109 protein-coding genes, 1 tRNA gene, 1 pseudogene and 2 riboswitches (2 of these 113 running past the window's edge) are annotated in these 115,343 nt (G+C 43.6%); of the genes and pseudogenes, 22 read left to right on the plus strand and 89 right to left on the minus strand.

The window, feature by feature from the left end; all coding sequences use genetic code 11:
• The 18 genes from ACN6MY_RS00730 to glyA all read right to left on the minus strand — a co-directional run.
• Positions 1 to 1,049: the 5' portion of an NADH-quinone oxidoreductase subunit D gene (locus ACN6MY_RS00730; protein ID WP_419882388.1), read on the minus strand. Its footprint begins 52 nt before the window's first position; 1,049 of the gene's 1,101 nt are visible here — the first part of the coding sequence; its start codon is at positions 1,047 to 1,049; its stop codon lies beyond the left edge, outside the window.
• A 1-nt stretch (position 1,050) separates the two neighbouring features.
• Positions 1,051 to 2,088 carry an NADH-quinone oxidoreductase subunit C gene (locus ACN6MY_RS00735; protein ID WP_419882389.1) on the minus strand — a complete coding sequence of 346 codons (1,038 nt, stop codon included), beginning with the start codon at positions 2,086 to 2,088 and terminating at the stop codon, positions 1,051 to 1,053.
• Entirely contained in the window at positions 2,089 to 2,601 is a 513-nt protein-coding gene (locus tag ACN6MY_RS00740) for a NuoB/complex I 20 kDa subunit family protein (protein ID WP_419882390.1), read from the minus strand. It abuts the gene before it with no gap.
• Positions 2,592 to 2,966 carry an NADH-quinone oxidoreductase subunit A gene (locus ACN6MY_RS00745; RefSeq protein WP_419882391.1) on the minus strand — a complete coding sequence of 125 codons (375 nt, stop codon included), beginning with the start codon at positions 2,964 to 2,966 and terminating at the stop codon, positions 2,592 to 2,594. The genes ACN6MY_RS00740 and ACN6MY_RS00745 overlap by 10 nt, the downstream gene beginning before the upstream one ends.
• Positions 2,967 to 3,874: 908 nt before the next feature.
• On the minus strand, positions 3,875 to 4,279 hold the full coding sequence (locus ACN6MY_RS00750; RefSeq protein WP_419882392.1) for a F0F1 ATP synthase subunit epsilon: 405 nt from the start codon (positions 4,277 to 4,279) through the stop codon (positions 3,875 to 3,877).
• A 24-nt stretch (positions 4,280 to 4,303) separates the two neighbouring features.
• Positions 4,304 to 5,701, minus strand: a complete 1,398-nt coding sequence (gene atpD / locus ACN6MY_RS00755) for a F0F1 ATP synthase subunit beta (RefSeq protein ID WP_419882393.1) — start codon at positions 5,699 to 5,701, stop codon at positions 4,304 to 4,306.
• Between the two features lie 95 nt (positions 5,702 to 5,796).
• The gene (gene atpG, locus ACN6MY_RS00760) at positions 5,797 to 6,654 is read right to left on the minus strand and encodes an ATP synthase F1 subunit gamma (protein ID WP_419882394.1); all 858 of its coding nucleotides are present in this window, start codon (positions 6,652 to 6,654) and stop codon (positions 5,797 to 5,799) included.
• Between the two features lie 35 nt (positions 6,655 to 6,689).
• Positions 6,690 to 8,198, minus strand: coding sequence for a F0F1 ATP synthase subunit alpha (gene atpA, locus ACN6MY_RS00765; protein WP_419882395.1), 1,509 nt, complete (start codon positions 8,196 to 8,198; stop codon positions 6,690 to 6,692).
• Positions 8,199 to 8,222: 24 nt separating this feature from the next.
• Positions 8,223 to 8,759: a F0F1 ATP synthase subunit delta gene (locus ACN6MY_RS00770; protein WP_419882396.1), complete on the minus strand. Its 537-nt coding sequence runs from the start codon at positions 8,757 to 8,759 to the stop codon at positions 8,223 to 8,225.
• On the minus strand, positions 8,756 to 9,283 hold the full coding sequence (atpF, locus tag ACN6MY_RS00775) for a F0F1 ATP synthase subunit B (protein ID WP_419882397.1): 528 nt from the start codon (positions 9,281 to 9,283) through the stop codon (positions 8,756 to 8,758). Before atpF ends, ACN6MY_RS00770 begins: the two co-directional genes overlap by 4 nt.
• Before the next feature lie 136 nt (positions 9,284 to 9,419).
• A complete protein-coding gene (gene atpE, locus ACN6MY_RS00780) occupies positions 9,420 to 9,644 on the minus strand; it encodes a F0F1 ATP synthase subunit C (protein ID WP_071351089.1) in 225 nt (74 codons plus the stop codon).
• A gap of 79 nt (positions 9,645 to 9,723) precedes the next feature.
• Positions 9,724 to 10,458 (minus strand): F0F1 ATP synthase subunit A, encoded by a 735-nt coding sequence (gene atpB, locus ACN6MY_RS00785; protein WP_090988611.1) that lies wholly within the window; start codon positions 10,456 to 10,458, stop codon positions 9,724 to 9,726.
• A gap of 22 nt (positions 10,459 to 10,480) precedes the next feature.
• Positions 10,481 to 10,849 (minus strand): ATP synthase subunit I, encoded by a 369-nt coding sequence (locus ACN6MY_RS00790; RefSeq protein WP_071351087.1) that lies wholly within the window; start codon positions 10,847 to 10,849, stop codon positions 10,481 to 10,483.
• A gap of 9 nt (positions 10,850 to 10,858) precedes the next feature.
• Positions 10,859 to 11,080 carry an AtpZ/AtpI family protein gene (locus ACN6MY_RS00795; RefSeq protein ID WP_071351086.1) on the minus strand — a complete coding sequence of 74 codons (222 nt, stop codon included), beginning with the start codon at positions 11,078 to 11,080 and terminating at the stop codon, positions 10,859 to 10,861.
• A gap of 255 nt (positions 11,081 to 11,335) precedes the next feature.
• Positions 11,336 to 13,558, minus strand: a complete 2,223-nt coding sequence (locus ACN6MY_RS00800; RefSeq protein ID WP_419882398.1) for a S8 family serine peptidase — start codon at positions 13,556 to 13,558, stop codon at positions 11,336 to 11,338.
• 184 nt (positions 13,559 to 13,742) lie between these two features.
• Positions 13,743 to 14,885 carry a non-hydrolyzing UDP-N-acetylglucosamine 2-epimerase gene (wecB, locus tag ACN6MY_RS00805; RefSeq protein ID WP_419884270.1) on the minus strand — a complete coding sequence of 381 codons (1,143 nt, stop codon included), beginning with the start codon at positions 14,883 to 14,885 and terminating at the stop codon, positions 13,743 to 13,745.
• Between the two features lie 22 nt (positions 14,886 to 14,907).
• The gene (upp, locus tag ACN6MY_RS00810) at positions 14,908 to 15,537 is read right to left on the minus strand and encodes a uracil phosphoribosyltransferase (RefSeq protein ID WP_071351084.1); all 630 of its coding nucleotides are present in this window, start codon (positions 15,535 to 15,537) and stop codon (positions 14,908 to 14,910) included.
• Positions 15,538 to 15,739: 202 nt separating this feature from the next.
• Positions 15,740 to 16,981 carry a serine hydroxymethyltransferase gene (gene glyA, locus ACN6MY_RS00815; RefSeq protein WP_419882399.1) on the minus strand — a complete coding sequence of 414 codons (1,242 nt, stop codon included), beginning with the start codon at positions 16,979 to 16,981 and terminating at the stop codon, positions 15,740 to 15,742.
• A 368-nt stretch (positions 16,982 to 17,349) separates the two neighbouring features.
• Here glyA and ACN6MY_RS00820 point away from each other — a divergent pair, with 368 nt between their 5' ends.
• A complete protein-coding gene (locus ACN6MY_RS00820; RefSeq protein WP_419882400.1) occupies positions 17,350 to 18,780 on the plus strand; it encodes an MDR family MFS transporter in 1,431 nt (476 codons plus the stop codon).
• Positions 18,781 to 18,942: 162 nt separating this feature from the next.
• Here ACN6MY_RS00820 and ACN6MY_RS00825 read toward each other — a convergent pair whose 3' ends face one another.
• The 16 genes from ACN6MY_RS00825 to ACN6MY_RS00900 all read right to left on the minus strand — a co-directional run bounded on the left by ACN6MY_RS00825 (position 18,943) and on the right by ACN6MY_RS00900 (position 35,355).
• Positions 18,943 to 19,530: a TIGR01440 family protein gene (locus tag ACN6MY_RS00825; RefSeq protein WP_419882401.1), complete on the minus strand. Its 588-nt coding sequence runs from the start codon at positions 19,528 to 19,530 to the stop codon at positions 18,943 to 18,945.
• A 17-nt stretch (positions 19,531 to 19,547) separates the two neighbouring features.
• Complete coding sequence (gene rpiB, locus ACN6MY_RS00830) at positions 19,548 to 19,997, minus strand: ribose 5-phosphate isomerase B (protein WP_419882402.1); 450 nt, start codon at positions 19,995 to 19,997, stop codon at positions 19,548 to 19,550.
• Between the two features lie 235 nt (positions 19,998 to 20,232).
• Positions 20,233 to 21,522, minus strand: a complete 1,290-nt coding sequence (locus tag ACN6MY_RS00835; RefSeq protein WP_419882403.1) for a methyl-accepting chemotaxis protein — start codon at positions 21,520 to 21,522, stop codon at positions 20,233 to 20,235.
• A 23-nt stretch (positions 21,523 to 21,545) separates the two neighbouring features.
• A complete protein-coding gene (locus ACN6MY_RS00840; protein WP_419882404.1) occupies positions 21,546 to 21,989 on the minus strand; it encodes a low molecular weight protein arginine phosphatase in 444 nt (147 codons plus the stop codon).
• A gap of 380 nt (positions 21,990 to 22,369) precedes the next feature.
• Positions 22,370 to 22,885: a manganese efflux pump MntP family protein gene (locus tag ACN6MY_RS00845; RefSeq protein ID WP_419884271.1), complete on the minus strand. Its 516-nt coding sequence runs from the start codon at positions 22,883 to 22,885 to the stop codon at positions 22,370 to 22,372.
• 174 nt (positions 22,886 to 23,059) lie between these two features.
• Entirely contained in the window at positions 23,060 to 24,112 is a 1,053-nt protein-coding gene (locus tag ACN6MY_RS00850) for an L-threonylcarbamoyladenylate synthase (protein WP_419882405.1), read from the minus strand.
• Positions 24,113 to 24,545: 433 nt separating this feature from the next.
• Positions 24,546 to 25,343 carry a stage II sporulation protein R gene (spoIIR, locus tag ACN6MY_RS00855; RefSeq protein WP_419882406.1) on the minus strand — a complete coding sequence of 266 codons (798 nt, stop codon included), beginning with the start codon at positions 25,341 to 25,343 and terminating at the stop codon, positions 24,546 to 24,548.
• A gap of 283 nt (positions 25,344 to 25,626) precedes the next feature.
• Positions 25,627 to 26,496, minus strand: coding sequence for a peptide chain release factor N(5)-glutamine methyltransferase (gene prmC / locus ACN6MY_RS00860; RefSeq protein WP_419882407.1), 870 nt, complete (start codon positions 26,494 to 26,496; stop codon positions 25,627 to 25,629).
• Positions 26,489 to 27,559: a peptide chain release factor 1 gene (gene prfA, locus ACN6MY_RS00865; RefSeq protein WP_419882408.1), complete on the minus strand. Its 1,071-nt coding sequence runs from the start codon at positions 27,557 to 27,559 to the stop codon at positions 26,489 to 26,491. The genes prmC and prfA overlap by 8 nt, the downstream gene beginning before the upstream one ends.
• Positions 27,560 to 28,004: 445 nt before the next feature.
• Entirely contained in the window at positions 28,005 to 28,625 is a 621-nt protein-coding gene (locus ACN6MY_RS00870; RefSeq protein WP_071351071.1) for a thymidine kinase, read from the minus strand.
• Between the two features lie 233 nt (positions 28,626 to 28,858).
• Positions 28,859 to 29,059 carry a 50S ribosomal protein L31 gene (rpmE, locus tag ACN6MY_RS00875; RefSeq protein WP_090988600.1) on the minus strand — a complete coding sequence of 67 codons (201 nt, stop codon included), beginning with the start codon at positions 29,057 to 29,059 and terminating at the stop codon, positions 28,859 to 28,861.
• Between the two features lie 142 nt (positions 29,060 to 29,201).
• Positions 29,202 to 30,482 carry a transcription termination factor Rho gene (gene rho / locus ACN6MY_RS00880; protein ID WP_419882409.1) on the minus strand — a complete coding sequence of 427 codons (1,281 nt, stop codon included), beginning with the start codon at positions 30,480 to 30,482 and terminating at the stop codon, positions 29,202 to 29,204.
• 415 nt (positions 30,483 to 30,897) lie between these two features.
• Positions 30,898 to 31,860: a class II fructose-bisphosphatase gene (gene glpX / locus ACN6MY_RS00885; protein WP_419882410.1), complete on the minus strand. Its 963-nt coding sequence runs from the start codon at positions 31,858 to 31,860 to the stop codon at positions 30,898 to 30,900.
• 117 nt (positions 31,861 to 31,977) lie between these two features.
• The gene (locus tag ACN6MY_RS00890; protein ID WP_419882411.1) at positions 31,978 to 33,261 is read right to left on the minus strand and encodes a UDP-N-acetylglucosamine 1-carboxyvinyltransferase; all 1,284 of its coding nucleotides are present in this window, start codon (positions 33,259 to 33,261) and stop codon (positions 31,978 to 31,980) included.
• 602 nt (positions 33,262 to 33,863) lie between these two features.
• Positions 33,864 to 34,721, minus strand: a complete 858-nt coding sequence (locus ACN6MY_RS00895) for a class II fructose-bisphosphate aldolase (protein WP_419882412.1) — start codon at positions 34,719 to 34,721, stop codon at positions 33,864 to 33,866.
• 262 nt (positions 34,722 to 34,983) lie between these two features.
• Positions 34,984 to 35,355 (minus strand): response regulator, encoded by a 372-nt coding sequence (locus ACN6MY_RS00900; RefSeq protein WP_071351064.1) that lies wholly within the window; start codon positions 35,353 to 35,355, stop codon positions 34,984 to 34,986.
• Positions 35,356 to 35,932: 577 nt separating this feature from the next.
• On the opposite strand from ACN6MY_RS00900, the gene ACN6MY_RS00905 reads away from it, so the two are divergent.
• Complete coding sequence (locus tag ACN6MY_RS00905; RefSeq protein WP_419882413.1) at positions 35,933 to 36,469, plus strand: DUF2529 domain-containing protein; 537 nt, start codon at positions 35,933 to 35,935, stop codon at positions 36,467 to 36,469.
• A gap of 345 nt (positions 36,470 to 36,814) precedes the next feature.
• Here ACN6MY_RS00905 and ACN6MY_RS00910 read toward each other — a convergent pair whose 3' ends face one another.
• From ACN6MY_RS00910 to ACN6MY_RS00950, 9 genes and pseudogenes are all read right to left on the minus strand, one after another.
• Entirely contained in the window at positions 36,815 to 38,419 is a 1,605-nt protein-coding gene (locus ACN6MY_RS00910) for a CTP synthase (RefSeq protein ID WP_419884272.1), read from the minus strand.
• A 315-nt stretch (positions 38,420 to 38,734) separates the two neighbouring features.
• Positions 38,735 to 39,319 (minus strand): annotated as a pseudogene (gene rpoE, locus ACN6MY_RS00915) (DNA-directed RNA polymerase subunit delta).
• 473 nt (positions 39,320 to 39,792) lie between these two features.
• Complete coding sequence (gene icmF, locus ACN6MY_RS00920; RefSeq protein ID WP_419882414.1) at positions 39,793 to 43,059, minus strand: fused isobutyryl-CoA mutase/GTPase IcmF; 3,267 nt, start codon at positions 43,057 to 43,059, stop codon at positions 39,793 to 39,795.
• Positions 43,037 to 43,717 carry a TetR family transcriptional regulator gene (locus tag ACN6MY_RS00925; protein WP_419882415.1) on the minus strand — a complete coding sequence of 227 codons (681 nt, stop codon included), beginning with the start codon at positions 43,715 to 43,717 and terminating at the stop codon, positions 43,037 to 43,039. Before ACN6MY_RS00925 ends, icmF begins: the two co-directional genes overlap by 23 nt.
• Positions 43,718 to 43,851: 134 nt before the next feature.
• Positions 43,852 to 44,991 carry an acyl-CoA dehydrogenase gene (locus ACN6MY_RS00930; protein WP_419882416.1) on the minus strand — a complete coding sequence of 380 codons (1,140 nt, stop codon included), beginning with the start codon at positions 44,989 to 44,991 and terminating at the stop codon, positions 43,852 to 43,854.
• 43 nt (positions 44,992 to 45,034) lie between these two features.
• On the minus strand, positions 45,035 to 46,165 hold the full coding sequence (locus tag ACN6MY_RS00935) for an acyl-CoA dehydrogenase (protein WP_419882417.1): 1,131 nt from the start codon (positions 46,163 to 46,165) through the stop codon (positions 45,035 to 45,037).
• 24 nt (positions 46,166 to 46,189) lie between these two features.
• Complete coding sequence (locus ACN6MY_RS00940; RefSeq protein ID WP_419882418.1) at positions 46,190 to 47,050, minus strand: 3-hydroxybutyryl-CoA dehydrogenase; 861 nt, start codon at positions 47,048 to 47,050, stop codon at positions 46,190 to 46,192.
• Positions 47,051 to 47,119: 69 nt separating this feature from the next.
• Positions 47,120 to 48,307 (minus strand): acetyl-CoA C-acetyltransferase, encoded by a 1,188-nt coding sequence (locus tag ACN6MY_RS00945; RefSeq protein WP_419882419.1) that lies wholly within the window; start codon positions 48,305 to 48,307, stop codon positions 47,120 to 47,122.
• A gap of 884 nt (positions 48,308 to 49,191) precedes the next feature.
• Complete coding sequence (locus ACN6MY_RS00950) at positions 49,192 to 51,306, minus strand: (Fe-S)-binding protein (protein WP_419882420.1); 2,115 nt, start codon at positions 51,304 to 51,306, stop codon at positions 49,192 to 49,194.
• Positions 51,307 to 51,580: 274 nt separating this feature from the next.
• On the opposite strand from ACN6MY_RS00950, the gene cls reads away from it, so the two are divergent.
• Positions 51,581 to 52,786: a cardiolipin synthase gene (gene cls, locus ACN6MY_RS00955; RefSeq protein WP_419882421.1), complete on the plus strand. Its 1,206-nt coding sequence runs from the start codon at positions 51,581 to 51,583 to the stop codon at positions 52,784 to 52,786.
• 27 nt (positions 52,787 to 52,813) lie between these two features.
• Positions 52,814 to 53,770 carry a UV DNA damage repair endonuclease UvsE gene (gene uvsE / locus ACN6MY_RS00960; RefSeq protein ID WP_419882422.1) on the plus strand — a complete coding sequence of 319 codons (957 nt, stop codon included), beginning with the start codon at positions 52,814 to 52,816 and terminating at the stop codon, positions 53,768 to 53,770.
• A 69-nt stretch (positions 53,771 to 53,839) separates the two neighbouring features.
• On the opposite strand, the gene argS is transcribed toward uvsE, so the two are convergent.
• From argS to speE, 4 genes are all read right to left on the minus strand, one after another.
• Positions 53,840 to 55,510 (minus strand): arginine--tRNA ligase, encoded by a 1,671-nt coding sequence (argS, locus tag ACN6MY_RS00965; protein ID WP_419882423.1) that lies wholly within the window; start codon positions 55,508 to 55,510, stop codon positions 53,840 to 53,842.
• A gap of 1 nt (position 55,511) precedes the next feature.
• On the minus strand, positions 55,512 to 55,952 hold the full coding sequence (locus tag ACN6MY_RS00970) for a DUF1934 domain-containing protein (RefSeq protein WP_419882424.1): 441 nt from the start codon (positions 55,950 to 55,952) through the stop codon (positions 55,512 to 55,514).
• Between the two features lie 577 nt (positions 55,953 to 56,529).
• Positions 56,530 to 57,408, minus strand: a complete 879-nt coding sequence (gene speB / locus ACN6MY_RS00975; RefSeq protein WP_090988585.1) for an agmatinase — start codon at positions 57,406 to 57,408, stop codon at positions 56,530 to 56,532.
• A 314-nt stretch (positions 57,409 to 57,722) separates the two neighbouring features.
• Positions 57,723 to 58,550, minus strand: coding sequence for a spermidine synthase (gene speE, locus ACN6MY_RS00980; protein WP_419882425.1), 828 nt, complete (start codon positions 58,548 to 58,550; stop codon positions 57,723 to 57,725).
• A 473-nt stretch (positions 58,551 to 59,023) separates the two neighbouring features.
• On the opposite strand from speE, the gene ACN6MY_RS00985 reads away from it, so the two are divergent.
• Positions 59,024 to 61,090, plus strand: coding sequence for a transglycosylase domain-containing protein (locus ACN6MY_RS00985; protein WP_419882426.1), 2,067 nt, complete (start codon positions 59,024 to 59,026; stop codon positions 61,088 to 61,090).
• A 165-nt stretch (positions 61,091 to 61,255) separates the two neighbouring features.
• Here the strand turns inward: ACN6MY_RS00985 and ACN6MY_RS00990 are convergent, their stop codons facing one another.
• Complete coding sequence (locus ACN6MY_RS00990) at positions 61,256 to 61,768, minus strand: YwhD family protein (RefSeq protein WP_419882427.1); 513 nt, start codon at positions 61,766 to 61,768, stop codon at positions 61,256 to 61,258.
• A 24-nt stretch (positions 61,769 to 61,792) separates the two neighbouring features.
• Positions 61,793 to 62,461 (minus strand): site-2 protease family protein, encoded by a 669-nt coding sequence (locus ACN6MY_RS00995; protein WP_090988581.1) that lies wholly within the window; start codon positions 62,459 to 62,461, stop codon positions 61,793 to 61,795.
• Between the two features lie 255 nt (positions 62,462 to 62,716).
• On the opposite strand from ACN6MY_RS00995, the gene ACN6MY_RS01000 reads away from it, so the two are divergent.
• The gene (locus ACN6MY_RS01000; RefSeq protein ID WP_071351043.1) at positions 62,717 to 62,902 is read left to right on the plus strand and encodes a 2-hydroxymuconate tautomerase; all 186 of its coding nucleotides are present in this window, start codon (positions 62,717 to 62,719) and stop codon (positions 62,900 to 62,902) included.
• Positions 62,903 to 63,278: 376 nt separating this feature from the next.
• Here ACN6MY_RS01000 and ACN6MY_RS01005 read toward each other — a convergent pair whose 3' ends face one another.
• On the minus strand, positions 63,279 to 63,788 hold the full coding sequence (locus ACN6MY_RS01005) for a YwgA family protein (protein ID WP_071351041.1): 510 nt from the start codon (positions 63,786 to 63,788) through the stop codon (positions 63,279 to 63,281).
• A 47-nt stretch (positions 63,789 to 63,835) separates the two neighbouring features.
• A complete protein-coding gene (locus tag ACN6MY_RS01010; protein WP_419882428.1) occupies positions 63,836 to 65,143 on the minus strand; it encodes an HD domain-containing protein in 1,308 nt (435 codons plus the stop codon).
• 468 nt (positions 65,144 to 65,611) lie between these two features.
• Here ACN6MY_RS01010 and ACN6MY_RS01015 point away from each other — a divergent pair, with 468 nt between their 5' ends.
• Positions 65,612 to 66,358, plus strand: coding sequence for an RsfA family transcriptional regulator (locus ACN6MY_RS01015; protein WP_419882429.1), 747 nt, complete (start codon positions 65,612 to 65,614; stop codon positions 66,356 to 66,358).
• Between the two features lie 401 nt (positions 66,359 to 66,759).
• On the opposite strand, the gene ACN6MY_RS01020 is transcribed toward ACN6MY_RS01015, so the two are convergent.
• Both ACN6MY_RS01020 and pta read right to left on the minus strand, forming a co-directional pair.
• The gene (locus ACN6MY_RS01020; protein WP_419882430.1) at positions 66,760 to 67,602 is read right to left on the minus strand and encodes a lipoate--protein ligase family protein; all 843 of its coding nucleotides are present in this window, start codon (positions 67,600 to 67,602) and stop codon (positions 66,760 to 66,762) included.
• A 157-nt stretch (positions 67,603 to 67,759) separates the two neighbouring features.
• Positions 67,760 to 68,737 (minus strand): phosphate acetyltransferase, encoded by a 978-nt coding sequence (gene pta / locus ACN6MY_RS01025; protein WP_419882431.1) that lies wholly within the window; start codon positions 68,735 to 68,737, stop codon positions 67,760 to 67,762.
• 755 nt (positions 68,738 to 69,492) lie between these two features.
• Here pta and hemQ point away from each other — a divergent pair.
• Positions 69,493 to 70,254, plus strand: a complete 762-nt coding sequence (gene hemQ / locus ACN6MY_RS01030; RefSeq protein WP_419882432.1) for a hydrogen peroxide-dependent heme synthase — start codon at positions 69,493 to 69,495, stop codon at positions 70,252 to 70,254.
• 259 nt (positions 70,255 to 70,513) lie between these two features.
• Positions 70,514 to 70,999 (plus strand): spore coat protein GerQ, encoded by a 486-nt coding sequence (gene gerQ, locus ACN6MY_RS01035; RefSeq protein WP_071351034.1) that lies wholly within the window; start codon positions 70,514 to 70,516, stop codon positions 70,997 to 70,999.
• A 348-nt stretch (positions 71,000 to 71,347) separates the two neighbouring features.
• Here gerQ and ACN6MY_RS01040 read toward each other — a convergent pair whose 3' ends face one another.
• The 3 genes from ACN6MY_RS01040 to ACN6MY_RS01050 form a co-directional block, all read right to left on the minus strand.
• Positions 71,348 to 71,716: a DUF423 domain-containing protein gene (locus ACN6MY_RS01040; RefSeq protein ID WP_090988573.1), complete on the minus strand. Its 369-nt coding sequence runs from the start codon at positions 71,714 to 71,716 to the stop codon at positions 71,348 to 71,350.
• Between the two features lie 18 nt (positions 71,717 to 71,734).
• Positions 71,735 to 72,034: a YwdI family protein gene (locus ACN6MY_RS01045; protein WP_419882433.1), complete on the minus strand. Its 300-nt coding sequence runs from the start codon at positions 72,032 to 72,034 to the stop codon at positions 71,735 to 71,737.
• A 128-nt stretch (positions 72,035 to 72,162) separates the two neighbouring features.
• Positions 72,163 to 72,849, minus strand: coding sequence for a uracil-DNA glycosylase (locus ACN6MY_RS01050; RefSeq protein ID WP_419882434.1), 687 nt, complete (start codon positions 72,847 to 72,849; stop codon positions 72,163 to 72,165).
• Between the two features lie 218 nt (positions 72,850 to 73,067).
• Between ACN6MY_RS01050 and ACN6MY_RS01055 the strand changes: the two genes are divergently transcribed.
• The gene (locus tag ACN6MY_RS01055) at positions 73,068 to 73,397 is read left to right on the plus strand and encodes a general stress protein (protein ID WP_419882435.1); all 330 of its coding nucleotides are present in this window, start codon (positions 73,068 to 73,070) and stop codon (positions 73,395 to 73,397) included.
• A gap of 116 nt (positions 73,398 to 73,513) precedes the next feature.
• Here the strand turns inward: ACN6MY_RS01055 and ACN6MY_RS01060 are convergent, their stop codons facing one another.
• From ACN6MY_RS01060 to mobA, 4 genes are all read right to left on the minus strand, one after another.
• Positions 73,514 to 74,533 (minus strand): MoeB/ThiF family adenylyltransferase, encoded by a 1,020-nt coding sequence (locus tag ACN6MY_RS01060; RefSeq protein WP_419882436.1) that lies wholly within the window; start codon positions 74,531 to 74,533, stop codon positions 73,514 to 73,516.
• A gap of 6 nt (positions 74,534 to 74,539) precedes the next feature.
• On the minus strand, positions 74,540 to 74,773 hold the full coding sequence (moaD, locus tag ACN6MY_RS01065; RefSeq protein ID WP_419882437.1) for a molybdopterin converting factor subunit 1: 234 nt from the start codon (positions 74,771 to 74,773) through the stop codon (positions 74,540 to 74,542).
• Positions 74,766 to 75,230: a molybdenum cofactor biosynthesis protein MoaE gene (locus ACN6MY_RS01070; protein WP_419882438.1), complete on the minus strand. Its 465-nt coding sequence runs from the start codon at positions 75,228 to 75,230 to the stop codon at positions 74,766 to 74,768. The genes moaD and ACN6MY_RS01070 overlap by 8 nt, the downstream gene beginning before the upstream one ends.
• 131 nt (positions 75,231 to 75,361) lie before the next feature.
• Positions 75,362 to 76,003, minus strand: a complete 642-nt coding sequence (gene mobA, locus ACN6MY_RS01075) for a molybdenum cofactor guanylyltransferase (RefSeq protein ID WP_419882439.1) — start codon at positions 76,001 to 76,003, stop codon at positions 75,362 to 75,364.
• Positions 76,004 to 76,203: 200 nt separating this feature from the next.
• Here mobA and pdxK point away from each other — a divergent pair, with 200 nt between their 5' ends.
• The 3 genes from pdxK to bshB2 all read left to right on the plus strand — a co-directional run bounded on the left by pdxK (position 76,204) and on the right by bshB2 (position 78,305).
• A complete protein-coding gene (gene pdxK / locus ACN6MY_RS01080; protein WP_419882440.1) occupies positions 76,204 to 77,034 on the plus strand; it encodes a pyridoxine/pyridoxal/pyridoxamine kinase in 831 nt (276 codons plus the stop codon).
• Positions 77,035 to 77,213: 179 nt separating this feature from the next.
• Positions 77,214 to 77,561: a YojF family protein gene (locus tag ACN6MY_RS01085; RefSeq protein WP_419882441.1), complete on the plus strand. Its 348-nt coding sequence runs from the start codon at positions 77,214 to 77,216 to the stop codon at positions 77,559 to 77,561.
• Between the two features lie 69 nt (positions 77,562 to 77,630).
• Complete coding sequence (gene bshB2 / locus ACN6MY_RS01090; protein WP_071351023.1) at positions 77,631 to 78,305, plus strand: bacillithiol biosynthesis deacetylase BshB2; 675 nt, start codon at positions 77,631 to 77,633, stop codon at positions 78,303 to 78,305.
• Between the two features lie 632 nt (positions 78,306 to 78,937).
• Here the strand turns inward: bshB2 and ACN6MY_RS01095 are convergent.
• Positions 78,938 to 79,837, minus strand: coding sequence for a Cof-type HAD-IIB family hydrolase (locus ACN6MY_RS01095; protein WP_419882442.1), 900 nt, complete (start codon positions 79,835 to 79,837; stop codon positions 78,938 to 78,940).
• 199 nt (positions 79,838 to 80,036) lie between these two features.
• On the opposite strand from ACN6MY_RS01095, the gene ACN6MY_RS01100 reads away from it, so the two are divergent.
• Positions 80,037 to 80,567, plus strand: a complete 531-nt coding sequence (locus tag ACN6MY_RS01100; RefSeq protein ID WP_419882443.1) for a C40 family peptidase — start codon at positions 80,037 to 80,039, stop codon at positions 80,565 to 80,567.
• 243 nt (positions 80,568 to 80,810) lie between these two features.
• Entirely contained in the window at positions 80,811 to 81,788 is a 978-nt protein-coding gene (locus tag ACN6MY_RS01105) for an aldo/keto reductase (protein WP_419882444.1), read from the plus strand.
• Between the two features lie 91 nt (positions 81,789 to 81,879).
• Here the strand turns inward: ACN6MY_RS01105 and ACN6MY_RS01110 are convergent, their stop codons facing one another.
• The 3 genes from ACN6MY_RS01110 to ACN6MY_RS01120 all read right to left on the minus strand — a co-directional run bounded on the left by ACN6MY_RS01110 (position 81,880) and on the right by ACN6MY_RS01120 (position 84,382).
• Positions 81,880 to 82,986, minus strand: coding sequence for a PRK06851 family protein (locus ACN6MY_RS01110; RefSeq protein ID WP_419882445.1), 1,107 nt, complete (start codon positions 82,984 to 82,986; stop codon positions 81,880 to 81,882).
• Between the two features lie 292 nt (positions 82,987 to 83,278).
• Entirely contained in the window at positions 83,279 to 83,776 is a 498-nt protein-coding gene (gene ybaK / locus ACN6MY_RS01115; protein WP_419882446.1) for a Cys-tRNA(Pro) deacylase, read from the minus strand.
• A 6-nt stretch (positions 83,777 to 83,782) separates the two neighbouring features.
• Complete coding sequence (locus ACN6MY_RS01120; protein WP_419882447.1) at positions 83,783 to 84,382, minus strand: cob(I)yrinic acid a,c-diamide adenosyltransferase; 600 nt, start codon at positions 84,380 to 84,382, stop codon at positions 83,783 to 83,785.
• A gap of 424 nt (positions 84,383 to 84,806) precedes the next feature.
• Here ACN6MY_RS01120 and ACN6MY_RS01125 point away from each other — a divergent pair, with 424 nt between their 5' ends.
• On the plus strand, positions 84,807 to 84,914 hold the full coding sequence (locus ACN6MY_RS01125; RefSeq protein ID WP_419884273.1) for a DUF3953 domain-containing protein: 108 nt from the start codon (positions 84,807 to 84,809) through the stop codon (positions 84,912 to 84,914).
• A gap of 108 nt (positions 84,915 to 85,022) precedes the next feature.
• Here the strand turns inward: ACN6MY_RS01125 and ACN6MY_RS01130 are convergent, their stop codons facing one another.
• The 5 genes from ACN6MY_RS01130 to ACN6MY_RS01150 form a co-directional block, all read right to left on the minus strand.
• Positions 85,023 to 86,336 carry a heme ABC transporter ATP-binding protein gene (locus tag ACN6MY_RS01130; RefSeq protein ID WP_419882448.1) on the minus strand — a complete coding sequence of 438 codons (1,314 nt, stop codon included), beginning with the start codon at positions 86,334 to 86,336 and terminating at the stop codon, positions 85,023 to 85,025.
• Positions 86,333 to 87,391: a FecCD family ABC transporter permease gene (locus ACN6MY_RS01135; protein ID WP_419882449.1), complete on the minus strand. Its 1,059-nt coding sequence runs from the start codon at positions 87,389 to 87,391 to the stop codon at positions 86,333 to 86,335. The genes ACN6MY_RS01130 and ACN6MY_RS01135 overlap by 4 nt, the downstream gene beginning before the upstream one ends.
• On the minus strand, positions 87,354 to 88,304 hold the full coding sequence (locus tag ACN6MY_RS01140; protein ID WP_419882450.1) for an ABC transporter substrate-binding protein: 951 nt from the start codon (positions 88,302 to 88,304) through the stop codon (positions 87,354 to 87,356). Before ACN6MY_RS01140 ends, ACN6MY_RS01135 begins: the two co-directional genes overlap by 38 nt.
• Positions 88,305 to 88,427: 123 nt before the next feature.
• Positions 88,428 to 88,606, minus strand: a riboswitch (cobalamin riboswitch).
• A gap of 239 nt (positions 88,607 to 88,845) precedes the next feature.
• A complete protein-coding gene (locus tag ACN6MY_RS01145) occupies positions 88,846 to 89,214 on the minus strand; it encodes a DnaJ family domain-containing protein (RefSeq protein WP_419882451.1) in 369 nt (122 codons plus the stop codon).
• A gap of 128 nt (positions 89,215 to 89,342) precedes the next feature.
• The gene (locus ACN6MY_RS01150) at positions 89,343 to 90,941 is read right to left on the minus strand and encodes a putative polysaccharide biosynthesis protein (protein ID WP_419882452.1); all 1,599 of its coding nucleotides are present in this window, start codon (positions 90,939 to 90,941) and stop codon (positions 89,343 to 89,345) included.
• A 227-nt stretch (positions 90,942 to 91,168) separates the two neighbouring features.
• On the opposite strand from ACN6MY_RS01150, the gene ACN6MY_RS01155 reads away from it, so the two are divergent.
• Together ACN6MY_RS01155 and ACN6MY_RS01160 are read left to right on the plus strand one after the other, a co-directional pair.
• Positions 91,169 to 91,435 carry an autorepressor SdpR family transcription factor gene (locus ACN6MY_RS01155; protein WP_419882453.1) on the plus strand — a complete coding sequence of 89 codons (267 nt, stop codon included), beginning with the start codon at positions 91,169 to 91,171 and terminating at the stop codon, positions 91,433 to 91,435.
• Positions 91,436 to 91,439: 4 nt separating this feature from the next.
• On the plus strand, positions 91,440 to 92,072 hold the full coding sequence (locus tag ACN6MY_RS01160) for an SdpI family protein (RefSeq protein ID WP_419882454.1): 633 nt from the start codon (positions 91,440 to 91,442) through the stop codon (positions 92,070 to 92,072).
• A gap of 52 nt (positions 92,073 to 92,124) precedes the next feature.
• On the opposite strand, the gene ACN6MY_RS01165 is transcribed toward ACN6MY_RS01160, so the two are convergent.
• The gene (locus tag ACN6MY_RS01165) at positions 92,125 to 92,994 is read right to left on the minus strand and encodes a GNAT family N-acetyltransferase (RefSeq protein ID WP_419882455.1); all 870 of its coding nucleotides are present in this window, start codon (positions 92,992 to 92,994) and stop codon (positions 92,125 to 92,127) included.
• 187 nt (positions 92,995 to 93,181) lie between these two features.
• Between ACN6MY_RS01165 and ACN6MY_RS01170 the strand changes: the two genes are divergently transcribed.
• A tRNA-Arg gene (locus ACN6MY_RS01170) sits at positions 93,182 to 93,255 on the plus strand.
• Between the two features lie 96 nt (positions 93,256 to 93,351).
• Here the strand turns inward: ACN6MY_RS01170 and ACN6MY_RS01175 are convergent.
• The 4 genes from ACN6MY_RS01175 to ACN6MY_RS01190 form a co-directional block, all read right to left on the minus strand.
• A complete protein-coding gene (locus tag ACN6MY_RS01175; protein WP_419882456.1) occupies positions 93,352 to 94,236 on the minus strand; it encodes a serine/threonine protein kinase in 885 nt (294 codons plus the stop codon).
• 877 nt (positions 94,237 to 95,113) lie between these two features.
• On the minus strand, positions 95,114 to 95,932 hold the full coding sequence (locus ACN6MY_RS01180; RefSeq protein ID WP_419882457.1) for an STAS domain-containing protein: 819 nt from the start codon (positions 95,930 to 95,932) through the stop codon (positions 95,114 to 95,116).
• A 146-nt stretch (positions 95,933 to 96,078) separates the two neighbouring features.
• A complete protein-coding gene (locus ACN6MY_RS01185; protein ID WP_419882458.1) occupies positions 96,079 to 96,273 on the minus strand; it encodes a hypothetical protein in 195 nt (64 codons plus the stop codon).
• 73 nt (positions 96,274 to 96,346) lie between these two features.
• Entirely contained in the window at positions 96,347 to 96,550 is a 204-nt protein-coding gene (locus ACN6MY_RS01190; protein ID WP_419882459.1) for a TetR family transcriptional regulator C-terminal domain-containing protein, read from the minus strand.
• Here ACN6MY_RS01190 and ACN6MY_RS01195 point away from each other — a divergent pair.
• Entirely contained in the window at positions 96,549 to 96,854 is a 306-nt protein-coding gene (locus ACN6MY_RS01195; RefSeq protein ID WP_419882460.1) for a hypothetical protein, read from the plus strand. The two genes, ACN6MY_RS01190 and ACN6MY_RS01195, sit on opposite strands and share 2 nt — an antisense overlap.
• 98 nt (positions 96,855 to 96,952) lie before the next feature.
• Here ACN6MY_RS01195 and ACN6MY_RS01200 read toward each other — a convergent pair whose 3' ends face one another.
• A complete protein-coding gene (locus ACN6MY_RS01200; protein WP_419884039.1) occupies positions 96,953 to 99,139 on the minus strand; it encodes a DNA topoisomerase III in 2,187 nt (728 codons plus the stop codon).
• Between the two features lie 394 nt (positions 99,140 to 99,533).
• On the opposite strand from ACN6MY_RS01200, the gene ACN6MY_RS01205 reads away from it, so the two are divergent.
• Positions 99,534 to 101,090: an ABC-F family ATP-binding cassette domain-containing protein gene (locus tag ACN6MY_RS01205; protein WP_419882461.1), complete on the plus strand. Its 1,557-nt coding sequence runs from the start codon at positions 99,534 to 99,536 to the stop codon at positions 101,088 to 101,090.
• Between the two features lie 82 nt (positions 101,091 to 101,172).
• Here ACN6MY_RS01205 and ACN6MY_RS01210 read toward each other — a convergent pair whose 3' ends face one another.
• From ACN6MY_RS01210 to ACN6MY_RS01255, 10 genes are all read right to left on the minus strand, one after another.
• Positions 101,173 to 102,123: an ATP-grasp domain-containing protein gene (locus ACN6MY_RS01210; protein WP_419882462.1), complete on the minus strand. Its 951-nt coding sequence runs from the start codon at positions 102,121 to 102,123 to the stop codon at positions 101,173 to 101,175.
• Between the two features lie 38 nt (positions 102,124 to 102,161).
• Positions 102,162 to 103,211: an LLM class flavin-dependent oxidoreductase gene (locus ACN6MY_RS01215; protein WP_419882463.1), complete on the minus strand. Its 1,050-nt coding sequence runs from the start codon at positions 103,209 to 103,211 to the stop codon at positions 102,162 to 102,164.
• 99 nt (positions 103,212 to 103,310) lie between these two features.
• Positions 103,311 to 103,417, minus strand: a riboswitch (SAM riboswitch).
• 83 nt (positions 103,418 to 103,500) lie between these two features.
• On the minus strand, positions 103,501 to 104,694 hold the full coding sequence (locus ACN6MY_RS01220; protein WP_419882464.1) for a class I SAM-dependent methyltransferase: 1,194 nt from the start codon (positions 104,692 to 104,694) through the stop codon (positions 103,501 to 103,503).
• A 130-nt stretch (positions 104,695 to 104,824) separates the two neighbouring features.
• On the minus strand, positions 104,825 to 105,457 hold the full coding sequence (locus tag ACN6MY_RS01225) for a response regulator (protein WP_419882465.1): 633 nt from the start codon (positions 105,455 to 105,457) through the stop codon (positions 104,825 to 104,827).
• Complete coding sequence (locus tag ACN6MY_RS01230) at positions 105,450 to 106,496, minus strand: sensor histidine kinase (protein WP_419882466.1); 1,047 nt, start codon at positions 106,494 to 106,496, stop codon at positions 105,450 to 105,452. Before ACN6MY_RS01230 ends, ACN6MY_RS01225 begins: the two co-directional genes overlap by 8 nt.
• Entirely contained in the window at positions 106,493 to 107,221 is a 729-nt protein-coding gene (gene liaF, locus ACN6MY_RS01235; RefSeq protein ID WP_419882467.1) for a cell wall-active antibiotics response protein LiaF, read from the minus strand. Before liaF ends, ACN6MY_RS01230 begins: the two co-directional genes overlap by 4 nt.
• A 98-nt stretch (positions 107,222 to 107,319) precedes the next feature.
• A complete protein-coding gene (locus ACN6MY_RS01240; RefSeq protein ID WP_419882468.1) occupies positions 107,320 to 107,964 on the minus strand; it encodes a PspA/IM30 family protein in 645 nt (214 codons plus the stop codon).
• A gap of 22 nt (positions 107,965 to 107,986) precedes the next feature.
• Positions 107,987 to 108,334, minus strand: a complete 348-nt coding sequence (locus tag ACN6MY_RS01245; RefSeq protein WP_419882469.1) for a flagellar basal body rod protein — start codon at positions 108,332 to 108,334, stop codon at positions 107,987 to 107,989.
• A 255-nt stretch (positions 108,335 to 108,589) separates the two neighbouring features.
• Complete coding sequence (locus ACN6MY_RS01250; RefSeq protein WP_419882470.1) at positions 108,590 to 109,498, minus strand: phosphotransferase; 909 nt, start codon at positions 109,496 to 109,498, stop codon at positions 108,590 to 108,592.
• Positions 109,499 to 109,592: 94 nt separating this feature from the next.
• Positions 109,593 to 110,996, minus strand: a complete 1,404-nt coding sequence (locus ACN6MY_RS01255) for a DEAD/DEAH box helicase (protein ID WP_419882471.1) — start codon at positions 110,994 to 110,996, stop codon at positions 109,593 to 109,595.
• Positions 110,997 to 111,346: 350 nt separating this feature from the next.
• Between ACN6MY_RS01255 and ACN6MY_RS01260 the strand changes: the two genes are divergently transcribed.
• A complete protein-coding gene (locus tag ACN6MY_RS01260; protein WP_419882472.1) occupies positions 111,347 to 112,645 on the plus strand; it encodes an NCS2 family permease in 1,299 nt (432 codons plus the stop codon).
• Between the two features lie 52 nt (positions 112,646 to 112,697).
• Here ACN6MY_RS01260 and ACN6MY_RS01265 read toward each other — a convergent pair whose 3' ends face one another.
• From ACN6MY_RS01265 to ACN6MY_RS01280, 4 genes are all read right to left on the minus strand, one after another.
• Positions 112,698 to 113,690 carry a hypothetical protein gene (locus ACN6MY_RS01265; RefSeq protein WP_419882473.1) on the minus strand — a complete coding sequence of 331 codons (993 nt, stop codon included), beginning with the start codon at positions 113,688 to 113,690 and terminating at the stop codon, positions 112,698 to 112,700.
• A gap of 21 nt (positions 113,691 to 113,711) precedes the next feature.
• The gene (locus ACN6MY_RS01270; RefSeq protein ID WP_419882474.1) at positions 113,712 to 113,951 is read right to left on the minus strand and encodes a hypothetical protein; all 240 of its coding nucleotides are present in this window, start codon (positions 113,949 to 113,951) and stop codon (positions 113,712 to 113,714) included.
• A 351-nt stretch (positions 113,952 to 114,302) separates the two neighbouring features.
• Complete coding sequence (locus tag ACN6MY_RS01275; RefSeq protein WP_419882475.1) at positions 114,303 to 114,884, minus strand: hypothetical protein; 582 nt, start codon at positions 114,882 to 114,884, stop codon at positions 114,303 to 114,305.
• A gap of 8 nt (positions 114,885 to 114,892) precedes the next feature.
• Positions 114,893 to 115,343, minus strand: partial view of a ParM/StbA family protein gene (locus ACN6MY_RS01280; protein WP_090988533.1) — the 3' end only. Its footprint extends 743 nt past the window's final position; 451 of the gene's 1,194 nt are visible here — the last part of the coding sequence; the start codon falls outside the window, past its right edge; it ends in the stop codon at positions 114,893 to 114,895.

Consider the following 115,343-nt stretch of genomic DNA (forward strand, 5'->3'; position numbering starts at 1 on the left):
ATGTTGGCCATATTTTCACCCTTCAAAAGCTTTGGCAGCATCTGCAGATTATAAAAAGACGGCCGTCTGAACTTTAGGCGGTAAGGCTCCTTTTTTCCCTCGCTTGCAATATAGCAGCCAATCTCTCCCCGGGGAGATTCAATTCTTACAAACGTCTCTCCCTTTGGCGCTTTAATGATCTTTGGCACCTTGGCCAGTATAGGTCCGTCTTCTGGAAATTGTTCCACGCATTGCTCAATGATTTTAAGGGACTCTTCTATTTCTTCCATCCTGCAATGATATCTGGACCATGCATCACCATCTTCTCTTACCGGAATGTCAAAATCAAAACGGTCATAAATGGAATACGGTTCATCTTTGCGCAGGTCCCACTTTACACCGGTGCATCTCAAATTGGCTCCGCTCAAGGAATAATTGATGGCATCTTCCTTTGAATAAACACCAATCCCCTTCACCCTGTTCATGAAGATTTCATTGCCTGTCACAAGCTCGTGGTATCCTTTCAGCTGCTTCCTCATATACGGGACAAAATCCCTGACCTTTTCAATCCAGCCTTCAGGGGCATCCCATTTCACACCGCCCACCCGCATATAATTAAAGGTCAGGCGTGCACCGGAAAGCTCATTAAGCATGTTCACAATCATTTCACGTTCCCGGAAAGCATATAAAAACGGGCTGGTGGCACCGATATCAAGCAGATAGGTTCCCCACCATACCAAATGGCTTGCAATCCGCCCAAGCTCCATTGCAAGGACACGCAGGTATTCTGCCCTGTCAGGGATTTCGATGTTCATCATGGTCTCAACAGCATGGCATAATACATAGTTGTTCGTCATGGCGGCCAGGTAATCCATCCGGTCCGTATAGGGGATAATCTGGGTATATTGAAGGTCTTCAGCAATCTTCTCAGTCCCGCGGTGAAGATATCCGATAACCGGCGTTGCTTCCTTTATGGTTTCTCCCTCAATCTTAATCACGAGCCTGAAAACTCCATGCGTGCTGGGGTGCTGGGGACCGACATTAAGCAGCATTTCTTCTGTCCGAATCATGCTACACCTCCACATCAAAAGGTTCATAGTCTTTTCTGAGCGGATAGCCGACCCAGTCCTCTCCCAGTAAAATCCTCTTGAGGTCTGGATGCTGGTTAAATGTAATGCCCAGAAGATCATAGGCCTCACATTCCGGCCAATTCGCCCCCTGCCATAGAGGCACAAGCGAATCTGCAGCGGGATTTTCGCGTTCAAGCATCACCTTGAGGGCAACGGATCTTTTGTATTTAAAGGAATAAAGATGAACGTAGATTTCCATATGTGTTTCATAGTCTGTTCCATGCAGCTCCGATAAGTAATCAAAGCACATTGATTCATGGTTTTTCAGTAATTCGGCAACTTGAAAATATGTATGGCGGGCAGCTATCAGTGTAGGAACTTCTTTCGATAGCTGATTAATATAGGAATCTTCCAAAGCATGTTCGCCTAACTGACTTTCGATCATGCTTACATACTCATTGAGGAGGGGCAAATTTCTTGATGGCTTTTCTGTTTTTGGGGCTGTTTCACTGGATGTCTGTTCTTGGGCTTTCAGCTTTGCTTTTGCCGCTGCTTCCGCCTTTGCCTTTGCTGCGGCAATTGCTTTTGTTTTTTCGGCATCGTTCCCGGCTGTTTCACTTCTGGTTTGCTTGGCTAACGCTGCCGCTTTCGTCTTTGCGGCAGCAGCAGCTTTTGCTTTCGCGGCTCCAATGGCCTTTTGTTTGATAGCCTCTTCTCCGTCTCCGCTGTTCTGCGCAGCTTCCTTCTCCTGCCTCTTAGCTAGGGCAGCTGCTTTTGCTGCAGCCGCTGCTTCTGCCTTCTTCTTCGCTTTGTCCTCATCCGGCACTGCCGCATCTGTTGCTTGTTCTCTTTCCCGTCTCTTAGCCAGGGCAGCTGCTTTTGCTGCGGCCGCTGCTTCTGCCTTCTTCTTCGCTTTGTCCTCATCCGGCACTACGGCATCTGTTGCTTGTTCTCTTTCCTTCCTCTTGGCCAGGGCAGCTGCTTTTGCTGCGGCCGCTGCTTCTTTTTTTATCTGTTCGGGATTTTTATCTTCGCTCATTTAAATCACCTTCTTCCCGGTTTTTGCCTCATAGCGGATTTTCTCTTTCAGCTTGTTGATTCCATATATGAGGGCGGCCGGATTAGGAGGGCAGCCTGGGATGTACACATCGACTGGCACGATTTGATCAACGCCTTTTACCACGGAATAAGAGCGGATATATGGACCTCCTGCAGTGGCACAGGACCCCATGCTGATGACCCATTTAGGTTCAGGCATCTGGTCATATAGCCGCCTTAAGATGGGGGCCATTTTCTTTGTGACAGTCCCGGAAACGATCATCACATCAGACTGTCTTGGGGAGGTGCGGAAAAAAGAGCCAAACCGGTCAAGATCATAATGGGAAGAACCTACACCCATCATTTCAATCGCACAGCAGGCAAGTCCAAATGTCATTGGCCATAAAGAATTGCTTCTGGCCCATGCCTTTACTTGCTCCAGCGTGGATAAAAACACACTTCTTTTCAATTCATTCATCTCTTCTTGAGAAATACCCTCAGCATTTAAGTCCATTTCAGCACCTTCTTTTTCCAGGCATAAATTAAACCAATGGCTAACATGGCCGTAAAGATAAACATTTCAATAAGAGCAAATATTCCAAGCTTATTATAAGCAACAGCCCATGGGTAAAGAAAAACAGTTTCTGCATCGAAAATAACAAACATCAGGCCGAATATATAATACCTGACATTAAATTGTACCCTGGAATCATGAAACGGCTCCATTCCGCTTTCATATGTCGTATTTTTAATTTTATTAGGCTTATTGGGCCGCAGCAGTTTTCCGAAAAACAGAGCGATGACAGGAAGTAAGATTCCTAAACACAAAAACGCGATGACTATTAAATAGTTGTTTTGGTATATATGCCAATCTCCCATAGCTATCCCCCATGTTCAAAATTAAGGCTGCGGGTGGCTGTCAACTAAGATGAAGTCTGCTCGCCCTTTTGGCCGTTCATTGACGATTAAACAAACTGAATGCCGGATCTTTTCTGTCCAATTACAATATATGTTCCTTTCCAAGCCCGTATGCGGTTTTAAAATGATTGATTATTCTGTTATTTCATATTATGTAAACGCTATCATTATAACATCGAAACGGTAATGTGTCGATTGTGTCTTCTAATCATTACATTCTTTCTTAAGGCTGCATTCAAACATTTTGTTGATCTGGAACAAGGTGGCTGATTTCCGTTTTTTCAGGAGTTAGCACCTTACGCTCAAATCTGCCCGATTTACGATGGGATCACCTGAAAAAGCCTTTTTAAATAAAGCTGTTTATTCGTAAACTTTGTTGCTATAAAACACGGTGGTTGATTTCCGCTCCAGGATGCTCGCTTTCCGCGGGGCAGGCGGTGAGCCTCCTCGGCGGCGCCTGCGGGGTCTCACCTTCCCGCTAATCCCGCAGGAGTCTCGCACCTTACGCTCCAATCAACCTGGCTTGACAATAGGAACGCCTCACATAACAAATTAAAAAAACAACAATCTTTAAGAAAAGAGCCTTAAATAAAGAGAATGGCTCTATCAAGGTCAAAGTAAATAGGAATTTTCCCATCCTCATACTTTTAATTTCCAAAAATCTGGATAATTACGCCAGATCCACCCTGATTCGAGCCAAATCGTTATCCATTCGAGTGAAATCCAAGTTGATTAGAGCCAGATTCCGGTTCATTAGAGCCAAACGGCATAAAGGGCTGAAAATTCTCCGGATGCAGGACAAACCGATGCAGAAAATAGATGAAAAAGAAAAAAGGCACATTCCCTTAAGTAAGGAATGTGCCTTTTGCTTAAAAATTGCGTTCTGCAATATTAATCCGGTTAACTGCGCGCTTTAAAGCAAGCTCTGCACGTTTTGCATCTACTGCATCTGTGCTGTCCTGCAATCTTTGCTCAGCTCTAGCCTTTGCGGCCTGTGCCCGGGCTAAATCGATAGTTTCAGCTCTTTCAGCAGTTTGAGCCAGAATAGTCACCACATCAGGACGGACTTCCAGGAAGCCGCCATTTACAGCAATAAGGTCTGTACGGCCTTCATTTTTCAATCGGACCGAACCTATTTGCAGGGGCGCAACCATTGGAATATGGCCAGCCATAATTCCTAGTTCGCCGCTTTTTGCCTTTGTGCTTACCATTTCAACTTCTGCATCATATACTGGGCCATCGGGAGTAACAACACTGACTTTTATGGTCTTCATTTCATACCCTCCTTGGTCCCTTTGTTAAGCCATTTTTTTTGCTTTTTCAACAACTTCTTCAATTCTTCCCACTAGACGGAAAGCATCTTCTGGAAGGTCATCATATTTGCCGTCAAGGATTGCTCTGAATCCAGTGATTGTTTCCTTAACAGGAACATATGAACCTTTTTGACCAGTGAACTGCTCTGCCACGTGGAAGTTTTGTGATAAGAAGTTTTGAATTTTACGAGCGCGGGAAACAATTAATTTTTCCTCGTCGTTCAATTCATCCATACCCAGGATCGCAATGATATCCTGAAGTTCTTTATAGCGCTGTAAAGTCGACTGAACCTCACGTGCTACCGCATAATGCTCTGTGCCTACTACTTCTGGAGATAGTGCACGAGAAGAAGATGCTAACGGGTCAACCGCTGGATAGATACCCATTTCAGAAAGCTTACGCTCAAGGTTAGTTGTAGCATCCAAGTGAGCGAAAGTAGTTGCCGGAGCCGGGTCAGTATAGTCATCCGCAGGAACGTAAATCGCTTGGATGGATGTTACAGATCCTACGTTTGTAGATGTGATGCGCTCTTGCAATTGTCCCATTTCTGTAGCAAGTGTAGGCTGGTAACCAACCGCTGAAGGCATACGGCCTAGAAGGGCAGAAACCTCTGAACCTGCTTGTGTGAAACGGAAGATGTTATCGATAAAGAACAGTACGTCCTGTCCTTGTTCGTCACGGAAATATTCAGCCATTGTCAAACCAGTCAAAGCAACACGCATACGTGCACCAGGCGGTTCATTCATTTGTCCGAATACCATGGCTGTTTTCTTGATAACGCCTGAATCAGTCATCTCGTAGAAAAGGTCATTTCCTTCACGAGTACGCTCTCCAACGCCGGCAAATACAGAAATACCGCCATGCTCTTGTGCGATGTTATTGATAAGTTCCTGGATAAGAACTGTTTTACCAACACCAGCACCGCCGAATAGACCGATTTTTCCGCCCTTGATGTAAGGAGCAAGAAGGTCTACTACTTTAATTCCTGTTTCCAAAATTTCTACTTCAGTAGAAAGATTTTCAAAAGTAGGTGCTTGTCTGTGGATTGGATCTTTTCTTACATCAGCTGCAAGAGGTTCAGCAAGGTCGATGTTTTCGCCTAATACGTTGAAAACACGTCCAAGAGTTACATCTCCTACAGGAACAGAAATCGCAGCTCCTGTATCTACCGTTTCAGCACCGCGTGTTAATCCATCAGTTGAAGACATCGCAACTGTGCGGACTGCATCATCGCCTAAATGAAGGGCTACTTCAAGAGTAAGGCTTTTGCCTGACGCTTTGTCATCGATTCTTAGTGCGTTATAGATCTTTGGAAGATGTCCGTTTTCAAATTTAACGTCAACAACCGGACCCATAACTTGGGTAACGCGTCCTACATTCATCGTTTTCCCTCCTACCATTACTGTGACGACTATCTATTAATCGGAACGGGAAGCAAATCGTCCAGTCTTGCCCGTTCCCTTTACGTTCATTGTATCTATTCCAGCGCAGCTGCTCCGCCGACAATTTCAGTGATTTCTTGAGTAATCGCGGCCTGACGCGCACGGTTGTACACAAGAGACAGACTGTCAATCAATTCAGATGCATTATCTGTCGCATTCTTCATTGCAGTCATACGGGCTGCATGCTCGCTAGCTTTTCCGTCTAAAATTGCCCCGTAAATTAAGCTCTCGGCATATTGCGGAAGCAGAACTTCCAGAATTTCCTCTGGTGACGGCTCAAATTCGTAGGCAGTCATTTTGCCCGCAGGATGAATATCCGTTAAAGGCAAAATTTTCTTCTCAGTGACATCCTGCTGGATGGCACTGACGTAATGATTGTAGTACATATATAATTCGTCGCACTGCTTGTTTTTGAACAAGCCGACTGTAGACTTAACGATATCATTAATATCAGCAAATGACGGCTGATCCGGAACTCCGACTACTTCCAGTTCCACAGGCATTTTACGGCTGACAAAGAAATCGCGGCCAACTCTTCCGATTGCAATGATTACATATTCATCAGAGGACTTGTGGCGCTGATTAATTGTTTTAAAGACGTGGCGGAGTACGCTGCTGTTGTATGCCCCTGCTAATCCGCGGTCAGATGTAATCACAAGGTAACCGGTTTTTTTGACAGGACGGGATACTAGCATTGGATGAGCCACACCATTGCTGCCATGCGCAATACTGGCTACTACTTCTTGAATCTTCTCCATATATGGGACAAAAGCTCTTGCATTCGCTTCTGCACGATTCATTTTGGAAGCAGATACCATTTGCATCGCCTTGGTAATCTGGCTAGTCTTTTTAGTCGACGTAATACGGGACTTTATGTCGCGCAAAGAGGCCATTGCTTCTCACCACCCTTTAATATTAGTTAGACCAGTTATTCAGAAATAACGAATGTCTTTTTGAATTCGTTAATTGCAGAAACGATAGCATCGTCTTCAGGCAGTTTGCCTGTTGTACGGATGTGGTCTAGTAATTCAGGATGATTTTTATCTAACCATACGTAGTAATCACCTTCAAAACGCAGGATATCAGATACAGGAATCTGATCCAAGTGTCCGCGGGTTAATGCGTAAAGAATCATAACCTGCTTTTCAACTTTGATCGGCTTGTTCAGATCCTGTTTAAGAACCTCAACTGTACGTGCACCGCGTGCAAGCTTAGCCTGGGTTTGCTTATCAAGGTCAGAACCGAATTGAGAGAATGCTTCAAGCTCGCGGTAAGAAGCAAGGTCAAGACGCAGTGTACCTGCAACACTCTTCATCGCTTTGATTTGTGCTGATCCTCCTACACGTGAAACGGAAAGACCGGCGTTGATCGCAGGACGTACGCCTGAGAAGAACAAATCGGATTGAAGGAAAATCTGTCCATCAGTGATGGAGATTACGTTTGTCGGGATGTATGCAGAAATATCTCCTGCCTGTGTCTCAACAAATGGAAGTGCTGTAATGGAACCTGCACCTAATGTATCATTTAATTTTGCTGCACGCTCAAGCAAACGGGAGTGCAAGTAGAATACGTCACCAGGGAATGCTTCACGGCCTGGAGGACGGCGAAGAAGCAAGGAAAGTTCACGGTATGCAGATGCTTGTTTAGAAAGATCATCGTATACAACTAGAACATGCTTGCCGCTGAACATAAAGTGCTCGGCCATAGATACACCTGCGTATGGAGCAAGGTATAAAAGCGGAGCAGGCTGTGATGCAGAAGCCGTTACGACGATTGTGTAATCCAATGCGCCATTTTTGCGAAGTGTTTCAACTGTTCCGCGGACAGTGGATTCTTTTTGGCCGATTGCCACATAGATACAGATCATGTTTTGGTCAGCCTGGTTAAGGATTGTATCGATAGCTACAGATGTTTTACCAGTCTGGCGGTCACCGATGATTAACTCACGCTGTCCGCGTCCGATTGGAACAAGTGCATCGATCGCTTTAATGCCTGTTTGAAGAGGCTCATGAACTGATTTACGATCCATAACTCCTGTTGCAGGGCTTTCGATTGGACGAGTTTGTGTTGTGTTGATTGGACCAAGTCCGTCAACAGGCTGTCCAAGAGGATTTACAACACGGCCGATTAGTTCTTCGCCGACAGGAACTTCCATGATTTTGCCTGTACGTCGTACTTCGCTGCCTTCCTGAATGTCTCTGAAAGCTCCAAGAATTACGATACCCACGTTGTTTTCTTCAAGGTTTTGAGATAAACCCATGGTGCCATTCGCGAATTCAACAAGCTCCCCAGCCATAACATTATCTAAACCATGAACGCGTGCGATACCATCCCCTACAGAGATAACAGTACCCACATCGCTTACTTTTATTTCAGACTGATAATTTTCAATCTGTTTTTTAATCAGCGCACTGATTTCTTCAGCTTTGATGCCCATGAATTTCACCCCTATCTGTGAATGTTAACGAAGCAGTTGTCTTTCAAGGCGTTCTAGCTTTCCGCTTACGCTTCCGTCAAAAATGCGGTTGCCGATGCGGAGCTTGATGCCTCCAAGCAAGCTGCTGTCTGCTATATTTTTAATTCTAAGCGTTTTTTTGCCTACTTTTGCTGCAAATACTGCAGATACTTCTGTTTTCTCCTCTTCAGTAAGAGGGCGTACAGTGTATACTTCAGCGTCTGCAATCGATCTTTCCTCATTAGCCCGGCTGATGAATTCCTCTGCCATAACAGCAATGGAATCAGCACGGTGGCGGTCGATCATAATGAAAAGCGTGTTCAGAACCTGAGTGTTCAGGCCGGCGAAAGAAGCTGTGATCAAATCTCTCTTCGCCTCTTTTGTTACTTTTGGATGCTCCAGAAATTCTAAAAGCTCTCCCTCATTCGAGAAGACATCTTTTACTGCACGTACATCCTCTTCTATTTTCTCCAGAAGATTCTGTTCCACTGCAATTTGAAAAAGAGCGGCTGCATAAGGTTTAGCTACAGAAATATCGCTCATTGCTCTTTTCCTGCCTCTGCAATGTATTCACTGATTAATTTCTCTTGATCAGCTTCAGATAATTCCTTCTCGATCACTTTTGAAGCTATAAGTACGGATAAAGAAGCCACTTGTTCGCGCAGGGCGGCCACAGCTTTTTCTTTTTCCTGGATGATTTCGCGTTTAGCTGATTCTTTAATGCGGTCAGCATCTGTACGGGCAGCAACGATAATATCTTCACGCTGCATCTCGCCTTGCTTCTTCGCACTTTCGATAAGCTCAGTTGCATCGATGCGGGACTGTTTTAATAGCTCGCGCTGTTCTTCCAGCATTTTTGCTGCTTCCGCACGGCTTTGTTCTGCTGCTTCGATTTCTCCGGCAATGTGTGCTTCACGGTCTTTCATGATGCCCATTAGCGGACCGAAGGCAAATTTCTTAAGCAACGCTAACAAAATGATAAAAATGACAAGCTGGAAAATGATATCCCCGCTGTTGAAATGGGCTTCACCCACTGATGCCCCAAGTAAAAAACTGCTTGTTAACACGCTCGGTTCACTCCCTTCATGGAATTCACTATGATTTTATATGGTCGAAAGAAGATTATATTATCCGTTAAACATAAAGCAATGGCGAAGGTTCTCATGGAATGATCTTCGCCATTATTGAACTTCCTGAAATTAATTATTTACCTTGAACGATAAATGCGATAACTACCGCTATGATTGGAAGTGCCTCTACTAACGCAACACCAACGAACATAGTAGTTTGAAGCATACCGCGGGCTTCTGGCTGGCGAGCCATCCCTTCGATTGTACGTCCTACGATAAGACCGTTACCGATACCAGCACCTAATGCACCTAATCCAACTGCGATTGCAGCTGCTACAAGACCTAATGAACCTGTCATGATAAAATTTCCTCCTTGAAAATTAAGTTTTTATTTTTAAACAATGATAGAGCGTTCAATAGTTGAACCTTTTTTATAATTAATGGTCCTCGCTCACTTTGTGAGAGAGATAAACCATTGTTAACATAGTGAAAATGAAAGCCTGGATGGATCCTACAAAAAGACTGAAGCCTTGCCATGCAAGCATTGGCACAGCTGCTACGATTGTTCCGACAATGCCGCTTCCAACAGAGTTGGCATAGCCGTTTGTTGCTAGTCCTGCAAGTAAAGATAAAAGAATTTCACCAGCATAGATGTTTCCGTAAAGACGCAATCCAAGAGTCAGAGTGTTAGCAAACTCTTCAATGATCTTCAATGGGAATAAGAAACCCATCGGCTGAAAATAGGTTTTGCCGTAATTTCTTGCACCTCTCATCTTGATGCCGTAATAGTGGGTTAGCCCCAATACCATTACTGCCAGAGTTAAGGTAACGGCCGGATCAGCTGTTGGCGATTTCCACCAAAGCTCATGTCCTAATACAACTGAGAAAGGCAAGCCTAACATGTTTGATACAAAAATGTACATGATGAGTGTCATTCCCAGTATAAGAAAGCGTCCGCCTGTATTCCAGTCCATCGTGCTATTGATTAGGCCTTTAACAAAATCCATGATCCATTCTACAAAGTTCTGGATTCCTGTTGGCTTCATCGCAAGACGGCGGGTGGAAGCTACAGCGATTATGAAGACTATGAGACTTGCAATAGTAATCATCATGACATTTGCCATATTGAAGTACAGTCCCATAAATTCCACGTAAGGAGCTTCATGATTCAACAGTATTCACCTCTCTTCTTGACTACCGACGTAAGTTTTGGATAAAAAAATCTATCATAATGACTAAATATCCTGTCATTAATCCTATAACCACACTTGCCATTTGAAACTTTTCGGGATAATTGAGTGCAATGACCGCGGCTAATGCTGCTGCTGCCATCCTGGTCAGACTGCCCAGGGATTTCATTTTCCTGCCTTCTGCTGCCGCTTCGGAAAACTTCCTGTTTTTCTTGACCATGGACCAGTAATTAAACAGGCTGAAGGACGTTCCCAGTATTAAGCCCAGGAAGATTGTGTAATAGGGAGTGAAACCAGCTCCCAGCACATAAATAGCCAAAAGGTATATTATGTACTTTCTCTGCCTGTTGAACATCTTATCTAATTCTGGCATGTTGGTGTTTTAATCTCCCAAGAAATATTGTCGAACTGTGCTCAGCATGGCTAATACGCCTGTAGCAAGTCCTAAAAGAAGACCAACCACTAAAAGAAGCGGCTCGGTATCAAGCAATGAGTCAAGCCACCTTCCAGTGAAGATGCCGGCTAAAATGGAGCCGGTCAGCTGGGCAAGTATAGCGGACATTAATCTCATGGCTTTAAAGAAGCTGCGATTTGTTTGACGCATCTTTGCATCCTCGCGTTTTTTGTAGGCGGATAGTATGCTATCCCGGTGTAAAAAGTGGACAATCACCTTGCACGAAGAGCTGTAAACCCTCCCATTCTATATCCTTTGTTAGCATACAATAGCCGACATTTAATGTCAATGTGCGTATAGGGAAAAATGTCTGGCGTCAAGAATAATTAACTAAATGTTCACAATTAGTTTTTTGGTATACTATTGACTTTTTTGCAATGATAGTAATCCCCCCTCTCCTGGAGGCTATTCTATTATGATTGTCACTTCTATCCTGTCTTCCCTGCCGCTTTTTTTAGCGAATACAATTGCTCTGTATACCCCTGGTTCCGGAAGGTCCTTTTTCAGTATTTCCTTTTTTATCAGACCATGAGGAGCATTGACTGACCAATCCATATAACCTGCAAATCTGAAGCTGTCTGCATCATATAGGGCAATTCCGAATTCATCGGCTCCCCTCGGCAGGTACATTTCGTATCTGTATGTTCCATCTTTATCTCCGGGCGAGAATTCAAAGCCCATGACACGCGGATAATTCGGTTCTTCTTTTACATACAAAAACGGCATACTGATTCTGTTGGTTCCTTCAAGCATCTTCAAGTACCCATCATAGATCCCTTTATTCAGCTGCCGGGGATTCACTTGAAGCCCTGTTTTAATTTCTTTCTTCTCACCCGGGCCCACGTCAAAGGATGAAGGCAGATCCCAGGTTAGCCCTTTTTCTTTATGAGGAATGATAAAGGAGTAATGCTTTTTTGTTTTTCCCGTATTTTCGATAACAATCGTTTCTTCATGCTCATCGGTTCCTTCAGACTTTGTGAACATCCCAAAGCTGAGCGAGCTGGGATAAAGCAGTGTGTCAGCCTTAATGGCCTGATCTATCCGGATTCTGCCCGCTCCCTGTTCATATGTGTGATATAGCTCTTTCCCCTTTTTATATAGAGGCATGGCAGTGCTCATCAATGCTGATTTCACCTGCTCTGGTGTCCACTCCGGGTGCTTTTGCAAAAGCAGGGCGCATGCTCCGGCGACATGCGGAGCTGCCATACTCGTCCCCTGAAGTGATTGATATCCGGAAGGAACCGTACTGTCAATGGCCACACCGGGCGCAAGCAAATCCGGCTTAATTCCCCATGTTACGGTGACAGGCCCGCGGGATGAAAAATCAGCAAGTTTGTCTTGTTCTTTCTTATATATAATACGTATCATTGCATTCTTATCTTTTTCTGTAAGGACCTTCAGAATTTCCCCGTCTCTTTTCGAAATGGCAGCAGCAGGGATGCGTGATGGCTTTTCCAGGTTACCCATGAAAAGTCCGCTTGTATTATTGTAGACTAAAACAGCGGCAGCGCCTGATTGTTCAGCATTTCTTACTTTCTCCGAGAAAGTGAGAGTTCCCCTTTTGACTAAGACCACTTTTCCTTTTGCGTGCTTCAGATCCTCTTTTCTTCCAAGTCCTCCAAATAGGACGCTTTGCGAAGATGAAAGTTTCCATTTTTCCGAACCTTGAAGGGGGAGCATGGTCATTTCCTTTCTCCCGCTCCCAATGCCCGCCAATAAAACAGGCGTTGTCAGGGGAGGTGTCGAGGCTCCAACAGATATGGCCTTTTCAGCTGTTCCTGGAGATCCGACAGTCCATATATCGGGCCCGGAATTGCCATTAGAGGTAACTGCGACAATCCCTTTGTCCACAGCTTCATTTAAAGCAAGCGAAATAGGCAGGTCAGGACCGTTCACTTCATTCCCTAACGAGAGATTGATGACATCCATTTTATCTTCAATGGCAGCATCAATTGCAGCAAGCACCTGTTCCGTATCTCCTGCTCCGCCGGGACCGAGTGCCCTGTATGCAGATATTTCCGCTTCTGGGGCAACACCTTTCATCTTTCCATTTGCCGCAATAATTCCTGCGACATGGGTGCCGTGAATAGTAGAGAGATCTCCCTGGTTTTTCGTTTCCATAGGATCTCTGTCTCCATCGACCAGATCCCTGCCGCCCTTATAGGATCTTTTCAAGTCCGGGTGGGTATAGTCAATGCCTGTATCAATAACCCCCACCTTCACTCCACTACCGGTAATTCTCCGGTTTTTATCATCAAAATAGTTCCGGACTTTATCTGCGCCGATGAAAGGAATGCTTTCATCTCCCTCTGCATGATAAATAGATACTTCCGTAACAAACTTGACCTTCATTTCTTTTTTAAGGCTTGAGATTTCCGAGGTCTTCCCTGAAACGGAAAAACCATTTAAGGCATGTTTGTAGACTTTCCGTAAATGAAGGGAGGGATATTTTTTCAGTACAGAAGATATGTCTGATACAGAAGCCTTATTATCAAGCGCAACGATCGCCCTGATGACTTTGGACTGCGAGACAACAGGCAGTGGCGGCAGCTCAATTGCAGCAAGCGGACAGTAAGCCGGCAGAAGAAATTGAACAGACAACAAAAGCAGTAAGCATTTTTTCAGCACAGAAATAGTCCCCCTTTTCCCCTTATGTTTTCTCCCAGGTCAAAGGCTATGCATGGTAAATGAAATAAATCGTTCCAGCTGGGTATGCTTCATAAACGGTATTTTTGTTTGGTAAGGGAAACCAGAAAAAAGAAGCTGTCTCATTAGCCTTGTTTGGACTTTCGAGACAGCTTCCTCTATATCATTATTGCCGAAACGGCTCAGGAGCCGTATCTGTTTTTTTGAAATAATAACGTATCGCTTCAGCTATGCGCCGAGAGGAATGGCCATCTCCATAAGGATTTGACGCCTTTGACATAGCACGGTGTTCTTCGTCATCTGTCAGCAGGTCCATGGCCATACGGAAAATCGTATCCTCTTTGGTTCCGGCAAGCTTCAGTGTGCCAGCTTCAATTCCTTCCGGGCGCTCAGTCGTATCACGCAGCACGAGGACCGGAACTCCCAAAGAAGGGGCTTCCTCCTGTACTCCGCCTGAATCGGTAAGAATTAAATAAGATCTGGCTGCAAAATTATGAAAATCGAGTACATCCAGCGGATCAATCAGGTGAATACGGGAATCATCCCCCAGTATTTCCCTGGCCAATTCCCTGACTGCCGGATTTAAATGCACTGGGTAAACCACTTGTACATCACTTTGTTCAGCAAGAATTCTCTTCACAGCACGAAAGATATTCCGCATCGGTTCTCCCAGGTTTTCCCGGCGGTGTGCTGTCAGAAGAATCAGGCGGTCACTGCCTATCTTGCTGAGGACAGGATGCGAGTACTCTTCTCTGACAGTGGTTTTCAGGGCATCTGTCGCGGTGTTGCCTGTTATGAAGATTTGGCCTTTTTTATTTTCATCACGAAGATTGCCGGCGGCTTTATTTGTTGGGGCAAAATGAAGGTCTGCCATTACCCCGGTAAGCTGTCGGTTCATCTCCTCAGGAAATGGAGAATATTTATTCCAGGTCCTCAAGCCCGCTTCCACGTGCCCCACTTCAATTTGGTTATAAAAAGCTGCTAGGCTTGCGGCAAAGGTTGTGGTGGTATCTCCATGAACCAAAACTATGTCCGGCTTGGCTTCCTTCATTACAGCATCAAGGCCCTCAAGTCCTTTTACTGTAATATCCACAAGTGTCTGCCGGTCCTTCATAATATTCAAGTCATAATCAGGCTCTATGGAAAAAAGCTTAAGAACCTGGTCCAGCATTTGCCTATGCTGGGCCGTAACCGCAACAATGGGTGTAAATTCTTCCGGGTGCTTTTGAAATTCAAGGACAAGCGGAGCCATTTTCACAGCTTCAGGCCTTGTCCCAAAAATTGTCATAACCTTGATAGGCCCTGTCATCATATACACCTCAACAAATGATTTATTTTGTTCCGAACAATCTGTCTCCAGCATCCCCCAGACCTGGAACGATGTAGCCATGGTCATTTAATTTTTCATCAAGTCCGGCAATGTAGATATCTACATCAGGATGTGCTTCGCTTAAGGCTTCCACGCCTTCAGGAGCTGCAATCAGGCACATGAATTTAATATTCACGGCACCGCGCTTTTTAATGGAATGAATGGCTTCAATGGCAGATCCGCCTGTAGCAAGCATCGGATCAACAACAATGCACTCTCTTTCAGCCAAATCGCTTGGAAGCTTCACATAATATTCAACTGGCTTCAATGTTTCCGGGTCGCGGTATAGACCGACATGGCCTACCTTTGCAGCAGGGATCAGTTTCAAAATCCCATCAACCATACCGATGCCGGCGCGAAGGATAGGAATGATGCCCAGCTTTTTGCCTGAAAGCATTTTGAATTTTGCTTTGCTTACCGGCGTTTCAATTTCCACATCCTCCAATGGAAGATCTCTCGTAATTTCAAATGCCATCAGCGTTGCCACTTCATCTACAAGCTCGCGGAATTCTTTTGTACCTGTATGTATATCACGTATATAGGCAAGTTTGTGCTGAATAAGCGGATGATCAAAAACATATACCTTAGCCATCAAGATCTCTCCTTCTACTTCCGAAATTTTGTGTGTGCCATTCTTGCGGTTTTACCTGCATGCCAAAACATCATGGTCCAGGGAAAATTCACTTCTACTCATTTTACAGAAAAACAATTCATACTTCAACAAAAGCTTCAGGAGATTTATTTTCCATTTTTCTGTAAAAAAACCGCTCCCTAAAAAGGGAACGGCTGGGGTATCAATATTCAGGATATAAACTGTATTTGCCAGAAAGAGCAGAAACTCTCTCCTTTGCTTCTTCCAGCTTGCTTTGGTCTTCAGGATTCTTAAGCACAAGACCAATGATTGATGCGATTTCATCCATATCTTCAAGGCCAAATCCGCGCGTTGTTACGGCTGCTGTGCCAATCCTTATGCCGCTCGTTACAAAAGGGCTTTCCTTATCAAATGGGATCGTGTTCTTATTAACAGTGATACCGATATCATCCAGAGCCTTTTCTGCTACTTTTCCAGTCAGGGAAACTGAAGTCAGATCAAGAAGCAATAAGTGGTTATCCGTTCCGCCTGACACTAAAGTAAGCCCTTCTTTGACCAAAGAGCTGCCAAGGCGTTTGGCGTTATTGATGATGTCCTGTGAATATTGTTTGAAATCATCCTGAAGCGCTTCTCCGAATGCCACTGCCTTAGCAGCAATAACATGCATAAGCGGGCCGCCCTGAATTCCAGGGAAGATGGATTTATCAATTTTCTTCGCAAACTCTTCCTTGCAGAGAATCATTCCTCCGCGCGGGCCGCGAAGTGTTTTATGGGTAGTTGTCGTAACAAAATCAGCGTATGGCACAGGGCTCTGGTGAAGGCCTGCAGCTACAAGTCCGGCAATGTGAGCCATATCTACCATTAAGTAGGCACCCACTTCATCCGCAATTTCCCTGAAGCGTTTGAAATCAATGGCGCGCGGATATGCACTTGCGCCTGCGACAATCAGCTTTGGCTTGTGCTGGTGCGCTTTTTCCAAAACATCATCATAATTGATTTGCTGATTTTCCTGGTCGACTCCGTATTCAACAAAGTTATATTGGACGCCGCTGAAATTCACCGGGCTTCCATGTGTTAAATGGCCGCCATGTGATAAGTTCATTCCAAGAACCGTGTCGCCTTGCTCAAGAATGGTGAAGTATACTGCCATATTGGCCTGTGCGCCAGAATGAGGCTGGACATTGGCATGCTCGGCACCGAAGATTTCTTTCGCGCGGTCACGGGCTAAATCTTCCACAACATCAACATATTCACAGCCGCCATAATAGCGTTTGCCAGGATAGCCTTCTGCATATTTATTTGTCAATACAGACCCTTGAGCTTCCATTACAGCTTCACTTACGAAGTTTTCAGATGCAATTAATTCAATCTTGCTTCTTTGTCTTCCTAATTCTTCTTGAATCGCTTTAAAAACCTGCTTATCTTGCTTCGCTAAACGGTTCATTGGAAATCCTCCTCTTATAGGCCCATTCATTATGTATTATGTGTAAACAATTCCATAAGAAATGCCTTTTCTCATTTCTCTATCAATCACTTTCATTTTAACATGTTCAATTTGGGAACGGTAGTCTTACCTTTGCATAACTCCCCATAAACGAACTATTAAAGGATCAAAATATTAAACGTTCGTTATTTTTTTACACTCTTTTTCTTTTTTTCCATAAAACATAAGGACAGTTGAAGACGCCTCTGTTAAACTGATGTTTTGGCGCATTTTATTTACTGCATTTATATAAAGTGAAACTTCTGCCAGCGGGGTTTTCCTTCCCGCTGACAGACAGTGACTTAGAAACAGAATCAGGGGGCACGTCCATGAGAAACAAGGTAATGATTGCATTAATGCTCGCCACTTCACTGGCAGCAATGGAAGGAACGATTGTCAGCACGGCTGTTCCCAGCATCACTAACGACCTTTCGGGAATACATCTTGTAAGCTGGGTTTATGCTGCTTACATGCTGGCTACCGCCGTTTCCACTCCTATCTTCGGAAAGCTTGCCGATTTATTCGGCCGAAAAAAAATCATCATTTATGGTATCGGGATCTTTTTGCTGGGTTCTGCTCTGTGCGGCATGGCCCATACTATGGAACAGCTGATTATCTGCCGTGCCATCCAAGGGATTGGAGCGGGCTCTGTTATGCCGGTTACCATGACGATTATCGGAGGGCTGTATACGGAACAAAAAGACCGGGCAAAAGGGCAGGGCTGGGTCAGTGCTGTCTGGGGGATTTCCGGAGTTGTCGGTCCATTAATAGGCGGATTTCTCGTGGATCAATTATCTTGGCGCTATATCTTCTATTTAAATATTCCGTTTGGCATCAGCTCCATCATCATCATCCTGAAGTACTATAAGGAAAACATCAGCAAAACCAAACAGCATATTGACTATAAAGGAGCCTCTATCCTTTCGCTTGGCACAATCAGCATTTTGTACGCTTTATTAAATGGAAGCAGCAAGCAGGATTGGGGCAGCCCTCTTATCATTTTCCTGTTTATATTTTCAGCTTTGTCTTTCTTCCTTTTTTACAAAGTGGAGAAAAGCTCTCCAGAACCAATCATACCGCTTAATCTGCTAGGCAGCCGCAGTTTAATTCCTATCAACTTGCTGACACTATTTGCCGGAATGATCGTCATCAGCATCACAGTCTACCTTCCTATATGGAGCCAGGGTGTTCTCGGGAAGAATGCTACGCAAGCCGGGCTGATTCTGACTCCAATGCCTGTAGCCTGGACGGCCGGCTCTTTCCTCGCAGGGCATCTGGTAGGAAGAATCAGCAGCAGAACCATCATACGTATAGGAACGATCGTCTTAATAGGAGCAACATTCCTTTTGTTTTCAATATCCAACACCTCTCCCGATATTGCGATATACTGCGGAATGGGACTTCTTGGCTTGGGAATGGGAATTGTCACTCCAATCATCATGCTGCTGGTTCAGTCTACAGTTGAACCGCAAAAGCTGGGTACAGCAATTGGGCTGAATTCCTTCATTAATACATTCAGCCAGACACTGGGATCTGCTATATTCGGCATGATCTTCAACCTGGCTACAGCAGGCATAGCAGGAGGCCAAAAGGGTGCCGGCCAACCGCATCTGTCCATTGACTCTCACCAGGAGAACGTGAGTGAAACATTTGCCTCAGGCATACATCTCATATTTCTCGGCACCTTCATTCTCGCGATATGTGCCTTCTGTATTTCATTGGTGATTTCGAAGAACAAGGCTGTTAAAACAGCTTCATAAACCTGAATTTCTTTACTGGAGAAGCAGCTCTCATTTCCTCAAAAGGGGATCGGGCACTTCTCCTTTTTGCTTTTCTCTGTTAAAGAACATATCCGGACTATCAGCCATAGAAGATCCTGCTGAACCGATACCGCACAAAAAAACCCCTTATAAAAGGAGTTTTTAGGTACAGCTATTATTATCAATGGATTGTTCATATACAGCACGCTGTCCGCCAATCAGCTTCGGCCTCGCTTTTGCCATGGTTACATGGGCCTGCCCGATTTCCTTTAAGGATGCCCGGATCGGGACGGCCACATGCTTTATATGCATGCCAATGAAGGTGTCCCCGATATCGATTCCCGCATCTGCTTTAATATGTTCCACAACAACAGCATCAGCAAGGTGCTGATAGGCATATGCGGCCATTGCCCCTCCTGCATGCCGGACAGGAATGACCGAAACCTCTTCATATCCATATTTCTGTGACGTTTTCTTTGATAAAACAAGAGCCCTGTTTAGATGCTCGCAGCACTGAAAGGCCAGAAGTGCGCCAGTGCGCTGATGAAAGGACTGCAATTCACTAAAAAGCATTTCAGCCACATCAAAGGTTCCTTGGGTGCCAATTGCATTTCCTGTTACTTCACTCGTGCTGCATCCGATGACAAGCAAATCATTTTCATTCAGCTTTGCCGCTTCTTGAAACTCATTCAGCAGATCGTGAAATTGATTTCTCCAGATTTCCCGATTTCCAAGAGTATAGTTTTCCATAAACACCCCTCCTTCTCCTAGATGCTCCGGTCTTCATATTCCTTAATTTTTCTGAGTCTATTACTGTGGCGTCCGCCTTCTTCGAACTCTGAAGCCAGCCAGGCAGCCGCTATTTCCCTGGCAAGTCCAGGCCCAACCACACGCTCTCCCATAGCTAGGACATTGCTGTCATTATGCTGCCTAGTCAGTTTCGCACTGTACACATCATGCACTAGAGCACAGCGGATCCCTTTTACTTTATTCGCAGCAATACTCATTCCAATTCCCGTTCCGCATATTAAAATGCCTTTATCAAAATCACCCCTGGCCACTTTTTCAGCTAAGGGAAGCGCATAATCGGGATAATCCACCGATTCACAGCCGCTGCATCCAAAATCCTCAAATTGAATATTCATTTCAGCCATCAAGTTCTTTATTTCTTCCCGAATATGATTTCCGCCGTGATCTGAAGCGATTGCTACTTTCATGTCCTTCCCCCTGACTTTTCCATAAAGTGACATACTCCACTAATGGTTAGCCCGATAAATCTTTTCGGGCAGTTATCCCCTGTTTATACTTCTTCTGCATCAAATCTTAGAAATGTCTCAGCCAATTAAAGCGGGGCAATTTGTTTTCCTGCCCTTATTTTGGCACAAAAAAAAGCAAAGATAAAGGCAATTGAAAACAAAAAAGAACCCCGCACAGCAGGGCTCTCATTTTCTTCTATAGCTGGAACTGCGTGATTGTCTGCTTCAGCTTTTCCGCCTGTTCTTTCAGCTCAAAAGCCAGCCTGTCCACATCTTCAATAACACTTGTCTGATCTTGGGCAGAGCTTGTCACTTCGAGCGCCCCGGCAGAAGTTTCCTGCGCAATCGCAGCAACTTCCTGCGACTGGCGGGAAGTGGTTTGAATGTTTTTCATTTGCCTGTCTACTAATACAGTGATATCCTGAACCGCTGCTGCCACACTATGCACAGTTTCAGTCATTTCCTCAATAGCCCTGTTTGTTTCCGAACCTTTTTCCGCTTCTGAGTTAGCTGTTTCAACCTGCTCGCTGATTTGCGTGACAACGCTTTGGACGTCATTTTGGATCGTTTGGATCAAGGCAGAAATCCCCTGCACGGCTTTAGCGCTTTCATCTGCGAGAAGGCGAACCTCCTCAGCAACAACAGCAAACCCTTTTCCATGCTCCCCTGCCCTTGCTGCTTCAATGGACGCATTCAAGGCCAAAAGATTGGTCTGTCCTGCAATGTTTCCTACCAACTGAATGATGCGCTCGATTTTTTGCGCATTTTCCTCCAGACGCCTAACCGCCTGTAGCGCATCCTGATTTTCATGGGCAAGCTGCTGGATGCCTGTCACAAGCGAGTGAATGACTTCTTTGCTGCTTAGAAGATCTGACACCATTTCTCTTGAGGTTTCCGCTGAAGAGTTCGCTTTATCTTGAACCTCTTTTGCAATGGTAATCACATCTTCAACAGATTCTGCCGTATGCTGGATAGAAACGGCCGATTGATCTGCTCCCTTTGCAATTTCCTCAATGGTTCTGGAAATGCTTTCTGCTTGAGTTGATGCCTCTGCAGACTTATGCGAAATGGAAATAACCTTTTCATTTGTTTCCTGAAAATTTGTTTCTATATTTTGGACCATGTCTCTTAAGTTAAAAAGCATGTGATTGAATGCTTGTCCTAATGAACGGATTTCATCATCCGATTTTGGAAGCTCGGCATCTTTGCTAATATCCCCCTGAGATGCCCTAAGTGCTGCGGTTTCAAGCTTCTTCAATGGCTTTACAATGAGTGCTGCTGCAAAAAATGCCAGAATACCAGACCAAATGACTCCCATGAAGAGAGTCAGGATGGTGAACATTCTTTCATCCATGCTCTTAAAAAACAACGGATGCACATAATAAATGAATAATTCGCTCGTCGCATACGTAATTAAAGCAAGTGAAGTAATAAACAATACTAACTGTTTTCTCAAACCAAACTTATAATGCTTTTTTTCCGGCACTGAAAGCTCCCCCTGCGGACATTCTACTCTTCAAGCTTATTAATCAGCCTGCTGATCGCTTCCTGAAGTTCTTCGAATGTTTCCCGATAAATTTTTTGCGATCCCCCATAAGGATCTGATATGTCTCTATCATATTTATCGTCATAAACAAATTCTTTTAAAGTAAAAGTTTTGTCCATCGCAGCCGGAAATGAATTTACAAGGATGGATTTATGTCCTTCTGTCATGGTAAAAATATGGGTTGCCCAGTTTATGGCATCAGCGGTAAGAGGCGATGAGGAATGTCCCTGCCCCATTTCATTGTCCTCAAGCACCTGTTTTGCATGCATCGAGGCCTCCATTCCTTCAGCCGCGTATACTCCTGCAGACTTCACTTCAATGCCAGGAATTCCTTTATTTTTCAAAATAGCTTCAGCCATCGGGCTTCTGCAGGTATTTCCTGTACAAACAAATAAAACACGGATCATGCCGGCATTCCTCCTTTTGGATTTATTATAATCCATAATGCTTCATCTTCAAAAGCTCGCAGTTTTATTCTAATTATCCTTTTGGTACGCCAGTCTGCGCGCCTCTTTTCATAAATACCACTGCCAGAAATGAAATTTTAGCGGGATGACACCGTTTGAGCCCTAATTTGCCATACTGTCTCCATTTATTTCCAGTTAAATTGATAAAGGGATTCAATTCACCTTTCATTCGAGCCAATTCCCTTATGATTCGATCCATTTTAAGAGGTATTCGAGGGGAATCCAGGTTCATTAGAGCGAAATGCAAAAATAGCCTTAAAAATAAAAAAGCCCGGAGACTAAGCCATGCTTTGTCTTCAAGCTTTATACGCTTATAAGTTTTAAATGGAAAATAGCAGTTTTAAGCCAAATGCGCAAAGAATGCTGCCCCCAAGAACTTCGCTGTACACTCCCAAAAGGCCCTGAACCTTTCTGCCAACAAGCAATCCGGCCCAGGTAAGAATAGTTGCCGCTGCACCAAAGCAGATAATGGTCAAAATCGTCCTTGCCCCGTAAATTCCAAGGGTCAGACCCACCGAAAAACTGTCCAGGCTCACACTCAGCGAGAATATAAATAAACCCATTCCTACAGGAGCAAGCATACTGCCCTCACCCCCTCTTAATCCCGAAATAAACATCTGGATTCCAAGGATTACAAGCAAAAGTCCGCCTGCATATGCAGCAATCGTGCCGAAATGACCAGAAATATACCGGCCTGCCACCATGCCAAGCATAGGCATCCATATATGAAAAAAGCCGACTGTCAAACCGATGAATAAGATTTGCTTCAGCCTAAGCTTAAACATTCCCATTCCTAAACCAACTGAAAAAGCGTCCATTCCCAGCGCAAATGCCATGATCAGCAATGTCAGTAATTCCCCTGATATTCCATTCAATCTTCCTACCCCCTTGGACGTGCCTATTTCATGTTATGCATGTCCGGGAATAAAAAGAATTAAAAAAGCACAAGCCGCACTGGACAGCTTTGCTGGTCCAGGAGGCTTGCACGTAAGAGATAAAAAAATCCATCATCATTTATCATTTTGTGAAATTACATGATGTCCCGCTGCTTTATAAAGCCTGTTCATGACTGCTTGGCCAATTCCCTGTTCAGGAAAAACCTCGCTTAAAATGATATCGGCATCCAGTTCATCGAATTTCCTCAAAGTATCATACAATCCTTGAGCAACCGTCCTTAAATCAGCAAGCTTTCCCGGAGAAAGAATATAATCTGCACGGTAGTATTCGATATGTTCAGCTGCGGCAATGATCCCAACCTTTAGTCCCTCTGATTGTTTCCGGTCAGCGATGTTCTGCAGAAATTCCACATCTCCTTTTACCAATTCAAGCGGCGCTTTTGGCGCATAGTGGGTATATTTCATTCCAGGTGCCTTCGGGGCGGCCGTTGCATCCTTCAGTGAAGAATCCAGGATCACCGTGCCGATTGTCTCTTCAAGCTCTTCCTTCGTAATGCCCCCTGGCCTTAAAATAACCGGAATAGCTGCCGTACAGTCAATCACGGTAGACTCGACCCCCACACCTGTAGGCCCGCCATCCACAATGCCGGCAATCTTTCCTGCTAAATCGGATTCCACATGTTTGGCAGAGGTGGGACTCGGCTTTCCAGAGGTATTTGCACTAGGGGCGGCGATTGGCAGTCCGCATTCCGCAATCAGGCTAAGTGCAACAGGATGGTCCGGCATTCTTACACCTACAGTATTTAAACCAGCTGTCACAATTTCTGAAAGCACACCTTGACGTTTTTCTAGAATAATGGTCAATGGTCCTGGCCAAAACTTATTCATTAACGTTTTAGCCATCTCAGGCACGCCCGCCACGATTTCACAGAGCTGTTCTTTTGAAGCGATATGAACAATTAGCGGATTGTCGCTTGGACGTCCTTTTGCCAGGAAAACTTTTTTTACAGCTTCATCGCTTTTTGCATTGGCTCCTAATCCGTAAACTGTTTCAGTAGGAAAGGCAACTACCTCATTTTTCTGCAGCAAAACGGCGGCATTTTTAACCTGTGGATAACTATCTGACTTGTCCACATTATTATCCACCGTCCAGATATTTGTTTTCATTGTTAACACCTTCACTTTATTTGTGCATTTCATCGGCAAAATACTTACTAAAGTTAATTTTCCCTTTGAAATTCCGTATTTTTATCATTTTGGTACTTTGAAAGTATAAAAGAAGAAAAAAAGGAATACAAGTGTTATCCACAAATTGTGCATAACTACGAGGATATTGTGGACAACTATGTGGATATTTGACAATTTTAAATCATTTGACACATATCCACAGCTTTTTCCTGTAGATAACTTTTTTTCAGCAAATATACATAGCATTTTAAAGGAAAATAAACACGCTGCCTTCTTACTCATAAAAATCAGCTGCAGATTTTGTTAACTTGCCGCTTATTTTTGCAGAAAACGCAAAGCTCCAGGGAGCGTTCGCCAAGCTCCTTTGGTCCCGCCTGTAACGCTGCTCCCCAGCACAGAAATCAATAGTGTTTTAGAAAATATCGGAGAATATCTCGGCAAAAAATGATTTGACTACAACAGGCTGTTCTTCACTGCTCGCAAAGACATCGTCATGATTTTCATTTTCTTCCTGGTAATTGGCATGCAGCGGCGTGACTGACGATGATTCAGATTCTGTCCGGTCATCAGAAGCAGCTGTCTGAGAAGAATGCTTGTCCGATTTCTTTAATTCCGGCTCCTCGGCAGAATTACTTTTTTCTTCTGCTTCAGGCTTCTTTACATCAGGCTCATTTTGATCTTCCTTCATCGGACTCTGGCTGACTGCTGTGCCATTTGAAAAATCAAGGAAGCATAAGGGCGGAAACAGCACACACCACCAATTGGCTCCTTCACCGTCACCCAGCGTGATAACAACTGCCTCATAATCTCCAGCAGGATATAGATATTGACCGTATAGTTTTGTCGGGAAATCCGCCTTGCCAAAACGTACCTTCACAGCTTGGTCCAAACCCTGTTTTTTCATCATTTCTTCTGCCCTTTTTTGAATATCAGGAAGATGTGAAACAATTACTTTCCTTGCCTCTTTAATGGAGGTTAACTGACCCACCCAGCCTGTAATATCCTGGTTGACCTTGTCTCTGATAGACCTTTTGATCTCCTGGTCTTCTTCTTTATCACTGTTGGCTAAAATCCGGAGCCTGATTGCCTGATCCGGAATTACAACCGAATTCTTTGCGGATGCTGTTTCTGTTTTAGGCATATATAAACTTGAGATTGTTCCTAAAGTTAAGATTAATAGATAGATAATGGCTAAATGTTTTCTTTTCATGTTCTCTCCCCCTCAACAGCCAGTCTGTCCAGAAGAGGGATATGTTAAACTACTAAATTGATTATTAAACAAAGATCCACTATTTTTAAGGATTTTTTCATAAACTTTGCTGCTATTGAACAAGGGGGCTGATTTTTGCTCCAGGATGCTCCCTTTTCGCGGGTCGGGCGGTGAGCCTCCTCTTCTTCGCCTGCCGGGCCTCACCTTCCCGCTAATTCCGCACAATCTTTAAGAAAAGAACCTAATAAAAAAGGGAAAAGGGGTCTGACCCCTTTTCTCCACCTTACTTCATCTCGGCAAAAACCATCCGGTCCTTGCCGTTAATATCATTTATGACTGAAACATCGGCAGCAGGGAAAGTGCCCTGCAAAAGGGCAGCTACAGCCTTTCCCTGGCCCGCCCCAATTTCAAAGCCGATCAGTCCTGGTTTTTTAATAGCCTTGGGAAGCTGTTCCATAAATCGCCGGTAAAAATCCAGACCGTCCGCTCCTGCAAATAATGCACGGTGTGGCTCATGGCCCGTAACCACAATAGACATGTTTTTCTTGTCTTCTTCCGGAATATACGGCGGGTTTGACAGGATGATGTCAAACCTCCTCTCCTCTGCAATCAGGGGCAATAGCATATCTCCTGAAAAAAAGCTTACGTCTGCTTTCAGCTCTTCGCTGTTTTTTCGTGCTGCCTCAAGGGAGGGCACTGCAATATCCGTAGCAGTAACACCCAATGCCGGAACTTCAAGCTTCATGGTGATGGCAATAGCCCCGCTTCCAGTCCCGATATCCGCAAGCTCCAAATCGTTCCTGCCCGGAAAGATGCCAGGGATTTTCCCGATGGTATGATAAATCAGCTCTTCCGTTTCAGGCCTTGGGATAAGGACCTCTTCATTCACCAAGAATGTCCGGCCGTAAAACTCCTCTGATCCTATTATATATTGAACAGGCTTTCCATCAGCATGCTGCTTTACCGCCTTTTCGAAGGATGAGCCAGCTTCTTTCGGCAGAAAGTCCTGCAGGCTGGCGAGCAATTGGGACCTGCTCATGCCCAAGATATGCTTCAGCAGGATTTCACCGGCATTTTCATCGCGTCCATTTTCCTTTAAAAAAGAAGAAGCCCAATTCAGGGCTTCATATACTTTCGTAAATGAATTAGTCATCCGAATTTTCCAGTCTTGAAGATTGATCTTCAAGGATCAGAGCATCAATCACTTCATCAAGCTTTCCTTCAATAATTTGATCAAGCTTCTGAATGGTTAATCCAATCCGGTGGTCCGTCACCCGGTTTTGCGGGAAATTATAAGTTCTGATCCGTTCAGAACGGTCTCCTGTTCCAACCGCAAGCTTTCTGTTTTGATCATATTCTGCCTGTGCTTCACGCTGAAATTTGTCATACACGCGGGCACGCAGAATCTTCATCGCTTTTTCTTTATTTTTTATTTGAGATTTTTCATCCTGAATGGAAACGACAGTATTCGTCGGAAGATGGGTCAGGCGGACAGCTGACATGGTGGTATTAACGCTCTGCCCTCCAGGACCGCTTGATGCAAAGGTATCCACGCGGATATCTTTATCATGTATCTCAATTTCGACCTCTTCAGCCTCAGGCAAAACCGCTACCGTTGCCGTTGAAGTATGGATACGGCCTCCAGACTCGGTTTCCGGAACACGCTGAACACGGTGGGCGCCATTTTCAAACTTCAGCTTGGAATATGCTCCTTTTCCGTTGATCATGAAGATAATTTCTTTAAAGCCGCCAAGTCCTGTGGGGCTCGATTCCATGACTTCCGTCTTCCAGCCCTGCACCTCCGCAAAACGGCTGTACATCCTGTAAAGGCTTCCTGCAAATAATGCAGCTTCGTCTCCTCCTGCAGCTCCCCTTATTTCCATGATTACGTTTTTATCATCATTCGGGTCTTTTGGAATCAAGAGGACCTTCAGCTTTTCTTCCCAATCTGTCAATGAATCCTCAAGCTCACTGAGTTCTTCTTTTACCATTTCGCGCATTTCCGGATCAAGCTTTTCTTCAAGCATGGCCTTAGCGTCCCCATGCTGCTCTTTCACCTGCTTATATTCCTTATATGCCATCACGGTATCCTGAATGTCCGATTGCTCTTTTGAGTACTCTCTCAGCTTCTTAGAGTCATTAATGATTTCCGGATCGCTTAGCAATTCATTTAATCTTTCATATCTATCTTCAACAGCCTGTAATCGATCAAACACAATATTCACCTCATAATATTTCCGGCTTTTCTTCTGGCCGCTCACGATGAGTTAGGCCAAAAAAGGTGCCTGATTGGTCAATGGGCGTTCAGGGCATATGTTTTCCTATGCCATTTCAGTTTCTCCATATAGTGTCATTATAGTATAGGTGAAGAATACACGTCAAAGACAATCAAACACATCAATAGAGCAGAAAAGCCTGTTTCTGCCTAATTATGCCGCCATTTGCTAAATCGCTGTATTTTCTTCTTAGCTTTCCCATAAAAGAAATGAAAATTACCTTACTGCATCATACAAAATAGCCTATACGTCTGGTTCAGCCTTCAAACAGTATCTATCAGAAAAAAGAAGGCCAAGTGCTCTGCAGACTGCTTGCCATAGCAGGCATGGTCCATGGATAAAATAAAAAAAAACTGCACAAAGACATTCGTCTTCACGCAGTAATCTATAGTTTTGTGCTTTTCCATTCTTTTTCTTTTAGCCTATCTGAACTTCCCGGCACTTCGTGATGATGTCTGCATCTCGGTTCATAGCTTTCCGATGCGCCAACAAGAATGACAGGATCATCATGGGAAGCAGGGGAACCATTGATAAGCCGCTGTGTTCTGCTTGCAGGGGATCCGCATACCGCACACACTGCCTGCAGCTTGGTAACTGATTCAGCCAAAGCCATTAAGTCCGGCACGGGGCCAAATGGTTCGCCGCGGAAATCCTGGTCAAGGCCTGCCAGAATGACGTGATAGCCGCTGTCAGCAAGATGCTGCGCTACGTCCACAATTTCATCGTCAAAAAACTGCACTTCATCTATGGCCACAACATCCAGGTCTTCATGGATATATTGAAAAATTTCTGTAGAATGTGAAATTGGTTTTGCTATTACCGATGTACCGCTATGTGACACAACAGCTTCTTTTGCATAGCGATTATCCAAAACCGGCTTAAAGACAGCAATCTGCTGTTTAGCAAATTGAGCGCGGCTGACTCTTTTTATTAATTCCTCGGATTTTCCGGAAAACATGCTTCCGCAAATGAGCTCCATCCAGCCAGATTGTTTCATTACGTACATTGAAACAGCCTCTCCCTTCCACACAGTAATAAACTTTCTGAAAAACCACGCCCGGGCAGGCCGGAATAATGCGAGAAAATCATGAGGGCTGCCGTCTTCAAAAAGGGGGATATAGGTTTTAAACTCCCCATTTTTGCCTCTTTTACCCGTGGTTTATGTAGCATATGTCTTCTATCTTGCATGAAAAAAACAGGCAAGAAATTGCACTTGCCTGTTTCTGAAGTTTCTTCTTATTACTTAAGGCCGTATTTTTTGTTGAAACGGTCAACACGTCCGCCAGCTTCAGCGAATTTTTGACGTCCAGTGTAGAATGGATGACATTCAGCGCAAGTTTCAACGCGGATATCTTCTTTTACTGAACCAGTTTCAAATTTGTTTCCGCAAGAGCAAGATACTGTTGCAGTTTTATAATTTGGATGAATTCCAGCTTTCATCTTTTTCAGCTCCTTCTGCCCTGAATCATTCGAAACAGAGTTATATAAGGCGAGGATTTATAGGTCCTCACAGATATTGTAAAAACACATGAACTCATTATATCAACTATAAACTAGCTTTGCAACTGTTTAATAGAGAATACTAAGAACGTTTTGTTCCTTGAGGGTTCTTTTTCATTTCTTCCTCAAGCTTGGCAAAGAATTCTTCATTGCCCTTTGTTTGTCTCAAGCGGCGCAGAAACTTCTCAGCAAAGTCCGGTGTATCGGACATCGTTTTTCGGATGGCCCATAGCTTATCAAGACGATCCTTGGGTATGAGAAGCTCTTCCTTCCGGGTACCGGAACGGCGGATGTCAATGGCAGGGAAGATGCGTTTCTCTGCAAGAGAGCGATCCAGGTGAAGCTCCATATTTCCTGTTCCCTTAAACTCCTCATAAATCACATCGTCCATCCGTGAGCCTGTTTCCACTAGGGCTGTGGCGAGGATGGTCAAGCTGCCGCCTTCTTCAATATTCCTCGCTGCCCCAAAGAAGCGTTTCGGACGATGGAAGGCTGCAGGATCAATTCCGCCTGACAGTGTACGGCCGCTCGGCGGAATGACAAGGTTATAAGCGCGCGCAAGACGAGTGATGCTATCCATTAAAATGATGACATCACGCTTATGCTCAACAAGGCGCATGGCTCTTTCCAGAACAAGCTCTGCCACTTTAATGTGGTTTTCAGGAACTTCATCAAAAGTGGAACTGACCACATCCCCAGCAACAGAACGCTCAATATCGGTCACTTCCTCAGGGCGTTCATCAATCAGCAGAACGATCAATTCAGCTTCCGGGTGATTGGTTGTGATTGAGTTTGCAATCTCTTTGATCAGCATCGTTTTGCCGGCTTTTGGAGGCGCAACGATTAATCCCCTCTGCCCGAATCCAACCGGTGCAAGAACATCCATAATCCGCGTCGATATATGTTTCGGCTCGGTTTCAAGCTTGATTTGGCGATCCGGGTAAAGAGGAGTCAATCCCGGAAAATGGACACGTTCTTTAGCCGATTCCGGGTTGTCCCCGTTCACAGCCTCTACGTGCAGAAGTCCGTAATACCGTTCATTCTCCTTAGGAGGCCTTACTTTCCCCGACACCTTATCTCCATTGCGAAGATCAAATCTTCGAATTTGTGATGCGGAAATGTAAATGTCCTCAGAGCTCGGAGAATAGTTGATTGGGCGCAGAAAACCAAAACCCTCTGAAGGGATGATTTCAAGAACACCTTCCATGAAAAGCAGCCCGTCTTGTTCCGCCTGGGCTTTAAGTATTGCAAAGATAAGCTCTTTTTTCGATAATTTGCTGTAATAGGAAACTTTATACTGGCGGGCATGCTCGTATAAGTCCTTTAGCTTCATCGTCTCTAAATTAGAAATTGTTAAATTCATTATGACACCACACTTTATTTAATTAAAACGTTTACACCCGCTTCGAGAAAGAAGAATTTGGATAGTAAAAATTTATTTTTTATTTGCCAGTAAGGCTTTTTTCCTTTTGAAGAAGAGATATTTACTTTCTTACATGTTAAAGAAGAAGTTAATTGAAGGCTTCTTGAAGTTAGGAGTAGTAAGCAGGATTTCTTTTTAAAAAAACTTTTGAAAACAAAACCTATTGTACTTTTTTTGCTTTAATTATTCAACTTTTATTTTTTTACAGCGAAAGCGAGCGATAAAATCCGCCCGCTTTTTTTGACAGGAAGGGACGGCGCCCTTATCCGGCAGCAGCGCTTCCCGTCTTGATATATAAAGGATTCGCTGCAGGATCAAGTGACATCCTGCAGCAGCCAGTTGTATATTCAGGAAATCAGTAATTGGAAAGATTTGGCTTCCTTTTCAGACTGTGCCTTCCATCAATGAAGCGGACCGTCCCGGATTTGGCACGCATGACAAGGGAATGTGTGATGCCGTGCTGGCCTTTAAACTGAACGCCTTTCAGCAGCTCACCGTCTGTTACACCTGTTGCAGCAAATATAGCATCATCACCGCGCACAAGGTCTTCCATCCTCAAGGTGCTGTTTACATCCAGTCCCATTTTGATGCATCGCTCTAACTCTGCATCGCTCTGAGGCAGCAGTTTCCCCTGTATTTCCCCGCCCAGGCACTTTAGGGCTACGGCAGCTATAACTCCCTCAGGAGCTCCGCCAGAGCCAAACAGAATATCTACGCCTGTCATGTCAAAGGCCGTATTGATGGCACCGGCAATATCACCTTCGTTAATGAGCTTGATGCGCGCTCCGGCTTCTCTTAACTCATGGACGATATCTGCATGGCGGTCCCTGTTCAATACAGTGGCCACTACATCTTCAATATCTTTGTTTTTAGCCTTTGCCACTGCTTTAAGGTTGTCCAGAACCGAGGCATTAATATCGATTTGGCCAACTGCTTCAGGGCCAACTGCAATTTTATCCATATACATATCAGGGGCATGCAAAAGGTTTCCGTGATCTGCAATGGCAAGCACAGCCAGCGCATTCCACCCTCCTGCAGCTACGATGTTCGTTCCTTCGAGCGGATCTACCGCAACATCAACAAGCGGCCCGGTGCCTGTGCCAAGCTTTTCTCCTATATACAGCATCGGCGCTTCGTCCATTTCCCCTTCACCGATCACCACTGTACCCTGCATTGGAATCGTGTTGAATACATCCCGCATGGCAGTAGTAGCTGCATCATCCGCTTCGTCTTTTTTGCCTCTTCCCATCCAGCGTGCTGAAGCCAATGCTGCCAACTCAGTCACCCGGACAAGCTCCATTGATAGACTTCTTTCCATGTGAGAATCCCCCTAAGTATGTCTAATCTGATTTTTCACGTAAATTAGTATAACACAATAAAGCGAGTACTGTAACACAAATAGATTTAGCGGAAGGTAGGAGATACCGTTTACGCCTTAATGCTTCAGCTGTTCTAATTCAAGAGCAGTCATCTTCTCGCGCCAGATCGTGGCACCAAGTCCTGACAGCTTTTCTACAAGGTGGCTGTATCCGCGGTCAATATGTTCCACACCTGTTACCTCGGTGATTCCTTCTGCCATAAGGCCGGCAATGACAAGAGCCGCACCTGCCCGCAAATCACTTGCTTTTACCTTTGCACCCTGCAGCTGTATCGGTCCATTAATAATGGCAGCCCTTCCTTCCACCTTAATGGAAGCGTTCATTCTTCTCAGCTCGTCAATATGTTTAAAGCGCGCTCCATATATCGTATCCGTGACGACGCTTGAGCCTTCCGCCTTTGTCAGTAAAGACGTGAACGGCTGCTGCAGATCAGTTGGAAATCCAGGATATACAAGGGTTTTTATATCTACTGACTTGAATTTTTGCCCTGGTGAAACAAAAATCTGGTCATCTCCCGCTTCTATATTTACGCCCATTTCCCTAAGCTTTGCTGTCAATGATTCAAGATGCTGCGGAATGACATTATCAATCAGGATTCCATCTCCCGCTGCTGCTGCCAGGATCATGAAGGTTCCAGCTTCAATCCGGTCCGGAATGATTGTATGCTTACACCCGCTTAGTGATTCGACACCATCAATTCTGATAATATCCGTGCCCGCTCCTTTGATTTTCGCGCCCATATTTGTCAGAAGGGTCGCTACATCAATGATTTCGGGTTCCTTGGCGGCATTTTCAATAACGGTGCGGCCTTTAGCCAGCACAGCAGCAAGCATGATATTGATGGTTGCACCGACACTTACAACATCAAGGTAAATCCTTGCCCCTCTTAACTCGTCCGCTCTCAGGTAAATTGCTCCCTGCTCATTGGTCACCTGTGCCCCAAGCGCTTCAAAGCCTTTGATATGCTGATCGATCGGGCGCGGTCCCAAGTGACAGCCACCAGGAAGCCCAATCACTGCCTTTTTGAACTTGCCAAGCATGGCGCCCATAAGGTAGTAAGAGGCACGAAGCATCTTCACACGCCCATTTGGGAGCGGCATGGAAATCATTTTGCCCGGGTCGACTGTCATTTCTCCATCCTTGAATTCAACCTCTCCTCCTATTTCTTCAAGAAGAGACTTTAATGTCTGCACATCCGATATATCAGGAAGGCCCTCAATCGTAACTGGGGAATCTCCCAGGATTGTAGCTGGAATAAGAGCAACTGCACTGTTTTTAGCACCGCTGACGCGAATATTTCCTTTTAGAGGATATCCTCCGGCAATTTTAATTTTTTCCATGTTAATACTCCCTTCTACGCTATGCACTGAAGAAGATAGGCTAATGAAAGGCCTGAATGCATCAGGCATTTTTTCCCAAAAGCCTTTTTTCCAAAAACCGACATCATTCATGTTCTATTGTAATAGTTTACACAAAAATAGAAAAGTCATGTAAAAAAATGAAAAAATTTTACATTTTTGCAGAATATAAGGAAGAATATACAGAAGGGTATGTTAGGGAGAGTGCTAATCTCCTGAAAAGAAGGTGCCTTTTCACTCAAGGAATCGTTAATATTATCATTCGGCACACTAATGAAATCTCCTTTGCACCCTTTTGCATTGAGCAGAATACTTTTGCGGCAGCAGGAATCGCTGCATTTGCTGCTTCAAAATCAATCTTGATCTTCTGATTCAGGCATTGATAAAAAATTCCTCTTCGTTTTCATAAGCATTCAGTTCAATTAAGTGTACAGGATGCGAAGCCGGATTTCCATTTATCGGGATTGCATAAAATAAAAAAGCCCATCCCTTCCTGCCGGATGCGGAGCAATTGTGCAGAGGCTGCCAATAATTCCTAGGCTTGAAGGGAGAGGCTCTATATACGAGAATTGGAATAAAATGATTTACGCCTTGCCGTCAGAACCGAATTCACGGATTTTCGCGATAACGGTCTCCTTGATCGCTTCACGGCCCGGCCCCATATACTTCCGGGGATCGTAAACCTTCACATCTTTGGTTAATATTTCTCTTACAGCATGTGTAAACACGAGCTGATTTTCCGTATTCACATTAATTTTTGAGGTGCCAAGGGAAATCGCCCTCTGGATGTCTTTAAGCGGTATGCCTGTGCCTCCGTGAAGGACAAGCGGGGTATTAGTCAAGTCCCGCACTTCTTCCATTTCTTTAAAGCCCAGATTAGGATCACCCTTATATGGGCCATGAACAGATCCCAGTGCAGGAGCGAAACAGTCAACTCCGGTTTGTTTAACGAGCTCCTCACATTCTTTCGGGTCCGCGTAAATGACTCCATCTGCAACAATGTCGTCTTCCTGTCCGCCAACCGTTCCTACCTCAGCTTCTACTGAAACATTTTTGGAATGTGCATATTCTACAACTTTTTTAGTCTCTTCGATATTCTCTTCAATTGGATGGTGGGAAGCATCTATCATTACTGAAGTAAAGCCTGCATCAATGGCCTTTTTACAGTTTTCGAAGCTTGAACCATGATCTAGATGAATGGCAACAGGAACCGTGATTTCCATATCTTCAAGTAAGCCTTGAACCATCATGACCGTTGTTTTGAATCCGCCCATATGACGGGCAGCGCCTTCTGATACACCAAGGATTACAGGAGATTTTTCTTGTTCAGCAGCAGCTAAAATTGCTTGTGTCCATTCAAGGTTATTAATATTGAATTGGCCTACAGCATATTTTTCTTCAAGAGCTTTGTTGAGCATTTCTTTCATGGATACTAAAGGCATGTAATTTCCTCCTACCAGTCATTAATCCTGCAAGTTAGCATTCTATCTAGATATTACATCCGGCTTTCTTTCGGCACCGCCAATCGGCCGAGTAATACCGTTCCATCTTAAGCATATCAAGATGATCCCAAAACAGCAACAAATAATCTGAACTGTTATATTAGAGGCTAAATTCAGAAAAAAACCTTAAAAAACGGCAATCTTATAAAAAGAGAGCCGCGGGCTTTGAGCATATTTTCTATTTCCCGATGAATGGCAAAGATTAATTAGATTTGACAGGCAGATATTCCCTTACCGCTGCCCGGATATCATCAATGTCAAAAGGTTTGGCAAAGTGTGTCATTGCGCCAAGATCCTTCGCTTCCTGTATCATATCCAGTTCACCATAAGCAGTCATGATGATTACCCGGATATCAGGATCGACTTGTTTCATACGCTTCAGAATTTCAATTCCATCCATCCCCGGTATTTTCATATCTAATAGCACCAAATCTGGAGAATGGGTATTCACTACATCCAGGGCCTGAATTCCATTTGCAGCCTGAAAGGTTTCGTAGCCCTCTTTATGAAGCACTTCATTGAGCAAAATTCTAATCCCGAATTGGTCGTCAACAATTAATATTTTTCCTTTCATTCTCTCACCTCTTTCTTATTTGAAGGCTCTGCTAAATTTTCCTGCTGATTCTTCCGGCTCAAGACATCAGGGGCTGCGCAAGCCAGCTCCAGCTTGGGTCCTGCAGGGTCTCTCCTGCCGCGCTATTTCCACAGGAGTCAAACGAACCCGCTTAATCAACAAATGTAACCTAACAAAGCCTAAAGCCTATTTGAAAGAATTACGACCTCATTTGCAGCCTTAGCTTCAATTATTTTCTTTTATGCATCAAATCGCGCTGCCAAAACGTGAAGCTAATTCCAGCTATTTTACTTTTAATGTATTAGTCCTTTTTCAATAATTCGCCAAATGTCAGCAAATTCCTTCTTTCTCCTATCCCAAATTGAAAAATAAAGCTATTTTTCAATTTCCCATATTAAGAGAGGCAGTAAACTCTTTTTACATACTTAAAACTCATCAGGAAGGGGGAGCCATGAAAATTTGTTCAGCTGGATGTTCTCCAGCTTCATTTTCCAGGAATCATAAAAACTGCTTCGCTTCCGTAAAGATTGCCTTTGTTCTATAATAATATCATCATTGAGATTAAAGGAGATTTTCTATGCTTAAAATGTTCTCCACCCAGCTTACTGGGGTATTTAAGAAATTAATGGATGAAGAAAGCTTTAGCTTTGAAGACAGTGCCCGTTTGCTCGCTCAAGCTGCCATCGGCGACGGTACCATTTATATACACGGAACGGGCGAAATGAAAGGAATCCTTGCAGAAGCATTCGATGGACCTGAAATTTTCCCTCATGCCAAACCTTACGATACGGCATCTGGCAGCCCTGCCCTGACTATTGAAGACAGAGTACTCATCTTCACAAGATATGCCAATGATCCAGAAGCACTTTCACTGGCAAAAACCCTCAGGGAACAGCACATCCCAACTGCAGCCGTTTCTTCCATCATAGCAGATGACGAGCAATCATTAGAGAAAGTTACAGATGTTCATGTTGATCTAAGACTCAAAAAAGGGCTCCTCCCTGATGAAACAGGCGGCAGGTACGGATACCCTTCACTAATGGCTGCCCTCTTCGCCTATTACGGAATTAAATTCACCCTGGAGGAAATATTACAAGAGTACGAGGAGGAATAAAAAGCGCAAGCGCCTGTTCAGCTCGCGAAGCAAATAGGGTTTTGGCCTTAGAAGGCGCCCTTTGCCTTCTGAGGACAAAACATCTTTTGCACAGCGAGCTAGGCGCTGGAGCTGGATTAAATAAAAAGCGCAAGCGCCTGTTCAGCTCGCGAAGCAAATAGGGTTTGGCCTTAGAAGGCGCCCTTTGCCTTCTGAGGACAAAACATCTTTTGCACAGCGAGCTAGGCGCTGGAGCTGGATTAAATAAAAAGCGCAAGCGCCTTGCATAGCGGAACAAAAAAATACCCCTCATCCAGTGTTTTCCTGGATGAGGGGTATTTTTAAACTGTCAATCAGTCAGAATGATTATTTTTCCCTGAATTGCAGGGATGCCTCAACAAAGTCGCGGAATAGCGGCTGCGGGCGGGTTGGGCGTGAGATAAATTCCGGATGGAATTGTGATGCCACAAACCATGGGTGATCCTTCAATTCGATAATTTCCACTAGTCTGCCGTCAGGGCTAGTTCCAGAGAAAATGAATCCAGCTGTTTCCATGGCCTGGCGATAGTGGTTATTGAATTCAAAACGGTGGCGGTGGCGCTCATAAACTACTTCGTCCTGATAAGCAGCATGAGCTTTAGTGCCTTCTGTCAACTTACATGGATATAATCCAAGACGAAGGGTGCCTCCCAAGTCTTCAACATCCTTTTGTTCAGGAAGAAGATCGATGATCGGGTCCGGTGTTTCCAGATTAATTTCCGCTGAATGCGCACCTTCAAGTCCAAGCACATGGCGGGCATATTCTACTGATGCCAGCTGCATGCCAAGGCAAATGCCAAGGAATGGAACCTGATTGATCCTTGCATACTCGATGGCTGAAATCTTTCCTTCAATTCCCCGGTCGCCGAAACCTCCAGGAACAAGGATGCCGTCAGCATCTCCAAGTAGTTCGTTCACGTTTTCTCTTGTCACTTCTTCCGCATTTACCCATTTGATATCAATATCTGAATCAAAAGTGTAACCAGCATGTTTTAACGCTTCTACTACAGAAATGTATGCATCCTGCAGCTCAACGTATTTACCTACAAGAGCAATTTTAGTTGTCTTGGAAAGGGAAGTCACTTTTTCAACTAGCGCCTTCCACTCTGTCATTTCAGCTTCCTGGCAATCCAGCTTCAAGTGGTCGCACACAATCTGGTCCATTTTCTGCTGCTGAAGTGCAAGCGGGATGGAATAAAGAGTATCAGCATCTTCACATTCAATAACAGAATTTGTGTCTATATCACAGAATAGGGCAATTTTGTCCTTCATATCCTGTGAAATCGGCATTTCTGTACGAACCACAATGATATTTGGCTGAATGCCAAGGCTGCGAAGCTCTTTAACACTATGCTGGGTCGGCTTTGTTTTCAGCTCACCTGCAGCTTTAATGTAAGGAACAAGCGTACAATGGATGTACATAACATTATCGCGGCCAATATCACTCTTGATCTGGCGAATAGCTTCAAGGAATGGCAGGGATTCGATATCTCCGACTGTTCCGCCGATTTCTGTGATTACAACGTCTGCATTTGTTTCATGCCCGGCACGGAAAACACGGTCTTTGATTTCATTTGTAATGTGGGGGATAACCTGGACCGTTCCTCCTAAATAATCTCCCCTCCGCTCTTTTCTAAGAACCGTAGAGTAGATTTTACCTGTCGTTACATTGCTGTGCTTTCCAAGGTTGATATCGATAAACCTTTCATAATGGCCAAGATCCAAATCTGTTTCAGCGCCATCGTCGGTTACGAATACCTCTCCATGCTGATAAGGGCTCATTGTCCCAGGGTCTACGTTAATGTATGGATCGAATTTCTGGATCGTAACATTTAGCCCTCTATTTTTTAATAATCTTCCTAATGAAGCTGCTGTAATTCCTTTTCCCAGGGAAGAAACTACTCCGCCTGTAACAAAAATATATTTTGTCATCATATATCCCCCTTCAAGTTTTTCAATGATTGCCTGTCCCAAAAAGACTGTCCTAAAGAAACCGATTATGAATTCTCAAATAGTTTTTCCATAAAAAGAGAATTCATTTCTAAAAAACAAAAAAATGATGTTTTTTGAATGTATCAGTCATTCATCCATCATTTGTTTATCCCTGCTATTTCTGCTTATCTTATTTTGAAAAACAAAAACGCTCCGCTTACAAAAGTAAGGGAGCGGTATAATTTATCAACGTGTCCTTTTTTAAGGAGCCCAAAAATGATTCTACAAATTTCGATGATAAAAGTCAAGCACTTCTTATTTTTCTTTTTCCTTATCATCCAAATCTTCTTCGTCTTCATCCTGGTCTTCTTCATCATCTTCGTCGATATCAAACTCTTCATCTTCAATAATGTCTTCATCAATATCTTCTTCATCTTCATCATCATCTTCTAAAAGATCGTCATCTTCATCCTCATCGAGGCCATCATCCAGAAGATCATCTTCATCTTCGTCTAAATCATCAATATCTTCTTCAAAGTCCAGATCTTCATCCTCAAGCTCTTCGAAGTCATCATCTGCAACTGCAGCTTTTTTGCCTTTTTTCTTCTTAGGCTTAGCTGTATGGACGACTTCCTCTTCAATCTGGTCGAATGGATACCAGGTTTTCAATCCCTAGCGGTAGTCTCCAAGTGATGTAAAGCGGCCATCCACATTCAAATCTGTATAAAATTGTGAAATCCTGCGTTCTTTCTCAGCTTTGCTCATTCCTTGAAGAGCAGTCAGCTCTGCCATAATATCTGAAAAAGATAATGGTCCATTTTTTTCAACAAGCAATTCATAAGTCATTTCTATTAAAGACATTTCTTTTATTTGCTCTTTTGTGAAATTTTTCAAACTCAAAACCAGCACGTCCTTTCTCTATTCCAACAGCCTATATGTTTTCTGCATAAAAAAATAATATACAAGATATAATTTCTGCCATTCTTCGCCCATTTTCAAGGCATATTTATCATTATAAACAATATAATCGTGTTTATGCTAGTTCTATCTTAATCTTTCAGTGATTTTCCGCACCTTTAAATGGGGACAATATCCTTCATTCCATCCAAATTGTTTATGCTGAATCTTCATTCTTGCCTCATCGCCAGGTTTTTATAAGTAAGGCTCCGCACCTCTTGTAATTATTTTCGCTGCAGGAGCCTGCACCCAAGGCGGGTAAATCAGCAATGGCAAAAATCACATAGAACATTAATAGAGTCTAAAAAAAAGCAATGGAAATTCTATTTCCATTGCTTTTTCTATCGATATGGTTTTATCTGGAATTACTTGATGATTTTAGCTGCAGATGTCCATTTTCTGCTTCCATGGCTTTTTTACATATTCCTTCTGTACTGACCGCCAACCTCATAGAGGGCATGCGTGATTTGGCCAAGGCTTGCTGTTTTTACGCAATCCATCAATTCGGCAAAGATATTCTTGCCCTGTACGGCAGCTGCTTTCAATCTTTTTATCGACTCTTCACACTGGCTGCTGTTTGCATTTTGGAAATTACGCAAATTGGTGATTTGCATTTCCTTTTCCTCCCGCGTCGCACGGGCAATTTCCATGCTGTTCATCGCTTCTTCAGACGGAGGATTTGGATTGAGATAGGTGTTCACCCCGATGATCGGAAGTTCTCCGGAATGCTTTTTCATTTCATAATGCATGGATTCATCCTGAATTTTCCCGCGCTGATATTGGGTCTCCATCGCCCCAAGAACTCCGCCTCTATCATTGATCCGGTCAAATTCCTGAAGCACGGCCTCTTCCACCAGATCTGTCAGCTCTTCCATGATAAATGATCCCTGAAGCGGGTTTTCATTTTTGGACAGGCCAAGCTCTTTTGTAATGATCATCTGGATTGCCATCGCCCGCCGCACTGATTCCTCTGTAGGAGTTGTAATGGCTTCATCATAAGCATTTGTATGAAGTGAATTACAATTGTCCTGAAGGGCCATCAGAGCCTGGAGAGTGGTTCTGATATCGTTGAAATCAATCTCCTGAGCATGCAGGGAACGCCCAGAGGTCTGGATATGATATTTCAGCTTCTGGCTCCGCTCATTCGCTCCGTATTTATTCTTCATCACTGTAGCCCAGATTCTGCGCGCCACACGGCCGATTACACTGTATTCCGGATCAAGGCCGTTTGAAAAGAAGAATGATAGATTTGGAGCAAAGTCATCAATATTCATGCCTCTGCTTAAGTAATATTCCACATACGTAAATCCATTTGCCAGTGTAAAGGCCAATTGGGATATCGGGTTTGCGCCTGCTTCAGCAATATGATAGCCGGAAATAGAGACAGAATAATAATTCCGCACTTTCTGATTGATAAAGTATTCCTGGATATCTCCCATCATCCTCAGCGCAAATTCAGTAGAGAAGATACATGTGTTTTGCCCCTGATCTTCCTTCAGGATATCTGCCTGGACTGTCCCTCTGACTGTTTGAAGCGTGAAGGCCTTCACCTCTGCAAATTCCGTTTCTGTCAGCTTCCGCCCAAGCTCATCCTCTTTCTTCTGCACCTGCTGCTCAATAGCCGTATTCATGTACATGGCCAGAATGATTGGTGCCGGGCCGTTGATGGTCATGGATACCGAAGTTGAAGGATGGCACAGGTCAAATCCTGCATAGAGCTTTTTCATATCATCCAGTGTACAGATGCTGACTCCGCTTTCTCCAACCTTTCCGTAAATATCAGGCCGGTAATCCGGGTCCTCTCCGTAAAGCGTTACAGAATCAAATGCTGTGCTTAGCCTTTTTGCATTGTCATCCTTTGAAAGATAGTGGAACCGTTTGTTGGTCCGGTCCGGAGAGCCTTCGCCGGCAAACTGCCTCTTCGGATCCTCTCCCTCTCGTTTAAACGGAAATACACCCGCAGTATAAGGGAAATAGCCAGGCACATTTTCACGGTACACCCAGCTCAGAATTTCGCCATAATCTGCATAGCGCGGAAGAGAAACTTTTGAAATAAGGAGACCTGAAAGGCTTTTTGTTTTTAGCTCTGTGACAATTTCCTTGTCACGGATCTTCGTAACCAGGCGGTCACCGGAATACTTTTCTTTAAACGATGGCCATTCCTTGAGGATTCTCCTTGATTCAGCACTAAGTCCCGAAACCGTCTCTTCTTTTAGTGATTCCAGAGATTGAATGATACTTTCACTGTTTCCCTGCTCTCTAACCGCAGCAATGGCACCTTCCAGCTGAAAAATCCGTCTCGCCACCTGCGACTGCAGCTGTGACTGCTTATGATAGTTCCTTACTGCTTCAGCAATTTCACGCAGATAATATCTTCGGTCATTTGGAATAATCATGTTCTGCTTTTGAACATCAGCATCCTTGGAGAAAGATGTGCCCCAATTTGTTCCCGTTTTTTCATTTACCTTTTCCACCAATGCAGCAAACAGTGCGTTGGTGCCTGCATCATTAAACTGTGAAGCAATGGTCCCATAAACAGGCATCCGGCCAGGATCTTCATCAAAAAGCACATGGCTTCTCTGATATTGCTTCTGAACCTGGCTTTTCGCATCTTCGGATCCTTTGCGCTCATACTTATTAATGACAATTAAATCAGCATAATCAATCATGTCGATTTTTTCAAGCTGAGAAGGCGCCCCAAACTCACTTGTCATCACATACAATGAAACATCGCAAATTTCTGCTATTTCCGCGTCACCCTGGCCGATACCGCTCGTCTCTACGATAACCAGATCATAGCCTGCCGCTTTTACTACTGAAATGGCATCCCTGATGGCAAGGGAAAGCTCGCTTTTGGAATGGCGTGTTGCAAGACTTCTCATATAAACCCGGTTTGAGAAAATAGCATTCATGCGGATGCGGTCGCCAAGTAGTGCTCCGCCGGTTTTTTGCTTGGTTGGATCAATGGAGAGGATAGCTACGGTTTTCTCGGGAATCTCATTAATGAACCTGCGGATCAGTTCATCCGTTAATGAACTTTTTCCGGCACCGCCTGTTCCTGTAATACCGATAACGGGTACTTGATTAGCTGCATTCTTAATTTGCTCAAGAAGACCTTCAGCAGCTGCTGCTGTTTCATCAGCGGCATCCAGCCGGTTTTCAGCGAGTGTTATAAACCTGGCTACAGCCCCTGTATTGCCTGATTTAAGTTCATCCAGCTGTCCGGAAATAGAAGTATTGACTGTCGGGAAGTCGCATTCCTCAAGCATTTTATTAATCATGCCCTGAAGCCCGTTTGTCCTTCCATCCTCCGGCGAAAAAATACGGGCAATCCCATATTCATGAAGTTCATGGATTTCACGGGGAATGATAACGCCTCCGCCTCCTCCATAGATGCGGATATGCGAGGCTCCCCGCTCTTTTAGAAGGTCATACATATATTTAAAATACTCAACATGCCCGCCTTGGTAGGAAGACATGGCAATGCCCTGCACATCTTCCTGGATGGCGGCGCTTACCACCTCTTCAACAGAACGGTTATGTCCAAGATGGATGACCTCCGCCCCGCTTGATTGAAGGATTCTTCTCATGATGTTAATTGAAGCATCATGACCATCAAATAAACTCGAGGCCGTGACAAAACGAATATGATTTTTTGGTTTATAAGCTTCCACTGTGCTCATTTTGCCCCTCCTTAGGGTAAAAGTCAGAATCTGCATTTTTTAAAAATAAACCCTTGATCAGCATTTCAGTCTGAAGTTCAATGTACTCCTCTAACGAAAACATTTTATGGAGAGCCCATCTCCGGAAACTCCACATTTGGCCCTGTACAAATATGTTGTGGGAAACGATTTTTATTTGCTGCTCCGATAATTGAAGCTCGCCATTGTCCACACAACGGGTAATGACCTTCTCAAACATCCCCACCATCTCAAGCTCCTTATTCAGAACATATGGCAGCGCATCCTTTGTTAAGGATTTAACCTCTTGATACATCACAAGAACTTCATCCTGCATATCATCCATCACTTGAAAAAAATAAGAAATTGTCCGCTTCAGGCTTTCAATGGTGCCGCTATTATATTCCAATTCCTTTTGCAGCCTTTCTTTGACCTCATCGTAGATAAAATCGCATACAAGATACAGCACATCTTCCTTTGTCCTTATGTACTCGTAAAGAGTGCCGATGCTAAAACCGGACGCTTTTGCAATTTCACGCGTTGTGGTCCTGTGAAATCCTTTTTCCTTAAACAGTGTTACGGCGCCCTTGATCATTTGATTTCGTCTCATACTGACGAGGCGCTCATCTTTGACAGAGGCATGAACTTCTCTCTTTTTCATACAGCACCACCTTCAGCCTTGATAGATGCCTCTTTCTCTAAAAACGGCCTAAAATGAATCTCCAAGGCGTTAAACATGCAACATTAGCTAAGCAGTGAAACTTCCGCTTGCAGAAGTTTCACTTAAAATGGATGTTATTTTGTGATCATTCTTGAGATAACAAGCTTTTGAATTTCTTGAGTGCCTTCATAGATTTGGGTGATTTTCGCATCTCTCATATAGCGTTCTACCGGATAGTCTTTCGTATAGCCGTAGCCGCCGAACACCTGGACCGCTTCCGTGGTAACTTTCATGGCCGCATCACCGGCAAATAATTTAGACATAGCCGATTCCTTTCCGTAAGGAAGCCCAGCGGATTCAAGCCATGCAGCCTGGTATGTCAAGAGCCTTGACGCTTCAACGCTCGTGGCCATTTCTGCAAGCTTAAAGCCAATCCCCTGCTGTGCTGCAATCGGCTTGCCAAATTGCTCGCGTTCCTTTGCGTAATCGACGGCTGCATCTAATGCCCCTTGAGCTATTCCGACCGCTTGGGCAGCAATTCCGTTTCTTCCTCCATCAAGGGTCATCATTGCAATTTTAAAGCCTTCTCCTTCTTTTCCAAGGAGGTTCTCCTTCGGCACTCTGCAATCTTCAAAAATAATTTCAGTCGTCGGTGATGAACGAATGCCGAGTTTCTTTTCTTTTTTGCCGACACTGAATCCTGCAAAATCTTTTTCCACGATAAAAGCACTCGTGCCTTTTTGTTTGGATGCCGGATCAGTCAGGGCAAACACCACATAGGTATCGGCAATGCCGCCATTTGTGATAAAAATTTTCGATCCATTGAGGACATAATGGTCTCCATCCAGCCTGGCAGTCGTTCTCATGCCGCCTGCATCCGAGCCTGAGCCTGGCTCTGTCAGTCCGTAAGCACCGATTTTTTCTCCCTGTGCCATAGGACGGAGATATTTTTGTTTTTGTTCTTCAGAACCGAATTTATAGATTGGCCATCCAGCAAGCGACGTATGTGCTGATAGAGTCACCCCTGTAGATGCACAGACGCGCGAAAGTTCTTCAACTGCAATGCAATAGGCGAGAAAGTCACTGCCTATGCCGCCGTATTCCTCCGGCCATGGAATGCCTGTCAATCCCAGTTCGGCCATTTTATCAAAAATTTCACGATCGAATCTTTCTTCTTCATCACGTTCTGCCGCTGTCGGGGCCACTTCATTCCTTGCAAAATCACGTACCATTTTACGAATCATTTCATGTTCTTCTGTTAGTTTGAATTGCATCTAAAAGTCCCCCATTATCATATTTTCATTTTCAGTCACTGTTTTATAGGTGCTTGCTGATCACAATCCGCTGTATTTCACTGGTGCCTTCATAGATTTCTGTGATTTTAGCGTCCCGGAAGTATCTTTCAACCGGATAATCCTTTGTATAGCCGTAACCTCCATATACCTGAACAGCCTCGCTTGTAACCTCCACTGCTGTTCTGGATGCAAAAAGCTTGGCCATGGAGGCTTCTTTTCCGCACGGCAGCCCTTGGGACCTTAGATATGCTGCATGATAAACAAGCAGCCTGGCCGCTTCAACACTTGTGGCCATTTCTGCAAGCTTAAAGCCCACTCCTTGAAGATAGGAAATTGGTTTTCCGAACTGCACACGCTCTTTCGCATACTGAACTGCATATTCGTATGCCCCCTCAGCAATGCCGAGTGCTTGGGTGGCAATGCCGATTCTCCCTGCATTCAGATTGGCCATGGCAATCTTATAGCCGTCGCCCTCATCCCCAAGCATATTACCTGCAGGCACTCTCATATCTTCAAATGTAAGCTGGACAGTCCTTGAGCCAAGCAGTCCCATTTTATGTTCATCTTTGCCGATGATTAGCCCTGGTGTGTCTTTTTCTACAATGAATGCTGAAATTCCCCTGCTTTTATCTGAAGGGCTGGTTGAGGCAAAAATAATGTAAATGTCAGCTTCCCCGCCATTTGTAATAAATACCTTGGAGCCGTTAAGCCTGTAATGGCCGTCTTCTTTTAACGCCCGCGTCTTCAGGTTGGCTGCATCAGATCCGGCACTTGGCTCAGTCAAAGCAAACGCGCCTAGATATTCCCCGGAAGCAAGCTTTGGAACGAATCTTTTCTTTTGCTCGTCTGTGCCAAAATAGAGAATCGGATTCGTTCCTACAGAGGTATGGACGGAAAGAATAACACCGACTGTAGGGCTTACCTTGGAGATTTCATGAATCGCAATGATGTACGACATATAATCCATTCCTGCCCCGCCATATTCTTCTGGAATTGGAATCCCCATCAGGCCTAGCTCACCCATTCTTTTAACGATTGATCTTGGAAACACACCCGCTTCCATTTCCTCTATAAACGGCTCGATTTCCTTTTTAGCAAAATCCCGCACCATTTTCCGCATCATGTTTTGTTCTTCATTTAATTGAAAGTTCATACGTGCCTCCCTCAGATGCAAACTCTATGTCTGTTCGTTATAGTTATAAAAACCGCGGCCTGTTTTTTTGCCAAGCCATCCTGCTTTTACATATTTCCTCAGCAGCGGGCAAGGACGGTATTTGTCATCCCCAAACCCTTCATGCAAAGTCTCCATGATATATAAACAGGTATCTAATCCAATAAAGTCAGCGAGTGTAAGCGGTCCCATCGGATGGTTCATTCCAAGCTTCATCACATCATCGATCGCCTCTTTTGTTGCGACGCCTTCATATAGGGTGTAAACCGCTTCATTGATCATCGGCATCAAGATCCTGTTGGAAACAAATCCCGGAAAGTCATTCACTTCAACAGGAACCTTGTTTAACGATAGTGATGTTTCATGAATAAGTGTGTAGACATCATCTGCAGTAGCCAGGCCGCGGATGATTTCCACGAGCTTCATAACAGGGACAGGATTCATGAAATGCATGCCGATTACCTTCTCCGGCCTTGTTGTGGCAGCAGCAATTTCAGTAATCGGAAGGGATGATGTATTAGTAGCTAAAATCGCATGCTCTGGAGCAATTCTATCCAGTTCTGAGAAAAGCTTTGACTTGATGTCCATATTCTCAACGGCTGCCTCTATTACGAGATCCGCATGCTGCGCATTTTGCAGATCTGAGGACAGTTCAAGGCGGGATAGCGCCTTTTCTCTATCTTCCTCTGTCATTTTCCCTTTTGAGGTTTGGCGAGTCAGGTTTTTTTCGATAACTGATAAGCCTTTTTCTGCAAACTCAGGCTTCAGATCATGCAGAATCACTTGATAGCCGCTCATGGCAAAGACCTGAGCAATTCCGGCTCCCATTTGCCCAGCCCCTATCACCATAACTTTATTAATATTCATGGATATGCCTCCTTAAAGACGAGTTGATTTAAATACATGCAGCTTATAATCGTTCAATTATGCTTACAATCAGCCTTTCGGGACCTCGATCATAATGGCATCTCCCTGCCCGCCTCCGCTGCAGATTGCCGCTATTCCAATTCCGCCGCCCCGGCGTTTTAATTCATGCATCAAGGTAATGATAATTCTTGCTCCGCTTGCTCCAATTGGATGCCCAAGCGCTACTGCCCCGCCATTCACATTGACTTTTTCAGGATCTGTGCCAGCCAGCTTTCCGCTTGCAAGAGCCACTGCGGCAAATGCTTCATTTATTTCAAAAAGGTCAATTTCCTCTAATTTCTTCCCTGTTTTTTCTAGAATGGCGTTAATAACCAACCCAGGAGTTTTTGGAAAATCCTTTGCTTCAACAGCTACCTCGGCATGGCCGATAATATATGCCTCTGGCTTTTTCCCTTCTTTTTGGGCACGTTCCTCACTCATCAAAACAAGCGCCCCGGCACCGTCATTCACTCCCGGAGCATTTCCGGCTGTTATGCTGCCTTCGTTATTAAATGCTGGCCCAAGCTTCGCAAGCTTTTCAACAGAGGTATCTCTGCGGGGTGCTTCATCATGTTCGACGATAACCGGCTCTCCCTTTCTGACAGGAACTGTTACAGGGACAATTTCCTCTGCGAAGATTCCCCCTTCTATTGCAGAAATGGCCCTTTGATGGCTTCTATATGACCAATCATCCTGTTCCTCTCTTGTCAGTTCAAGTTCTTCCGCCGTGCTGTTTCCGTAGGTGCCCATGTGGACTCCCGTAAAGCTGCAGCTAAGTCCGTCATGAATCATCAAATCCTTTAAAGGGGCATCCCCCATTCGAAGTCCCCATCTGGCTTTCGGAAGGAAATACGGCGCATTGCTCATGGATTCCATGCCGCCTGCCACAATAATCTCTTCATCTCCAAGACGGATAATCTGATCTGCAAGCGTCACGCTTCTTAGTCCTGATGCACACACCTTATTGATCGTTTCTGTTTTAACTTCCCAAGGAATGCCTGCATGCTTGGCTGCCTGCCTGGAAGGAATTTGCCCCTGTCCTGCCTGAAGAACATTCCCCATGATTACTTCGTCTACCTGGCTGCCTGAAATCCCGGCGCGCTCCAACGCCTCTTTAATGGCAAATCCTCCAAGCTCCGATGCTGTAAAGCTGCTTAATCCTCCGCCAAACTTTCCAAATGGTGTTCTCACTCCGCTGACAATAACTGTTTTAGCCATAATGGGCTCCTCCTCTAATTTCAATCCAGTTTTTTTCTCATCCATCCGAAAATTCATAGATATGCCGATTAGCAATCATTGACTGAACGCTCGCTCGAAATCCAGCCAAAAAAACATCCTCGAATGTAAGCGCTTTACTACAGTTTACACAATATAAAGAAAAATTTAAATAATAAAGTAACAAAAAGCGCAAGCGCCTTGGGAGCCTCGACCAGCATAAGACGCCTCAGAATAGAAGGTGCTCTTTGCCTTCCATTCTGAGGTGACTTATGACCTCGATAGGCTAGGCGCTGGAGCTGGATTAAAAAGCGCAAGCGCCTTGATCATAGGATCAAAGACTAAGAACGCCGCATCCTGCGGCAATGCTTTTGTGACCCCCATCCTGGGGGCATAAGCAAATAGGGTTTTGGCCTTAGAAGGCGGTTCTTTGCCTTCTGAGGACAAACGAATCAAGGAACGAAGGCTAAGTACTCTGCGTCCTGCAGAAACGCCTTCATGACCTGCATCCTGCAGGCCTCAGCAAGCTAGGCGCTGAAGCTGGATTACATAAAAAGCGTAAGCGCCTTGGGAGCCTCGACCAGCATAAGACGCCTCAGAATAGAAGGTTCTCTTTGCCTTCAATTCTGAGGTGACTTATGACCTCGAGAGGCTAGGCGCAGGAGCTGGATTAATTAAAAAGCACAGGCGCCTTGGTCAGCTCGCGAAGCAAATAGGGTTTTTACCATGGAAGGCGCTTTTTGCCTTCTGTGGTAAAAACGTCTTTTGCACAGCGAGCTAGGCGCCGGAGCTGGATTAAACAAAACAAAAGGCCTGCTTCCAAAATAAAAATATTATTTTTAGAAACAGGCCTTCATCTTGTATTCAAATATTGTGACTGCCTGTAATTAAGACGCCATGCTTTTTCCTTCGCCGATTACGGATTTCTCCAATAACTCTGCAACATCATACGTTTTTACGTTTTCTTCTACTTCCTTCGCTTTTGTACCATCTGTAATCATCGTCAGGCAGTAAGGGCAGCCGGAGCTGATGACAGATGGGTTCACTTGGAGTGCCTGCTCAGTTCGGGCTACATTGATGCGATTCCCGGTTTCCTCTTCCATCCACATCAAGCCGCCGCCCGCTCCGCAGCACATTCCTTTTTCACGGTTTCGTTCCATCTCGACAAGCTTAACGCCAGGAATGGATTTCAAGATATCCCTTGGGGCATCATAAACCTCATTGTAGCGGCCAAGGTAACACGAGTCATGGAACGTGATGGTTTCATTTACCGCATGCTTTGGAGTAAGAAGACCGTCCTTGACAAGCTGTGCCAAAAGCTCGGTATGGTGATACACTTCCGCCTCAAGTCCAAAGTCAGGGTATTCGTTTTTAAAGATATTATAAGCATGAGGATCGATGGTTACGATCTTCTTCACTTCATTCTTCTGGAACTCCTCGATGTTTTTGGCAGCAAGCTCCTGGAAGATGAATTCATTGCCCAGCCGGCGAGGCGTATCTCCAGAGTTTTTCTCCTTGTTGCCGAGAATGGCAAACTTCACACCCGCCTCATTGAGCAATCTTGCAAAAGACAAGGCAATCTTTTGGCTGCGGTTGTCGTAAGAGCCCATTGAACCAACCCAGAACAGGTACTCAAACTCCTCATCAGCCTTTTTCATCTCTTTGACTGTTGGAATATGGACATCGTCCCTTATTTCTCTCCAGTCTTCTTTTTCCTTGCGGTTCAATCCCCATGGGTTGCCCTGGCGCTCAATATTCTGCATGGCGCGCTGTGCATCAGGGTTCATTTTTCCTTCCGTAAGCACCAGATAGCGGCGCATATCGATGATTTTATCAACATGCTCGTTCATGACCGGACACTGATCTTCGCAATTCCGGCAGGTCGTGCATGCCCAAAGCTCTTCTTCGGTAATGACTTCCCCTATCAGACTCGGGTTATAAATCTCCGTTGCAGCAGCAGACTCCTGGACACCTTCCTGGGCTCCGGCAAGGGCCAGCTGATTTCCCTTTGTATGTCCGAATACAAAGGACGGAACCCATGGCTGCTTAGCTGTAACCACTGCGCCTGTGTTGGTTAAATGGTCGCGCATTTTTATAATGATATCCATTGGCGACAGCATCTTGCCTGTGCCGGTTGCCGGACACATATTTGTACAGCGCCCGCATTCCACACAAGCATAAAGATCAATTAATTGGTATTGAGTAAAATCTTCAATTCTTCCTGCACCAAATGACTCCTGTGACTCATCTTCAAAATCTACCGCCTTTAACTTGCCCGGGTTATCCATGCGATTCAGATAAACATTCGCCGGTCCGGCAATCAAATGCGCGTGCTTGGACTGAGGAACATAAACCAGGAAGGATAATAAAAAGATTAAATGCATCCACCAGGCTATATAGAAAACGGTGATAGCAGCTGAATGTCCCATCCATCTGGTTAGAGCTGCAATGCCTGAGGCAACAGGTTCAGACCAGGAAGCAGCTTCATTGTGCCAGATTAGGCCCATACCGTTTCCAAGAAGGACAGATACCATAAGCCCGCCGATGAAAATCAATACGAGACCTGCCTTAAAGCCCCTTTTCAAGCGGACAAGCTTCTCAATATATCTGCGGTAAAAAGCCCATACCACTGCAACAAGAATGACAAGCGTTACAATTTCCTGAAAAAACGTAAAAGCTGGATATACTGGCCCAAATGGCAAATGCGATCCGGGGGAAATTCCCTTGATAATAAAATCAATCGCACCAAACTGAACCAAAATGAATCCATAGAAAAACATCACATGGATCGCTCCGCTTTTCTTATCCTTCAAGAGCTTCTTTTGGCCAAATACATATACCCATATTTTCTCCAGTCTTTCTTTGACGCGGTTATCGAATTCCACTTTTTTCCCGAGCTTAATATAAGCAATTCTCGTTTTGATCAAGTAAACAAACAAGCTGACTGCGTAAGCGGTTACAAGAATGAATGCGATTAAGTTAATCCAAAGCAACGTATTCAATGTTTGCGCCCTCCTTTGTTGAATGCTGGCACTCCTGCCGCCAAAATAGTTGAAACAGTAAAATTTTTCTGATATTGGTTAATTCCATTATATAATGAATGAGCATTCAGTCAACGAATTCTTTTCAATATTACAGACTTTTTTTCCAAAAACTTATCATGGTTAATCACCTTCATCTTAACAATCCTCACCTGTGTTTATTTAACGGGGATTAGGCATCATGCCACTGAGCAAACTAACCTTATAATATTCCGGGATTCGAGGAGATGTTTTTATGAAAAAACTTGGAATGGCCTTGCTTTTGCTGATAGGAATCCTCAGCTGGCTGGCAGCAGATTTTAATTTGGGCAGAAGAAAGCATGCGGCATGCGGCAAAACCGCAGAAAAATTCCCTTTCCGCCACAGCAGTTTTTCCATATATTCAAATGGCCCATCTTTTTTCGGCGATTTCTTTGAAGATATCAGGCAAGCCCAGAAAAGCATTCATATTCAATTTTTTACGGTCAAAAAGGATGCATTCAGCATGGATTTCCTCCGGCTGCTTATGGAAAAAGCGGAAACCGGCATCGAGGTCCGGCTATTGCTTGACCGTATCGGAAGCAAAGATATCAGCCATCTGCTTATTCATGATCTGCGGATAATGGGGGTCCATGTTTCTTTCGCAGCGGTTCCGCAATTTCCTTTCATTGTTTACTCATCACAGACCCGCAACCACAGGAAAATAACCATCATTGACGGAAAAACCGGCTACCTTGGGGGATTTAACATCGGCAAGGAGTACATGAACGGCAACCCCAAATTATCTCCTTGGAGAGATTATCATATAAAGATCACTGGGGAGGGTGTGCAGGATCTGCAGACACAGTTTCTGAAGGACTGGGAAATTTCCGCCAAAGAGAACATAACAAAACGCGAAGCCTACTTTCCCATGCTTGCCAAAGGAGAATGCCTGCACCAGTTTGTTTCAACCAATGGAGCTGGTCTTGAAGAGCTGATTCTGAAAATTTTCAACTCTGCAAAAAAACATATAATTATCGGCACTCCCTACTTTATACCGAGCAAAAGAGTATTAACAGGTTTAAGAGAAGTCCTTGCTAAGGGTATAAAGGTAACAATCATCGTGCCCAAAAATGCAGATCACCTTTTTGTAAAAGAAGCAGCCTACCGCTATTTTAGAGTGCTGCTGAATGAAGGAGCACACATTTATCAATATCAGAGAGGGTTTTACCATTCAAAAATCCTGTTAGCTGATGATACAATCTGTGATATCGGCACCGCGAATTTCGATAAAAGGAGCCTATTTCTCAATCAGGAAATGAACTGCCTTATTTACGATAAGACATTTATTACGACCGTCCGAAACCTGCTTGAAGAAGATATACAGCAATCACGGCCATTGACAGAAGAATTGCTGGCGAATACGGGAATTTTCATTAAAATTAAAGAACGGATTGCGGCACTGCTCTCCCCATTTCTGTGACAAGCTGCTGCCTGTAAGGAGGACAACATGAAAGTACGATTTGGCTACGTTGCAAATGCAACATTGCTATGGGATGCTTCACCGGCAAAATCCCTTACCTTTAAACGATTCAGCGAGCTCGGGAAAGATGAAAGAATAAATAAACTGCATGAAGTAACACTACAGAACATTGAGAATACACGCAGAATCCTTCTCTATAATGCCGCACATCAAATAGAAGTGTATCGCCTTTCCAGCTCGATTGTCCCGCTTGCCACACATCCCGAGGTACAATGGGATTTTGTGGCACCTTTTAAAAAAGAATGGGAAGAGCTTGGAAGCCTCATCAAACAGTATGGCATGCGTGTCAGCTTCCACCCTAACCAATTCACCCTGTTTACAAGTTCAAATCCTGTCATAACGGCTAATGCTGTAAAGGATATGGTATTTCATTATGAGATGCTGAGTGCCATGGGTGTGGAGAAAGAATCTGTCATCAATATCCATGTTGGCGGTGCCTACGGTGACAAAGCGAAGGCAACAGCACGCTTTTATGAACATATTACGGCACTGCCCCTTCATGTCAAACAGCAGATGACTCTGGAAAATGACGATAAAACATATACTGCGGATGAAACACTGAAGGTCTGCCAAAATGAAAACATCCCCATGGTTTTTGATTATCATCACTATATGGCTAATCAGGGAGAGAAACCTTTCGAGCACCTGCTTCCAGATATTTTTGCAACCTGGGAGCATACTGGCCTTATACCTAAAATACATGTTTCATCACCTAAAAACGAAAAGGAATTCCGCTCCCATTCCGACTTTGTCGATTTGGAGTTTCTTATGCCTCTAATCAAGGCACTGAGGACACTAAACCAGGATGTTGATTTCATGATTGAAGCGAAAAAAAAGGATCAGGCCATGCTGAAGCTTGTTGAAGACATATCCAAAATCAGAGGCGTAAAAAGAATCTCGGGCGGATCTGCTGAGTGGAAATGACAGGGACCGAGGCATAAACAAAAAGGCAGCCAGACTCTTCTAGAGACTTGGCTGCCTTTACTTATGCTTTTACATTTTTTCCGGTGCGGAAACTCCGATAAGAGCAAGAGCGTTTTTAAGTGTAATCTGTACAGATTTCACCAATGAAAGACGAGCTTTGCTTCTATCCATGTTTTCGGGATCAAGCACTTTGTCTGCATTGTAGAAGCTGTGGAATACAGAAGCCAGATCAAAGATATAATTCGTCATTCGGTGCGGCATGCGTTTTTCAGCAGCTTCTGCAATAGCCTGCGGGAATTCTCCAAGTTTTTTCAGAAGCTCTACTTCTTTTTCAGATGAAAGAAGTGAGAAGTCTGCTGTTTCATCAAATTGGATGCTCTGCTCCTCACCTTGGCGCAGGATGCTGGAGATACGGGCATGTGCGTACTGGGCATAATAAACTGGATTGTCATTTGACTGGGAAACAGCAAGATCCAAATCAAAATCCATATGTGTATCGGCGCTTCTCATTGCAAAGAAATAACGGACAGAATCCAATCCTACTTCTTCAATCAAATCGCGCATTGTCACTGCTTTACCAGTCCGTTTGCTCATTTTCATTTTCTCGCCGTTTTTATATAAGTGGACAAGCTGAATGATTTCGACCTCAAGCTGGTCACGTCTGTAGCCAAGTGCTTCAATTGCTGCCTTCATGCGGGGGATATAGCCATGGTGGTCGGCACCCCAGATGTTAATAAGCTTATCAAATCCGCGTTCCAATTTATTGCGGTGATAGGCAATATCCGGAGTCAGGTAGGTATAGGAGCCATCCTGCTTGATTAAAACCCGGTCTTTGTCATCGCCTAATTCTGTAGAACGGAACCAGGTTGCGCCGTCCTGTTCATAAATATGGCCTCTTTCCTTAAGTTCAGCCAGAGCTTCATCGATTTTGCCGTCTTGGTAAAGAGATGTTTCTGAATACCAGACATCAAAAGGAACACGGAAGTTTTCAAGATCCGTCTTCAGTTTGCCCATTTCATATTTAAGCCCATACTCTCTGAAAAAGGCAAAACGGCTTTTTTCATCTTCATGAACATATTTATCGCCGAATTCTTCTGCAAGTTTTTTGCCGATATTAATAATATCCGCACCATGATATCCGTCCTCAGGCATTTCTTTATCCATTCCTAGCGCCTGGAAATAGCGGGCCTCTACAGAATAGGCAAGGTTATTGATCTGATTGCCTGCGTCATTGATATAATATTCGCGGGAAACATCGTAACCTGCTTTGTCCAGCACGTTGCAAAGCGAATCGCCTACCGCTGCTCCGCGGGCATGGCCAAGGTGAAGATCTCCTGTCGGATTAGCCGAAACAAACTCAACCTGAATTTTTTCCCCTTTTCCAAAATCACTTTCCCCATAAGTATCGCCAGCCTGTAAGATAACAGGAATCAACTCAGTCAGGTACTGATTATTCATATAGAAATTGATAAATCCCGGTCCTGCAATTTCAATTTTTTCAATGGATGCTTTAGAATGGTCAAAGTTTTCAATAATCGCTTCAGCAATTGCACGAGGTGCTTTCTTGGCTACACGAGCCAGCTGCATTGCCATATTTGTGGAATAATCTCCATGAGTTTTATCTTTCGGAAGCTCCAGAATGACACCTGGAATTTGTTCCTCCGCCGCCAAGCCAGCCTTGATTGCGGCATTTTTAATTTCCTGCTTTAATTTACTCTGAACCTGTTCAACTATGTTCATTTCATGCTTCCTCCCTGAATGCAATCGTCATTTCATAATATCCTTTTTCACTGCCCTGCATGGTTAATTCATAATTCAGGACCAGCTTGCCTTCCTTTTCATCTTCATTCCACTGGTATTCAAGGGAATTTGTATGAGTGATCATCCCCAATGTTCCATATACGCTTTCATAATGGCCATGTACAGTTTCTTCCGGCACAAATGACTGCCTCATCTTAACCGCGCCATTTCTCAGCAGAAGTGCTTCGTGCCCTTTGTATTTAATGGTGGTCTGCGTTTTTCCGTACTCATTTTCTTCACCATATTGAAGGTAAAGAGATCCTGCTTTGAAAAACATTGTTCCAAAGGTGATTAATTCATACGATTCCGTTCCAGAGCCATTTCTAATTTTTGTTTGCAATGTAACCTTAATATTCTTTTTTCCGCTATCCTGAAGAGTCAATTTTACACTTCCTCACTACACTTATAACCCTATAAGTATAAATACTCTTTGGGCAAGTTTCAACACCTGAAAAATAAGCAGGCCGCCTGCCTTTTAAAAAAGGAGGAAAATTAGCTATATCTAAACGCACATCAGAGAATCATTCTTAACAAAATGGCACCTCTATAGACGTTTCTCCTAATTTAGCAAAATTCCCGCTGAGAGAAGGATGATTTTACAAAGTTCTTTTCATAAAGATGGTTGTTTTTTAATGAATTCTATGAGGCAATCCCCTTGTTGGATGGGAGCGTAATTGCGGGATTAGCTGAAATCACCAGCAAAGTTTACGAAAACTTTTACAAGCAAATGTGGCCTGTTTTGATTAATAAAAGCAGTTTTATCAGGCAAGAACGTTTTTTATTTTCCATGAAAATGGATAATCTTTTTATTTCCGGCTTTATTCAAGCCAATTCTCCTTTGATTCGATCCAAAACACGCCCCATTAAAGCGAATCCTTCGCTGATTCGGGCGAAATGCCGAAAATAGTTAAAAGTAAAAGCGGTCCCAGCTCTAAGCTGAAACCGCTATTCATCCTATTTTATCGTTTTTGCACCCAGCCTAGGATCATTTCACGAATCAGCTTGCTGGCTGTATTCGCTGTTTGTTCGGATGGATCATAAATAGGAGCTACTTCGACTAAATCACAGCCCACTACCTTTACCTCAGAACGGGCAATTTCATGGATAGATGCTAAAAGCTCTTTCGATGTGATTCCGCCTGCATCCACTGTGCCTGTGCCAGGAGCATGGGCAGGATCCAGTACGTCAATATCAATCGTGACATATACAGGACGTCCAGCAAGTTTAGGAAGCACTTCTTTCAATGGCTCCAAAACTTCAAATTTAGAGATCTGCATGCCATTTTCCTTGGCCCACTGGAACTCCTCCTTCATGCCGGAGCGGATTCCGAAAGAATATACATTTTTCGGACCGATATGCTCAGCAATTTTACGGATTGGCGTAGAATGTGAAAGCGGCTCGCCTTCATACTCTTCACGAAGATCGGTATGGGCATCCATATGGATAATGGCTAGATCAGGATACTTCTTGTACATAGCCTTCATAACAGGCCAGGCAACCAGATGCTCCCCGCCCATGCCAAGCGGGAATTTCCCTGCCTCTAATACGCTGTCTACAAACTCTTCGATCATATCTATGCTTCGCTGCGGATTGCCGAACGGAAGCGGAATATCACCTGCATCAAAATACTTTACTTCCTCAAGTTCACGGTCTAAATATGGACTGTATTCTTCAAGGCCGATAGAAACCTCCCTGATTCTTGTCGGTCCAAACCTTGAACCTGGACGGTAGCTGACTGTCCAATCCATAGGCATTCCATAAATGACTGCTTCCGCTTCATCAAAATTAGAATGGCTTTTAATAAATACATTGCCTGAGTATGCTTCATCAAAACGCACTAGTTTTCCTCCTTCATTTCAAAATGAAAGGGAGAGTATGCTCTCCCTTTCATCACAGTTTTCTTTATTTAATCTAGCTTCAGCACCTAGCCCGCTGTGCAAAAGATGTTTTGGCCACTGAAGGCAAAGAGCGCCTTCTATAGCCGAAACCCTATTTGCTTCACGAGCTGAACAAGGCGCTTGCGCTTTTTATTTAATCCAGCTTCAGCGCCTAGCCCCTCGAGGTCATAAGTCACGCAAGATTTGAAGGCAAAGTGCACCTTCTATTCTTGCGCGCCTTATGCTATTCAGGGCTAAACAGGCGCTTGCGCTTTTTATTTAATTAAGTCTTGTACAAATTTCGGTAAAACAAATGCAGCTTTGTGAAGTTCTTTTGTGTAGTATTTTGTTTCGATTTCATGGAAACGCTCTTCGCTTACTTGAAGCGGGTCATGTTTTTTAGAACCGATTGTGAATGTCCACATGCCGCTTGGGTAAGTTGGGATGTTCGCTGTGTAAAGGCTTGTGATCGGGAAGATTTCCTTCACGTCTCTTTGTACGTCTCTGATCAGGTCCGCTTTGAACCAAGGGTTGTCGGTCTGGGCAACAAAAATTCCATCTTCCTTCAATGCTTTTGAAATTCCCGCATAGAAGCCTTTTGAGAATAAGTTGACAGCAGGGCCTACTGGCTCAGTGGAGTCAACCATGATGACATCATATTCGTTTTCGCTTTGGGCAATATGCATGAATCCATCATCCACTTGGACGTCCACTCTTGGATCATCAAGCATTCCGGCAATTTCCGGAAGGTACTTTTTAGAGTACTCTATTACTTTTCCGTCAATATCCACAAGTGTTGCTTTCTTCACGCTTGGGTGCTTTAGGACTTCACGGATTACACCGCCGTCTCCTCCGCCCACTACTAATACGTTTTCAGGATTAGGATGCGTAAACAATGGCACATGGGCCACCATCTCATGGTACACAAATTCATCGCGTGTTGATGTCATGACCATGTCATCAAGAAGAAGCATATTGCCCCACTCTTCAGTTTCGACCATATCCAGCTTTTGGAAGTCTGTTTGTTCCGTATGTAAAGTGCGGTTAATTTTCATTGTAATTCCAAAATTCTCTGTTTGTTTCTCTGTAAACCAAATGCTCATTATTCCGCTTCCTTTCTTGAATCCGTTTTTATTTTATCCCGCATTAACGGGCAATTGTTCACCATGAAGGATGAAAGAAAATCCCCTGATGGAAGGTTCACTATATTTTACACGAACATTATTAATATTCCCTAACAATACTATAACAATGACTTTAATTCTGTCCGGTAATTCGACACGATTTTCATCATGATTAGCTAGAAAAAGTATAGACGAATTCAGCAAAATTGCAAGATTTTTTTTGTCTGCAGTTTCCTTATGTTTAAAAAAGGAAGTTTTTTTTCATACTTACTAATAAGTTCTTTTCTTAAATGGCATGACGTCAATGCAGCATGCTTTGCAAGAAAGGCGATTGATATTTTTTAGGCTCTGTTAAAGTCCATGCTGATTTTAACTCCGTATGAATGAGCCCGAACCGGGCGGAGCCTGCAGTGAACACGATATTACCATAGCCAAAAAAAGAGGTGGAAACAGTGGAGCTAATTACTGAGCGTTTCAAGAGATCCTCCAAATACATACGCGCGTTCATCATCGTGACAGCACTCTCTGCTCTGTTGCTGTTTTTAATGTTTCTTGCTCTTTTCATGTATGCTAAAGTTCTGGGGCCGCCTCCAGTAGCGGTGCCGCAGTCTACCTTGTATTATAGCGAAAGCGGCAAGGTGATCGGCGAAACCAGCCATGGACAAAAACGGTATTGGGTCCCGATTCAAGAGATATCGCCGGATTTGATTAATGCCACAGTAGCTGTTGAAGACCGGCAGTTTTATACACATCGGGGATTTGATTTAAAAAGGATTGCGGGCGCTGTTTTGGCGGATATGCGCTCCATGTCCAAGGTACAGGGTGCAAGCACCATCACCCAGCAGTATGCCCGGAACCTTTACCTTGGACATGATAAAACCTGGAAAAGAAAGCTAAGTGAAGCCTTTTACACGATTCGCCTTGAAATGAATTACTCAAAAAGAGATATTCTTGAAGGCTATTTAAATACCATTTACTACGGGCACGGAGCTTACGGAGCCCAAGCAGCGAGCCTTTATTATTATGGAAAAAACGCAAAAGACCTGACACTTTCCGAAGCCAGCATGCTTGCCGGTGTTCCAAAGGGGCCTTCACGGTACTCGCCACTGGCCAACTTGGAAAAAGCAAAGCTGCGCCAGCAAGTGGTTCTGTCCTCCATGGTTCAAAAGAAATATATCAGCACAAAACAAAAGCTTGCAGCAAGCCGCGCCCCCCTCTCCTTTAATGGAGAAAAAGAAACCGTACATGGCAGGGTTGCTCCCTACTTTCAGGATGCGGTGAAACAGGCTTTAAAAACGCAGCTGCATTTGGACGACAGGACGATTGAGCTTGGCGGGCTCCGGGTTTATACCACCCTAAACGAAAAAACACAGGCAGCCGCAGAAAAATCTTTTTCTGATATTATATCAAGCCAATCCAATGTCCAGGCAGCACTTGTGGCTATGAATCCTAAAACAGGCGCTGTAACGGCGCTTGCAGGCGGAAGGGATTATGATAAATCACCATTTAACCGGGCAACGCAGGCCATCCGCCAGCCAGGCTCGACCATTAAGCCGATCCTGTATTATTCTGCGCTGGAGAAGGGATTCACTCCTTCTACCACACTGAAAAGCGAGGCAACGACATTTAAATATGACGGAGGCCAGTCGACATATACCCCTCATAATTACAATAGCCAATATGCCAACGGGGACATTACCATGGCACAGGCCATCGCGCTTTCGGATAATATATTTGCGGTAAAAACCAATCTTTTTCTCGGTGAGAAATCTCTGGTCCAAAACATCCGGAAGTTTGGACTGACGACAAAAATGCATGCTTCACCTTCCCTTGCACTTGGCACTTCAGGCGTCCGGGTGATTGAGATGGTCAATGCCTACAGCCTGCTGGCTAACGGCGGGAAGCATGTTACACCTATATTCATTAAAAGGGTGGAAAATCAAAAGGGCGATGTTATTTTCGAACAAAAAACCGACCATAAACAATTACTTGACCGGAATAAAGCCTTTGTCATGACTGAAATGCTTACAGGTGTCTTTGATAAAAAGCTCAATGGATACACAAAGGTAACCGGCAGTACAATAGCTCCAGAGCTTACAAGACCGTATGCCGGAAAATCCGGATCGACCACAACAGATAGCTGGATGATTGGTTATGCACCGCAGCAGGCAGCGGGAGTCTGGGTAGGTTATGACCAGGCAAAGAAAATGGAGAATCCGGCTGAGAATGTATATGCCAAGAAAATTTGGGCTGATTTTATGGAAACCAGCCTTGAAGAAATACCCGTAAAGCCTTTCAAAAAACCCAGCGGTGTTGTCGGGGTATATGTGAATCCTCAAAACGGCAAGCTGGCAACAAAAGACTGTCCTGTCAAAAGGAAAACATACTTTGTCAAAGGCACTGAGCCCGAAGAATACTGCACAGAGCACCTTCCGAATAGCCAAAATCCAATACTGTCATCTCCCGAAAAACATAAGAAAAGCTGGTATAAACGGATCCTGCATTTCTGGGGGCATTAACTCCATACAGACAAAAAACCTCGAAGCCATCTTGAGCTTCGAGGTTTTTCGTGTCCTAGCTATATAGCGCTTTAAACGCTTTCTATCAGTTTACTGATATTCCTTTAATTTCACAAGATACCAGTAGCCATTTTTCGAAATTTCACAAAAATGACACAAAGTGATTTATTGTACAGTTAGACCCTGTTTTAATTCCCCTGATGACCGTTCCCACATACCTGCATCGTGATTCTTCAAGAATGTCGCCAGGATTTCCTTCGAACGATCATCCATGTGGTCGACAATGATCTTTCTTTTAAGGGATTTATCCATGCGGTTCACGTGCTCTGGAAGCGATTTGTATCCCCTCCTGATTTCACGGTCTACTGTCATCTCGCATGCCGTTACACCTGCATACATAGGGCCTGCCTGAGTTGGTTCAATGGTCACCCATACAAGCCAGTATGGTTTGGCATTCGGCACTTCTTCTTTTGTTTTCAAAAATTTAATTCCGCGCTCCACTGTACTTCTTGCGTGCATGGCGCCAATATCTACAGCAGCCTCTCCTGCTTCAACATCAATGATGACTGGAGCAATATTATCCAGCGTCAGTACACCGGCCCCATATCCGCCATGGCCTTCTGTCGGATCATTTTTAATAATATTAAAACCCAGTTTCTTTTTTGGCTGTTCTTCCACGAATATTCCTCCTTATATCAGAAGCTATAAAAATAAAGATGCGAAGAAATTATTTAATCCATCCATAAAAAACGGCAGCACCGCATTGAAAATCGGCTGAATGGTGTAGCTGTTCAGCTGCGGAATCAAAATCAGGATCAGAAAAATCAATGAGCCGTATCCTTCATATTGAGTCATCTTTGCCCGTATATCCCTTGGTGCAAGGTCCTGCAGGATGCGATATCCGTCAAGCGGAGGCAGCGGCAGCATATTAAAGACAAACAGCACAATATTCAGCTGATAAAATGTATTGAAAAATGAAGTAACATAAAACGGCATGTCAGCATCCGCCCCTGAAGCCACAAGAATATACCAGATAAGCAGGGCAAAAACAGCAAGAAGCAGGTTGCTTAAAGGGCCAGCAAAGGAAACCAGAATGCCTGCAAGCCTTGGCCGCTTAAAATTAAAATGATTAACGGGCACCGGGCGCGCCCAGCCGAATCCGGCAACCAAAAGGAGCAGCGTCCCAAAGGGATCAAGATGCGAAACAGGATTGAGCGTCACCCTCCCCTGATTCTTAGCCGTAGGGTCACCAAATTTATACGCCACATAAGCATGCGAAAATTCATGAAATGTAAATGCAATCAGCAAAGTCAAAACTACATACGGAATTTGATCAAGACTAAATGCTAAATATTGATTTAAAAAATCCAATCAGCTTCTCCTCCATCTTTTACTAAACAATAGTATACATGAAAATCATGCAGAAAGTAAAAAGCTCAAGCCCCTTAATTGATAGGAACAAAGACATATCACACAGCACCAGGCGCGGCCGCATATTTGCTGCCGCATCCGCCCCATGGTAAGTCGTATAAGAAAGGACAGCCTAGACTCTATCTAACTTTTCTTGCAATTCATATATGAGTATGAAACACTACAATCATAGAATATGAAAGGAGGGCTTTGTACATGCCATTTGTAACTGTCAAGATGCTTGAAGGACGCACGGAGGAACAGAAAAAAGCATTGGTTGAAAAAGTAACAGAAGCCGTTATCGAAACAACGGGAGCATCCAAAGAAAAAGTGACTGTCTTCATCGAAGAAATGTCCAAAAACCACTACGCAACCGGCGGAGTCCGCCTAAGCGACCAGTAACATATAAAGCGCAAGCGCCTTGGTCAGCTTGCGAAGCAAATAGGGTTTCGGCCATGGAAGGCGCTTTTTGCCTTCTGTGGCCGAAACATCTTTTGCACAGCAAGCTAGGCGCTGGAGCTGGATTACACAAAAAGCGTAAGCGCCTGTTCAGCTTGCGAAGCAAATAGGGTTTTGGCCATAGAAGGCGCTCTTTGCCTTCTGTTGCCGAAACATCTTTTGCACAGCAGGCTAGGCGCTGGAGCTGGATTGAACAAAAAGCGCAAGCGCCTGTCCAAAGGATCAAAGACTAAGTACGCCGCGTCCTGCGGCAGCGTCTTTGTAACCCCCATCCTGGGGGCCTCAGCAAATGCAGATATCAAAAAGAAAAAGCTAAGCCTTATTGCGGCTTAGCTTTTCCTTTTAATTGTTCTATATAAAGATAGGCCTCGTCAACTTCTTCAAGGGTATACTTCTGCTTGCTTTTCAGGGTGAAGATTTTTTCAGCTACTTCTTCCCTCTCCAGCTCCTCAAAGTACAATACGGTCGACACCAGTTCCAAAAAACGTGCACTTTGGTCATTCATATCCACCAGGCAGACCTCCATGGATGGAATCTCCATATCGTGCATTTTCATAAATTCTTTGCCCGAATCTGTAATAGAATAACAATATTGATAATATCCTGCCTTTTTTTCTTTTACTTCATTCAGGTAACCCATATTGCACAGCTCTTCAATTCTGAGAGTCAGTTCTTCTGAATAGGGCCCGTAAAAGTGAAAATGGAATTTTTCATGAAAAGGAAAGGATAGTTTTTTTGCTATATATATAATTTTCTGCAGCTTTTTCCTTCCAGAAATTTCTCCCGCAGCAAAAACAGCATGCATAATCTTGGCATGATCCTTAAACAAGGCTCATCACTCCTCACCCAAAATGTTCCCAAAGCAAAGCATCATTCTCATTCCGGCAGTTCCAGCAGCTCCCGGATCTGCTTTTTTATATTCTTTTTCGATGACTCGTCCCTCAGCAAATCGGCGGGGAAATACAGCTTGTGGTCTGTACGCCTTTTCCCCGAAATGGCATCGACTATCTCCGATTCACGCGATAATTCGCGGACTTCACCATTATTCTTCAGCAGGTGTATGGGCAATCGCTCTTCCTCCTCGCCCGGCCTGTAGAAATCATATGGCAGATCAGAGGAAGAATCGACCTCCAGATAATAATCCGGATCGATTCCTGCCTTCTTGAACAGCCTGTTCAATTCCATTAACTTATTCATTTGATCATTTGATGGATGGAACTCCGTGTACTTGAAAAGCCTGCGATTCATAAAACGGTCGCACAAATCGCTCAGTACCGGATCCTCTTCCTCTTCCCACATCTGAAAATAATACAGCATCACAGCTTCATCCAGCTTCAAGTAATCCTCGAGCGTGACGTTTCTTTTGAAGAGAGAGTAGAAGTGCACCGGGGCTTGCCTAAAGGAATAGCCTGCCTCGAATAAGTGCTTTGCTCTATGCAGGATCTTCGTAAGTATGACTTCTGCGCTTCGGGTAACAGGGTGAAAGTAAATCTGCCAATACATCTGATATCGGCTCATGATATAATCTTCCACCGCATGCATGCCGCTTTGCTTGATGACAGCTCCGTCCTCGCGCGGCCTCATGACGCGCAAAATCCGCTCCATATCAAACTGGCCATAGCTTACCCCTGTGAAATAAGCATCACGCTGCAGATAATCCATGCGGTCGGCATCTATCTGACTAGAAATCAGGCTGACTACTAGTTTGCTTCCGTATGTCTTGGCAATAACCTCTGCAACTTTTTTCGGAAAATCCTTCGAAACCCTTTGCAGGACCTGATTTACTTCAGTATCGCCCAAAACGATTTCACGGGTGAAATGTTCATGATCTGTGTCGAAAACCTTTTCGAAAGAGTGGGAAAATGGGCCGTGCCCCAAATCATGCAGAAGTGCCGCACACAGGGAAAGCAGCCGCTCGTCCCCATTCCATTCCGGCCTTCCTTCAAAAACATCATCAATGATTCTACGGACGATTTCATACACGCCCAGCGAATGATTCAGCCTGCTGTGCTCAGCTCCGTGAAAAGTCAAATAAGTCGTTCCGAGCTGTTTGACCCGGCGGAGACGCTGAAATTCCCTTGTTCCTATCAAATCCCAAATGACCCTGTCACGCACGTGAATATAACGGTGGACCGGATCCTTAAACACTTTTTCTTCGCTTAATTTTTCGCGGGAATATGCCATGGACGACCCTCTTTTTTATAGATTCAAAATTTGTATAGGTGAACTGAAATGTTGTTTTATTTTCTTTGTACAGCTGCATGGCTTTTCAAGGTGCACATGATTTTTTATTCTATCATGCTGTTATTATAGCTCGTTTTATGCAAAAAAAATATGCCCAACCCTTTCTCCTTTTCGATCAAAAACAGGTGAAAACCTGTTGGCTGCAGCAAAAAAAGACATTTTTCGCACACAAGAATTTTTTTCTCTAACATTCTACCCTGCCTCCACTGTTTAAAAACAATGCTGCACATATATTTGCGGCTAAAAAGTCTGCTGAAATAAAAACTACTATCCTTTTAGTTTTCTGTATAAAAAGTTCAATAGGTGTCAAACATGTAGATAAGCAAATACATTACAGGCAAATGCAAAAACGAATTTACTATGTTACCAATTTTGTTTTTGGATGCTAGAGGAAAGGGAGTTGGCAGTATGAAAGTCCGTCAAGACGCTTGGACCGAAGAAGATGATTTATTGTTGGCAGAAACAGTTCTGAGACATGTCCGTGAAGGCAGCACTCAATTGAATGCATTTGAAGAAGTCGGAGATAAACTGAACAGAACCTCGGCAGCCTGCGGGTTTCGCTGGAATGCCGTTGTCCGCCATACCTATGACAAAGCGCTTCAATTGGCAAAAAAACAGCGAAAGCAGCGCCAGCGCATTTTAGGAAAAGATCAAGGAGGAAAGAAACGCCTTCTGTATACCCCGCCTGCACCGACCATCCAGGATATTGTCACTGTGCAGCCGGATATAGACGGACAGGAAGAATCCGAAACTATCAATTATCAGGCTGAAGAGCTGATTTATGCCGAACTTAGGCCTGAACCAAAAGCCGCTGCTCCTAGCCGGCCATACGAAGCTGCAGGCAGCCCGCTGTCTCTTGATCTTGTTATTTCTTATCTTCAATCCATGAACGGTGCTGTGCTTCAGGCAGAGGTCCTGAAATCCGAAAACGAACGGCTTCACTTGGAAATTCAGGAGCTTAAAGCAAGAAATCAGGAACTGGCAAAGAAGGTATCAAGTCTAGAGCAAAATACCGGACTTATCCAGGAAGATTATGAAACTTTAATGAAAATCATGAACCGAGCCAGAAAGTTAGTTTTACTTGAGGAAGATGATCGTCCTGCCACTAAGTTCAAAATGGACCGAAATGGAAATCTTGAAAAACTGGCAGAATAATGGACCAGGTATAGTGATATAAAAGGACTCTGTTAGCGCAAGCTTTAACAGGGCCCTTTCTTATGGATAGCGGGACGATTTGAGGCAGTAAAATTCCAAAAATCACGCATCTGCTCGAATTTTGATCCAGATTTGGCTCTAATCATAACGTTTTTTGCTCTAATCAGAGAGAATTTGGCTCTAATCCCTGCTGATTTAGTTTGATCATCCAACTAAATGGTAATTCCTCTTGAAAACTCCATGCCGTTCACCTCATGAAACTATTGAAAACGAGGTTATTTTCGTTATACTTCAGCAAATACCCGTTATTTCAATTGAAACATTAATATCCTTAGCTATAAAAATAAAAAAATCCGTTTTTGAACCCAAGGCGGGATCAAAAGCAGACTTTTTTCCGGACATCAAAGTGACTGAAAGACTTTTTCGTTTCTTTCCGTCACTCTTGTCAAATATGCTTCATATAGCGGCCATTCTTCTCCTGATAATTGAGAGGATGCTATGCTGCCCCCCATTTCCTTTAAAGAACTCAGAAACCTCAGCATGACATCGCCAATGGTCAAAGGTACAGAAAGCAGCTCTGTTAATGATGCCATGACTGAAGGCTTAATTTCAGGATAGGAAAATCTCGTTTCCTCATTTTCTTTAGCAGCTTTGTAGAAGCCTTTAATGAGGGAGGCCCTGTCTGATCCGCTGCCATTTACGCACAGATATATCTGCACAGCCACACCATTGCGGATGCGCCGCTGTGAAATACCTGCAAATTTTTTCCCGCCAATGCTTAAATCATAGCTTCCCGGACAATAGGAACCTGTAATTTCCCTGGCTTCAATAGTTGCGCCAAAATCGGAAAACATGCATTTGACCAGCTCAAACATCGCATCATAGCCTCTGTTGATTTCTATCTTCCGTTCCGTCTCAGGGAAGATTAAAGATATATTCAATACCCCTTCATCAAGGACCACTGCCAGTCCGCCGGAATTTCTGACAATCACCTGATATCCTTGTTCGCCAAGTATTTTCAGGCCATTTTCCAGAAAAGGAAGCTTAGTATCCTGAATCCCAAGTACTATGGTTCGATGGTGAACCCATGCTCTAGCGGCTGCAGAGGAACTCCCTCCGCCAACAGAAGCACAAAGTGTATCATCCATGGCAAAGGACTGCAGGGCGTGAAAGCCTTCCCCCAGCGACGATTGATCAATAATCCGCCATTGCGGCTGTTTGAGCAATGAACTTGTATCATTCATAAGTATTCTTCCTTTAGCGATGTAATTTAAATAGTAATCTATAGAACGCTTTTTATTATAGCATGGGCAATCCGACACTTCGAGATGAGCAGGAGAAGACCATAATGAAAAATCAAAAAAGCAGGCTGCCTGTTAACCTGCAGCCTGCTTTCTTTTTTCAATGATGCAAAGCCTGTGCAGCAGTGATCAGAGCCAGCTTATAGACATCTTCTTCGCTGCAGCCCCTTGACAGATCATTTACAGGACGGTTCAGCCCTTGCAGAATCGGTCCTACCGCTTCAAAATTCCCAAAACGCTGAGCAATTTTGTATCCGATATTTCCCGCTTCCAGACTCGGGAAAACAAATACATTTGCATCTCCTTGAATAAGGGAATCCGGCGCTTTTTTCTGTGCAACGGAAGGTACAAACGCTGCGTCAAACTGGAATTCTCCATCAAGAATCAGGCTTGGGTCCTTAGCCTGTGCTTCCCTAACAGCATGTGACACCTTTTCGGTTTCCGGCGATACGGCTGAACCCTTCGTCGAAAAGCTAAGCATTGCTACACGCGGCTCAATATCGAACATGCGGGCAGTTTTAGCACTTTCTATGGCAATTTCAGCAAGATCATGGCTGTCCGGAGAAATATTGATGGCACAATCTGCAAACACATAGCGTTCATCATCGCGGACCATTATAAACACACCAGAGGTTTTATTCACTTCCGGCTTGGTCTTGATAATCTGAAGTGCCGGCCTTACTGTATCAGCAGTCGAATGTGAAGCCCCGCTTACCAGCCCGTCTGCTTTGTTTGTATGAACCAGCATCGTGCCAAAGTAATTTTCATCTAAAAGGATAGAACGGGCAGATTCTGCGGTTGCCTTGCCATTGCGGCATTCCACAAAGGAAGCTACCAACTCGTCGGTCATTATATAGTTGGAGGGATCATAAATTTCACAGGCCTCCACTGAAATTCCCAGTTCCTTTGCCTTGTCCATTACCCCTTCGATTGGGCCAATTAAAATAGGAGTAAGCAGCTTTTCTTCCGCAAGCCTTCCTGCTGCCCTTAGCACTCTTTCATCCATGCTTTCCGGAAAAACAATCCTTAAATTGTTGCCGGTGATCTTTTCTTTTAAAACGTCAAATAAATCTCTCATATACACATCTCCTCCTCTATTTTCAAAAAAGTATATCAGCTATATTCAGAAGCAAAAAGAAGAATCTGTCTTTAATTTGCCTTAACCGGCCGTAACAATCCTTCTTCAATTACTTTATTGCAGTTAATAGTATTCAATTTAAACTAATTTCTTTATCTAAGGCTGTTTTCGTAAACTTTGTTGCTATTCAACAAGTGGTTGACTTCCGCTCCAGGATGCTCGCTTTCCGCGGGGCGGGCGGTGAGCCTCCTCAGCTGCGCTTGCGGGGTCTCACCTTCCCGCTAATCCCGCAGGAGTCTCGCACCTTACGCTCCAATCAACCTGATTTTAACAATATGATTGCGTCACAGAACACATTAAAAAACAACATTCTTTAAGAGAAGAGCCTTATCTAAACAGCGCAGGGGTGAAAAACCCCTATGAAAGTTTCCCTAAATTGATAATTTCCTTTTTTTCAGCATCTTAATCCTTTTATATGAATTCAATTTAAACCCAAAAGACAAGAATGAGAGTTTTTCTGATTTTCAACATCCTTCAAACATGGTTGCAGTTTATTAGCGTACTCCATCGACTTTATCCTGCAGCAAGCTTCCATGAAGAAATAAAACGAATAAAAAGGCCTGTTTAAAGCAGCTCCCCTTGGAAATGATGTAAATATGAACTTTTTTTGAACATAGTCCCTGTTCCTTACGGATTGGTGTTCTTATAAATTTTCTTTAAATCAAACTATGGTATAGTAAGGATATACGTTTTGAATGATTAGGAGTGATTGTATGAGTGAAGCAGCACAAACACTTGATGGCTGGTATTGCCTTCATGATTTCCGCCTGATTGACTGGACCTCATGGAAACAGATTTCCGGCGATGAGCGTCAACTGGCAATTTCCGAATTTCAGGGATTGCTTGATAAATGGAATACCGTACAAAGCAATAGCGAAGGCAGCCACGCCCTATATTCCATAGTAGGACAAAAAGCTGATTTCATGTTAATGTTTGCACGCCCAACGATGGAAGAATTAAATCAGATCGAAATGGAATTCAACAAATCCAAATTGGCTGAATTTACAATTCCAGCTTCTTCATATGTTTCAGTAGTTGAATTGAGCAACTACCTCCCTGGCGGAGAAGATCCTTACCAGAATCCGGGTGTACGCGCCCGTTTATATCCGATTCTGCCTAAATCCAAGCATGTGTGCTTTTACCCTATGGACAAGCGCCGTGACGGAAACGACAACTGGTACATGCTTCCCATGGACGAACGCCGCAGCCTGATGCGCTCCCACGGCATGATTGGCAGAAAGTATGCCGGACTTGTTAAACAAATCATTTCCGGCTCTGTGGGCTTTGATGATTATGAGTGGGGAGTTACCTTGTTTGCTGATGATGTGCTTCAATTCAAAAAGCTTGTGTATGAAATGCGTTTTGATGAAGTAAGCGCACGTTATGGTGAATTCGGCTCTTTCTTCGTCGGAAATCTTCTTCCTGAAGAAAACATCCCAGCTTTTTTATACGTTTAAAACATGAAGCTCCCGGTTTGCCGGGGGTTTTTCTTTTGCTCTCCTCCAGTTATTTCTCCCGTGCGTACTGACTTCCTCCCTTTTTGGAATAAAAATTAAGCTAAGCCCATACAATTGAAATAGTGATGAATTCATTTCACCGGCTTAATAAATTTCGTTCATACATCTTCTTCAGCATCATGTGAGGTGGATTTTTTCAACATAGCTGAAAAGCTTTTTCGCGGCACGTTCATATTTTGCGATATTTGGAGGGAATGAAATGAATCAAGGAAATTATAATAATCCCTATGAGAATTACAGAACACCCTACACTCCATATGGAAATGTAAACCCATCTCAGAACATAGGCCAGCAGCAGGGCTATCAGCAGCCAATTTCGTATCCATCGCAGCAGCCCCAAATGCCGCCCGTCAGTGCCGGGGGATCACAGGGATCCGGAGGACCCCAGGTTCCTGGCATGCTTCCTGTCGAAGAGTCTTACATTGAAAATATTCTCCGCCTCAACAAAGGCAAGCTTGCAACCGTCTATACCACTTTTGAAAACAACAAGGAATGGAACGCCAAAATTTTTAAAGGCATTATCGAAGCAGCTGGCCGTGACCACCTCATCCTCAGTGATCCGCAAACAGGAGTACGCTACCTGATTCCAATGGTTTATCTGGATTATGTTACATTCGAAGAAGAAATAGAATATGAATATCCATACGGCGGAGGAGCAAACCTCGCATCCTACCCTCCCCGCTAAAAAGCGAAAGCGCCTTGTCCAGCCTCGACCAGCATAAGGCGCGCAAGAATAGAAGGCGCTCTTTGCTTTCAATTCTTGCGTGACTTATGACCTCGAGAGGCTAGGCGCTGCAGCTGGATTAATAAAAAGAGAAAGCGCCTTGTTCAGCCTTGACCAGCATAAGGCGCGCAAGAATAGAAGGCGCCCTTTGCCTTCAATTCTTGAGTGACTTATGACCTCGAAAGGCTAGGCACTGAAGCTGGATTCAATAAAAAGCGGAAGCGCCTTGTTCAGCCTTGACCAGCATAAGGCGCGTAAAATAAAAAAAGAAGGCAGAAGCATTTTTCATTAGCTTTTGCCTTCCTTTTTTTATAAATGCTTAGATACAGCTGTAATCAGCAGAACCCAGGCAGCAAGGAATGATACTCCGCCGAGGGGCGTAATGGCCCCGAGCGGTTTAATTTGAGTGACGCTTAATACGTACAGGCTGCCGGAGAATAAAATGATGCCGGCAAACATCAGCCACCCTGACCAGTTGATTAGCGGGCTTGATATTTTTCCTGCAAGTATACCGAGGGCCAGAAGACCAAGGGCATGAAACATTTCGTATGTAACACCTGTTTTCCATACTTCCAGGTATTTATCAGGAATTTTCCCCTCAAGGCCATGTGCTCCAAAGGCTCCTAAAGCTACTGCAACAAAAGCGTTAATAGCTCCTAAAATCAAGAATATTTTCATACTTTTTCTCCTTCGCTCTTAAAAGTCAAATAGTGAATCACCATTCGCATCTTCCATTTTCACAGGCTTTGTTTGCGGCATAGAGACAGGTGAAGGTGATTGCGGAACCTGTGTGCCTGTATATAGGCTTAGCTGCTGATCTGCACGGGCAGTGACTTCATGCCTCTTGTCTGTATGTTCAATGTCATCAATCAGAACTTCGCACAATGCCTGAATAGCTATTGCATAGCCATTCAGCTTGTCCTGTGATTCAGCAAACTTTGCCTTAGTAATCATATCTTCCATTTTAGCCAATACTCTTCCTGATGAAATATTCATTCTTCCCACCTCATTCAGATGCCGGATCATTTTCTTTTTTTAGCATAACAAAAATGGCTTTTCCATTCAAAATTTGATTGGAAAGGATGATTCACAAAATGTTTCATGTGGAACATTGTCGATTTTAATTATGTTTCAAGATTATGGATTTGCCAGTCAATTTCCTTTTCTCCTGCTTCTTTAAGGTAAGCATTCACGGCAGAAAATGGCCGGCTGCCAAAAAAACCTCTGCTGGCTGAAAGCGGACTCGGATGAACTGATGTAATGATTTTGTGTCTGCTGGTGTCAATTAAAGATATTTTACTTTGAGCCGGCTTGCCCCATAACACAAATACAATCGGCTTTTGTCTGCTGCTCAGAGTTTCAATCACCTTATTGGTGAACGTTTCCCACCCTTTTCCCCTGTGGGAATGCGCTTCACCCTCCCGGACAGTTAATACCGTATTCAGGAGAAGTACTCCCTGCTTCGCCCATTGTATTAAATAGCCATGATCCGGAATGCTGCAGCCGAGGTCGTCTCTCAGCTCTTTGAAAATATTTTTCAAAGAAGGAGGAATCCGTACTTCCGGTTTGACTGAAAAGCTTAGCCCATGAGCCTGATGAGGGCCATGATAAGGATCTTGTCCAAGTATGACAGCCTTCACATCTTCAAAGGATGTGTTATGCAAGGCGTTAAAGATATCATTTTGCTCAGGATATATCGTCCTGTGTGCATATTCATTCTTTAAGAATTCTCTCAGTTCCAAATAATAGGGCTTCTCAAATTCGCTTGCCAGCAAAGGCTCCCAGTCATTATGAAGAATTTTCGCAGTCATTTCCCCTGTCTCCTTTCTCCGTACTTTGTCTTCTAACATTATACGATAAGAACGAAACTTTCGCTTGCTGCAGACTATGGTTCTGCTGGCGGGTCTTTAATAGATGGCAGAAAATAGATGTTTTAGATTCTATCTAAACGGCTACATATAAAACATAGCTATTCACCATATCATTTAAAAAATATCAAAACGGTTAAATCTTAAGGAGGAATTTCATTATGTATCAAGTACATGTATTAGAAAATGGCGTTCAGGCAAAAGAAAAAATTGACGAGTTGACGACTTCAGGCTTTACCAATGAAGATATTTATCTATTTGCACATGATAAAGACCGTTCACAGCACTTAACGGAAAATACTGACACAGAATCAGTAGGCGTTAAAGAACAAGGTCTTCTGGATTCAGTGGGAAATCTATTCAAATCACGCGGCGATGAGCTTCGCAACAGAATGGGCAATCTTGGCCTGACAGAAACAGAAGCTGCCCAATATGAAAAAGAATTGGATAAAGGCAAGGTCGTGCTAGTAGCAAGCAAGGATGCTGATTGATCCAATAAATGAAACACAAAGAGGGCTGCAGACTGCAGCCCTTTTCCATAAAAAAATTCAGCACCTTAGCCTCTTGGGGCCATAGGGCGCTGGATTTTTTTATACCTCTTTAATTTTTAGCCCAAAATCCGCTGATAGAAGGCTTTAGCATGTGCAAGATCCTTTGTGCCGTGAATCAATGCCCGTCCATCCCCAAACACAACCATTCTTTCTCCCTCATGCTCCAGGGAAACTAAAAATGGATTCGACTTCACTTGATACCCGCTTCCTGCCAAATCTGCAGCAAGCTTATCAAGCTTGATAGCAAGTGAACGGGGCGGCCTTATCTGAACCGTATCCCGGCCGCAAAGAACAGTGGACTTTGTGGCATTTTCAAGCTGTAAAAATGGATAAACTGCATTTTCGCCGCAGGAAAGGCAATCCTTTTTCTTTGCCTTGCCCATTTTTATAGTCTGATATTGATTTCTCCAAACATCAAAGGTGGAAAAGCCTGGAGAAACGGCTTCCCAATCCTCTACTAGAATCTTAAAAGCCTCGGCAGACTGGTGGGCAACCGTCATCATGACTGCTGGAGAAATGATGCCCCCGGTATCACAGGTCATCCCCTGTATGGGCATGGATCTCAGCAGACAATTCAGGCAAGGAGTCACACCCGGAATTATGGTGAAACTCATCCCCACACTTCCGACACAAGCTCCATATATCCAGGGAATCCTATGTTTCTGGGAAAGGTCGTTAATAACCATCCTTGTTTCGAAGTTATCTGTGGCATCCATGATCAGAGATACACCTTCCAGCATCCCCTCGAGACTCACGGCTGTCGCATCCATAATAACAGCCCTTATATTGACCTCGCTGTTTATGAGCTGCAAGTGCTTTTTGGCTGCCTCAGCTTTAGGAAGCTTTTCTTTCACATCTTCCTCCGTGTACAGCTGCTGGCGCTGCAGGTTACTTTCTTCCACATAATCACGGTCCACAATAGTCAGCTTGCCGATGCCAGCCCTGGCCAGAATTTCCGCATTTGCAGACCCAAGAGCACCTGCACCAATCAGCAATACATGCTTTCCCCTGATTTTATTAAGCCCTTTTTCACCGACAGGGGCGAACAGAGTTTGTCTGGAATAGCGCTCATTCATCCTTCATTACCCCCCGCTGACCGGCGGAATAAAAGCAACGGTGTCTCCCTCTTGAAGAACCGTCTCCTCATCGGCAAATTCCTCATTGATGGCTGTCATGGCAGAATCAAGAGTGTCAATGCCAAATTCAGAAGCGATCGTGTCCTTAAGGCTGGAAACTGTCATGCCGCTTCCCTCAATAGAAATTTCATCTTTTCCAGCTGCATCCTTTAAATGAGCAAAAAATAAAACTTTAATCATTCAAATCCTCTCCTTCAGGTTTTCCGGATGGATAACTGATGGTCTCTTTTTGATTTCCGATCCATTTTTCTCCATCTTCCCAATGTTCCTTTTTCCAGATCGGAACAATTTCCTTAATTCTTTCTATCGCATAGCGGTTGGCTTCATAGGCATCATTCCTGTGCGGCGTACTTATAGCAATGACCACTGCCACATCTGTTATTTCAAGCCTGCCGGTACGATGGGTAATGGCCGTTTTCGCATCTGGCCAGCGTTCCTTGATTTCAAGCCCTATCTGCTCCAGCTTTTTCACAGCCATCGCTTCGTATGCTTCATATATTAAATGCAAGGTTTTCTTTCCCTTGGTCATTTCCCTTACAGTTCCGATAAAAGTGGTGATTGCTCCTGCATTTCTATCCGCTACTTTATCAATCACGTCTTGTATTTGAATAGGAGTCCCTGATATTTCATAATTCATGAATTTCATCCTTTTTATAAAAAATTACTTACCAAGATGTATCATATAAATTATATGCTATTGAACTCTGTTTACAAAGCTGTATGCTTCTAAACCATTCCTTATAGAACATACAGCATTTCATCCAGCTATTAATTGAGGAAACGCCGGTATTCCCGTTCCATCTTTTTTGCCTTTTCATACTCCTCACGGTCATTCATATTGTAGAAGATGTGGGGGAAAAATTCAGGCTGCTGATGGAATAGTTTGAAATCTGTTTCCTTTAGCACTTTTACGCGCACTCCATTTAAGAAATGACGCACTTTCAGCTGCCCCTCTTCCAGACATGCCTTCAATACGGGCAGACATGATTTTCTGTAGACGGCAAATAGAGGATGCAGCTGGCCATGAATCTCAGGAACTGCTGCGTCATATTCCCCTATATGCATAACCATCTCACGGGCAGCTTCAGCCTTAATAAATGGCATGTCGCAAGCAGCTATAAGATTGATGTCAGTCTTTGAAGCACACAGTCCGGCGTGAATTCCCCCTAAAGGGCCAGACTCTTTATAGCGGTCTGCAATCATCGGCAAACCAAGGAATTTGTAAGAATCCGGGGTATTCGTAATCAGCACCGCCCCACCCGCTTCTTTCTCTAATTCCCCGGCAATGGCAGCAATATTAACTCCATGTGACATACTTAAGAGAGCCTTATTTACACCCATCCTGCTCGACTTCCCCCCCGCCAGAAGAATAGCTGTTGTTTCACTTTTTCTCTTTTCTGTGTCCTTCATAAATCATTCTCCTTCGCATGATACCTGCCGGACTTTATTATCGGCTATTGTACAAGATTACTTCATTTTCCTTATACATGCACTTGAAGTAATAGCCGCCCATGGAAATCTCATTTCATGTAGTTTTAGCCGAATATGGTATACTAATCATAAGATATTTCAAAAGAAATACCGCAGATTTTTTTGGGGAGGCAAGTATAATGACAATGAAAAAGGCACTTTCCATCGCGGGCTCAGATGCCAGCGGCGGAGCAGGAATCCAGGCAGATTTAAAAACTTTCCAGGAGCTTGGCGTATATGGAATGACCGCTTTAACAGTTATTGCAACCATGGATCCCAAGGATAATTGGAACCATAAAGTATTTGTCCAAGATATAGATGCCCTGCAGGCTCAATTAGATACAATTCTTTCAACCGGCATTGATTCCATGAAAACCGGGATGCTCGGAACAGTGGAAATCATTGAGCTCGCAGCCCGTACAATTGATGAAAACCAATTAAAAAATGTTGTCATCGATCCAGTTATGGTGTGCAAGGGAACAGATGAGGTCCTGAATCCTGAAACAGCCGTGGCGCTTCGCGAAGTATTGGTTCCGCGGGCGACTGTTGTAACACCGAACCTTTTTGAAGCGTGGCAATTATCACAAACTGGACCTATTACAACTGTTGATGATATGAAAAAAGCCGCTGAAAAAATCCATGAACTTGGTGCTCAATATGTATTGATCAAAGGCGGAAGCAAGCTTGAACATGAAAAAGCAATCGACTTGCTTTATGATGGAAAAGAGTTTGAAATCCTTGAGTCAGAAAAGATTGAAACTGCTTATACGCATGGAGCCGGATGCACCTATTCAGCTGCGATTACAGCTGAGCTTGCAAAAGGAAAATCTGTGAAGGAAGCAATTTATACCGCCAAGGAATTCATTTCTGAGGCAATCCGCCATTCATGGAAGCTAAACCAGTATGTCGGCCCTGTTATGCACGGTGCATACCGCAGCTATGTTGCAGGCCGTCCGGAAGCTGAAAAATAAGATTCGCAAAGAGTGCTTGTTCCTTTTTGGACAAGGCTCTTTTTTTGCACTGTGAAAAGCTTTTCTGGAAAACTCAATCTCATCCTTTCGCTTTTTGCTTATGTTTTTAGTAAGATAGAAAGATACTATACATTAGCTATAGATATTCAGATTGCCGGGCTATTGAAGGAGGAGTTGCAATGAAACCAATCGATCGCACAGGAGTGCAGCAGGCTATTGATTCGTTTGCCCAACAAGATGTATATTTGCATCTTGAAACAACGAACGGTGCATATGCCACTCATAATGATGAATCTTTTTTCTCAGCAGGAGCTTATATACGCAATGCATTCGTTCAATATGAACATGGAAAAATAGCAGGAACCGATCCCTACAGGGTTGGTTTGAAGCTTGCGATAGGCTGGATCTATGCTGAAGGCCTGACCCACTATGAAATTGATAATCAGGGAAGATTGCTGCTTGCCGGACTTGATTTCACAGGAAAGCTTGCAGTAGCGCTGGAAATCAGCCCCTTCCCTTTTGAATAACGGGAACATTTATCGGAATAAGGCCTTACTCCGTTAACGCGGAATAAAAATCAGAAAGGAGCACATACATTGGAAAAAGAACGTCAGGTACTAGTTGTATTTCCTCATCCTGATGATGAGGCATTTGGAGTTTCCGGAACACTTGCTTCTTACGCAGAAATGGGCACCCCTGTAACCTATGTCTGCCTGACATTGGGCGAAATGGGCCGCAACCTGGGCAATCCGCCATTTGCAACAAGAGAATCACTTCCTAAAATCCGCAAAAAGGAATTACAGGATGCTGCAGATGCAATAGGTATCAAGGATTTGCGCATGATGGGACTTCGTGATAAAACGGTTGAATTCGAGGACGATGAGGAGCTGACAGGAAAAATTTCCGCTATAATCAGCGAATTGGATCCTTCTCTTATCATCACATTCTACCCTGGATACAGTGTCCATCCCGATCATGAGGCAACAGGCAGAGCAGTGGTCCGTGCTGTAGAACGCATCGATGAAGCAAGCCGGCCAAAGCTGTATTGCGCAGCATTTTCAAATAATTGTACAGATGAACTCGGTGAGGCGGATATCAACCATGATGTCACTGCTGTCCAGGATAAAAAGCTGGCAGCCATGAAAGCTCACCGCTCCCAGACTGAATCCATGCTTGCCACATGGGCAGACAAAATGAAGAACAATGATCCGCAGCTTCTTTCCTGGATCCGCAACGAACGCCTTTGGACCTATCAGTGGCCCAAAAAATAATTGAGAAAAACCTTCAGGGCCCTGAACATCCAGGCTTTGAAGGTTTTTTTCTGATTGTTCACTGTGTTACCTTATAATTTATTTTGCTTTCCCCCGCCCTGCGGATTATTTTAACCGTGAGCAGCCAATTCGCTCGAATGAAGTCCGAATTGGCTCGAATGAAGCTGGATTCGCTCTAATCAATGCGTAATTGGCTCAAATTGTGAGCAAATCGGGTGCGTCCATAAAAATGGAAGTCAATAAATTTTCGAGTAAATAAAAAAAGGCTCTCTTTTAAAGATTGTTGTTTTTTGATGGGTTCTGTGAGGCAATCTCACCATTAAAGGAGGTTGATGGGAGCGAAAGGTGCGGGACTCCTGCGGTAAGTTGAGACCCCGCAGGTAAAGCCAAGTATGGTCAACGCCCGCCTTACGGAAAGCGAGCATCCTGGAGCGGGAATCCCCCAGCAAAGTTTACGAAAACAGCCTAAAAAAATAGCCTGCATGCAGCAGGCTCTAAAAAGGGGGATTACTATGAAAAATTCATCATGGTTTAAGGATAGCCCCTTTTTGCTTTTTTTATACATAAACATCATTAAAAAACATGAATCAATCAAAGCCCGCAGATGCCAAGCACCAGGAAGCTTCCGGCTGTTAGATTTCCCGGCCCTCAAGCAGGCTCAAGATAGCATGTGCTACGCCATCTTCATCATTGCGTTTTGTGACAAAATCAGCTACCTGCTGAATTTCAAGCGGTGCATTCCCCATTGCAACAGATATTCCGGCCGCCTTAAACATTGAGATATCGTTATAATTATCTCCTATGGCCATTGCCTGTTCCAGGGATTTCCCCTTGCTCTCCAGGTATTTCCCGAGAGTAATTCCTTTTTGTGCTTGCTTGTTTGTGATTTCCAGGTTCTCAAAGCCGGAAGAGCTGACTGCAAAACGATTTTTTTCAGTCAAAAATTCAGCTGTGGCATTCATTTTATTATCATCATTGGAGAATGCAAGAAGCTTCAAATACTGAAGTTCAGGATTATCATATAGTATTTCATAATTTTCCACTGATATGATATGTCCCAATGTCAGGCGCTCCATGGCATGATCTGTGGCTGTTTGCCGGTCAAGCTCTGGGTTGGCTGTAATAATGATATCAATCAATGCATCGACTGATTTCTCGTAGTTCTTGGAATACACACCTTTATTCGTGTAAATTTCAAAGTAAATTTTCTTTTCCTCAAGAGTTTTTGCGGCAAATATGACGTCCTTAACATTGAGTGTGCTTGAATAGGCAGGTACGCCGCTTTCAGAAAAAATGGCCGCACCATTTACACAAATCACCGGGCACACGATATTTGCCTCGTCCAAAGCAAACCGGGCTTCCTGAAAAGAACGCCCTGTTACAATAACGATTTCCACTCCCTCTTTCTGCGCACGCTCTATAGCTCTTTTATTTTCCGCACTTACTTTTTGCTGCTTATTTAATAATGTTCCGTCCATATCAATTGCTATCGTTTGGATCAATGAATACACCCCGCATTTTTTCTTTTGCACTGTATTAAGTTCCCCATTGTTATCTTTCAGAAACAGCTTTTATTAACATACTTCCACTAATATGCTTTTTTTACACACTATAACATATTTGTCTCCTCATCGCAGAGTTTTTTGTCCTGCGGGCACTGCTGTGTTTTCTTTTAACGCAAACGGGTACATAAAAAGTGATTAAAAATCCAAGAGATTGCGAGGAGATACTATGACGTCAAAGAAATCTTTATCAATGATGGCCGCTTCAGGAGCACTGGCCTTTTCAGCATTATTTGGTGCAGCTTCAGCACAGCCTGCCGCTGCAGCGCATGCAGAGACTAAAGAGCCTGCTATGCAAATCGTCAAAAAGATGGATGCGGATGCCATCCGGAAAAATGTAGCCATGTATGCAGCTTCTCTTAAAGGAAAGCCATATAAATATGGCGGTCAATCTCTGAAGGGATTCGATGCTTCAGGGTATATTTCCTATGTTTACACCCATGCAAATCCCTCAAAAATGAAAGTGGAAAGAACAATAGCCAAGCAATATAAACAAGGTATGACCGTTAAGTCCATGAAGGATTTAATGCCAGGTGATGTCGTATTCTTCAGTTTCAATGGAAAAGCACCTACATTTGCCGGAATTTACACAGGCAAAAACATGTTTTATGCCGTAACAAGCAAAGGCGTGACAATGGAGAAGCTTAACACCAAATACTGGTCAAAAGCATACACTGGTGCAAAGCGCTGGATTAAATAAAGCAGAACTTCGGGAGTGAATCCTCCTGAGCCCGGCTGACGCCGGGTTTTTATTTGGTCTGTGGATAGACTGGAATGTCCGTGTATAATTTCAAATAACGTTATTTGCATTTCCCCTTATTGAATTGCTGTTCGTCGAGCGGGATTTCTTTTTTTTTGCCATGAAAAGTTGTATGCTTTAGTAGTTCTGCAGATGAAGACGATTACATAACAACTAATTGATACAACGAAAGGGGTTATTTTTATGCGCGTGATGCCTTTAGAGAAACGAGAGGTTACAGCAAGCCGATTAGTACTAGGCTGCATGGGATTTGGGGGCAGCTGGGACAGCAGCCCGATATCAGATGAAGATGTTACAAAAGCAGAGCAAGCCATCGATGAGGCCCTTTCTTTAGGGATTACGATGTTTGACCATGCCGATATTTATACAATGGGAAAAGCAGAGGAAGTCTTTGGCAGAGTGCTGAATTCCCGTCCTGGTTTAAGAGATCAGATGGTTATCCAGAGCAAGTGCGGAATTCGTTTTGAGGATGAAATAGGTCCTGGCAGATATGATTTTTCAAAAGAGCATATCCTGAACTCTGTGGATAAAATCTTAAAACGTCTTTCCATTGAATACCTGGATGTTATGCTGCTTCACCGTCCTGATCCTCTCATGGAGCCTGAAGCAGTGGCTGAAGCCTTTTTACAGCTGAAATCTTCAGGAAAAGTCCGCAACTTTGGAGTCTCCAATATGAATAAAGGCCAAATGCAGCTTCTTCAGGCTTACACGGAAGAAAAGCTTATCGTTAATCAATTAGAATTAAATCTGAAAAAGCTCGACTGGGTAGATCAGGGGGTTCATGTCAACCAGGCGGCAGGAACTGGAACTCACTTTGGTGAAGGTCTGTTAGAACACAGTATGCTTCATGATATCCAAATTCAGGCATGGTCCCCGCTGGTAACAGGAATCTACTCAGGAAATGATTCTGAAAAGCTGTCTGAAGCTGATTTTAAAACAAAGGAGCTAGTGCAGAAGATGGCGACTGAGAAGGGAACGTCCCGCGAAGCAATCGTTTTGGGCTGGCTTATGCGCCACCCTGCAATGATACAGCCTGTTATCGGCACTACAAACACAGAACGAATCAGAAATTGCATGGATGCCATCGAGATGTCAAAACAGATGACCCGCGAAGAATGGTATTCCCTTTATGTATCTTCCAGAGGCAGCAGATTGCCATAAAAAGCAAGTGCCTTAAAGTTTGGCTGGGCGATACGGCTATAGAAGCAAGAAAAGGAAGAAGACAATCCTGTCTTTTTCCTTTTCTAATTTGCTAACTTTTTGAAAATTCCCCTGCCAGCGATTCAATTTCAGCTCCAATGCTGTTCTGGATTTCCTCTATTTTTTTAAAATTCATTGCTTTTACGTATATTTCCTCAAGCTTATCATGAAGAGACTTTGCTCTTGCCAAAAATGCATTTGCTTCATTCATCTTCCCTTTGTACCTTGCGGAGATATCGCTGATTGCTTCTGCATATATCTCGTCTGTACCCGGATTGACAGCCGATTTATATAAATCTATGATTTCGTCTCCCTCCCTGCTGGGGAAATATTCATGTGGTGCTGTACTGTCAAAAATAGCTATGCCAATTTCCCTTACAATGACCATGTCCAGGCTTTCAGGATCAAATCCGCAGTGGTACACCTCAACATCGAAGCCTCTCTGCTCGGCGGCAGATGCCAGCTTTTTAAGCAGGGTTGATTTTCCTGATCCCGGGCGCCCTTTAAGTAAGTACCGCTTTGGCACGTCTTCCGTTAAATTCGGAATAAAGTCCCGAGCTCCTTTAGGAGTCGCGGCACCCAGGAACCGATGCCTTACGTCAGCAGTCTTGTTAATGAAAATGTCCCCAAAGAAGGATTCCTTCCATTTAGCCGCCAGCACATTAAGCTTTCCGAAATCTGTGCTTTCTATATAGATTTCTTCCCATTCGTCATGTATGGACAGCGCCTCGGCAAATTTACCGTAAGCCGATTTAAAGGATGAACCGATTTGTTTTGTCAGTCTTACAATCTCTTCTTTTTGGGAAACCAGAAGAGCTGAATCCCAGGCAACACCCAAGTTCACATACTCCTCAACGGCCCCTGGTGCTGCTGGTTCAATGACATGCGGAGCTGTGCCATCCACAATCCCGATTTTAAAGGCAGGGATAATGACTCCATCAATTGATTCATTATCTGAAGAACAGTGAAGGTATTCAATATCAAATCCTTTTTTGACCCAATCCTCACCTGTTTTTTTCATTAATGTAGATTTACCCGTTCCCGGCCCGCCTTTTAAGATAAATAATTTTTCAAGTCCCTTAAGATTGGAATCATATAAACTATAAAAGCCTCTTGCTGTATTTCCCCCGGCGTAATAGTTTTTAATTTTACCTGTCAAGATTAAACACTCCCTTTTGTTCCGTGTTTCTCTACATTGACTAAGGTATGCAGCTCTCCCCGCCTGGGTGAATGCCTAAACGAAATTTCCGGCATGATTATGTATTAGATTTTCTTTTTCTTTAAGGCTGTTTTCGTAAATTTTGCTGCTTTGGAACAAAGGGTTGATTTCCGCTCCAGGACGCTTGCTTTCCGCGGGGCGGGCGGTGATCAGCAGCAATGTCTGCGGGGTCTCACCTTCCCGCTAATCTAAAAAACACCCTGCCTATGCCTGGTTTGCTCACTTATGAAATTTACAGGGTATCCGTAATAATATTTTTAGTCAGCTGTTTAAATTGTGCTTTTACTGCCTTTTTTAAATCTGAAGGACTTATGATAATTTGGACACCGATTCTGCCCCCGCTTACTGCCATCTTGTCCAATGCTTCAGCACGGCAGTCAATGAAGGTTGGAAAAAGCTTCTTCATTCCCACAGGAGAGCAGCCGCCCCTGATATAGCCTGTTACTTTTTGCAGCTCTTTGACAGGAAGCATTTCTACCTTTTTGGCTCCTGCAGCCTGTGCAGCCTTTTTCAAATCCAGCTCATCTTCGATAGGAACAACAAAAACATAGAAATGACTGTTTCCGCTTCGTGCAACCAGTGTTTTAAATACCGTTTCAGGAGCCAATCCTGTTTTTTCAGCAACAGATACTCCATCAATCTTTCCGTCCCCGGCATCATAGGTTTTCAAACTGTATTCCAGATTTTTAGACTCTAGAATCCGCATGGCGTTGGTCTTGGCGATCCCCAATTCCCCTCACTCCTTCTTCTCATCGCTCCGTTCCTTTCTTTTTCCGCCCCTGAATACATTTGCGCTGCGTAGATACTCCACGTCCTTCACGCCAAGCCTGTAGTTTATGACACGGGCCAGGGCAAAGAAATAATCAGATAGGCGATTTAAATACTGAAGCGGCAGCTCTGATACACTGCTATCTGCTTTAATTAATGAAACTACTAGCCGTTCTGCCCTCCTGGTTACCGTCCTGGCAATATGAATCGATGCCGCTGGCTTGGATCCGCCGGGCAGGATGAATTTCTCCAGTTCCGGCGCTTCTTCAATAAATTTATCGATGCGTTCCTCAAGATAGTCAATGCTTTCAGGAGCCAGCTTTTTTGGTGCCTTGTCAGAGACAGTGGCGAGGTCGCCGCCGCAATCAAAAAGCTCATGCTGGATTTTTTCCAGATCCTCCAGTACATCTCCAAATACAGACTGATCGAGTTCTGTTACAGCTTGTCCGATATAACTGTTCACCTCATCCACTGTCCCATAGGATTCAACCCGGATGTCATCCTTATCGATGCGTCCCCCAATTACACTTGTTTTTCCCTTATCGCCTGTTCGTGTATAAATTTTCATTTAATTTCCTCCCTATATATAGCTGATTGATTTATATATTACCTGTCCTTAGGCCCTGCCAAATCCTTAAAAACCCAGCTAGCCATATATCCTCGGCGGCGGTGCAAAACGTTTCCATTTTTTATAAAGCAATGCATGCTTCCTTTTTAGAGTTTCGCCATTTTACAGGCTAACTCCTCCGCAAACCAGTTTTTTGAAAATTTTGTATGTAAAATGACCGGTACCTATGATAGTTTAAGATTGCAGAGTCCATTGAACTGACCAAACAAAATTGTTCATAAAGAAAGGCGGGATAATCTTGCTGAAAGTCCTTCGTTATATATGTTCAATAGCAACTTTTTTATTCGCTGCATATGGGTTAATCACGAAAAATTTTGAGTACAATACTATAATGATATTGTTCATGGGTCTAACATTCCTGATTATGGGCTTAGAGGAATTTCAAAAAAAGCGGCCAGCAAATGGCTGGCTATTTATTCTTGTTTTTTTATTAACAGTATTTGTTTCCATTAAAGGCTTTTTACTAAGCTAAAGTGTGTATTCGTATTATGCATTGGAAAAAACCCTGTTTCCCACAGAGACGTTTCAAAAAAAACATCTCCAAATAATTGGAGATGCTCCAGTATGGCAGAGACTGCCTTCACAGCTCCATCAGACAGCTCTCTATGCTGTCAGCAACCAGCTCCTTTAAAGAAGTGATTTGATTTCGCTCTTTGATTTCTTTTCCTTGTTGAGTGGAAGCAACTAAAATTTCGGCCTGAAGACCTTGTTTCCCGTTTCCTGAATGTGCCCTTGCTTGTGCATCTGCACAGACAGCAACACACTCTATCATCGCTGCTTCTGATAGAGCGGCATCGATAAATACCCAGATTTCCCGCTGATCCCTCAGCTCTTCTGTACTGTGAATCATGACCGCAAATACAGAATCATTGTGTGTGCTCCCGGTGCTCACATTAAGGCGGGCAGCTTTTGTACTAGACCAATAGGTTCCTGAATCATACTCCAAGCTATCTTGAGTTTGTTCAGTCTTCATCAAAAATCGGCTATACCAGCTTATTCCGTGTTGGGTAGATACCGTTTTTAGCGGAATGGGGGATTGAAACTCAACGACACCGGGCTCAGTGTGCAGAAATTCTCTGCTCATTTTATAGCAGCCATCATTGCCGGCGGCTCTTTCAGGCATTATTACCATTTGAGGCTTATCGACAGCAGGGTGGCTTTGTTTAAGAATTTCTGTATGATATACCCTGCTGATCCGCTGTTCCTGCAGTACATGATGCGGTACAGAAAGAATGTCCATTTTTCCCTTTTCCATGAGAAGCAGCCTGTCGCAATAAAGGGCGGCCAAATTCAAATCATGGAAGATGGAAATGACCGTAAGGCCTCCTGAGGATGTCCACTTTCTCAGCAAATCCAGGAGTTCTTTTTGAAAAGAAAGATCCAGGTGATTGGTAGGCTCATCCAATAGCAAGATCTCAGGCTCCTGTGCCAGAGCCTGCGCGAGAAATACACGCTGCCTCTCTCCTCCCGAAAGCTCCTGTATGTACCGAGTCTCGAAGGAGTCCACTCCTGTATCAGCCATGGCTTTTTGAACAATTTCTTCATCTCTTTCACTCCATGACTGCAGCCATCCTCTTTGATGGGCATATCTCCCGAGAGAAACTGTTTCTTTCACCGAATATGCAAAGCTCTGATCATAATGCTGAGGCAATACAGCCACAATTCTGGCAAGTTCTTTAGCTGAATATTCATACAGGTTTTTGCCCTTTATTTCAATTCTTCCTTTTTGTGCCTTAATAATCCCGCTCAGCATTTTTAACAAAGTAGTCTTACCGCTTCCATTTGGCCCAAGTATTCCAAACAGCTCTCCCTGCTTAACTTCAAAGGATATATCCTGCAAGACGGACCGGCCTCCATAGCCGCCCTCCAGGCTGTCCGCACTCAGCATCTTCATCCCCTACTTTCTGCTCTTCTCTTTAATAAAATTACCGCAAATGCCGGCGCACCAATCAGGCTTGTAATTACTCCAATCGGCAATTCGGCCGGTGCGATAATAGTACGCGAAATAAGATCGGCCAATATCAGAAAACCGCTCCCCGCAAGCATCGAAAGCGGCAGCAGATGCTTGTGGTCGGGCCCCCAAAGAAGCCGGGCAAGATGAGGAATGACCAGACCGACAAATCCAATGGTCCCGGAGACCGCTACAGCAGCGCCAGTTAACATGGAGCCTGCAATCAGGATGATCAGCTTCCTTTTCTGCACATCCACGCCAAGATGGCGGGCCTTTTCTTCGCCAAAAGACATGGCATTCAGTTCCCGTGCATTCAGCACCAGCAATAATGAGCCGATGATAAAAAACGGAAGCAGGATCACGATATAATCCCATCCTCTCATCGAGACGCTTCCAAGCAGCCAGCCAATGATCTGCCGCAGCTCCTCCCCGCTCAAAGCGATCATCAGTGAGATGACCGCCCCTAAAAAGGAACTGAAGATAATACCCGTCAGGATAATGGTCTCAACCTTCATGGCCGGGTCAATTTTGCGCGAAAACCAAAGCACGATGAATATCGTAATCATTGAAAATACGATGCTGACAAGCGGCAATGTGAACAACCCTAAAAAAGGGATGGAAATGTTAAAGAATAATGTAAGGACCGCACCTGCAGAAGCGCCTGACGAAACACCGAGTGTATACGGATCAGCCAGCGGGTTCCGCAGCAGCCCCTGAAATGAAGCACCAGCAACAGCTAGGGAAGCCCCGACAAGCCCTGCTAAAATAACGCGCGGAAGCCTTATGTTCAACACTATATTCGTGTACATGGAATCTGTATAATCGAAGGGAAGGTGAAATACACCCTTCCCGATGATTTGGAGAATGCTTAAAAAAGGAACTGAAACACTGCCTATGGAAATACCCATGAGGGCTGCCCAAACTAAAAAAACAGCTGCAGCGGCATAGGCAAGCCCCCGATTATTTTTTAAACGTTTCCGGATAGACTGTTTTTGCAAGTTCCTCTACTCCTTCAGCAAGGCGCGGGCCTGAACGTGTCAAAAGATCTGTATTCACATCAAATACCCGTTTGTTCTTAACTGCTTTCACATCCTGCCAGCCTTTTCTGTCCAAGACCTGTTTGCTACCGCCATAAGTTGTGATAATGACGTCCGGATTATGCTTAATCATAGCTTCCTGATCCAATTTAACCCATCCATTTTGGTCTCCGGCTGCATTTTTAGCATGTATGATGCCTGTCATTTCATCCATAAAAGTATTTTTGCCTGTTGTATAGATTTCCGGTGCAGGAGACACTTCAAAAAGAACTTTCTTCTGCTCCTTAATGCCCTCCGCCTTTTTTTCTATCCCTGCTATTTTTTTCTTCATGCCGTCAATAAGCTGATCCGCTTTGATCTTTTCCCCTGTTGCCGTACCAATCAGTTCGATGCTTTGATATACTTTGTCAAAGCTTTGGGCATCATTTACCACAACAACAGGAATTCCGGCATCCTGCAGCTGTTTATGCAGGTCAGCTGCACTTTTTATAATAGATTCATGAGTCAGCACCAAATCCGGCTTCAAGGAAAGGATTTTTTCAACGTTGAATTCCATGCCGCCTATTTTTTCCTTATTCTTCACATCACTAGGATAGTTATCAAAATCAGAGACTCCCACAACCTCTTTGCCAAGGCCTAAAGCATAGGCGGTCTCTGTGTTGCTCGGAATGATGGAAACAATCCTCTTAGGTTTTTTTTCAATCTTTACTTCATTTCCGGAAGCATCTTTTACCTTCAGCGGAAATACTGCGGTTTGCTCCGTTTTATTTTTGCTTTCTCCTGAATCCCCCGTTTTCTTCTGTTCCGAGGCGCACCCTCCCATAAGCATGCCAATCAGAGTCATTAAAAACAGCAGTGAAAAGATTTTCTTCATTTTACACAACCTCCGCTTTCTTCATTTTTCCCGAAAACAAAAAAAACTCCAATAATCATTGGAGATAGCTGCATGGCAAAATATTAACCTTGTCCGCCACACACCTCCCCATCCTCGCGGGTTTATTGGTGTACAGTTACAGGCAGGTCTCCTGGCTTATGGTCATTGTCTGCAGCACCTTCCCGTAGCTTGTACAGTGGCCTATTGCTGCTTACTCCCATTTACAGTGGCGGGACCGCGCTGGCATTTCACCAGCTTCCCTTTTAAGTCTTAAGAAAGACACCCAGTACTGTTTTCACATTTATTTTGTTCATATCGATTATACACCAAACGATATTGAAAAAAAGAGATGTTTGCTGTTTATGCATGCAAATGTTTAGAAAATTCACAGAGCGGAAGTCAGGGAAAGGGATTGCATCAATCATCCGGCCATGAAATCGCTGTTTAAAAATAGAGGAAATCATCTAATAGCGCCAAACAAAAAAAGAGATTGATTGCCAATAAATCTGGCTGCTCGCCCTCTTTCCGGTCATGTCCTTCTCTATAGCCAGGATTTTATCTGTGTCCTGATGGAGTTCTTCTCAATCAGTCCCCGCTGCATACTGACTGGGCACTGACTATTATACTTTCTTATTTTTTCGTTAATAGCAGCAAGAAGAACGTCGGCTTTATCTTGCTCAACCGCTTCTTGCAGAAGATGTCTTATTTCCTGCTGGAGCATTACCCAGGGAGGCAGGTAGCCTGCATTTTTTGCTGTATTGACGAAGTTATCATACACATTTCCCGTAAAAAGCTTTTTGGGTAAAGGCTTTCCGTATCCTGGGTTTGATTTTAATCCGGCTTCATCTCTTTCATATTCTCTAAAAATCTCTGACATTAAGTCTCTTGGGCCTTCATTATTGGAATTCATGTCATCCCTCCTATTTCGGCTTGCTTTCTCTCTTGAATTATACCACCCGCCTTCTTGCCGGAACGCTGAATTATCTGAAAATTTTGTGTCAAAAAAAGCAGCACCCTTATTGGGTATGCCGCCTTCATCTATTGTTTCATCTTAATATATTTTTTTATCCTGGTAAAATTCAGTGCATATAGCACACCGCCAAATGCCAGTATGCCAGCAAGAACTCCGATAATCACAACAATTAATTCATTCACGTAAGTCGCTTTTGGAAAAAACAAAGCTATCAAAAGGCTTTTCAGCGCTGACACGACAAGTACCATAATGGCTGTGGAAGCGATGAGACTTATGAGCCTGAATTTTATATTTTTGAGATTGATGCCGATATTTCTATTTATAACGATGATATTTACAGTCAGAGATGTAAGATATCCAAAGTATGTTGCAATGATGAATCCGGACTCAGGATAGTAGTTTGGCAGGATAAAGTTCAAGGCCAGCTTAACAATGAGACCTGCTGCAAGACCAGCGATTGCTTTTTTTTGCTGATTCACTGTCTGAAGAATGGATGTTGTAACACCATAAATGGCAATAAGGAGCCCTGCCGGAGCGTAAACCTTCAAGAGCCCTCCCCCCATTTCAGGAGTTGCATTAGGAAACATAATATAATAAAGAGGCTCTGCTAAAGCAAACATCCCAAATGCTGCCGGCAGCATAATGGTCATCAGCACCAGGAAGGACTGATTCATTTGCTTTCTCATCAATTTATAATTTTTGGAAACAAAGGATTTCGTCATATTCGGGATGATTGATACACTGAGACCTGTCGTGATTGAAACCGGAAGCAATACAAGGACCTGGGCATATGAAATCACGCCATTAATGTCTTCAGCTTCATGCTGCTTAAAGCCGATATGCATTAAAATCCTATTAATCGAATACGAATCAATATTCTGATATAGTGGCAAGCTCATTCCCATCACAACAAAAGGAATCGAATGCTGAATAATTTCCTTGAAAATTTCCCTGATGGAAATATCCGGGCTGCCCTCTCTTGTCACAACTGGTCTGAAGATATGGTCCCTTCTTTTCCAAACCTGTTTAATGAGTACAGCAATTCCAAAAATAGCTCCGATAAACGCAGCAAAGGTGGCGACTCCCACTGCAGCAGTTACTGACAGATGCAGGATTTTTATTGTGACAAAAACTCCTGCCAAAATAAAAATAACCCTTGCAATTTGTTCCACTACAGTACTTACAGCTGGCGGGCCCATCGTCTGGTGCCCCTGGAAATAGCCGCGGAGAAAACTCATCGGCGGGACAATAATCAAGGCAAAGCTCACTAGCTTAATATTAAAGATGACACTTTCCAGCGAATTTCCGCTGCTGCTGTCATTCACAACGATCCTGGCCATTAAAGGGGAAAGCATATAGAGAACGAGAAAGGCGGTAAATCCAGAAGCCAGCATTAAAAGGATGCCTGATTTAAAAATTCTCTGCACCACATCCTGCCGTTCCAATTCATTATATTTAGATATCATTTTGGAAATGGCAAGCGGAATGCCCATAGTTGATAAGCTGATCATGATGGCATAGGGTCCATAAGCATATCTGTACAGCGCGTTCCCTGTACTTCCGATCATCATTCCAAGCGGTATCATATAGATAAATCCGAGAATCTTGGAGATAAAGGATGCAGAAGAAAGCTGGACTGTACCTCGCAATAATTTATTGGCCATTAATTGTACTCCCATTTATATCAAATAAGTGCATGTGAAAACAAAACCTGCGTATCTAAAATAACACTTGCTTGGCTAAATTCCAAATGAATTATTTCACTTCATAAAAAAACTTTATATGTAAAACATGCGAGCAGCCTATTTACTTTTGAAAACGAACGTTTTATAATTTAGTTAAATAACTAAATACTTAATTGAAATGACCAGGAAGGGAAGAATTTTTTGTTATGAACGATGCATTTAAAGCCCTGTCAGACGCCACAAGAAGGAAAATCCTCGAACTGCTGAAAGAGGAGGACTTAAGTGCAGGAGAAATTTCAGATCACTTCAGCATGAGTAAGCCAAGTATTTCTCAGCATTTAAAAATCCTAAAGAATGCCGGGCTCGTTAATGATGAAAAAAAAGGACAATTCATCGTGTATTCATTAAACACCACCGTCTTCCAGGAATTAATCAGCTGGGCTTTTAATTTTGTAGAAAAAGAGGAGAAGTGATTGTATGAAAAAGCACCTTATTCCAATTGTAATTATAGGAGCTACTGTCATGCTTTGGCTCATTTTTTACCGGGACCTTCCCGGAAAGATTCCCGTTCACTGGGGCACAGACGGAGCGGACGGTTATGGAACCAAATTGGATGCGATGTTAATGAATACAGGCATGATGATTCTGCTCTATGTCATCCTTGTTTTTAGTCCAAAACTTGATCCGAAAAAGGAAAATTACAAGTATTTCTCAAGAAGTTACGGAATCATCACCTACTGTCTGCTGATGTTTTTCTTTTTCATCAATATGTTTACCATTTTATCCGGTCTTGGCTATCAGCTGCCAATGAGCCATCTTGTCACTATTTTTGTCGGACTATTGTTTATAGTCATCGGAAACTACACAAACTCAGTGAAACCTAATTATTTTGTGGGGATTAAGACACCTTGGACGCTGAGTAATGAAACAGTCTGGAAGAAAACCCACCGATTCGGCTCCAAAACCTTTATGATTGCCGGGGTTTTATTGATGGCTTCTGCCTTCTTGCCTGCTTCACTTATCGGATCAGTCATGATTCCAATCATCCTGGCAGTCGTCCTGCTTCCCATTGTTTATTCATACTGGATTTTCAGGAAAACAGTAAACTAATCAAAGAAACAGGGTCCCGAGTTTAACGGACCCTGTTTTTATGATTTATATTTCAAAGCGGGCTTGCATAGTAATCGATGCTTCTTGCTGTTACAAATCCGCACGATTGATATAAATGCAATGCTCCTTCGTTCTGTGCGGCCACTTCAAGAGAATTATATTTTTTCTTTAACACCTCTTGTGTGTATTGAATGCTCTGCTGCAGGATTTGCCGTCCGTAGCCTTTGCCTCTCAGCCTTTCCATAACACTGAAACCATATATAAAAACATTGTCCTTCTCAAGCTTCAAACCGATTTTACCGACCGGCATCCCCTCTATTTCGGCAATAAGTGTAATATCATTGCTATTTTCCATCCTGTTTTTTAAGAACTCCTCCGCTTCCTCCCTTGATATGGAAAACCCTTCTTGATTCAGCGTAACTAATGTTTCAAAATCACCAGGCTGGGTTTTCCTTAAAGAAATGGATCCCGACAGCGCAGGGAGAGCCGCGTCTTTACGTTCCATAAAATACTCCGAGAAGGAATACTCCGCTTTTTTTGCAAGGGCAAATTCCTTTCCTGATGCTGAATTGCCGGGACAAATCAAAAGAATTCGCTGAAACTTTTTCTTCCTGCATTCTTCCTCAGCCTTTTTCAAAAGAGCAGAAAAAACCCCTCTCCTTCTAAAGTCCGGATGAACCATCCCGCTTATTTCTGCCTCAGTCCTGCCAAAGAAATAAATTCCCAGGAAACCAGCCAGCCTCCCATCTTCATAATATAAAAGGTCATTTACCTCACTGCCTCGCCTTTTGCTGAGCATACTCCAATTTAATTTCATTTCGATTCCATCATGCTTAACACAAATCAGCTCAAGTTCCTTAATTTCTTCAAGCTCAGCAGCAGTCAGGGTAATGCGGGGTACCACTTCTTGTAATTTCTCCATCTATCTCTTCTCCTTTTAGGATCTATGCCATCTTCATATATATTCTAAAAAGCACACACCATTTCCTCTAAGATTTCATCCTAACTTCATCATTTCCAGAATATAAATGGCTGCTTAGAGAATTATTTAATCAATATACTTGAAAAGTGACTGCGGCAGGCATATAATATAACAGATGCTTCAACATGTCCCAGTAGCTCAGCAGGATAGAGCGACAGCCTCCTAAGCTGTAGGTCGTAGGTTCGATTCCTATCTGGGACGCTACATAAAAACCTCCAAGCCCTTAAGGGTTTGGAGGTTTTTTTTGTTATTGAGTTAATATTAGTCTCTTCGAAGTATTGCCTATGTTAATAAAAACTATTTTAATGCTTTGTTCCACGCTTCATAAAATTCTTTAACAGTCGCATAACGATTATTTCGCTCTTTTTCAACAGCTTTAATGGCTACTTTATATAATTCCCTGTCAGCTTCCCACTTTGACAATGTGTGATCCATTTCTCCGCCTAACAAACCAAATGCAATGGCTCCCATTGTAAAAACATTGGTTCTTGAATCAATAGGGGTCCATAAAGTGAATTCCTCTGGAGCTTTAGATCTTTTAGCACCCCAAAAATGCTCCCCTATATTATTTATAGAAGGGGATTTACGATAAAAATCTATATCACAAATTTTCGTTTTATGATATTTAAAATCATATAATATACTTCCATCATAAAAATCTACTGCAATGAAACCTTGTGATTCTACAAAAGTATGAAAAGAGAAAATTGTATCAAGGGCGTCCAAACGTTTTCTAATATCAAGGCTTTTAAATCTATAGAATGGAGACTCAGGGTTTGTATACTTAGCCATTCCCCCAAAAGACCAATGAGAATGCAGGCATTCACCTTCGACCCATTCAAATACTGCTGCATAACCATCTCCAACAGAATAATGGTCAACCAACTTTATTAAATTTGGATGCTCTAATTTCTTATAAACTGGTATTGCTTCTATTAAGCGATCAACGGCATCTTTTGGGTTACCTGAAAATTCCAGCGTTTTGGCTCCAGCATATTTGACAAAAAGCTTTTTATTGTTAATTTCTACTCCAAAACAAATATTCCCAGAATCCTGTTCATCGAATACACAAAAAATATCCCCAATTTTTTTTAGCCATAAAAAATCATGATGCTCTTTTAACTGGAATCTCACTCTGCCAATTTCTATCGTATATCGGCTCTGTTGCTCTATATATCCCAAAATTATATTCCTCCTATTATTTAGGTAACACGCAGTTTATAGGGGAATGATACGCTTACTCTCTAATCAATTTAACCCCATTAAGTATAATTGCCATTTTCATAATACAACGCCACCTTTCATTTCATTAATTCAGGCATTAATGCCTCTAAACTTATTTATCGTTATTCGAACTGTGTTTGTTTCAGTAAGTTTTTCATCATATAATTTATAAATTATCATATCTTCGTTTTCTAAATTATACCGTTTAATTTAAAAAGGCTGCTTTCGTAAACTTTGTTGCTATGAAACAAGGTGGTTGATTTCCGCTCCAGTGTGCTCGCTTTCCGCGGGGCAGGCGGTGAGCCTCCCTCGGCTGCGCCTGCGGGGTCTCACCTGTTCTGCTAATCCCGCCAGGAGTCTCGCACCTTACGCTCCAATCAACCTGACTTGACAATGGGAACGCCTCACATAACAAATTAAAAAGACAACAATCTTTAAGAAAAGAGCCTTTAAAAATTACCTCTAAAAATTTAAAGGTTTGATTGATGAGTCTCATTGCTTTGTTCAATTAAGCTAACTTCAAAATAATTTAAAGAACAGTTACTTGCAAAGTCTTTTATTAAAATTTCCATAAGACCTCCAAAACTTCTGGCTTTGTAAAACCTTATTTGCACTTATATTTATCCAGCACATACGAATCACTTATAAGGTGAAAATTCAACACCCCTTAGCTGTTATCCTTCTTTTCCAAACCTGCACTTTATTCGAAAAAAACCACTTCAAAAAACCGCCCATAAAATCCAGGCGGTTTAATCCATTTCTAATATTTAAGCTTTCTCGCTGACCATCCCAGGTTTGTCTGAAGCCCTTAGAGAAAGAGGCGGCTGACTTAATGCTATACAAGTTCAAGGTTTCTTTTTATATTTGCATTATTGAAATCAAGCCCCAGCTGAATGGCTGTTTGAGCGATTTCCGGCCGGATACCGGATAAGATAGATTTTACTCCAATTAACCTTAGCGCTTCGATTAATTGAAAAATCTGTTGGGCAACCATGGTATCCATGATGACTACTCCAGATAAATCAATATACAGCAATTTAATCAGCTTTTCGGCACATTGTTCCAGTGTATTTTCAAGAATGAATTTGGCCCTTGCCGTATCAATATCCCCCACTAGCGGAAGCAAGGCGGTCCTGCTGCCAATCGGGATGACAGGAGAACTCAATTCATTGATCATCCTTTGCTGCGATTCGAGCCTTTTCATAGAATAATTATGATTTTCCTGTACAAACCAAATCATGACCTTACTAAATATTTTAATAACTTTCCGTTCCCATGAGGAAATTGCATCCTCTGGATATTTCCCTTTATGAAGTGAAAAGAATTGCTGAAGCAAATCCAAATACTGTTCCTGGGTCCTGAAAAACTCCCTCAAAATGAAATGGATAGGCGTACCTAAATGCTGGTCATCCTGGGCAATTTCCAGAATCCAGGATTCGAAGTTTTCTATAAAACTAGATTCATCTTTTATAAAAAGATCACAAAAATGAATATGAAATTCATAATTTTGCTGTTTAACGGCTTTAATAACTTCAGGATCAGTAGACGAATATACACCAGCGGGATCGCTTTTATCCAAAGAAGCATACCATTCTTCGGTTAAATCCCAAGTTTTCTCCAATAAAAATTCGTGCAGCTCTTTATTTGCGTCCATTTTCTACCCCCGTCAGTTTTATTTCTAATAAAAATCATACCATACAATTATTAACTCTGTTCACTAAAATGTATGCTCAAACTATCAAAGTAAACTGCTTGATGGCAGGATATAAAAACACCCGCCATAGCGAGTGTTTGTTTTATCTATTTCACATCTTTATGGTTGAATATTTCATAAACTGATTGGCAGATTGCCTCATTGGGAGTTGACCCATAATACGCCGCATGCTGTTCTCCGCCTTTTCGAAGCTGAGCTATGGAGCGATAGGTCTTCCCATCCAGCTTCTCCAGACTAATGTCCAAAAGTTGCCGATTAACAGCCAGCAGTCTTTTTCGCATAACACCATCTCCTTTCATCCTTACTTCCCGTATAAGCAAGTTATGAAACTTAGTGCTGCCAAGGATTTCCCTTTCAAGAATTTCTATTGCAAAGACTTTCTAGATGAAGTGCAATTACAGCCTCCATAAGCTCTGGTGTGACTTCATCGCCTTTTTTCAGGTGATGTAATGCTAATCCATCTATAAGAGCATACAGCCGCTCCGTTTCTCCTGCAACTATATTCCATGCCTTATCTGCTGTATATATTAGTGTAACAGCAGGGTTTGGCCATTCCATGATTAAATGGATGGATCAGAGATTTTCATATTGGATGGCTGATGGTCCCATACCGGAAAAAGCTCCTAAATTCGGAACCGGGCATGCACGCGCTGAACGCATAGGATGGCTCAGGCACTTTTTATCCTGGATGATCGGCATAGCACTGATGTACGGAATGATTCTGTATATTGGTGATTATGACAGTACTGAAGAAATACAGAAGCTAATTAAATGGTGGTCTATTGCTCTTGCAATCGACTTTCTATACAGCTTCAGCTATTCACTTTGGCCCAGGCGTAAGAGAATGGATGATAAGGCATAAAGGCTTTTCCTCTAAGTATCACATTCTATAGAGCCCCCGTATCGTCCGTAACGCGATAAAAAAGGATAAAGCAAAAATTGCTTCATCCTTTTTTGGGGTTAATCAAACTTTAGTTTAGCGAGTGCATCGGCAAGAGCAGTATTGATTGGTTCATCTTTATTTTGCTTGTTCAGATAGCTTGATACGTCTTTTTTGGATGCTTTTTGGTCTTTGCCTTCGCCTCTTCTTTTATTAAAAGAGGAAAGCTTCTCATGATAGCCGCACTTGCAGACAAAGGTCTGTGCCTCGCCCTGGCCGCGCATCTCCATCTTTTTATGGCATTGCGGGCATCTTGCGTTTGTAGCCCGGGACACACCTTTTCGGTATCCGCACTCCCTGTCCTGGCAGACAAGCATCTTTCCTTTTTTTCCATTTACTTCAAGCATCAGTTTTCCGCAATCAGGACATTTAGTTCCGGTCAGATTGTCATGCTTGAACTTCTTGCTGCTGTTTTTGATACCTGTGACTATATCCTTGGCATATGCCTTCATCTCGCTGATGAAGGCCTGCTTAGGGAGCTGCCCTTTTGCTATAGCTGTCAGCTTCTGCTCCCACTGGGCAGTCAGGGCCGGGGAGCACAGTTCATCCGGTGCCAGGTCAAGAAGCTGTTTTCCTTTGGAAGTGACAAAAATCCCTTTTCCTTTTTTCTCAATTAAGAAGGTATTGAACAGTTTCTCAATCACATCGGCACGGGTAGCAACGGTTCCAATGCCGCCTGTTTCACCCAGGGTCTTTATGAGATCTTTTCGTTCTCCGCTCATGTATTTCGATGGATTCTCCATGGCAGAAAGCAGGGTGGCTTCATTCAGGGGCTCAGGCGGCTTTGTTTCTCCATTTGTCATAGAGAGGTTTGTAATCTTCAGCACATCGCCCTTTGCCACGGACGGCAGCATTTGTTCAAGGAGACCATCATTAGAGTCTTCTTCATCTGTTTGATGATCATATGCTTCTTTCCATCCGGAATGTAATGCCACTTTGCCTCTGGCTGCAAAAACTTCTCCTCCGATTATTGCTTTAATGGTTGTCTGCTCATATTCAAAAGGAGGCAGGAGCACAGCAAGAAATCTTCTGACAACCAAATCATATATTTTATATTCCTTGTCGCTTAATTTACTCATGATAGGCGTTTGTTCTGTTGGTATGATGGCATGGTGATCTGATACCCTGCTGTCATCAACAAACGATTTGTTCACTTTAATGGGGCTTCTGAGAATTTTGGAAGCGAGCATGGCATACGGCTTCACCCTTACAGCTTCAAGCCGTTCCTTTAAGGTATCCACAATATCCGAAGATAAATGCCTTGAGTCGGTTCTCGGATAGGTTAAGGCCTTATGGCTTTCATACAGCCCCTGCATAATGGACAGTGTTTCCTTTGCAGAGTACCCGTACTTTTTATTCGCATCCCTCTGCAGCTCCGTCAAATCGTAAAGCTGTGGAGCAAAGCTTTTTTTAGTCGTCTTATCAACGTCCGCCACCCCAGCGCTTTGGTTTCTTGCTTTAGCCAGGATGCTTTCTGCTTTCTCTTTTTCAAATGTTCGGGTATCCTCTGTTTTTCCATCCTGCCAGACCAAATTCATATTAGAGGCCACAGCTTTTAGTCCGTAATAAGGCTTCGGGCTGAAGCTCTTTATTTCGTCCTCTCTTTTCGCAATCATGGCAAGTGTCGGGGTCTGTACCCTGCCGCAGGATAATTGGGCATTATATTTGGTCGTAAGCGCCCTTGTCGCATTCATGCCTACTATCCAGTCGGCTTCTGCCCTTGCAACCGCAGAAGCATAAAGGTTTTCATATTCCTTTCCATCCTTTAACTTGCGGAATCCGTCTTTGATCGCTTTGTCAGTCACAGATGAAATCCACAGGCGCTTGACGGGCTTTTTGACATGTGCCTTCTCAAGAATCCATCTTGCGACAAGCTCTCCTTCGCGGCCGGCGTCTGTCGCGATAACGACATCCTTAACATCTTTCCGGTTCAGCTGGGTCTTCACTGCCTGAAACTGCTTGCCGGTCTGTTTGATGACTACCAATTTCAAAGAGTCGGGCAGCATCGGCAGGTCCTCGAGCTTCCAGGCTTTATACTTTTCATCGTACGCCTCAGGATCTGCATGGGTAACTAAATGTCCCAGCGCCCAAGTGACAATATATTGATCTCCTTCAAAAAAACCGTTTCCTTTTTTATGGCTATTCAGCACTTTAGCTATATCTCTTCCGACTGAAGGTTTTTCAGCCAGTATAAGTGTTTTACTCATCATAACATCCTTTCAATTTCCTGAAATGCAAGAAATGTTTGTTCCCTTCCATTATCTCATAAATTGCTTTGGAGAGCGACGATATGGGACGGAACATACATGGCTCTCAATAACTTTTGGCTCTGTTAAACTTGTCTGCTGATTTCCGCTCCAGAAGCTTCCTTTCCGGGGGCAGCCCGACGAGCTCCTCGTCGCCAAGCGTACCTCAGTAATCAGCAATTCACATTTACAAAGCTTATGATTCAAAAATTATTTCCCGAGAAATTTGTCGATTGGTGCTTCCGTGCTGTTTCTGATATTTTTGGGCGAGCCGGCAAGCAAGGATAGCAATCTATCACGGATTTTAGTAAGATGGACTATGGATGTTTTAATAAATATTGGAGGTTCACAAATAATGAGCTTACTTTCTATAGATAAATTGGGCCATAGCTTCGGCGACCGTACATTGTTCAAGGATGTTTCCTTTCGTTTAATGGCTGGTGAACATGTTGGCCTGGTCGGTGCGAATGGCGTCGGCAAGTCTACTTTAATGAATATCATAACCGGACATTTAATTCATGATACAGGGCGGATGGAATGGACTCCGGGCGTCGTATACGGATACTTGGATCAGCATACCGTGCTTACGAAGGGAAAGACCATCCGTGATGTTTTAAGAGATGCCTTTCTTCCGCTGTTTGAAGAAGAAAAGGCCCTGAATGAAGTCACAGAGAAAATGGGGACGGCTTCTCCCGAAGAGCTTGAAGAGCTCTTGGAACAGATGGGTGTCATTCAGGACAAGCTGGAAGCAGGCGGCTTTTACAATCTTGATATCAAGGTAGAAGAAGCTGCACGCGGACTTGGTCTGGATGCCATTGGACTTGACCGCGATGTTTCTGCTCTTAGCGGCGGGCAGCGGACTAAGGTTCTGCTCGCCAAGCTTTTATTGGAGCAGCCTGAGGTCCTTTTATTAGATGAGCCTACCAACTATCTGGATGTCGAGCATATCCGCTGGCTAAGCAGCTATTTGAAGGAATATCCGCATGCCTATCTTTTAATTTCCCACGACACGGAGTTTATGAATGGCGTAGTTGACGTCATCTTTCATCTCGAATTCTCCAAGCTGACTCGTTATACAGCTACCTATGAAAAGTTCCTGGAATTAGCTGAAATCAATAAAAATCAGCATATCCATGCATATGAAAAACAGCAGGAATTCATCAAGAAGCAGGAGGATTTCATAGCTAAAAATAAGGCACGCTATTCAACAACGGGCCGGGCAAAGAGCAGGCAGAAGCAGCTTGAGAAAATCGAACGGATCGACCGTCCGGAAACGGCCATGAAGCCTACCTTTGATTTTAAAGAGTCACGCGGAAGCAGCAGGTTTGTGTTCGAGGGGGAAGCATTGGAAATTGGATATGACCGCCCGCTTTTCCCTAAGCTTACAACAACGATTGAGCGCGGCGACAAAATTGCAGTCGTCGGAAGCAACGGTGTCGGAAAGTCCACTCTATTAAAAACCATACTAGGAAAAATCAAGCCCATTAGCGGCAAGGTCATCCTTGGCGATTTCCTTTTCCCTTCTTATTTTGAACAGGAAGTAAAAGCTGCAGGCACCACGCCGCTTGACGAAATTTGGAATGCATTCCCGAGTCTGGAGCAGCCTCAGGTAAGAGGAATCCTTGCAAGGGTCGGCTTGAAAAATGATCACATAACCCGCCCGCTGAACCAGCTGAGCGGAGGTGAACAGGCAAAGGTCCGCTTATGTAAGCTAATGCTGACAGAAAGCAACTGGCTTTTGTTTGACGAGCCGACCAACCACTTGGATATTGTAGCTAAAGAAGAGCTTAAGCGCGCCATGAAAGCCTATAAAGGCACTATTGTCCTTGTCTGCCATGAGCCTGACTTCTATGAGGATTGGGTGACAAAGGTATGGAACGTGGAAGATTGGGCGAATGAAGCCCAAAGCTGACTCTTTTATAGCCTTAACTGCTATAACAAAAACCATCTTTGGGTGCTCCAAAGATGGTTTTTGTTATAGCAGAATTTATATCTTATAAACGGGCTGGTTCAACTATTTTCAGTTCTTTACCCAATAGCCTGGCTAATTCCAGCATGCCAAATTTCCCTGCCGCTTTTTCTGCATCGCTGTTATAATTTGTATTTGTATTAATGTCATATGTGAAGATTTCCCCTTCACTGTTTCTGATAAATTCAATCCCGGCAACAGCAATTTGATTTTCTTTCAGGAAAGTTTCGTATTGCTCGATAATGGGCTCCCGGAAGTCTTCAATAACTTGGAACTTAGGCTTTTCAGGAACTTCCTCCCCAACAGGGCAGAATAAATCGCCAATCTGGCATGCGTCCGCCGGGCACAGCTCAAAGCCCTCAGAAGTGTCGACACGGACAGCATACACAAATTTTCCGCCAACAAATTCACAGCGGGTGATATATGGCTCAGGGGATTTGATATATTCCTGAATCAGTGTAATGCCATCGACCGGTTCTTCAAAATCAGGGCCATCCACATATTGCTTCAGTGCATCAATGGAATGGAACAGCTGAACACCAAGTCCCTTTCCGGCACGGTTATGCTTGGTGATAAAAGATTCTGCACCCAATTTCCCGGCTGCTTCTATAATCATATCTCTCCCGGCTGCCGCTATGGTTTTAGGTGTTTTAATGCCGTGGCTGGCAAGCGCGGTGTACTGATTGGCCTTGCTCACTTCCAATCGGAGAGCCCGGCTGCCGTTCAGGACCTTCCGTCCGTGTTGCTCAAGCCATGCCAAGACTGCCTCGGTAAGCTCAGGCGCAAAACGGTGACCCCTTGTATGGGAAGAAGCGCTCATCCTGCTGTAAAATACGCCCTCCGGCGGCTCCTGGGATAAATCCACCAGTCCGTGGTCAAGATGCCACTCTTCATAAGACAGGTTCAGTTCATTCAATCTGTTTGTCAGATGCTCTGTCCATTCGCTGTTTTCGTGAATGATGTATATTTTGCTCATTATTATAGCCTCCTGTTATATAGCTCAAAACTTGACCGTCAGGCTTTTGTTTTTTGGCGTTTTTTCTCCACAAGCGGTTTTACCTTTTTCGCGAAACGCTCCATTTCTTCCAGCTGCGGTGAAAACTGAAGCAAAAGCAAATCTATTCCCGCTTCTTCAAATTCAATGATACGATCTGCAATCTGTTCTGGAGTTCCAATCAGGTTCGGGCGCAATCCCCTGTTGGAAACAGAATAATCATAAAGCTTGACCTGCTGCTCAAGCTGCGATTTATTGACGAAATCATTATATCCGGCATATGCGTTTGATTCTTTTACATCCGTAATTCTCTTAAGTTCTTCCTGTGCTTCTTCTTCACTGTCCCTGCAGATAACATAGGCGGCCAGTCCAAAAGAAGAGAATGGCTGTTTTCCGGCTTCTGCCCGTCTTTCCTTCATTCCTCGAATTTTAGCGCTGATTTCTTCAACTGTTCCGCCGTGCATCACATATGCGTCACATTTTTCAGTTATCACCTGCTTACCGCGTTCACTTTCACCGCCGGCATATAGGATTGGATTAGGCCGCTGCACCGGTTTTGGGTTTAAATGGGCGTCTTTGATATCATAGTACTTTCCCTTATAGGAAAAGGTATCTTCTTTCCATAAGCCCTTAATAACATCAATGAATTCTTCCGTGCGGTCATATCGTTCGTCATGGGCCGTAAAGATCCCCCCATACTGGCGAGCCTCTTCCTCCCACCAGGCAGAAACAATATTCAGCGTGAATCGGCCATTGCTGATCTGATCGATATTCGCCGCCATTTTTGCTGTAACAGCCGGATTATGGAATCCAGGCCTGACTGCGGTCATAATTTCAATTTTTTCGGTCACTGCAGCAAGCCCTGCTGCTGTAGTCCAGGCCTCAAGGGAGTCTTGTTCAGGCCCTTTTATATCATTCAAGTAAAGTTCGGCAATCAATGTCGTATCATATCCCCACTGTTCTGCAGCCTGGATGACAGTCTTTGCATATTCAAAAGTTGGCGGCATGTTTTCATTATCTACATTCCGAAGCCATCCGCCAAAGATGGGTAGCCAAAATCCAAATTTCATCTCTCTATCTCCTTTTCCAGTCAATTCTGCCTGCATCTTGAATAAAAGAAAACAAACAAAAAAACTTCCCCCGATAAGAAGAAGTTTCGATTTATCCCCTGCTTATCTGCCAGAGTGCATGACTCTGCTGGAATTGGCACCATTCTGACTATGTCAGCGGCTGCCGGGCTTCAAAGGGCCAGTCCCTCCACCTCTCTCGATAAGTACTATTCAATTTTTACATAAATTAATCCTACTACGAAACTTGGTAATCCGTCAACTTTATTGTTAGATAATTTTCAATAATACATTAATATGTTTTTTCACAGACAAGTGTGTAGGTTTTTGGAAGCCCGATATCGTGGATTTTATGATTCGGCTCCTCCTCCAGCACCTTAATAACAAGCCCTGATTGGCCAATAGCCGTAATCAGCTCGCCCATGGACCATTTTCTTTGGACAACATTTGACAGGCTTTCCTGCTCTTGCTCGGGCATATGCTTGGTAAATGCCACTCTATTATTTTCTATCTCTGGATCAAAATAATTGCCGGTTACTTTATGTTTTTTTCCTGAAGATGAAATCAGCTTTGTCGAAATAGGATGAAACTCATGAAGGACAAACCTTCCGCCCTTCTTCAGCAAGCCCCCGATAACCTCTGCTAACGGCTGGAGGTCGATTACATAATGCAGAACGCCAAGCTCCATTAAAACAAGATCATATTTTCCGCCAAGCTCTGCTTGAGGCAGCGAAAGAACATCTGAAACGATATAGTTTATATCGACCCCGCAGGAAGCAGCCAGTTCTTCTGCGAATGCTTTATTTTCTTTTGAAAAATCAGCCACCGTAACCTCTGCACCCAGTAATGCCAGTGCTGCTGCTTTCACTCCATTTGACCCCATCAAATGGGCTACTTTCTTTCCATTAAGTTCACCTAAATACTTATAGAAGGGATGCAGCCTCCAAGCAGGGTTCTGCCTGATTTTTTCTGCCATATCTTCCGGGCGTCCGTACCTGTTAATAAGCGCCAGATAATTATTCTGGTTCCAGGCCTGCTCATTATGCTCGGTGAACCCCTGCTGCTGCTTCAATAGATGGGCGTGGATGCTGCTGCTGAATCTATTCATTTCTTTATCATATAAATGGCTGTAAAGTGAACGGCACCAGATCTCTTCGCCGCCATGCGGAATGGCTATCCGGTATGGATCCGTTTTAACAGTGGTATTGTAAAAGAAGCTTATTACCGCTTCGATATGGTTGATCTTAAGATGAAACTCTGCCTTTTCCGGCGTTTTCACGAGTTGAGAAGGCTGGAAGGTTTCAAAAAGGCTATATGCCTGCTGAAGCAGATCCCATTGTACGCTTACGGTTATTTTATCTTCATCCTCCAGAATGACCCCCTGCAGCAATAGTGCTGAAGCCCCGGTAAATTCATAGGGTATTCCCGCATGGTTTAAAAGAGAGCCTATTTGAAGGATGTCAGTATAATAAGTGTTGTCTTCCATATCCTATCCTCCATTTTTGTCAAAGCCTGTTTCGTTTTCATCCTGCTATAGCGGGTAATATATTTCCGCTTAGAGAATCTTCATTTTATGTAAGAGACCGCCTTTTATAAAGAGTCTCCAGTTTTCCCTGTTATTTCACCAGTGCATGCTTGAATGCATAAATGACGGCCTGTGTGCGATCCTGCACTTCCAGTTTGCTCAAAATATTGCTAACATGCACCTTTGCGGTTTTCAGGGCGATATATAGTTCGTCTGCGATTTCCTGATTGGTTTTCCCCTGTGCTATCAGCAGCAAAATTTCCATTTCCCTGTTTGTGAGCTGTTCATGGAGAAGCCGCACAGCTGGTGTTCTCATTTTTTTCATCATTTTGCCTGTAACTTCCGGTTCCAGCACGGAATGGCCATGGTAGGTAGAACGCACTGCCTCTGCTATATCACTTGCCCTGGAGGTTTTCAGCATATAGCTGTAAGCTCCTGCTTCAAGAGCTGGGTACACCTTTTCATCATCCAGAAAACTTGTGACAATAATGATTTTTGCTTCCGGCCATTTTTCAATAATCAATCTGGTTGCCTCAATCCCGTCCATTTCTTTCATGACAAGATCCATTAATATAATATCCGGCCGCAGTTCAAGTGCCAGCCTGACTGCTGCACCGCCATCATCTGCCTCGCCGATCACTTCTATATCAGCCTGCATAGATAAATAAGAAGATACCCCTATTCTTACCATTTCATGATCATCTACAAGCAATACTTTAATCAATATCTTCACCTCCTGTAGAAATTAATGGCACTTTTACTTCGAGCCTTGTTCCTTTATTGATCACACTGACTATTTTCATTGTGCCGCCAATTTCCGCTGCACGCTCCTGCATATTATGAAGCCCATAAGAACCTGCTTTGGAGTTTTCTGAGCGGAAGCCGCAGCCGTCATCTGCAATTATAAAGATAATCAGGCCGTCTCTTGATATTAATGAAACCTCAAGTGATGAAGCTTTGGCATGCCTTAGGGTATTGGAAACAGACTCCTGAAGAATGCGGAATAAATGATCCTCTATCCCCCTGTCCATGGAAACAGGCTCTATCTTCCATGTGATTTTCATCGGAACTTTTTGAACGAGCTCCCCAAGCAATGAGGTAATGCCCTCTTGCAGGGATTTGCCTCTTAGCGGCACCGGGCGCAAATGAAGGAGAAGTGCCCGCATTTCAAGCTGTGACTGATGAATGACACTCTCTGTTAGCTTAAGCTGCTTCATTTCATTGCTGTCAGTATCCTGCCTGCTTTCGGTTATGGCTGACATGAGCATCGAGGCGGCAAACAGCTGCTGGCTGACTGAATCATGGAGCTCCCTTGCCAGGCGGTTTCTTTCCTGCGAAATAATTTCCTGAATATATTTTTCCTGATCTTTCACTTTTTCATTGGACAGCTTTTGAACCGATTTGGCCCGTTCAGCGATATGCCGGCGCACATTTTCAAGCTGTGCTGAAATTCTGGCAAACTCCTGGACTTGTGTGTTTCCTTCAAAGGAAGATGCAGAGCCTTGTGATATTTTATATAACTCATCCCCCACTTCAGCAAGCTGCCTTTTCCAGTAAACACCCGAAATGGCTCCATAGAGGACACCAAGAATAACACTGGTAATCGGCAAAAAGAGCGCAAATGGGAAATTCATGATTTTCCTGTTCCATAACAGTGACCAATCGGACAGCGGATATATAAAAAACACAAGCGAAGGCAATAGGATCGACATAGCGAAAGAAATGGCCGCACTCCTGATAATCTGCCGGATAAGAATGCTCATATCCGCTTCACCTCTAAATCTCCGATAAGCAATGAGGTGATGATGGCAATTTTCTGTTCTGCCTCATTAAATCCAGGTGTCTGGAAGGAAAGAATACTATTAAAAATTTTTCTGTCCTGGTTATTGAAAACCGACGTACTTCCAGCAATGACAGAGTGGTGAATGCTCACTTCCATATCATATGGAACTAAAATGCGGACATTTCCCGCAATACCCCGGATGGAAATGAAGGTGTCTCCTTTAGGAAGAATTGTATTGCTCAGATCAATGACAGTATCACCAATCCCGGTCTGTATGTTCACATCATTCCATTCATAAACATGGTCAGGCGTCTTCCTGCCTCCGAACAGCTTGTTTTCAAAAAGAGAATTCTTCTTGATCAGCGGCTCCTGGCCGCAATTCTTAGACTCTATCAGTACCGGATTGATATGATCCGGATTCTTTTTCGATTGATAAAAAGTGTATAAAAGATAAGCAAGAATAGCTAAAATAAAAAATTTAAAGACAATCATCTGCAGCACAATTACAACCGTACTGAATAGACCTATCCAAAACAGCATTTTCCCTATTGCACGATGATACTTTTTTTTGCCAAGGTATAAGCACCCGAAGGATAGAGGAAGTGAAATGAATAAATCCCCATCAAAAAATACTAATTCTAAAAATAGCAGTACAATGCCAGTTAAAAAAACCCAGCCAATCCACTCTGTTCTATGTCTATTCATCACAGGGCCTCTCCCTTCGCTGATACTGCTTTTTTATTGCTGCATATATTTCAAAGAGGCGCAGAAATCTGCGCCCCTTTAAGAATACCACGATTGCTTTAAGAAATAGAATGGGTTTCTTTATTTTTCAATTCCTTTTCAAGGCGGGCGATTCTGCCGTCAATGGTTTGATGGTGATAAGAAGAATTAACCGTATCTTCGAGCCTCTCCAGATATTGTCCCATTTCTTCAAACCGCATAAATGGCTTTTCCGCATTGCTTTCTGTATCCAGCACGCTATTGATTTTATAATGAGCTCTAGCAGCATTCTCGCGCCCCATCAGTTCCAGGCGTTTGATGTTCATGTCTTTTAATTTATGCTTCATTTCTTCGTATTTCTGTTCAAGCTCCTGCAGCTGATTCTCTGCATCATGAAGTGCCGTTTTTAATCGCTCTGCACGCTTTTCGTATTGATCCATTTCACGCTCAGCAAACTCCTGCAGCCCGGTTTCCCCGGCCTTGGCAGCTACCTCTGCCTGATGCTTCCGTTTATCGGCCAAATTAAGCGCATATGCCAATTCCCGTGTAAACTCTTCCTTCAGCTGGTATTGGCGTTCTACAAGCTTGCGCACCTTTTCTGTTTCCTGTTCACTTTGGCGCATATATTGATTCAAGACAGCAAGAGGATTCTTCTTTTCCTTTTGATCCAGAAGTTCATGAAAATCAGCAGCAATTGTCTCTTTTATTCTTGTAAATACGTTCATATTTTTTCTCTCCCTTATCACATTAGTTTTTATTTAAATCCGCCCATTGTTTCTCAAAATTAATAAAAGGATCTTTTTCTCCGCTAACTTGCTCACTTTTTGTTTCATTCCATTTCTTATAAACAAAATACAGAACAAGGGCAGCGGCAATGCCAATAACAGATGGGATGTTGGCTATCGCTCCAGAAAGTGCAACGAGGGAAATAATTGCCCAAATTACCTTTCCCCATGCGGATTCTGCTTTAATAAACTGTTTGAACACAAAATATAAAATCACCAGGCTTATTGCCAAACCAGCCAGCGGGCCAACATTCGCCAGCAAAATTATCGCCGCGATAACCCCCGCAGCTGCTAATCCGAATTTTTTCATTTATATATTCCTCCTTTCAATCTATACTCCAAGTTTACCTGCCTTTCCCCTTTTTCATAATGAGCTCAGGCCATATTTTCACATAAGGCTTGAGGCGTATTTGTAAGCGAATACGCCTTTTTCTATACTATTAAAAAGCACGGAAAGACTACATACCGCTTCCCTGTATTTTGCGAAGGCTGCCATATCTTAAATTTTGATTTATTGAAGCGGAAAACAGCCAACAAAAAAACCCGGCATCCGCCGAGTTATGTTTCAATCAAGCATTGACAGCTTCAGTCCTTTTCTGGCCAGTGCAATAAGATGATCATCTTCTTGATCATGGCCGTAAAGGAACAGGTTAATAAGCGTATATACTGACTTGAAGCGTGCTAATATTTCTGTTTCCCTATCTATTTCTCCATAAATCGAGAAAAACTCTTTGCGTGCATCTGGAGGAAAATAACTATAAATAAAGGAAATGTCTACTGCCGCATTTCCTAAATGAACATCTCCCCAATCTATGATTCCATAAAGCATGCCCTTTTCATCTAAAATGACATTGCGGACATGGATGTCTCCATGAACTAATTGATTTCCACTATTATTATTTACTGTTTCTGCATGAGACAGGTACTCACCTGCTATTTTCGCGTCATCTGTGTATCCGGCATCAAAGAGTTGTTTGATATTGGATGCGAGCTTTTGCTTTCGCACCTGCATATTAATTCGTCCCATAGAATCAGGCAAAACTCCCAGGGCACGGGCCCTTTCTTCAGGAAAATCATGAAGAGCTCTTAGAAAATAAGCCAATTTCCTAGCTGAAACAGCCCGTGCCTGGTGTGATTCATTTACAGGCAGCTTCCCCTTTACAAGACGGTAGCCTGTAAAAGGAAAAGCGAAACTTTTTTCAGGCTTTCCAAAAAAAACGGGCTCGGGTATTTTTAGAGGCAGCACTGGACCAAGAGCAGGGAGCAGCCTATTTTCTGTGCTTAACAGAGGCACAGCGATATCACGGCGCGGAAACCTGAATACATATTCGCCATTTACTCCAAAAACAGTATTATCAAATCCTTTGCCCAGTATTGTAACATTCGCTGGACAAAGCTCAGGAAATTGATGATGAATAATGCTCCTTGCAGTTTCAGCACTAACCGGATATTCGGCTTGCCATGGTTTGTTCATAGGCATGCTCTCCATTCATGTTTTTTTCAAAGTGGCCCTGTTAATCTTTTCCGGTGATCTCTGCTGACGCGCCGTTTAACTGGCCAAAAAAATCCTATCTGCCTCTGCGGCCGTTTCCGGTTCTATCCGATCGTCCGCTTTCCCTGCCGCGGCGGCCTTCAGGGCGGGCACTTGAGGTTTCCGGCCTTTTCCTCCGGTCCTCACTGCCATTTCGCTTATCGGCCCTGCGCTGGCCGCTGCGGGATTCTGAACGGGAACTATCGCCATCAGTGCGGCGGCCCCGGCTTCTCTGGCTTCCGCTGCTTTCACGGGAGAATTCTTTCCGTCCTCTTTCTCCTGATCCCTGTCTAGCCTTTTTTTGCACCTCATCCGGCTGATTCATATGAATGCCTTCTATTTTCCTTCTCGGAATTTTCATGGAAATGCCTTTTTCAATGTCACCCAGAAGCTGAAGGTCTTTGGTAGCGATAAAAGTTACAGCCAATCCATTCTCACCGGCTCTCCCAGTCCGGCCGATTCTGTGGATATAGCTTTCAGCATCCTCAGGGATATCATAATTAAAAACATGTGTAATTCCTTCAACATCCAAGCCGCGTGCTGCGACATCCGTCGCTACCAGATATTGAATGGAAGCATTGCGGAAATTCTTCATGACACGCTCTCTTTTTGCCTGGGAAAGGTCACCATGAAGCTCCTCGGATTTATAGCCTGCCCCCTTTAAAGCTTCATTCAGCTTTGATACTCTCCTTATGGTCCTGCAGAAAATAATAGCCAAAAATGGCTGTTCTTCATTCATCACTGTAATAAGTGTATCTTGTTTGGCACGATCTGTTGTTTCAATTGCCAGCTGCCTGATCTTCTCTACCGTTATCTGCTGAGATTTCACTGCCACTGTAATCGGCTGGACCATGAATCTTTGTGCCAATGACTTCACTTGATCCGGCATTGTTGCAGAAAACAGCAGCGTTTGCCTGTCAGATGGAAGCTGTTCTATAATTTCTTCCACTTCCGGCAAAAATCCGATATGAAGCATTTGATCTGCTTCATCCAGGACCAGCTTTTCTACATGAGACAAGTCAATCGTTCCCCTCCTGGCATGATCCAAAAGCCTGCCTGGTGTGGCAACCACCACAGATATATTGCGCTGAAGCTTTTTCATCTGCCGCTCAACATCCTGGCCTCCGTAAACCGCCAAGACCTCAAAGCCATCAATATGCTCTGCAAAGTTATTCAGTTCTTGTGTAATCTGCAGGGCAAGCTCCCTGGTAGGAGTGACAATCAATGCTTCAATCGACGAAGACTCTATATTCCATTTTTCCAATATCGGAAGCAAAAAAGCAAAGGTCTTTCCCGTTCCAGTCTGTGCTTTGGCAATAACATCTTTTCCTGACAGTATTTCAGGAATTGCCTGTTCCTGAATGGGTGTGGGTTCCATGATGCCCCGTTCTTTCAATATATTTTCAAATGCCGGGCTGATTCCAAGCTGATTAAATTTCATATCGTACCTGCCTATTCTAATAATGATTTTTGTCTAGTATAACATTCCCATTATAAGCTTGCTTTTGAAAATTTCCTTGTTTGTCCAATGTTTCGAAAACAGCAATTCACCCTTTAAAATATCTCTTTTAACGCGTTTTTTTCCGGGAATAAAACTTATTTTTGGATTGAAGCGTTTACATGCCGATAATCGATGGCACTTCGCCTTTACATTATTGTGCTTTTCACTGTAATTGATTATAATTTATAGGATTTTTCATTTTTGAACAAACTAACAATATTCAAGCTTTGGAGTAACGTTTTCCTCCTTGCTATACGCAAGGAGGTTTCTATTTTAAAAGGAGTGGCAGCATGTTCAAACTTCAAGAAAGAAAAACAACGGTTAAGACTGAGGTTTTAGCCGGGATTACGACATTTCTTACTCTGGCCTATGTGGTTGTCGTCAACCCAATGATCCTATCAGACGCTGGCGTGCCTTTTAACCAGGCCTTCTCAGCAACAATCATCGCTACCTTAATTGGTACATTGAGCATGGCCTTCTTTGCAAATTACCCGATTATTATCGCGCCTGCAATGGGATTGAATGCATACTTCGCCTACTCTGTTCTTGGGACGCACCATATTCAATATACCATTGCGTTTTCTGCCGTATTCGTGACAGGCATCATTTTCTTAATTTTATCGCTTACCTCTTTCCGTTCAAAGCTCATTGCAGCGATACCTAATAACTTAAAGCATGCAATCAGCGCCGGAATCGGCTTATTCATCACCTTCATCGGTCTCCGCTTATCTGGAATCGTAGCCGATCATCCGACTAATTTAGTGACCCTTGGAAATTTCAGCGACCCAAAGGTAGCACTTACACTGATCGGTTTAGTTATTTCCATTATCCTGATGACGTTAAATGTACAGGGGGCATTGTTTATCGGGATGATTATTACCGGGGCAATTGCTTACTTTACAGGACAGCTGCATTTCACTAAAGGCATTATTGCTTTGCCTCATTTGCCAGAAGGCATTGTCGTTTATAACCCTATCACTTCTGTTAATGATGTAATTAATTATGGGCTGTATGGAGTCGTCTTTTCCTTTCTGCTCGTCATGCTCTTCGATACGACTGGCGCCCTGCTTGGCATCGTGCGGCAGGCAGGATTACTTAAAAACGAAAAATTAGAGAAGGCAGGAAGCGCCTTTTTTGCTGATTCAATTGGTACGGCCATTGGCGCCATGTTTGGTACAAGCCCGACAGCTGCCACTGTTGAATCCTCTGCTGGTGTCGCAGCAGGAGGCAAAACAGGTCTGACTGGCATCACAGTTGCCGTATTATTTTTGATAACCGCCTTTTTCAGCCCTTTGGTCGGCGCGCTTTCAGGTGTCGCGGCCATTACGGCGCCCAGCCTGATTATTGTCGGCAGTTTTATGATAAAAAACATTTCAGAAATTAACTGGCATGATTTCGATGAAGCATTTCCGGCCTTCCTTGTTATTGTCAGCATGCCTTTAACATCAAGTATAGCCAACGGAATCGCACTTGGATTCATTTCATATCCGATTATGAAACTTGCCAAAAGGAAGTATCGCGAGGTCCATCCCCTGGTTTACATTTTTGCCATTTTGTTTTTATACCAGCTGATATTCATCGCGAGGTAACTGAATATTGTTAGGCAAAAAAACCGTTCGCCATTTATAGCGAACGGTTTTTTCAGCCTGCATTTTGTTCTTGCAGGCTCTCTTGATCGGATTGGCCATGCTTTAAAGTCAGGATAAGTGGTGTAATGGCACCGATAAGTGCAACGGGAATGATCTCCCACAGAACTGCCGGCGGCGTTATCAGCACTCCTGACTGGCAGATGCCGTAAAGTGCGGTGAAGTAAAGAATACTTCCTGCCAATCCTGCTGCCCAAGGAATTTTTTTTATGAGCAAATAGCATAATGGAATGAATAATAGGGTAATAGGCACATATGACGTTGGATAGCCAACTTCAAAAAAGATCAGCTTGCCGATAAACCTTAAACCTATATATAAGGCAGCTGCTGCGAGCGGAATCCGGGAATTCCGGAAATACCGGATCACAAAAACAGTGAATAAAGATACTACAGCCGTTGAATAGAGCGGATACAACCATGGTGCAATTCCGCCGAAGATCTGTGATGCCGGATCAGACAGCAAATCCAGTATCTCCTGTGAAGCAATGGATTTGCCATGAATATATTGATCATAAGAAATAGAACCGTTTTCCTGCTGCATGTTCGGGAAAACAAGGCATTCAAGCAGGAACATAGCAAACCATGTGTGATAGGTTTTCCATCCAGGCTTATTGCCTTTAGTATAGAGGTGATAGCCGCGCCACACGCCCGCAATCATGATTGCAGTGGCTATATAGTAAACAAAATGCGTCGGGCTCCATGTTGTAAGGTCAATTCCATAAGCAATGTGATAGCTGAAATCCAGAGGGATTCCAATCAGGAATAAAACATAGCCTATTGTAGCAATATTTCTTGATAAGCCGTCCATATATTTTAGCTTTCTCCACTCCTGAAAAAGCAAAAAAGCGCCAATCGCAAAACCAGCAAAATTAACAATATGAGGGATAGAGTATTTCTCAAATAAATACTTAAAATGATAAGAAGCATCCCAGGCTGACCCCGCAAATTTCAGAAAAAAAGCGATAACCCATAATCGGTAGAATTTCAAAATTCCAGCCTCCTATTCTTTCTAGCCTAACAAATCAAAAGCACTTCCAAAAATTAAAACCAGCACATAGTTAACCATCAGCGAAATTCCGAAGATGATAGCCAATTTCCGCCCAGTTCTTTGTTTGAACAGCTTATAAATAAAAATGAATCCAGTTATCACCATAAAGATGTTGCAAACAAGCAAAAGCCATAGCTGAAAATCATTTTCCACATGGGCATCTGCAGTAACATGCGCTAATACCAGCGGCAAGAATCTCATTTTACTACCCTCCAAGCATATCGTTCCATGTAGTACCCATTTGCCTGCACGTGTGCATGCAAATATTAAAAGACCGGCAAACAGGAAAAATTCCAGCATGAAAGCTTCCCCAATTATATCATCGATATGGACCAAATTGGGGATTAATAGAGTTTATTTTACTAGAAAGATGTTAATATCATCCACATTCCAAAGATATCTCTTCATAAATGCCTTATAAAATCCTTAAAATAAACCCGCCAATAGCCATTCTTCCTCAAAGAGAAATCCGCTTTTTATGAAAAATACAACAATCTATAAAAAAGAGCCAAAACAAAAAGCGTCTGCAGGAAACAGACGCTTTTTAAAATTTTATTTATTCATTTGAGCCAGAAAGTCACCTAATAAATCATCCAGGCTTTCTTCCTGTTCTTGTTCTTCTTCTAACTTGCCAGAAGAATCCTGATTAAGCGAGGACCAATCAAAATCGTCCAGGTCCTGATCATTATTATTTTTTTGCGGTTTCTGCGTAACCGTCTCTGTCTCTGCCTCAGAAGGAGAAACAGATGGAAAATGGTCTTGCAAATACAGAGCTTCATCAATTTCCAGAGCGCTGCTGTTCAAAGATGCAAGCAAAGATGTTGCCCTCAGCGGATCTGACAGCAGCTGAAAAAGGATGCTTCCAAGCATTGCTTCAGAATGGGCATGCTTCAGCCAATCACGCTGAGATTTATTCAGTTTCTGCGGGAGCGGGATGGAAATCATCTCTCTGTCCTGTACAGACTCATTTCCCACTCCATCTAAAACATACTCAGCCACTTTACTGGAAAAATTTCTTTTCTCTTTTTCCTTTAACTTCTGCAGCTGCCTTAAAATATGATCAGGCACATCAGAGGGGATGCGGAATGTGATGGCTTGTCCCCTTTGAATTTCTGAAGAATTTGGTTTTTTCATTTTATCACCTATTTAGCAGATCCGGCTTTTTGTTCTTCCTTTTTGGTATCTGCTTTTGCAGCTCTTGAATTTCTCTTGGCGAATTCTGAGATCAGCTTATAATAAGCATTTGCCATCATCCAGATGCTCTCTTTTTCATCTTCAAAGAAGTCAATGTTATAGCCATCCAAGTTGTTATTCAATGTCTTTAGATAATCTTTAAGTACAATCGCTCCTCCACCAACGAAGTAGCAGATTTCAGTCTGGGAATTCTTCTGCCAGACATTACGCAAGTGGCGGTACTGTTTTTTTGCAAGCTCCCCGAGTATGCGGTCAGTAATGTCATGTACACTTGTCCTGCTTCCCCGCACCATAATATGGTTTCTATCATTCTTCTTCGTAATGATTTCAACCACATCTCTTCTGCTATCCAATTCAACTCCATGCTTGGAGCGGATTTCTTCCCTGATTGCCTCGAGC

The organism is Peribacillus sp. B-H-3 (genome assembly GCF_048572925.1).
Lineage (GTDB): Bacteria > Bacillota > Bacilli > Bacillales > DSM-1321 > Peribacillus.

Bases quoted from the DNA above. Each gene is read 5' to 3' on its own strand.
- ACN6MY_RS01240 (WP_419882468.1), bottom strand. From the start codon at position 107,964: ATGAACGTATTTACAAGAATAAAAGAGACAATTGCTGCTGATTTTCAT.
- ACN6MY_RS01155 (WP_419882453.1), top strand. From the start codon at position 91,169: ATGAACGATGCATTTAAAGCCCTGTCAGACGCCACAAGAAGGAAAATC.
- liaF (WP_419882467.1), bottom strand. From the start codon at position 107,221: ATGAATAGACATAGAACAGAGTGGATTGGCTGGGTTTTTTTAACTGGC.
- ACN6MY_RS00795 (WP_071351086.1), bottom strand. From the start codon at position 11,080: ATGCGTCAAACAAATCGCAGCTTCTTTAAAGCCATGAGATTAATGTCC.
- ACN6MY_RS01060 (WP_419882436.1), bottom strand. From the start codon at position 74,533: ATGAATGAGCGCTATTCCAGACAAACTCTGTTCGCCCCTGTCGGTGAA.
- ACN6MY_RS00845 (WP_419884271.1), bottom strand. From the start codon at position 22,885: ATGGCATTTGCGCTGGGAATGGACGCTTTTTCAGTTGGTTTAGGAATG.
- ACN6MY_RS01020 (WP_419882430.1), bottom strand. From the start codon at position 67,602: ATGAATGATACAAGTTCATTGCTCAAACAGCCGCAATGGCGGATTATT.
- ACN6MY_RS01050 (WP_419882434.1), bottom strand. From the start codon at position 72,849: ATGACTGCGAAAATTCTTCATAATGACTGGGAGCCTTTGCTGGCAAGC.
- wecB (WP_419884270.1), bottom strand. From the start codon at position 14,885: ATGACAGGGCCTATCAAGGTTATGACAATTTTTGGGACAAGGCCTGAA.
- ACN6MY_RS01185 (WP_419882458.1), bottom strand. From the start codon at position 96,273: ATGCGAAAAAGACTGCTGGCTGTTAATCGGCAACTTTTGGACATTAGT.
- ACN6MY_RS01215 (WP_419882463.1), bottom strand. From the start codon at position 103,211: ATGAAATTTGGATTTTGGCTACCCATCTTTGGCGGATGGCTTCGGAAT.
- ACN6MY_RS01190 (WP_419882459.1), bottom strand. From the start codon at position 96,550: ATGGAATGGCCAAACCCTGCTGTTACACTAATATATACAGCAGATAAG.
- prmC (WP_419882407.1), bottom strand. From the start codon at position 26,496: ATGACTAATTCATTTACGAAAGTATATGAAGCCCTGAATTGGGCTTCT.
- ACN6MY_RS01125 (WP_419884273.1), top strand. From the start codon at position 84,807: ATGGGCTTAGAGGAATTTCAAAAAAAGCGGCCAGCAAATGGCTGGCTA.
- ACN6MY_RS01150 (WP_419882452.1), bottom strand. From the start codon at position 90,941: ATGGCCAATAAATTATTGCGAGGTACAGTCCAGCTTTCTTCTGCATCC.
- pta (WP_419882431.1), bottom strand. From the start codon at position 68,737: ATGAGAGATTTATTTGACGTTTTAAAAGAAAAGATCACCGGCAACAAT.
- spoIIR (WP_419882406.1), bottom strand. From the start codon at position 25,343: ATGAAAAGAAAACATTTAGCCATTATCTATCTATTAATCTTAACTTTA.
- ACN6MY_RS00750 (WP_419882392.1), bottom strand. From the start codon at position 4,279: ATGAAGACCATAAAAGTCAGTGTTGTTACTCCCGATGGCCCAGTATAT.
- ACN6MY_RS00910 (WP_419884272.1), bottom strand. From the start codon at position 38,419: ATGACAAAATATATTTTTGTTACAGGCGGAGTAGTTTCTTCCCTGGGA.
- mobA (WP_419882439.1), bottom strand. From the start codon at position 76,003: ATGAAGGACACAGAAAAGAGAAAAAGTGAAACAACAGCTATTCTTCTG.
- moaD (WP_419882437.1), bottom strand. From the start codon at position 74,773: ATGATTAAAGTTTTATTTTTTGCTCATTTAAAGGATGCAGCTGGAAAA.
- ACN6MY_RS01015 (WP_419882429.1), top strand. From the start codon at position 65,612: ATGAAAGTCCGTCAAGACGCTTGGACCGAAGAAGATGATTTATTGTTG.
- ACN6MY_RS01250 (WP_419882470.1), bottom strand. From the start codon at position 109,498: ATGAACAAACCATGGCAAGCCGAATATCCGGTTAGTGCTGAAACTGCA.
- icmF (WP_419882414.1), bottom strand. From the start codon at position 43,059: ATGAGCACAGTGGAAGCTTATAAACCAAAAAATCATATTCGTTTTGTC.
- pdxK (WP_419882440.1), top strand. From the start codon at position 76,204: ATGACAATGAAAAAGGCACTTTCCATCGCGGGCTCAGATGCCAGCGGC.
- ACN6MY_RS01040 (WP_090988573.1), bottom strand. From the start codon at position 71,716: ATGAAAATATTCTTGATTTTAGGAGCTATTAACGCTTTTGTTGCAGTA.
- ACN6MY_RS00900 (WP_071351064.1), bottom strand. From the start codon at position 35,355: ATGAAAGGAAAAATATTAATTGTTGACGACCAATTCGGGATTAGAATT.
- ACN6MY_RS01130 (WP_419882448.1), bottom strand. From the start codon at position 86,336: ATGAAGATGCTGAGTGCGGACAGCCTGGAGGGCGGCTATGGAGGCCGG.
- ACN6MY_RS00935 (WP_419882417.1), bottom strand. From the start codon at position 46,165: ATGAACTTTCAATTAAATGAAGAACAAAACATGATGCGGAAAATGGTG.
- ACN6MY_RS00890 (WP_419882411.1), bottom strand. From the start codon at position 33,261: ATGGAAAAAATTAAAATTGCCGGAGGATATCCTCTAAAAGGAAATATT.
- ACN6MY_RS00905 (WP_419882413.1), top strand. From the start codon at position 35,933: ATGCTTAAAATGTTCTCCACCCAGCTTACTGGGGTATTTAAGAAATTA.
- speE (WP_419882425.1), bottom strand. From the start codon at position 58,550: ATGAGCATTTGGTTTACAGAGAAACAAACAGAGAATTTTGGAATTACA.
- ACN6MY_RS01275 (WP_419882475.1), bottom strand. From the start codon at position 114,884: ATGAAAAAACCAAATTCTTCAGAAATTCAAAGGGGACAAGCCATCACA.
- ACN6MY_RS01195 (WP_419882460.1), top strand. From the start codon at position 96,549: ATGATTAAATGGATGGATCAGAGATTTTCATATTGGATGGCTGATGGT.
- ACN6MY_RS01000 (WP_071351043.1), top strand. From the start codon at position 62,717: ATGCCATTTGTAACTGTCAAGATGCTTGAAGGACGCACGGAGGAACAG.
- ACN6MY_RS01165 (WP_419882455.1), bottom strand. From the start codon at position 92,994: ATGGAGAAATTACAAGAAGTGGTACCCCGCATTACCCTGACTGCTGCT.
- ACN6MY_RS00820 (WP_419882400.1), top strand. From the start codon at position 17,350: ATGAGAAACAAGGTAATGATTGCATTAATGCTCGCCACTTCACTGGCA.
- ACN6MY_RS00850 (WP_419882405.1), bottom strand. From the start codon at position 24,112: ATGAAAACAAATATCTGGACGGTGGATAATAATGTGGACAAGTCAGAT.
- rpiB (WP_419882402.1), bottom strand. From the start codon at position 19,997: ATGAAAGTAGCAATCGCTTCAGATCACGGCGGAAATCATATTCGGGAA.
- ACN6MY_RS01105 (WP_419882444.1), top strand. From the start codon at position 80,811: ATGCGCGTGATGCCTTTAGAGAAACGAGAGGTTACAGCAAGCCGATTA.
- ACN6MY_RS01270 (WP_419882474.1), bottom strand. From the start codon at position 113,951: ATGAGATTCTTGCCGCTGGTATTAGCGCATGTTACTGCAGATGCCCAT.
- ACN6MY_RS01160 (WP_419882454.1), top strand. From the start codon at position 91,440: ATGAAAAAGCACCTTATTCCAATTGTAATTATAGGAGCTACTGTCATG.
- ACN6MY_RS01145 (WP_419882451.1), bottom strand. From the start codon at position 89,214: ATGAATTCCAATAATGAAGGCCCAAGAGACTTAATGTCAGAGATTTTT.
- ACN6MY_RS01200 (WP_419884039.1), bottom strand. From the start codon at position 99,139: ATGAGTAAAACACTTATACTGGCTGAAAAACCTTCAGTCGGAAGAGAT.
- hemQ (WP_419882432.1), top strand. From the start codon at position 69,493: ATGATTAGGAGTGATTGTATGAGTGAAGCAGCACAAACACTTGATGGC.
- ACN6MY_RS00770 (WP_419882396.1), bottom strand. From the start codon at position 8,759: ATGAGCGATATTTCTGTAGCTAAACCTTATGCAGCCGCTCTTTTTCAA.
- argS (WP_419882423.1), bottom strand. From the start codon at position 55,510: ATGAACATAGTTGAACAGGTTCAGAGTAAATTAAAGCAGGAAATTAAA.
- rpmE (WP_090988600.1), bottom strand. From the start codon at position 29,059: ATGAAAGCTGGAATTCATCCAAATTATAAAACTGCAACAGTATCTTGC.
- gerQ (WP_071351034.1), top strand. From the start codon at position 70,514: ATGAATCAAGGAAATTATAATAATCCCTATGAGAATTACAGAACACCC.
- uvsE (WP_419882422.1), top strand. From the start codon at position 52,814: ATGAAAGTACGATTTGGCTACGTTGCAAATGCAACATTGCTATGGGAT.
- ACN6MY_RS00745 (WP_419882391.1), bottom strand. From the start codon at position 2,966: ATGGGAGATTGGCATATATACCAAAACAACTATTTAATAGTCATCGCG.
- atpG (WP_419882394.1), bottom strand. From the start codon at position 6,654: ATGGCCTCTTTGCGCGACATAAAGTCCCGTATTACGTCGACTAAAAAG.
- ACN6MY_RS01230 (WP_419882466.1), bottom strand. From the start codon at position 106,496: ATGAGCATTCTTATCCGGCAGATTATCAGGAGTGCGGCCATTTCTTTC.
- ACN6MY_RS01140 (WP_419882450.1), bottom strand. From the start codon at position 88,304: ATGAAGAAAATCTTTTCACTGCTGTTTTTAATGACTCTGATTGGCATG.
- glpX (WP_419882410.1), bottom strand. From the start codon at position 31,860: ATGGAAAGAAGTCTATCAATGGAGCTTGTCCGGGTGACTGAGTTGGCA.
- ACN6MY_RS01055 (WP_419882435.1), top strand. From the start codon at position 73,068: ATGTATCAAGTACATGTATTAGAAAATGGCGTTCAGGCAAAAGAAAAA.
- ACN6MY_RS00790 (WP_071351087.1), bottom strand. From the start codon at position 10,849: ATGCCAGAATTAGATAAGATGTTCAACAGGCAGAGAAAGTACATAATA.
- ACN6MY_RS00740 (WP_419882390.1), bottom strand. From the start codon at position 2,601: ATGGACTTAAATGCTGAGGGTATTTCTCAAGAAGAGATGAATGAATTG.
- rho (WP_419882409.1), bottom strand. From the start codon at position 30,482: ATGAATTTAACAATTTCTAATTTAGAGACGATGAAGCTAAAGGACTTA.
- atpE (WP_071351089.1), bottom strand. From the start codon at position 9,644: ATGACAGGTTCATTAGGTCTTGTAGCAGCTGCAATCGCAGTTGGATTA.
- ACN6MY_RS01085 (WP_419882441.1), top strand. From the start codon at position 77,214: ATGAAACCAATCGATCGCACAGGAGTGCAGCAGGCTATTGATTCGTTT.
- ACN6MY_RS00735 (WP_419882389.1), bottom strand. From the start codon at position 2,088: ATGAGCGAAGATAAAAATCCCGAACAGATAAAAAAAGAAGCAGCGGCC.
- ACN6MY_RS00895 (WP_419882412.1), bottom strand. From the start codon at position 34,721: ATGCCTTTAGTATCCATGAAAGAAATGCTCAACAAAGCTCTTGAAGAA.
- upp (WP_071351084.1), bottom strand. From the start codon at position 15,537: ATGGCTAAGGTATATGTTTTTGATCATCCGCTTATTCAGCACAAACTT.
- ACN6MY_RS01120 (WP_419882447.1), bottom strand. From the start codon at position 84,382: ATGAAAATTTATACACGAACAGGCGATAAGGGAAAAACAAGTGTAATT.
- cls (WP_419882421.1), top strand. From the start codon at position 51,581: ATGAAAAAACTTGGAATGGCCTTGCTTTTGCTGATAGGAATCCTCAGC.
- ACN6MY_RS01220 (WP_419882464.1), bottom strand. From the start codon at position 104,694: ATGGAAGACAACACTTATTATACTGACATCCTTCAAATAGGCTCTCTT.
- ACN6MY_RS01260 (WP_419882472.1), top strand. From the start codon at position 111,347: ATGTTCAAACTTCAAGAAAGAAAAACAACGGTTAAGACTGAGGTTTTA.
- ACN6MY_RS00870 (WP_071351071.1), bottom strand. From the start codon at position 28,625: ATGTACGTAATGAAACAATCTGGCTGGATGGAGCTCATTTGCGGAAGC.
- ACN6MY_RS01045 (WP_419882433.1), bottom strand. From the start codon at position 72,034: ATGAATATTTCATCAGGAAGAGTATTGGCTAAAATGGAAGATATGATT.
- glyA (WP_419882399.1), bottom strand. From the start codon at position 16,981: ATGAACCGTTTAGCGAAGCAAGATAAGCAGGTTTTTAAAGCGATTCAA.
- ACN6MY_RS01100 (WP_419882443.1), top strand. From the start codon at position 80,037: ATGACGTCAAAGAAATCTTTATCAATGATGGCCGCTTCAGGAGCACTG.
- ACN6MY_RS00945 (WP_419882419.1), bottom strand. From the start codon at position 48,307: ATGGCTAAAACAGTTATTGTCAGCGGAGTGAGAACACCATTTGGAAAG.
- ACN6MY_RS01210 (WP_419882462.1), bottom strand. From the start codon at position 102,123: ATGAGCAAAATATACATCATTCACGAAAACAGCGAATGGACAGAGCAT.
- ACN6MY_RS01255 (WP_419882471.1), bottom strand. From the start codon at position 110,996: ATGAAATTTAATCAGCTTGGAATCAGCCCGGCATTTGAAAATATATTG.
- ACN6MY_RS01180 (WP_419882457.1), bottom strand. From the start codon at position 95,932: ATGGACGCAAATAAAGAGCTGCACGAATTTTTATTGGAGAAAACTTGG.
- ACN6MY_RS01070 (WP_419882438.1), bottom strand. From the start codon at position 75,230: ATGAATTATGAAATATCAGGGACTCCTATTCAAATACAAGACGTGATT.
- ACN6MY_RS00840 (WP_419882404.1), bottom strand. From the start codon at position 21,989: ATGATCCGTGTTTTATTTGTTTGTACAGGAAATACCTGCAGAAGCCCG.
- ACN6MY_RS00930 (WP_419882416.1), bottom strand. From the start codon at position 44,991: ATGCAATTCAAACTAACAGAAGAACATGAAATGATTCGTAAAATGGTA.
- ACN6MY_RS00825 (WP_419882401.1), bottom strand. From the start codon at position 19,530: ATGGAAAACTATACTCTTGGAAATCGGGAAATCTGGAGAAATCAATTT.
- atpD (WP_419882393.1), bottom strand. From the start codon at position 5,701: ATGAATGTAGGACGCGTTACCCAAGTTATGGGTCCGGTTGTTGACGTT.
- ACN6MY_RS00925 (WP_419882415.1), bottom strand. From the start codon at position 43,717: ATGAAAAAGAGAGAAGTTCATGCCTCTGTCAAAGATGAGCGCCTCGTC.
- ACN6MY_RS00940 (WP_419882418.1), bottom strand. From the start codon at position 47,050: ATGAATATTAATAAAGTTATGGTGATAGGGGCTGGGCAAATGGGAGCC.
- ACN6MY_RS01245 (WP_419882469.1), bottom strand. From the start codon at position 108,334: ATGAAAAAATTCGGATTAGCAGCTGCGGGGGTTATCGCGGCGATAATT.
- ACN6MY_RS01010 (WP_419882428.1), bottom strand. From the start codon at position 65,143: ATGGCATATTCCCGCGAAAAATTAAGCGAAGAAAAAGTGTTTAAGGAT.
- ACN6MY_RS01205 (WP_419882461.1), top strand. From the start codon at position 99,534: ATGAGCTTACTTTCTATAGATAAATTGGGCCATAGCTTCGGCGACCGT.
- atpA (WP_419882395.1), bottom strand. From the start codon at position 8,198: ATGGGCATCAAAGCTGAAGAAATCAGTGCGCTGATTAAAAAACAGATT.